This is a genomic window from Synechococcus sp. YX-04-1 (genome assembly GCF_030546365.1).
Classification (GTDB): domain Bacteria; phylum Cyanobacteriota; class Cyanobacteriia; order PCC-6307; family Cyanobiaceae; genus Parasynechococcus.
Window position 1 is genome coordinate 1 of record NZ_JAUONZ010000006.1, and the last position, 109,816, is coordinate 109,816.

The 109,816-nt window shown below is 58.9% G+C and carries 117 protein-coding genes, 5 tRNA genes, 1 rRNA gene and 1 pseudogene (1 of these 124 cut by a window edge); 85 read left to right on the forward strand and 39 right to left on the reverse strand.

The window, feature by feature from the left end; genetic code table 11:
- Window positions 1-319: ribosomal RNA gene (locus tag Q3Y53_RS10605) — 16S ribosomal RNA — on the reverse strand; the annotation flags it as partial.
- Window positions 320-1,001: 682 nt separating this feature from the next.
- On the opposite strand from Q3Y53_RS10605, the gene Q3Y53_RS10610 reads away from it, so the two are divergent.
- Entirely contained in the window at window positions 1,002-2,459 is a 1,458-nt protein-coding gene (locus Q3Y53_RS10610) for a glycoside hydrolase 100 family protein (RefSeq protein WP_226425861.1), read from the forward strand.
- A gap of 78 nt (window positions 2,460-2,537) precedes the next feature.
- On the opposite strand, the gene petD is transcribed toward Q3Y53_RS10610, so the two are convergent.
- Complete coding sequence (gene petD / locus Q3Y53_RS10615) at window positions 2,538-3,020, reverse strand: cytochrome b6-f complex subunit IV (protein WP_006851144.1); 483 nt, start codon at window positions 3,018-3,020, stop codon at window positions 2,538-2,540.
- Window positions 3,021-3,059: 39 nt separating this feature from the next.
- Window positions 3,060-3,716 carry a cytochrome b6 gene (petB, locus tag Q3Y53_RS10620; protein WP_011363493.1) on the reverse strand — a complete coding sequence of 219 codons (657 nt, stop codon included), beginning with the start codon at window positions 3,714-3,716 and terminating at the stop codon, window positions 3,060-3,062.
- 67 nt (window positions 3,717-3,783) lie between these two features.
- Between petB and ctpZ the strand changes: the two genes are divergently transcribed.
- The 7 genes from ctpZ (at window position 3,784) to Q3Y53_RS10655 (ending at window position 8,464) form a co-directional block, all read left to right on the forward strand.
- Window positions 3,784-5,061 carry a carboxyl-terminal processing protease CtpZ gene (gene ctpZ / locus Q3Y53_RS10625; RefSeq protein WP_303535815.1) on the forward strand — a complete coding sequence of 426 codons (1,278 nt, stop codon included), beginning with the start codon at window positions 3,784-3,786 and terminating at the stop codon, window positions 5,059-5,061.
- A complete protein-coding gene (locus tag Q3Y53_RS10630) occupies window positions 5,058-6,323 on the forward strand; it encodes an HD domain-containing protein (protein ID WP_226425859.1) in 1,266 nt (421 codons plus the stop codon). Before ctpZ ends, Q3Y53_RS10630 begins: the two co-directional genes overlap by 4 nt.
- 7 nt (window positions 6,324-6,330) lie before the next feature.
- Window positions 6,331-6,969, forward strand: a complete 639-nt coding sequence (gene minC, locus Q3Y53_RS10635; protein WP_303536168.1) for a septum site-determining protein MinC — start codon at window positions 6,331-6,333, stop codon at window positions 6,967-6,969.
- Between the two features lie 56 nt (window positions 6,970-7,025).
- Window positions 7,026-7,838, forward strand: coding sequence for a septum site-determining protein MinD (minD, locus tag Q3Y53_RS10640; RefSeq protein WP_006849989.1), 813 nt, complete (start codon window positions 7,026-7,028; stop codon window positions 7,836-7,838).
- 4 nt (window positions 7,839-7,842) lie between these two features.
- Window positions 7,843-8,151 carry a cell division topological specificity factor MinE gene (minE, locus tag Q3Y53_RS10645; protein WP_226401990.1) on the forward strand — a complete coding sequence of 103 codons (309 nt, stop codon included), beginning with the start codon at window positions 7,843-7,845 and terminating at the stop codon, window positions 8,149-8,151.
- Complete coding sequence (locus tag Q3Y53_RS10650; protein ID WP_368506447.1) at window positions 8,148-8,402, forward strand: helix-turn-helix transcriptional regulator; 255 nt, start codon at window positions 8,148-8,150, stop codon at window positions 8,400-8,402. The genes minE and Q3Y53_RS10650 overlap by 4 nt, the downstream gene beginning before the upstream one ends.
- Window positions 8,393-8,464, forward strand: a tRNA-Thr gene (locus tag Q3Y53_RS10655). The genes Q3Y53_RS10650 and Q3Y53_RS10655 overlap by 10 nt, the downstream gene beginning before the upstream one ends.
- A 9-nt stretch (window positions 8,465-8,473) precedes the next feature.
- Here Q3Y53_RS10655 and Q3Y53_RS10660 read toward each other — a convergent pair.
- The 5 genes from Q3Y53_RS10660 to Q3Y53_RS10680 all read right to left on the reverse strand — a co-directional run bounded on the left by Q3Y53_RS10660 (window position 8,474) and on the right by Q3Y53_RS10680 (window position 11,686).
- Window positions 8,474-8,647 carry a hypothetical protein gene (locus Q3Y53_RS10660; protein WP_226425858.1) on the reverse strand — a complete coding sequence of 58 codons (174 nt, stop codon included), beginning with the start codon at window positions 8,645-8,647 and terminating at the stop codon, window positions 8,474-8,476.
- Entirely contained in the window at window positions 8,644-9,243 is a 600-nt protein-coding gene (locus Q3Y53_RS10665) for an L-threonylcarbamoyladenylate synthase (RefSeq protein WP_303536173.1), read from the reverse strand. Before Q3Y53_RS10665 ends, Q3Y53_RS10660 begins: the two co-directional genes overlap by 4 nt.
- Window positions 9,244-9,271: 28 nt before the next feature.
- Window positions 9,272-10,177 carry a peptide chain release factor N(5)-glutamine methyltransferase gene (gene prmC, locus Q3Y53_RS10670; protein ID WP_226425856.1) on the reverse strand — a complete coding sequence of 302 codons (906 nt, stop codon included), beginning with the start codon at window positions 10,175-10,177 and terminating at the stop codon, window positions 9,272-9,274.
- A complete protein-coding gene (locus Q3Y53_RS10675) occupies window positions 10,156-11,187 on the reverse strand; it encodes a DNA-processing protein DprA (protein ID WP_368506448.1) in 1,032 nt (343 codons plus the stop codon). Before Q3Y53_RS10675 ends, prmC begins: the two co-directional genes overlap by 22 nt.
- Before the next feature lie 94 nt (window positions 11,188-11,281).
- The gene (locus Q3Y53_RS10680) at window positions 11,282-11,686 is read right to left on the reverse strand and encodes a thioesterase family protein (protein WP_226425855.1); all 405 of its coding nucleotides are present in this window, start codon (window positions 11,684-11,686) and stop codon (window positions 11,282-11,284) included.
- A gap of 82 nt (window positions 11,687-11,768) precedes the next feature.
- On the opposite strand from Q3Y53_RS10680, the gene Q3Y53_RS10685 reads away from it, so the two are divergent.
- Window positions 11,769-12,617 carry a universal stress protein gene (locus tag Q3Y53_RS10685; protein WP_226425854.1) on the forward strand — a complete coding sequence of 283 codons (849 nt, stop codon included), beginning with the start codon at window positions 11,769-11,771 and terminating at the stop codon, window positions 12,615-12,617.
- 1 nt (window position 12,618) lies between these two features.
- On the opposite strand, the gene psbM is transcribed toward Q3Y53_RS10685, so the two are convergent.
- Both psbM and Q3Y53_RS10695 read right to left on the reverse strand, forming a co-directional pair.
- Complete coding sequence (psbM, locus tag Q3Y53_RS10690) at window positions 12,619-12,723, reverse strand: photosystem II reaction center protein PsbM (protein ID WP_226401997.1); 105 nt, start codon at window positions 12,721-12,723, stop codon at window positions 12,619-12,621.
- A gap of 59 nt (window positions 12,724-12,782) precedes the next feature.
- Window positions 12,783-13,259, reverse strand: coding sequence for a 2Fe-2S iron-sulfur cluster-binding protein (locus tag Q3Y53_RS10695; RefSeq protein ID WP_303535826.1), 477 nt, complete (start codon window positions 13,257-13,259; stop codon window positions 12,783-12,785).
- Between the two features lie 182 nt (window positions 13,260-13,441).
- Here Q3Y53_RS10695 and psbB point away from each other — a divergent pair, with 182 nt between their 5' ends.
- The 11 genes from psbB to Q3Y53_RS10750 all read left to right on the forward strand — a co-directional run bounded on the left by psbB (window position 13,442) and on the right by Q3Y53_RS10750 (window position 21,864).
- A complete protein-coding gene (psbB, locus tag Q3Y53_RS10700; protein WP_226425852.1) occupies window positions 13,442-15,001 on the forward strand; it encodes a photosystem II chlorophyll-binding protein CP47 in 1,560 nt (519 codons plus the stop codon).
- Window positions 15,002-15,022: 21 nt separating this feature from the next.
- Window positions 15,023-15,118 (forward strand): photosystem II reaction center protein T, encoded by a 96-nt coding sequence (locus tag Q3Y53_RS10705; RefSeq protein WP_011128841.1) that lies wholly within the window; start codon window positions 15,023-15,025, stop codon window positions 15,116-15,118.
- A gap of 213 nt (window positions 15,119-15,331) precedes the next feature.
- Window positions 15,332-15,814, forward strand: a complete 483-nt coding sequence (gene nrdR / locus Q3Y53_RS10710; protein WP_303535840.1) for a transcriptional regulator NrdR — start codon at window positions 15,332-15,334, stop codon at window positions 15,812-15,814.
- Window positions 15,815-15,971: 157 nt separating this feature from the next.
- Entirely contained in the window at window positions 15,972-17,063 is a 1,092-nt protein-coding gene (locus Q3Y53_RS10715; RefSeq protein ID WP_226425850.1) for a 30S ribosomal protein S1, read from the forward strand.
- 5 nt (window positions 17,064-17,068) lie between these two features.
- Window positions 17,069-17,842 (forward strand): HAD family hydrolase, encoded by a 774-nt coding sequence (locus Q3Y53_RS10720; RefSeq protein WP_303535842.1) that lies wholly within the window; start codon window positions 17,069-17,071, stop codon window positions 17,840-17,842.
- 23 nt (window positions 17,843-17,865) lie between these two features.
- Window positions 17,866-19,101 (forward strand): methionine adenosyltransferase, encoded by a 1,236-nt coding sequence (gene metK / locus Q3Y53_RS10725; protein WP_303535844.1) that lies wholly within the window; start codon window positions 17,866-17,868, stop codon window positions 19,099-19,101.
- Between the two features lie 4 nt (window positions 19,102-19,105).
- The gene (locus Q3Y53_RS10730; protein WP_303535846.1) at window positions 19,106-20,344 is read left to right on the forward strand and encodes an FGGY-family carbohydrate kinase; all 1,239 of its coding nucleotides are present in this window, start codon (window positions 19,106-19,108) and stop codon (window positions 20,342-20,344) included.
- Between the two features lie 180 nt (window positions 20,345-20,524).
- Window positions 20,525-20,800 (forward strand): DUF2470 domain-containing protein, encoded by a 276-nt coding sequence (locus tag Q3Y53_RS10735; RefSeq protein WP_303535847.1) that lies wholly within the window; start codon window positions 20,525-20,527, stop codon window positions 20,798-20,800.
- A 54-nt stretch (window positions 20,801-20,854) separates the two neighbouring features.
- Window positions 20,855-21,499 (forward strand): ComF family protein, encoded by a 645-nt coding sequence (locus Q3Y53_RS10740; RefSeq protein ID WP_303535849.1) that lies wholly within the window; start codon window positions 20,855-20,857, stop codon window positions 21,497-21,499.
- 30 nt (window positions 21,500-21,529) lie between these two features.
- Window positions 21,530-21,602: transfer RNA gene (locus tag Q3Y53_RS10745), tRNA-Phe, on the forward strand.
- A gap of 22 nt (window positions 21,603-21,624) precedes the next feature.
- Window positions 21,625-21,864 carry a hypothetical protein gene (locus Q3Y53_RS10750; protein WP_303535851.1) on the forward strand — a complete coding sequence of 80 codons (240 nt, stop codon included), beginning with the start codon at window positions 21,625-21,627 and terminating at the stop codon, window positions 21,862-21,864.
- Here Q3Y53_RS10750 and Q3Y53_RS10755 read toward each other — a convergent pair whose 3' ends face one another.
- The gene (locus tag Q3Y53_RS10755; protein WP_303535853.1) at window positions 21,865-22,293 is read right to left on the reverse strand and encodes a hypothetical protein; all 429 of its coding nucleotides are present in this window, start codon (window positions 22,291-22,293) and stop codon (window positions 21,865-21,867) included. It lies immediately after the preceding gene.
- A gap of 119 nt (window positions 22,294-22,412) precedes the next feature.
- Here Q3Y53_RS10755 and Q3Y53_RS10760 point away from each other — a divergent pair, with 119 nt between their 5' ends.
- From Q3Y53_RS10760 to Q3Y53_RS10815, 12 genes are all read left to right on the forward strand, one after another.
- Window positions 22,413-23,069, forward strand: coding sequence for a TVP38/TMEM64 family protein (locus tag Q3Y53_RS10760; protein WP_226425842.1), 657 nt, complete (start codon window positions 22,413-22,415; stop codon window positions 23,067-23,069).
- Window positions 23,070-23,179: 110 nt separating this feature from the next.
- A complete protein-coding gene (locus tag Q3Y53_RS10765) occupies window positions 23,180-23,605 on the forward strand; it encodes a hypothetical protein (protein ID WP_303535855.1) in 426 nt (141 codons plus the stop codon).
- A complete protein-coding gene (locus tag Q3Y53_RS10770; protein WP_303535857.1) occupies window positions 23,602-24,177 on the forward strand; it encodes a phycobilisome polypeptide in 576 nt (191 codons plus the stop codon). Before Q3Y53_RS10765 ends, Q3Y53_RS10770 begins: the two co-directional genes overlap by 4 nt.
- Window positions 24,178-24,249: 72 nt before the next feature.
- Entirely contained in the window at window positions 24,250-25,008 is a 759-nt protein-coding gene (locus tag Q3Y53_RS10775) for a phycobilisome rod-core linker polypeptide (protein WP_303535860.1), read from the forward strand.
- 32 nt (window positions 25,009-25,040) lie between these two features.
- On the forward strand, window positions 25,041-25,709 hold the full coding sequence (locus tag Q3Y53_RS10780; RefSeq protein ID WP_226425867.1) for a pentapeptide repeat-containing protein: 669 nt from the start codon (window positions 25,041-25,043) through the stop codon (window positions 25,707-25,709).
- Window positions 25,710-25,859: 150 nt separating this feature from the next.
- On the forward strand, window positions 25,860-26,744 hold the full coding sequence (locus Q3Y53_RS10785) for a phycobilisome linker polypeptide (RefSeq protein WP_226425838.1): 885 nt from the start codon (window positions 25,860-25,862) through the stop codon (window positions 26,742-26,744).
- 115 nt (window positions 26,745-26,859) lie between these two features.
- Window positions 26,860-28,506 carry a phycobilisome rod-core linker polypeptide gene (locus Q3Y53_RS10790; RefSeq protein ID WP_303535864.1) on the forward strand — a complete coding sequence of 549 codons (1,647 nt, stop codon included), beginning with the start codon at window positions 26,860-26,862 and terminating at the stop codon, window positions 28,504-28,506.
- A 102-nt stretch (window positions 28,507-28,608) separates the two neighbouring features.
- Complete coding sequence (locus Q3Y53_RS10795) at window positions 28,609-29,340, forward strand: phycobilisome rod-core linker polypeptide (protein ID WP_303535867.1); 732 nt, start codon at window positions 28,609-28,611, stop codon at window positions 29,338-29,340.
- A 121-nt stretch (window positions 29,341-29,461) separates the two neighbouring features.
- Complete coding sequence (locus Q3Y53_RS10800; RefSeq protein ID WP_303535869.1) at window positions 29,462-29,632, forward strand: hypothetical protein; 171 nt, start codon at window positions 29,462-29,464, stop codon at window positions 29,630-29,632.
- On the forward strand, window positions 29,629-30,165 hold the full coding sequence (locus Q3Y53_RS10805; protein WP_303535870.1) for a phycobiliprotein lyase: 537 nt from the start codon (window positions 29,629-29,631) through the stop codon (window positions 30,163-30,165). The genes Q3Y53_RS10800 and Q3Y53_RS10805 overlap by 4 nt, the downstream gene beginning before the upstream one ends.
- A 10-nt stretch (window positions 30,166-30,175) precedes the next feature.
- Window positions 30,176-30,790, forward strand: coding sequence for a chromophore lyase CpcT/CpeT (locus tag Q3Y53_RS10810; protein ID WP_303535872.1), 615 nt, complete (start codon window positions 30,176-30,178; stop codon window positions 30,788-30,790).
- Window positions 30,791-30,818: 28 nt separating this feature from the next.
- Window positions 30,819-31,127, forward strand: a complete 309-nt coding sequence (locus tag Q3Y53_RS10815) for a CpeR family transcriptional regulator (protein ID WP_226425832.1) — start codon at window positions 30,819-30,821, stop codon at window positions 31,125-31,127.
- A 5-nt stretch (window positions 31,128-31,132) separates the two neighbouring features.
- Here the strand turns inward: Q3Y53_RS10815 and Q3Y53_RS10820 are convergent, their stop codons facing one another.
- Both Q3Y53_RS10820 and Q3Y53_RS10825 read right to left on the reverse strand, forming a co-directional pair.
- The gene (locus tag Q3Y53_RS10820) at window positions 31,133-31,720 is read right to left on the reverse strand and encodes a Nif11-like leader peptide family natural product precursor (RefSeq protein ID WP_303535876.1); all 588 of its coding nucleotides are present in this window, start codon (window positions 31,718-31,720) and stop codon (window positions 31,133-31,135) included.
- Between the two features lie 2 nt (window positions 31,721-31,722).
- The gene (locus Q3Y53_RS10825; RefSeq protein ID WP_303535878.1) at window positions 31,723-32,028 is read right to left on the reverse strand and encodes a hypothetical protein; all 306 of its coding nucleotides are present in this window, start codon (window positions 32,026-32,028) and stop codon (window positions 31,723-31,725) included.
- 75 nt (window positions 32,029-32,103) lie between these two features.
- On the opposite strand from Q3Y53_RS10825, the gene Q3Y53_RS10830 reads away from it, so the two are divergent.
- The 3 genes from Q3Y53_RS10830 to mpeA all read left to right on the forward strand — a co-directional run bounded on the left by Q3Y53_RS10830 (window position 32,104) and on the right by mpeA (window position 34,531).
- Window positions 32,104-33,297, forward strand: a complete 1,194-nt coding sequence (locus tag Q3Y53_RS10830; RefSeq protein ID WP_303535880.1) for a HEAT repeat domain-containing protein — start codon at window positions 32,104-32,106, stop codon at window positions 33,295-33,297.
- Window positions 33,298-33,448: 151 nt separating this feature from the next.
- Window positions 33,449-33,994 (forward strand): bleomycin hydrolase, encoded by a 546-nt coding sequence (locus tag Q3Y53_RS10835; RefSeq protein ID WP_186541845.1) that lies wholly within the window; start codon window positions 33,449-33,451, stop codon window positions 33,992-33,994.
- A 39-nt stretch (window positions 33,995-34,033) separates the two neighbouring features.
- The gene (gene mpeA / locus Q3Y53_RS10840; protein WP_043695066.1) at window positions 34,034-34,531 is read left to right on the forward strand and encodes a class 2 C-phycoerythrin subunit alpha; all 498 of its coding nucleotides are present in this window, start codon (window positions 34,034-34,036) and stop codon (window positions 34,529-34,531) included.
- Window positions 34,532-34,599: 68 nt separating this feature from the next.
- On the opposite strand, the gene Q3Y53_RS10845 is transcribed toward mpeA, so the two are convergent.
- Window positions 34,600-35,898, reverse strand: coding sequence for a HEAT repeat domain-containing protein (locus tag Q3Y53_RS10845; RefSeq protein WP_303535895.1), 1,299 nt, complete (start codon window positions 35,896-35,898; stop codon window positions 34,600-34,602).
- A 137-nt stretch (window positions 35,899-36,035) separates the two neighbouring features.
- Between Q3Y53_RS10845 and Q3Y53_RS10850 the strand changes: the two genes are divergently transcribed.
- A complete protein-coding gene (locus Q3Y53_RS10850) occupies window positions 36,036-36,308 on the forward strand; it encodes a hypothetical protein (RefSeq protein ID WP_226425827.1) in 273 nt (90 codons plus the stop codon).
- A 2-nt stretch (window positions 36,309-36,310) separates the two neighbouring features.
- On the opposite strand, the gene Q3Y53_RS10855 is transcribed toward Q3Y53_RS10850, so the two are convergent.
- A complete protein-coding gene (locus tag Q3Y53_RS10855) occupies window positions 36,311-36,745 on the reverse strand; it encodes a DUF2656 family protein (protein WP_303535899.1) in 435 nt (144 codons plus the stop codon).
- 82 nt (window positions 36,746-36,827) lie between these two features.
- On the opposite strand from Q3Y53_RS10855, the gene Q3Y53_RS10860 reads away from it, so the two are divergent.
- On the forward strand, window positions 36,828-37,712 hold the full coding sequence (locus tag Q3Y53_RS10860; RefSeq protein WP_303535901.1) for a HEAT repeat domain-containing protein: 885 nt from the start codon (window positions 36,828-36,830) through the stop codon (window positions 37,710-37,712).
- Between the two features lie 111 nt (window positions 37,713-37,823).
- Here Q3Y53_RS10860 and Q3Y53_RS10865 read toward each other — a convergent pair whose 3' ends face one another.
- The 3 genes from Q3Y53_RS10865 to cpeB all read right to left on the reverse strand — a co-directional run bounded on the left by Q3Y53_RS10865 (window position 37,824) and on the right by cpeB (window position 39,719).
- Window positions 37,824-38,441 (reverse strand): HEAT repeat domain-containing protein, encoded by a 618-nt coding sequence (locus tag Q3Y53_RS10865; protein WP_303535904.1) that lies wholly within the window; start codon window positions 38,439-38,441, stop codon window positions 37,824-37,826.
- Between the two features lie 172 nt (window positions 38,442-38,613).
- Window positions 38,614-39,108 carry a class 1 C-phycoerythrin subunit alpha gene (cpeA, locus tag Q3Y53_RS10870; protein WP_011932400.1) on the reverse strand — a complete coding sequence of 165 codons (495 nt, stop codon included), beginning with the start codon at window positions 39,106-39,108 and terminating at the stop codon, window positions 38,614-38,616.
- Between the two features lie 56 nt (window positions 39,109-39,164).
- Window positions 39,165-39,719 carry a class 1 C-phycoerythrin subunit beta gene (gene cpeB, locus Q3Y53_RS10875; RefSeq protein WP_226425823.1) on the reverse strand — a complete coding sequence of 185 codons (555 nt, stop codon included), beginning with the start codon at window positions 39,717-39,719 and terminating at the stop codon, window positions 39,165-39,167.
- 371 nt (window positions 39,720-40,090) lie between these two features.
- On the opposite strand from cpeB, the gene Q3Y53_RS10880 reads away from it, so the two are divergent.
- From Q3Y53_RS10880 to Q3Y53_RS10925, 10 genes are all read left to right on the forward strand, one after another.
- Window positions 40,091-40,306, forward strand: coding sequence for a hypothetical protein (locus Q3Y53_RS10880; protein ID WP_226425822.1), 216 nt, complete (start codon window positions 40,091-40,093; stop codon window positions 40,304-40,306).
- Window positions 40,307-40,309: 3 nt separating this feature from the next.
- Window positions 40,310-40,921: a phycobiliprotein lyase gene (locus Q3Y53_RS10885; protein WP_303535913.1), complete on the forward strand. Its 612-nt coding sequence runs from the start codon at window positions 40,310-40,312 to the stop codon at window positions 40,919-40,921.
- Window positions 40,921-41,625: a 15,16-dihydrobiliverdin:ferredoxin oxidoreductase gene (locus Q3Y53_RS10890; RefSeq protein ID WP_303535916.1), complete on the forward strand. Its 705-nt coding sequence runs from the start codon at window positions 40,921-40,923 to the stop codon at window positions 41,623-41,625. Before Q3Y53_RS10885 ends, Q3Y53_RS10890 begins: the two co-directional genes overlap by 1 nt.
- Entirely contained in the window at window positions 41,622-42,437 is an 816-nt protein-coding gene (locus Q3Y53_RS10895; RefSeq protein WP_303535918.1) for a phycoerythrobilin:ferredoxin oxidoreductase, read from the forward strand. Before Q3Y53_RS10890 ends, Q3Y53_RS10895 begins: the two co-directional genes overlap by 4 nt.
- A 134-nt stretch (window positions 42,438-42,571) precedes the next feature.
- Window positions 42,572-43,090, forward strand: coding sequence for a phycocyanin subunit beta (locus Q3Y53_RS10900; RefSeq protein WP_114987333.1), 519 nt, complete (start codon window positions 42,572-42,574; stop codon window positions 43,088-43,090).
- 41 nt (window positions 43,091-43,131) lie between these two features.
- Complete coding sequence (gene cpcA / locus Q3Y53_RS10905) at window positions 43,132-43,620, forward strand: phycocyanin subunit alpha (RefSeq protein ID WP_226425818.1); 489 nt, start codon at window positions 43,132-43,134, stop codon at window positions 43,618-43,620.
- A gap of 77 nt (window positions 43,621-43,697) precedes the next feature.
- Entirely contained in the window at window positions 43,698-44,288 is a 591-nt protein-coding gene (locus tag Q3Y53_RS10910; protein WP_303535929.1) for a chromophore lyase CpcT/CpeT, read from the forward strand.
- The gene (locus Q3Y53_RS10915) at window positions 44,288-45,061 is read left to right on the forward strand and encodes a HEAT repeat domain-containing protein (RefSeq protein WP_303535932.1); all 774 of its coding nucleotides are present in this window, start codon (window positions 44,288-44,290) and stop codon (window positions 45,059-45,061) included. Before Q3Y53_RS10910 ends, Q3Y53_RS10915 begins: the two co-directional genes overlap by 1 nt.
- Window positions 45,061-45,693, forward strand: a complete 633-nt coding sequence (locus Q3Y53_RS10920; protein ID WP_303535935.1) for a HEAT repeat domain-containing protein — start codon at window positions 45,061-45,063, stop codon at window positions 45,691-45,693. Before Q3Y53_RS10915 ends, Q3Y53_RS10920 begins: the two co-directional genes overlap by 1 nt.
- On the forward strand, window positions 45,690-46,169 hold the full coding sequence (locus tag Q3Y53_RS10925) for a low molecular weight protein-tyrosine-phosphatase (RefSeq protein ID WP_303535937.1): 480 nt from the start codon (window positions 45,690-45,692) through the stop codon (window positions 46,167-46,169). The genes Q3Y53_RS10920 and Q3Y53_RS10925 overlap by 4 nt, the downstream gene beginning before the upstream one ends.
- Here Q3Y53_RS10925 and Q3Y53_RS10930 read toward each other — a convergent pair.
- Both Q3Y53_RS10930 and Q3Y53_RS10935 read right to left on the reverse strand, forming a co-directional pair.
- The gene (locus Q3Y53_RS10930; RefSeq protein WP_303536179.1) at window positions 46,153-47,670 is read right to left on the reverse strand and encodes a bifunctional pantoate--beta-alanine ligase/(d)CMP kinase; all 1,518 of its coding nucleotides are present in this window, start codon (window positions 47,668-47,670) and stop codon (window positions 46,153-46,155) included. The two genes, Q3Y53_RS10925 and Q3Y53_RS10930, sit on opposite strands and share 17 nt — an antisense overlap.
- Entirely contained in the window at window positions 47,667-48,188 is a 522-nt protein-coding gene (locus tag Q3Y53_RS10935) for a septal ring lytic transglycosylase RlpA family protein (protein ID WP_303535939.1), read from the reverse strand. Before Q3Y53_RS10935 ends, Q3Y53_RS10930 begins: the two co-directional genes overlap by 4 nt.
- Window positions 48,189-48,524: 336 nt before the next feature.
- Between Q3Y53_RS10935 and purM the strand changes: the two genes are divergently transcribed.
- Window positions 48,525-49,562 carry a phosphoribosylformylglycinamidine cyclo-ligase gene (gene purM, locus Q3Y53_RS10940; RefSeq protein ID WP_303535941.1) on the forward strand — a complete coding sequence of 346 codons (1,038 nt, stop codon included), beginning with the start codon at window positions 48,525-48,527 and terminating at the stop codon, window positions 49,560-49,562.
- A 118-nt stretch (window positions 49,563-49,680) separates the two neighbouring features.
- On the forward strand, window positions 49,681-50,313 hold the full coding sequence (locus tag Q3Y53_RS10945; protein WP_303535943.1) for a histidine phosphotransferase: 633 nt from the start codon (window positions 49,681-49,683) through the stop codon (window positions 50,311-50,313).
- Between the two features lie 9 nt (window positions 50,314-50,322).
- On the opposite strand, the gene Q3Y53_RS10950 is transcribed toward Q3Y53_RS10945, so the two are convergent.
- Complete coding sequence (locus Q3Y53_RS10950; protein WP_303535946.1) at window positions 50,323-51,309, reverse strand: aldo/keto reductase; 987 nt, start codon at window positions 51,307-51,309, stop codon at window positions 50,323-50,325.
- Here Q3Y53_RS10950 and Q3Y53_RS10955 point away from each other — a divergent pair.
- Complete coding sequence (locus tag Q3Y53_RS10955) at window positions 51,308-51,496, forward strand: hypothetical protein (protein WP_303536200.1); 189 nt, start codon at window positions 51,308-51,310, stop codon at window positions 51,494-51,496. The genes Q3Y53_RS10950 and Q3Y53_RS10955 overlap by 2 nt on opposite strands.
- A 14-nt stretch (window positions 51,497-51,510) precedes the next feature.
- Window positions 51,511-51,969 carry a hypothetical protein gene (locus Q3Y53_RS10960; protein ID WP_303535949.1) on the forward strand — a complete coding sequence of 153 codons (459 nt, stop codon included), beginning with the start codon at window positions 51,511-51,513 and terminating at the stop codon, window positions 51,967-51,969.
- A gap of 11 nt (window positions 51,970-51,980) precedes the next feature.
- On the opposite strand, the gene Q3Y53_RS10965 is transcribed toward Q3Y53_RS10960, so the two are convergent.
- Window positions 51,981-52,051 (reverse strand) — tRNA-Cys (locus Q3Y53_RS10965).
- A gap of 54 nt (window positions 52,052-52,105) precedes the next feature.
- Between Q3Y53_RS10965 and Q3Y53_RS10970 the strand changes: the two genes are divergently transcribed.
- Both Q3Y53_RS10970 and Q3Y53_RS10975 read left to right on the forward strand, forming a co-directional pair.
- Window positions 52,106-53,326, forward strand: coding sequence for a lipid-A-disaccharide synthase-related protein (locus Q3Y53_RS10970; RefSeq protein ID WP_303536182.1), 1,221 nt, complete (start codon window positions 52,106-52,108; stop codon window positions 53,324-53,326).
- A 19-nt stretch (window positions 53,327-53,345) separates the two neighbouring features.
- A complete protein-coding gene (locus tag Q3Y53_RS10975; RefSeq protein ID WP_226414311.1) occupies window positions 53,346-53,603 on the forward strand; it encodes a hypothetical protein in 258 nt (85 codons plus the stop codon).
- Window positions 53,604-53,612: 9 nt separating this feature from the next.
- On the opposite strand, the gene Q3Y53_RS10980 is transcribed toward Q3Y53_RS10975, so the two are convergent.
- Window positions 53,613-54,257, reverse strand: a complete 645-nt coding sequence (locus tag Q3Y53_RS10980; protein ID WP_303535954.1) for a ribonuclease D — start codon at window positions 54,255-54,257, stop codon at window positions 53,613-53,615.
- A gap of 115 nt (window positions 54,258-54,372) precedes the next feature.
- Here Q3Y53_RS10980 and Q3Y53_RS10985 point away from each other — a divergent pair, with 115 nt between their 5' ends.
- The 3 genes from Q3Y53_RS10985 to Q3Y53_RS10995 are packed head-to-tail and all read left to right on the forward strand — an operon-like array spanning window position 54,373 to window position 56,210.
- Window positions 54,373-54,756: a helix-turn-helix transcriptional regulator gene (locus Q3Y53_RS10985; RefSeq protein ID WP_226425808.1), complete on the forward strand. Its 384-nt coding sequence runs from the start codon at window positions 54,373-54,375 to the stop codon at window positions 54,754-54,756.
- Window positions 54,757-54,806: 50 nt separating this feature from the next.
- Entirely contained in the window at window positions 54,807-55,361 is a 555-nt protein-coding gene (locus Q3Y53_RS10990; RefSeq protein WP_226425807.1) for a cofactor assembly of complex C subunit B, read from the forward strand.
- Between the two features lie 3 nt (window positions 55,362-55,364).
- Window positions 55,365-56,210: an N-acetylmuramoyl-L-alanine amidase gene (locus Q3Y53_RS10995; RefSeq protein ID WP_303535960.1), complete on the forward strand. Its 846-nt coding sequence runs from the start codon at window positions 55,365-55,367 to the stop codon at window positions 56,208-56,210.
- Here Q3Y53_RS10995 and hemF read toward each other — a convergent pair.
- A complete protein-coding gene (gene hemF, locus Q3Y53_RS11000) occupies window positions 56,207-57,295 on the reverse strand; it encodes an oxygen-dependent coproporphyrinogen oxidase (protein ID WP_303535963.1) in 1,089 nt (362 codons plus the stop codon). The genes Q3Y53_RS10995 and hemF overlap by 4 nt on opposite strands.
- 115 nt (window positions 57,296-57,410) lie before the next feature.
- On the opposite strand from hemF, the gene Q3Y53_RS11005 reads away from it, so the two are divergent.
- The 8 genes from Q3Y53_RS11005 (at window position 57,411) to Q3Y53_RS11040 (ending at window position 67,813) form a co-directional block, all read left to right on the forward strand.
- Complete coding sequence (locus tag Q3Y53_RS11005; protein ID WP_303536185.1) at window positions 57,411-58,487, forward strand: Mrp/NBP35 family ATP-binding protein; 1,077 nt, start codon at window positions 57,411-57,413, stop codon at window positions 58,485-58,487.
- A 2-nt stretch (window positions 58,488-58,489) separates the two neighbouring features.
- Window positions 58,490-59,728 (forward strand): rod shape-determining protein RodA, encoded by a 1,239-nt coding sequence (gene rodA / locus Q3Y53_RS11010; RefSeq protein ID WP_226425803.1) that lies wholly within the window; start codon window positions 58,490-58,492, stop codon window positions 59,726-59,728.
- Window positions 59,725-61,074, forward strand: coding sequence for a sensor histidine kinase KdpD (locus tag Q3Y53_RS11015; protein WP_303535967.1), 1,350 nt, complete (start codon window positions 59,725-59,727; stop codon window positions 61,072-61,074). Before rodA ends, Q3Y53_RS11015 begins: the two co-directional genes overlap by 4 nt.
- 102 nt (window positions 61,075-61,176) lie before the next feature.
- Window positions 61,177-61,608, forward strand: a complete 432-nt coding sequence (locus tag Q3Y53_RS11020; RefSeq protein WP_011363412.1) for a photosystem I reaction center subunit II PsaD — start codon at window positions 61,177-61,179, stop codon at window positions 61,606-61,608.
- Between the two features lie 60 nt (window positions 61,609-61,668).
- Complete coding sequence (locus tag Q3Y53_RS11025) at window positions 61,669-63,186, forward strand: anthranilate synthase component I family protein (protein WP_303535972.1); 1,518 nt, start codon at window positions 61,669-61,671, stop codon at window positions 63,184-63,186.
- The gene (gene gshA, locus Q3Y53_RS11030) at window positions 63,183-64,325 is read left to right on the forward strand and encodes a glutamate--cysteine ligase (protein ID WP_303535975.1); all 1,143 of its coding nucleotides are present in this window, start codon (window positions 63,183-63,185) and stop codon (window positions 64,323-64,325) included. The genes Q3Y53_RS11025 and gshA overlap by 4 nt, the downstream gene beginning before the upstream one ends.
- A gap of 32 nt (window positions 64,326-64,357) precedes the next feature.
- The gene (gene ppc, locus Q3Y53_RS11035; RefSeq protein ID WP_303536188.1) at window positions 64,358-67,351 is read left to right on the forward strand and encodes a phosphoenolpyruvate carboxylase; all 2,994 of its coding nucleotides are present in this window, start codon (window positions 64,358-64,360) and stop codon (window positions 67,349-67,351) included.
- 108 nt (window positions 67,352-67,459) lie between these two features.
- Complete coding sequence (locus tag Q3Y53_RS11040; protein WP_303535977.1) at window positions 67,460-67,813, forward strand: N-acetyltransferase; 354 nt, start codon at window positions 67,460-67,462, stop codon at window positions 67,811-67,813.
- Window positions 67,814-67,830: 17 nt separating this feature from the next.
- Here Q3Y53_RS11040 and Q3Y53_RS11045 read toward each other — a convergent pair.
- A tRNA-Arg gene (locus Q3Y53_RS11045) sits at window positions 67,831-67,904 on the reverse strand.
- Window positions 67,905-68,007: 103 nt separating this feature from the next.
- On the opposite strand from Q3Y53_RS11045, the gene recF reads away from it, so the two are divergent.
- Window positions 68,008-69,102 carry a DNA replication/repair protein RecF gene (gene recF, locus Q3Y53_RS11050; protein WP_303536191.1) on the forward strand — a complete coding sequence of 365 codons (1,095 nt, stop codon included), beginning with the start codon at window positions 68,008-68,010 and terminating at the stop codon, window positions 69,100-69,102.
- Window positions 69,103-69,133: 31 nt separating this feature from the next.
- Window positions 69,134-69,601: an adenosylmethionine decarboxylase gene (gene speD / locus Q3Y53_RS11055; protein WP_115010551.1), complete on the forward strand. Its 468-nt coding sequence runs from the start codon at window positions 69,134-69,136 to the stop codon at window positions 69,599-69,601.
- Window positions 69,602-69,617: 16 nt separating this feature from the next.
- On the opposite strand, the gene larE is transcribed toward speD, so the two are convergent.
- Window positions 69,618-70,445, reverse strand: coding sequence for an ATP-dependent sacrificial sulfur transferase LarE (gene larE, locus Q3Y53_RS11060; protein WP_303535983.1), 828 nt, complete (start codon window positions 70,443-70,445; stop codon window positions 69,618-69,620).
- 53 nt (window positions 70,446-70,498) lie between these two features.
- On the opposite strand from larE, the gene Q3Y53_RS11065 reads away from it, so the two are divergent.
- Both Q3Y53_RS11065 and Q3Y53_RS11070 read left to right on the forward strand, forming a co-directional pair.
- A complete protein-coding gene (locus Q3Y53_RS11065) occupies window positions 70,499-71,647 on the forward strand; it encodes a cob(I)yrinic acid a,c-diamide adenosyltransferase (RefSeq protein ID WP_226425795.1) in 1,149 nt (382 codons plus the stop codon).
- Between the two features lie 141 nt (window positions 71,648-71,788).
- On the forward strand, window positions 71,789-75,163 hold the full coding sequence (locus tag Q3Y53_RS11070; RefSeq protein ID WP_303535986.1) for a hypothetical protein: 3,375 nt from the start codon (window positions 71,789-71,791) through the stop codon (window positions 75,161-75,163).
- A gap of 1,293 nt (window positions 75,164-76,456) precedes the next feature.
- Here Q3Y53_RS11070 and Q3Y53_RS11075 read toward each other — a convergent pair.
- Window positions 76,457-76,609 carry a hypothetical protein gene (locus Q3Y53_RS11075; protein ID WP_303535989.1) on the reverse strand — a complete coding sequence of 51 codons (153 nt, stop codon included), beginning with the start codon at window positions 76,607-76,609 and terminating at the stop codon, window positions 76,457-76,459.
- A gap of 33 nt (window positions 76,610-76,642) precedes the next feature.
- A complete protein-coding gene (locus Q3Y53_RS11080) occupies window positions 76,643-77,113 on the reverse strand; it encodes a hypothetical protein (protein WP_303535992.1) in 471 nt (156 codons plus the stop codon).
- On the opposite strand from Q3Y53_RS11080, the pseudogene Q3Y53_RS13135 reads away from it, so the two are divergent.
- Window positions 77,006-77,551 (forward strand): annotated as a pseudogene (locus tag Q3Y53_RS13135) (putative Ig domain-containing protein); the annotation flags it as partial. The gene Q3Y53_RS11080 and the pseudogene Q3Y53_RS13135 overlap by 108 nt on opposite strands.
- A gap of 129 nt (window positions 77,552-77,680) precedes the next feature.
- Here the strand turns inward: Q3Y53_RS13135 and Q3Y53_RS11090 are convergent.
- Window positions 77,681-77,947 carry a hypothetical protein gene (locus Q3Y53_RS11090; RefSeq protein WP_303535998.1) on the reverse strand — a complete coding sequence of 89 codons (267 nt, stop codon included), beginning with the start codon at window positions 77,945-77,947 and terminating at the stop codon, window positions 77,681-77,683.
- 63 nt (window positions 77,948-78,010) lie between these two features.
- Here Q3Y53_RS11090 and Q3Y53_RS11095 point away from each other — a divergent pair, with 63 nt between their 5' ends.
- The 4 genes from Q3Y53_RS11095 to Q3Y53_RS11110 are packed head-to-tail and all read left to right on the forward strand — an operon-like array spanning window position 78,011 to window position 93,070.
- On the forward strand, window positions 78,011-88,219 hold the full coding sequence (locus Q3Y53_RS11095) for a putative Ig domain-containing protein (protein ID WP_303536000.1): 10,209 nt from the start codon (window positions 78,011-78,013) through the stop codon (window positions 88,217-88,219).
- Window positions 88,220-88,224: 5 nt separating this feature from the next.
- Entirely contained in the window at window positions 88,225-88,986 is a 762-nt protein-coding gene (locus tag Q3Y53_RS11100; protein ID WP_303536002.1) for a peptidylprolyl isomerase, read from the forward strand.
- A complete protein-coding gene (locus tag Q3Y53_RS11105; protein WP_303536004.1) occupies window positions 88,986-91,940 on the forward strand; it encodes a peptidase domain-containing ABC transporter in 2,955 nt (984 codons plus the stop codon). Before Q3Y53_RS11100 ends, Q3Y53_RS11105 begins: the two co-directional genes overlap by 1 nt.
- On the forward strand, window positions 91,937-93,070 hold the full coding sequence (locus Q3Y53_RS11110; RefSeq protein WP_303536006.1) for an HlyD family secretion protein: 1,134 nt from the start codon (window positions 91,937-91,939) through the stop codon (window positions 93,068-93,070). Before Q3Y53_RS11105 ends, Q3Y53_RS11110 begins: the two co-directional genes overlap by 4 nt.
- A gap of 5 nt (window positions 93,071-93,075) precedes the next feature.
- On the opposite strand, the gene moeB is transcribed toward Q3Y53_RS11110, so the two are convergent.
- Window positions 93,076-94,212, reverse strand: a complete 1,137-nt coding sequence (gene moeB, locus Q3Y53_RS11115) for a molybdopterin-synthase adenylyltransferase MoeB (protein WP_303536009.1) — start codon at window positions 94,210-94,212, stop codon at window positions 93,076-93,078.
- Complete coding sequence (locus Q3Y53_RS11120; protein WP_303536010.1) at window positions 94,205-94,657, reverse strand: M67 family metallopeptidase; 453 nt, start codon at window positions 94,655-94,657, stop codon at window positions 94,205-94,207. Before Q3Y53_RS11120 ends, moeB begins: the two co-directional genes overlap by 8 nt.
- Window positions 94,658-94,721: 64 nt before the next feature.
- Here Q3Y53_RS11120 and Q3Y53_RS11125 point away from each other — a divergent pair, with 64 nt between their 5' ends.
- Window positions 94,722-95,108, forward strand: coding sequence for a CAAD domain-containing protein (locus Q3Y53_RS11125; RefSeq protein WP_226425784.1), 387 nt, complete (start codon window positions 94,722-94,724; stop codon window positions 95,106-95,108).
- Between the two features lie 3 nt (window positions 95,109-95,111).
- On the opposite strand, the gene Q3Y53_RS11130 is transcribed toward Q3Y53_RS11125, so the two are convergent.
- Window positions 95,112-95,999 (reverse strand): fructosamine kinase family protein, encoded by an 888-nt coding sequence (locus tag Q3Y53_RS11130; RefSeq protein WP_303536013.1) that lies wholly within the window; start codon window positions 95,997-95,999, stop codon window positions 95,112-95,114.
- Between the two features lie 51 nt (window positions 96,000-96,050).
- Between Q3Y53_RS11130 and crtD the strand changes: the two genes are divergently transcribed.
- Window positions 96,051-97,553, forward strand: a complete 1,503-nt coding sequence (gene crtD, locus Q3Y53_RS11135) for a C-3',4' desaturase CrtD (protein ID WP_303536015.1) — start codon at window positions 96,051-96,053, stop codon at window positions 97,551-97,553.
- On the opposite strand, the gene Q3Y53_RS11140 is transcribed toward crtD, so the two are convergent.
- Complete coding sequence (locus tag Q3Y53_RS11140) at window positions 97,537-98,418, reverse strand: prephenate/arogenate dehydrogenase (RefSeq protein ID WP_303536017.1); 882 nt, start codon at window positions 98,416-98,418, stop codon at window positions 97,537-97,539. The two genes, crtD and Q3Y53_RS11140, sit on opposite strands and share 17 nt — an antisense overlap.
- Before the next feature lie 83 nt (window positions 98,419-98,501).
- Between Q3Y53_RS11140 and Q3Y53_RS11145 the strand changes: the two genes are divergently transcribed.
- The 3 genes from Q3Y53_RS11145 to Q3Y53_RS11155 all read left to right on the forward strand — a co-directional run bounded on the left by Q3Y53_RS11145 (window position 98,502) and on the right by Q3Y53_RS11155 (window position 100,646).
- Complete coding sequence (locus Q3Y53_RS11145) at window positions 98,502-99,947, forward strand: helicase (RefSeq protein ID WP_303536019.1); 1,446 nt, start codon at window positions 98,502-98,504, stop codon at window positions 99,945-99,947.
- A 35-nt stretch (window positions 99,948-99,982) separates the two neighbouring features.
- Entirely contained in the window at window positions 99,983-100,231 is a 249-nt protein-coding gene (locus tag Q3Y53_RS11150) for a DUF2839 domain-containing protein (protein WP_226425779.1), read from the forward strand.
- Between the two features lie 70 nt (window positions 100,232-100,301).
- Window positions 100,302-100,646 (forward strand): DUF1815 family protein, encoded by a 345-nt coding sequence (locus tag Q3Y53_RS11155; protein ID WP_303536020.1) that lies wholly within the window; start codon window positions 100,302-100,304, stop codon window positions 100,644-100,646.
- 2 nt (window positions 100,647-100,648) lie between these two features.
- On the opposite strand, the gene recA is transcribed toward Q3Y53_RS11155, so the two are convergent.
- The 6 genes from recA to Q3Y53_RS11185 form a co-directional block, all read right to left on the reverse strand.
- Window positions 100,649-101,770 carry a recombinase RecA gene (recA, locus tag Q3Y53_RS11160; RefSeq protein WP_226425775.1) on the reverse strand — a complete coding sequence of 374 codons (1,122 nt, stop codon included), beginning with the start codon at window positions 101,768-101,770 and terminating at the stop codon, window positions 100,649-100,651.
- Between the two features lie 86 nt (window positions 101,771-101,856).
- Window positions 101,857-102,606, reverse strand: coding sequence for an HAD family hydrolase (locus tag Q3Y53_RS11165; RefSeq protein ID WP_226425770.1), 750 nt, complete (start codon window positions 102,604-102,606; stop codon window positions 101,857-101,859).
- A gap of 9 nt (window positions 102,607-102,615) precedes the next feature.
- Window positions 102,616-102,687, reverse strand: a tRNA-Gln gene (locus tag Q3Y53_RS11170).
- A 90-nt stretch (window positions 102,688-102,777) separates the two neighbouring features.
- A complete protein-coding gene (locus Q3Y53_RS11175) occupies window positions 102,778-104,418 on the reverse strand; it encodes an AAA family ATPase (RefSeq protein WP_303536023.1) in 1,641 nt (546 codons plus the stop codon).
- A gap of 22 nt (window positions 104,419-104,440) precedes the next feature.
- The gene (locus tag Q3Y53_RS11180; RefSeq protein ID WP_303536024.1) at window positions 104,441-105,472 is read right to left on the reverse strand and encodes an LdpA C-terminal domain-containing domain; all 1,032 of its coding nucleotides are present in this window, start codon (window positions 105,470-105,472) and stop codon (window positions 104,441-104,443) included.
- Window positions 105,439-105,900 carry an NAD(P)H-quinone oxidoreductase subunit N gene (locus Q3Y53_RS11185; protein ID WP_006850745.1) on the reverse strand — a complete coding sequence of 154 codons (462 nt, stop codon included), beginning with the start codon at window positions 105,898-105,900 and terminating at the stop codon, window positions 105,439-105,441. Before Q3Y53_RS11185 ends, Q3Y53_RS11180 begins: the two co-directional genes overlap by 34 nt.
- 381 nt (window positions 105,901-106,281) lie before the next feature.
- On the opposite strand from Q3Y53_RS11185, the gene rplC reads away from it, so the two are divergent.
- The 7 genes in view from rplC to rpsC are tightly spaced (at most 35 nt apart) and all read left to right on the forward strand, a layout consistent with a single transcriptional unit that may run on beyond the window.
- The gene (gene rplC, locus Q3Y53_RS11190; protein WP_226425766.1) at window positions 106,282-106,938 is read left to right on the forward strand and encodes a 50S ribosomal protein L3; all 657 of its coding nucleotides are present in this window, start codon (window positions 106,282-106,284) and stop codon (window positions 106,936-106,938) included.
- Window positions 106,938-107,573, forward strand: coding sequence for a 50S ribosomal protein L4 (rplD, locus tag Q3Y53_RS11195; protein WP_303536026.1), 636 nt, complete (start codon window positions 106,938-106,940; stop codon window positions 107,571-107,573). Before rplC ends, rplD begins: the two co-directional genes overlap by 1 nt.
- Window positions 107,566-107,868, forward strand: coding sequence for a 50S ribosomal protein L23 (locus Q3Y53_RS11200; RefSeq protein ID WP_006850625.1), 303 nt, complete (start codon window positions 107,566-107,568; stop codon window positions 107,866-107,868). Before rplD ends, Q3Y53_RS11200 begins: the two co-directional genes overlap by 8 nt.
- Window positions 107,869-107,883: 15 nt before the next feature.
- On the forward strand, window positions 107,884-108,747 hold the full coding sequence (rplB, locus tag Q3Y53_RS11205; protein ID WP_226425763.1) for a 50S ribosomal protein L2: 864 nt from the start codon (window positions 107,884-107,886) through the stop codon (window positions 108,745-108,747).
- Between the two features lie 35 nt (window positions 108,748-108,782).
- Window positions 108,783-109,058: a 30S ribosomal protein S19 gene (gene rpsS, locus Q3Y53_RS11210; RefSeq protein ID WP_006849645.1), complete on the forward strand. Its 276-nt coding sequence runs from the start codon at window positions 108,783-108,785 to the stop codon at window positions 109,056-109,058.
- Window positions 109,059-109,061: 3 nt separating this feature from the next.
- Window positions 109,062-109,427 (forward strand): 50S ribosomal protein L22, encoded by a 366-nt coding sequence (gene rplV, locus Q3Y53_RS11215; RefSeq protein WP_226425761.1) that lies wholly within the window; start codon window positions 109,062-109,064, stop codon window positions 109,425-109,427.
- Window positions 109,428-109,447: 20 nt separating this feature from the next.
- On the forward strand, window positions 109,448-109,816 hold the 5' portion of the coding sequence (rpsC, locus tag Q3Y53_RS11220; RefSeq protein WP_226402143.1) for a 30S ribosomal protein S3. It continues 360 nt past the right edge of the window; 369 of the gene's 729 nt are visible here — the first part of the coding sequence; the start codon lies at window positions 109,448-109,450; its stop codon lies beyond the right edge, outside the window.

Genomic DNA, 109,816 nt, shown 5'->3' on the forward strand with positions numbered 1-109,816 from the left:
CACTGATCTGAAGCTGACCGGTGCTTTTGCTCGATCCAGGGAATCCCCGATTCATCAGACCAGCGATCTGGGCGATGCCTTGGTGAGCCATTACCTACACCAACTAGCTAATCAGACGCGAGCTCATCCTCAGGCGAAATTCATTTCACCTCGCGGCATATGGGGTATTAGCAGTCGTTTCCAACTGTTGTCCCCCTCCTGAGGGCAGATTCTCACGCGTTACTCACCCGTCCGCCACTAACCCGAAGGTTCGTTCGACTTGCATGTGTTAAGCACGCCGCCAGCGTTCATCCTGAGCCAGGATCAAACTCTCCGTTGTAGATCATTTCCTCTTAGAAGCTTTCACTTCCTCAAAATGATTTGCGTCACCCATTACTCAGTTAAAACTGGCAACAGTTGAGGCCTCCTTTCGCTGACACAAAAGGGTTCTTAAGAGTGCATCTCTAGATTTCTCTGTCAATGACTTTCCGGGATCTCAGATCCGGTTGTTGCTCCACAATCCGCACACCGACAACAAAAGAGTTCGTGAAAACTCTTTCGTTGCAGCGAATTGCTTCAGCGCAACGAAATTTTTTGACGGGACCTCACACCTTCATCGCTCTTTCATTCGGCTCCTCACCTCACCTCTCGGTTCGGCTCAGAACCAAACGCGATGAAAGCGTCAGTTCCTAAACTTTTCAATTGTCCAGGTGCGACCAAACTTCTCTTCACTCCCTCTCAGGAGATCGGTTGGTTGGTCATCGCGGCCTCTCGCGACCGCTTGAAGAACTTACAACACCGTGGGATCGCTCCCTCTTGGTCTTGTAAGTCGCCTCAGACACATCAAGACTTTCGCCTCAAGCGCTTCGGCTTGCGCAACAGCCTCTCGGCTCCCGCGCAAGACAAAACCATAACACCACAACCTTCACCCGCGCAATAGGCAGGACCCCTGGAGATCTGAAGGGTTGCTTCCACTGGCGAAATCCATTGCCAGAACTACGTTTCAGTTGGAGGTCACCGCGATGTCAAGGCGTTTCACCGAACAAAGCCAGCGTTTCCGCCCCAACTCAAATGAAGAGCAGGTGCTGCAAAAAGCACGGGAACACTTCGAAGCCACGCTGATTGGCGTGCAAGGGGAACTCGCCGGCAGCGTTGCCGCGATGGAACATCGCCGCTCTGACGACGCCCTCAACTACGGCGAGATCTTTCTACGGGACAACGTTCCCGTGATGATCTACCTGATGCTGCAAGGACGCTTCGCCATCGTGAAGCAGTTTTTAAGCGTCAGCCTTCAGCTCCAAAGCACCAACGTTCAAACCCGCGGTGTCTTCCCCACCAGTTTTGTGGAGGAAGAAGGAGAGCTGGTTGCGGACTACGGCCAACGCTCGATTGGTCGCATCACCTCAGTGGATGCAAGCCTCTGGTGGCCGATTCTCTGCTGGATCTACGTCAAACGCAGTGGAGACACCGACTTCGGTCGCAGTCCTGAAGTGCAACGCGGTTTACAACTGCTGCTCGATCTGGTTCTTCACCCCAGCTTCGAAGGCACACCGGTGCTGTTCGTTCCCGACTGCGCCTTCATGATTGACCGTCCCATGGACGTATGGGGTGCGCCATTGGAGGTGGAAGTGCTGCTCTTCGCAGCGCTTCGCAGTTGCGTTGGGCTGATGGAACTCTGCCAACGCCACGAGAACAGCGTTCTTCTGGGAGAACGCCTGCGCCTGAGCCGGCAGTGGACCCATGACTTGCGGCAGTTTTTGCTGAAGCACTACTGGGTGACCAGCAAAACGATGCAAGTGCTTCGGCGACGACCAACGGAGCAATACGGCGAAAACCAGCACCACAACGAATTCAACGTTCAGCCACAGGTCATCCCCGACTGGTTGCAGGACTGGCTGGAGAACCGTGGCGGTTACATGATCGGGAACATGCGCACCGGACGACCGGATTTTCGCTTCTACTCCTTAGGGAATTCCCTTGCATCCCTGTTCGGGTTGCTGACCGCGCCACAGCAACGGGCCCTGTTCCGACTGGTGCTGCACAACCGTGATCACCTCATGGCCCAGATGCCGATGCGGATCTGTCATCCCCCCATGGAGGGCGTGGAGTGGGAGAACAAAACGGGCTCCGATCCCAAAAACTGGCCCTGGAGTTATCACAACGGAGGCCACTGGCCGAGCCTGCTCTGGTTTTTTGGAGCATCCATCCTTCTGCACGAACGGCTAAATCCCCAGGCCGACGTGTTGCTGATGGGAGAGATGAAAACGCTGTTGGACGAGTGCTATTGGAGCCATCTCAACCAGCTCCCACGTCAGCAATGGGCTGAATATTTCGACGGCCCCACGGGGACCTGGGTTGGACAGCAGTCACGCACGTATCAAACCTGGACCATCGTTGGTTTTCTGCTGATGCACCACTTTCTCCACGTCAACCCAGACGATGTGCTGATGCTCAACCTCGACGAATCGATGGGTCACTGACCAACCAAAGGAGCAGCCATCGCATAAAAAACCCCGGCTCAACGAGCCGGGGTACGTGAACTGAGCTCAAGCGAGTGATCAGAACAGGCCAAGGGTGAGGGACTTGTCGATCGGAAGTGCAGCACCAATACCGAGGTAGATGGTGACCAGTGTTCCGGTCAGGAACACTGTCATCGCAACGGGACGTCGGAAAGGGTTCTGGAACTTGTTGAAGCTCTCGATGAAAGGAACGAGCATCAGACCCAAGGGGACCAGGGTTTGCAAAGCAATGCCCAGAAGCTTGTTGGGAACAACCCGCAGGATCTGGAAGACGGGATAGAGGTACCACTCAGGAAGGATTTCCAGAGGGGTTGCGAAGGGATCAGCCTTGTCGGCGAGCATCGCTGGATCCAGTACGGCCAGACCAACCACACAGGCGATGGTGCCGAGGATCACCACCGGGAAGATATAGAGGAGGTCGTTCGGCCAGGCAGGCTCACCGTAGTAGTTGTGACCCATGCCCTTGGCGAGCTTGGCCCGCATCTTGGGATCTGAGAGGTCAGGCTTCTTGAGAATGTGCATCAGTTAGTCCAGGTGTTGAGGGAACAGTAGGAACGCAGATCACAAGGGACCAGAAATGCCCTGCTTCCGGATCATCAGGAAGTGCATGAGCATGAACACCGCCAACAGCCAAGGCATCACGAAGGTGTGCAGGCTGTAGAAGCGAGTGAGGGTGGCCTGGCCAACACTTTCGCCACCGCGAAGCAGTTCGACCATGAAATCGCCAACCACAGGGATTGCTGCAGGAACGCCAGAAACGATTTTCACAGCCCAATAGCCAACCTGATCCCAGGGCAAGGAGTAACCGGTCACACCGAAGGACACCGTGATCACAGCCATGGTCACGCCAGTGACCCAGGTGAGCTCACGGGGACGCTTGAAGCCACCGGTGAGGTACACGCGGAACACGTGGAGGATGAGCATCAGCACCATCATTGATGCGCTCCAGCGATGCACGGAACGAATCAACCAACCAAAACTGACGTCGGTCATCAGGTACTCGACCGACTTGTAAGCCTCAGCAACGGTGGGCTTGTAATAGAAGGTCATCGCGAACCCAGTCGCGAACTGGATCAGGAAGCACACCAACGTGATGCCCCCCAGGCAATAGAAAATGTTGACGTGGGGGGGCACGTACTTGGAACCAATGTCGTCAGCAATGTCCTGGATTTCCAGACGTTCCTGGAACCAGTCGTAAACCGGTGATGAGTTCGCCATGCACAAGCGGGCTCGAGTTGCGAAAGTCTACTGAGCACGCTTCTGCCACTGAGGCGAACCCACCGCGATGTATCCAACTGTTAACGATCTTTCAGACTGGCTGCGGCGCAAGGGGTATCGAACGCTCCGCCAACTGATCGCAGCTGCTCTTTGCTGCTTTTTGGTGCTGGGCAGCGCCTGCACAGCCGTTGCACTTAGCGACACACAACAGCTCGTGGTGGACAGCTGGCGGCTTGTGAACCAGGGTTTTTGGAACCCAGAGCAACTCGATGCGGTGCGTTGGAAGCGTCAACGGCAGAAGGCCATGGAACGCAGCATCGAGAGCAGTGACGATGCCTATTCAGCCATCGAATCGATGCTGGCTCAGTTGGGCGACCCCTACACCCGGCTGCTTCGTCCAGAGGACTACACGGCGCTGAAGGACAGCACCAACGGAAGCCTCAGCGGTGTGGGCTTGCAACTGGGGCCAGATGAAAGCAGCAATGGCGTTGTAGTGATTTCGGCCCTCGAGGGCTCACCCGCCGGCGAGGCGGAGATCACCAGTGGGACTCAACTGCTGTCTGTTGATGGCCGGGCCGTTGTGGATCTTGGACTTGAGGGAACCGTGGCAGCGCTGCGGGGAGACGTGGGATCGCAGGTGGTGCTGACGCTGGACAACGGCAGCGGAGAAGCAAACGAGCTGACCCTGGAACGCCGCAGCGTGGATCTGAGACCGGTGCGCACACGGCGCTTACGCAGTGGCAGTCACACCCTTGGCTATCTGCGGATCACCCAGTTCAGCGAAGGAGTCCCCGAACAGGTGAAAGAGGCACTCACAGAACTCCAGAACAAGGACATCGAAGGATTGGTGCTCGACCTTCGCAATAACTCAGGCGGTTTGGTGAGCGCTGGATTGGCGGTCGCCGACAACTTCCTGTCCGGTGGCCCCATCGTTGAAACCCGCAACCGCGAGGGGATCAATGACACCATCCAGGCCAGTCTCCAGACGGTCTACGACGGACCGATGGTCACCCTCGTGAATGGAGGCACGGCCAGTGCGAGTGAAATCCTTGCTGGAGCTCTTCAGGACAACGAACGCGCCACCCTGCTCGGAGGCCAAACGTTTGGGAAAGGGCTGATCCAAACGCTGACCAACCTCAGTGACGGCAGCGGCCTCGCCGTGACCGTTGCCGGGTATGTGACACCGAGTGGACGGGACATCCAAGGGGAAGGCATCGCACCCGATCGTGGCTTGTCAGATCCGGAACCCCTAAATCCCGGCGGTGATGGTGATCGCTGGCTCTCGGAAGCCGAACAATGGATGGAGGCCCTGCTGGAACAACCCGCTGACGACACCGAGGCATGAGCCAGCGGACTTATCACGACCCTCTGCACAGAGGCATTGGTCTTGACCGCCAAGCCCCAGCCGAGGGGATGGTGATGGACTTGGTGGACACGGCGCCGTTCCAACGCCTGCGTCGCATCCGCCAGCTGGGCCCGGCCTACCTCACCTTTCACAGCGCTGAATCCAGTCGATTCACCCACTCGCTGGGTGTCTTTCATCTGGCGCGTCGTGCATTTGAGCGGATGCTGCCTTTGGCACCAGAGCTGGAGACGTACCGGGGGCTGCTCTACGGGGCCGCTTTGCTCCATGACATCGGCCATGGCCCCCTCAGCCACACCGGCGAAGAGATGTTTGGCCTGCGCCATGAAGCATGGTCAGCACGGGTGATTCGGCATCACCCACAGATCCGTGACTGTCTGGAGAGCCATGGATCCGGCACGGCTGAGGCGGTGGCGGACCTGCTGGAGCATGGACGCAGCCCTCACCCGCTGATCAAACACTTGGTCAGCAGTCAGCTGGATTGCGACCGACTGGATTACCTCCTGCGCGACAGCTACAGCACCGGAACGCGCTACGGGCAGCTGGATCTCGACCGCATCCTGGGAGCACTGACCCTGGCCCCTGACGGGGACATGGCCATTCATCCCAAGGGTCTGATGGCTGTGGAGCACTACCTGGTGGTGAGGAACCTCATGTACAGGAGCGTCTACAACCACCGGCTGAATGTGGTGTGCAACTGGCTGCTGGAAAAACTGATCTTGACTGCACGACAACTGGGCCCTGAGCAGGTGTGGGCTGATGAGGTGATGGCCAACTGGCTCTGGCAACCGGACCAGATCCGATTGGAGGACTTCCTCGCCAACGACGACCAACGCACCGGCTACCACCTCCAGCGCTGGCAAGCCGAAGCGCCAGCGGCCCTGGCTGAACTGAGTGAGCGTTTTCTGGATCGACGCCTGCTTAAAGCAACGGCCGTCGAGCATCTTTCTCCGGCTGATCAACTTCAATTGCTCGCGACAGCCAGGCGGTTGGCCGATCGTCATGGCCACGACCCTGAACTCTGCTGCGGATTGCGTCATCAACAGCTGCGCGGATACCACCCCTATCGAGGCGGCTTACGCCTCTGGGACGGGCAGCAGCTCCAAGCCCTGGAGAAAGCCTCTCCTTTGGTCGCCAGTCTCGCGACCCCAGCGGCAACCTCCTGGTTGATTCACCCCCGTGACATCAGTATCGAGCTCAGGCAGGAGATGGACGTTGAATGGCCCCGTGCAGCAGCAGCGTGAAGCAGCCATGACATTGAGGCTTCCCGACCAGCGCCTTGATCACTGGAGGGATCGTTTGCCTGATCTGCTGAGCAGGTGGTCCCAACCGATCGTTGATCTCGATTGCGGGGACTGGAAACTGAATTGCAACGACCTCGCGGATTTGTGCTCCGCCGTCACCGAGGCAGGCCATCAACTCGGACGAATCACCGGCCGGATTCCCGAGACCGTTGTAAGTGCTTCAGCCTTGGGACTGGATGCGAGCCGTTCCAACACGCCTTCCAACCGTGAACTCCAGCCCAATCCTGTGAGGACGGCCCCTTCCGACCTGTTGTTTCACCACGGCACCCTGCGCTCCGGCGACCATCTGCAAAGCGAGCGCACCATCCTTCTCTACGGCGATGTGAATCCCGGAGCACGGATCAGTTCAACTGCTGATGTCTTGGTGTGGGGTCGCCTGCGGGGCGTTGCCCACGCCGGATGCGAGGGGTCAACGACCGCGAAAATCGTTGCTCTGCAGCTGCGGCCACTGCAACTGAGGATTGCTGACGCTGTAGCCCGAGGCCCAGAGGATCTGCCCCAGGCAGGTTTGGCCGAACAAGCCGAACTCAAAGATGGCGTGATCGCCATTGAACCCGCCGTCATCCAGAGCTTTCAAAAACGCTGAACTCGTTGTCAGAGCTAAAAGCCAGATTATTCTGGCCACACCAAAGCAGAACCCTGGTGTCGACGACCCGAACCATTCTCATCTGTTCTGGCAAGGGCGGTGTTGGAAAAACAACGACCACGGCAAACCTTGGTATCGCCCTTGCCCGCCAGGGCGCCAAGACTGTGGTTCTTGACGCGGACTTCGGTCTTAGGAACCTCGATCTGCTGCTGGGCCTGGAGAACCGCATCGTCTACACCGCCCAGGAGGTGCTTGCGGAGACCTGCCGGCTTGAGCAAGCCCTGGTGAAACACAAGCAAGAGCCCAATCTGGCCCTGCTCCCTGCAGGCAACCCTCGGATGCTCGAGTGGCTCAAGCCCAAGGACATGCAGGCCATCGTTGCTCTGCTGGAACGCCAGTTCGATTACGTGTTGATCGACTGCCCTGCAGGCATCGAAGACGGATTCAAAAATGCCGCGGCCGCAGCCCGAGAAGCTGTGGTGATCACCACCCCGGAAGTGGCCGCCGTGCGGGACGCTGATCGGGTGATCGGGCTTCTGAACACCCAGGGCGTGCAGCCGGTGCAGCTTGTGCTCAACAGGGTGCGCCCAAAGATGATGTCGAACCAGGAAATGCTTTCGGTGGACGATGTCACCGACATTCTCGCGTTACCTCTTCTAGGGCTTGTTTTTGAAGACGAACAGGTAATCGTGAGCACCAACCGCGGTGAACCCTTGACCCTGAGTGATTCGTCTTCCCCAGCGGCCCAGGCCTACGGCAACATCGCTCAACGGCTTCAGGGCGAAGACATTCCTCTGATGGACCCCTCCCAGGCCCGCCGCGGCCTCCGCGCCAGGATGCGCAAGCTGATGCAAACCCGGATTTTCTGAGGCGATGACAGTCAAGGAATTCATCGACAAACTCCTGCGCCGTCAGCCCGCCAGTGCAGAAACAGCCAAAGAGCGGCTCCAGTTGGTGCTGGCCCACGACCGCAGCGACCTCAATCCGGAGCTGCTCGAACAAATGCGCCGCGAGATCCTCGAAGTGGTGGCCCGCTACGTGGAAATCGACCTCGCGGAAGGTGATGTGAGCCTCGAGACGGAAGACCGCGTCACCGCCCTGGTGGCCAACCTGCCGATCCGTCGCCCGATCGCCCAACCAGCGAAGGTGGAACCCTCTGAGCAGCAACCTGCTCAAGCTTGAAACCTCGGATCCTGAATCTCCTCACCCCCGCTGAACAGCGGGTGGTGCTGTTGTTGCTCGAAGGCCTCAACAACCGAGCCATTGCCAAGCGATTGGTGATCAGTCATCGCACCGTTGAGTGTCATATCAGCAGGGCACTCCGTAAAAGCGGTTGTCGCAATCGACTCGAGCTGGTGCTTGGGCTGATCAGGGATGGAGACCCTGCATTGAATCGCCAGGCAGCCGGTACGATGCAGCCCATGCCGGCTTAGCTCAGCGGTAGAGCAGCGCTTTTGTAAAGCGAAGGTCATCGGTTCAAATCCGTTAGCCGGCTTGATCTGGATCAGGGCGACGGGCTGCGGTCCGATTCACCCGCCAGCAGCCAGATGAAGAACAACCCCAACAGCCAGGGGAGAAGATTCAGTTGAAGGGTCCAGGTGAAGACAGCTTCCAGGGGCTCCAGCACCCAATGAAGCAAGGCCATCACCAGCAGGCAAAGCCCAACAAGCGAGATCACTCGAGCACCTCAACCCCTGCCGGAATCACAGCACCACGTCGCACCATGCGCCAGCGTCCGTCCTCGACCCAGACCAACACCGTGCTGGCCTGGCCCGAGGGTTGAGGCCAGGGCTGCGGACCCAGCTGAGCGACATCAGGGAAAACCAACGACGCCTCTGCTGCGGTCATGCTCGCAGGTTCTCCGGAACGATTGGCACTGGTCGTGGCCAATGGCCCGCTGATCTGAAGCAGAGCACGGGTCTGCTCACAGGCCGGAATGCGGCAGCCCAACGTTGTGCCACCTGGATTGAGATACCGGCCAGCTCCGCCATCACGGGCATGCACCACCAGGGTGAGCGCTCCAGGCCAATTGCGCTCAGCCAAGGCTTCAACCTCCCGATGGCACGGAACCGCAACCTCGTGGAGCAAGTCGTTCACTGATGCCCCCATCAAGATGAGGGGCTTGTCCGCCGGTCGGCGTTTCAGGCGCCAGAGAGTCTGGGCGTGATCGGGAAGCACCGCCAGTCCCGGCAGGGTGTCGGTGGGAATGACGGCCGCTTCGCCGGCACGAAGCCGCATGGCCAGATCGGTGGCGGCCAGAACCGGAACGGGCATGAATCCTTCCTTCATCGCAAGGGTTGCATCAGCTTGATGCGGCAGGTTTGCGAGCAAGCGCAAAGCGAAGGGTCCCTTCAAGATCAGCGGCCGCGCTGACCTCCACCAAGCCGGCATCCCGCAGCAGCTGGGTCACCTGAGCGCTCTGGTCGTGATGGTGTTCGAGCAGAAGCCAGCCACCAGGCGACAGCCCTGTTGGTGCTCCATTCACCACGGCCCGGATGGCATCCAAGCCATCCGGGCCACCACGCAACGCCATATGCGGTTCATGGTCACGAACCACAGACTCAAGACCGTCAACCACAGCACTGGGGATGTACGGAGGATTGCTGACCACAAGATCCAGGCTCCCCCACCAAACCTTGAGAGGAGTCCACCACGAACCGAGGTGCAGCGAACAGTTGTGATGCGGGGCGCAACGCTCAAGGTTGCGTTCTGCCAGACGCAAGGCATCTGGACTGAGGTCGACGCCATGCCCCGGTGACGTCGGCCAGGCGCGGGCTAAACCCACAGCGATGGCCCCTGAGCCGGTGCCGAGGTCAGCCCAACAGGCAGGGGGAGTGGCGTTGAACTGGCCCAAGGCCAGATCCACCAGCAGTTCCGTTTCCTGCCGGGGAATCAATGCGGCAGGCGACGACTCAAGCAGCAAATCCCGCCAGGGACAGAGCCCCACCAAGTGCTGCAGGGGAACATCCCTGTGAAGGTGGCACTCCCACAGATCAGAAAGCGCCTCAAGGGACTGCTCCAGGGCGACGGTGCGCGTGGGGTCCAACAACAGTCTTTGCAGGCTGGCCCAACGAACGCCACCGGCCAGATCAAGCAACCAATCGAGATCAGCCGCGGTGCCACCCCGGGCGAGTTGTTGACGCCGCCACTGCAACACATCAGTGCCGGCCACGGTTTTGCAGTCTGTCAAGGCCGAGGCTTGCGCCAATGCAATCCAGACTCACACAGCAGTTCGCCCTGAGACTCAAGGGCCAAAAGCTGGGGGGCCAGCTCAGCAGGGGAGCACTGCAAACGAAGCAACAGCTGATCAAAGGTCGCCCCCGAGCCGATGGCCTCCATCACGCGTTGATGCTTACCGCGTGAATCCTCTGGCTTCAACGGGCCATCACCAAGAGAGGCAAACAACTCCTCGGGGTGGATCAAGGCAGTCGCACCATCCCGAAGCAGGGCATTGCTGCCCCGACAGGACCAACGGCGGGCATCACCAGGAACCACCCACACCGGGCACTGCATCCGGCTCGCCCAGCGGGCCGAAATCAGTGCTCCGCTGCGTTGCGGACACTCCACCACTACGAGCACTTGGGCAAAGGCCACCAACCAACGATTCCGCGCCGCGAAGTGCCCTGGATGCACGCGACAGCCGGACCGGTTTGGGCTCACCAACAGCCCTTGCCTGCCGACCTGCTGTTGCAACGATCGGTGGTGGGCTGGATAGACACGATCCAAGGGTGTCCCCAACACCGCGATGGGTGCACCGTTTCTGGCCAAACAGCCGCGATGGGCTGCAGCATCAATCCCTTCCGCAAGACCACTAAGGACGGGCCAACCCGCCTCGGCCAAAGCGCGGCCCAGTTCTTCAGCCATCGCAAGGCCATGGTCCGAGGCGGAGCGGGTGCCCACCACCGCGATGGCGGTTCGGGCATTCAAATAACGAAGCAGCGATCGATCCCCTTCGACGTACAACCCGGAAGGGGGTGAGTTCACACCGTCCAAGCTGCATGGCCAGGCAGAGTCACCCGGCAGAAGAGCACAGGCAGGAACATCAAAGACGGGCTCAGTTCCCCGCTCCCGCCGGTAACGATCCACGGCGTCCAGACAGTGCGCCGGCCAAGCCAGCGCCTGGCCAAGGCGTTCGATCGGCCAACCCCAAAGCTGATCAGGGCCGATGGCTTGATCGCGGCAAAGCCCGCGCAGATCGGCCATGCGTGCGTTGCCCAAGCCAGGGCAACAGGTCCAGAGCCACCACCATCCCCGCACCAGCACCAAGCAAGTACATTTGTACTAACACAGCATCGGCGCCTCGGAGGTTGATTCAAAGCGCTTGGCGCACCAGCTGATCCATCACCTCCTTCAGCTGCGCCGGCACGCGCCTGAGCACACGCCCCCCACGCACCATCACCAGATTCACCGACGCCTCCGCAACCACCGCGTCTCCGCAGACAAAGCGAGAGATCCATGGCCAGCGCACCCCCTGCTGACCAGGGCATCGGCTTTCAACACACACCTGGTCGCCGTGCCGAAGCGGCTGGCGGTAATCCAAGTGAAGGGACACCACTGGCATATCGACACCCATCGCAGTCATGGCGGCATAGCCCAGGCCAGCAGCCTGGAGGGCCTCCACCCTGGCTTCCTCCAGCCACTGCACATAGGCCCCATGCCACATCACACCGGCGTAATCGGTGTGCTGCGGGAGCACACGCTTGGTCAGGGTGTACATGATCCGCGTAACGCTGTGACATCAGCTTGTCTCCACGGAGGAAACCACCCATAGGCTTTCGCAAAGGCTGCTTCATCTCCCTGTGTTCAGGAACCTTCTGATTGCCGACTCGGGCAAGGGTCACGTCGAAGAAATGATCCGGATGCTCCAGGACATTCCCAGCCTGAAAGCAGCAAAGATCAATTTGCTGCACGTGGTCTCGGAACAGAGCAAGTCGCAATCCGACGGCCATCGCGACGAAGCAGAGAACCTCTTGAATAGTGCGATCACCCGCATGGGGATCAGCCCCTCAAGCGTGAGCACCTTGATTCGCGAGGGCGACACCAAGCAGACCGTTCTCAAGGTTGCCGATGAGGTTCAGGCTGACCTGATCGTGATGGGATCCCGCGGACTGGGACGCCTTCAGTCGATTCTTGCCAACAGCACCAGCCAGTACGTTTTTCAACTGTCCACGCGGCCGATGCTGCTGGTGCGGGACGACCTCTACGTCAAACACGTCAACCGCGTGATGGTGACGATCGACGGAACAGGCGTGGGGGACGACGCCTTGCGCACGGCTTGCGAACTGGTGCGTGAAATCCCCGGCGGAACCCTCACCGGCGTTCATGTCGTTCGCCAGGAATCAGCACCCTCTCGGGGAGGCCGGACAAAAGCGGACGAGGTTCTCGACGCCGCTGTTCAGCGAGCCAGGAGCTTCGGCGTTGAGATGAAAGCCATTCACACCGAAGGGAAAGACATCGGTCGCAGCGTTTGCCTGGCTGCATCTGAGTGCAACGCCGACCTTGTGGTCATCGCCTCCCAAGACCGACGGCCTCTTGTCGCCAGAGGGCTGGTGGATTTGGACAAGCTGCTGGGCGGATCAGTCAGCGACTACATCCGTGTGCACGCACCAGCCCCTGTGCTGCTGGTGCGTGAGCCTGAACAAGGCTGAATCAAGCCTCGCTGTTCTGCGTGCCGATGTAGAGCACGATCAGGAAGATCGCCGGAACCAGAATGAACAGGAGACTGGCGACGAATCCGAGATCGTTGGTTTCCATGGCCGTTAGAGGGATCCAGGCGAAGGTATCACCGACAAGAGGTCTGAGGAGCGACTCCCCTAGGCCTCGTCACCGGCGGTAGCAGCCTTGGCACCCGGGGCATCCCCATCGGCCACATCCTGATCCTCCTCATCGAGCTCACTCACCGGGGGCGCTGGCCATGCCGTGGGCCCAGCCGGTAGCGGCGCCTGCCTGGCCGCAGCCAATCTCGAATCAGCGTTAGCGAGCCTCACCTGAGGCCGGGTCAGCACCATGACGGACTTCTCCACAAGGGCCTGGCATGCCAAACGCCACTCCTGGGGTCGGCGGCGCAGCTTGTTGTCTTCGACAGCGGTACGTGCCGTCAGCGCATCCGTGTTGTCTTCATCGACCACGGAGACGAAACACGTGATGCATTGGCCACAGCCACCGCAGTTGCCCAACTGCCCCTTCAAGCCGTAGAGCTCGATGCCCTCGCGCCGGGCCACCTCACGCAAATTTTCGCCGGGATAACACTCCACATCACGCCCTTCGCGAACAAACCGGATAACGGGCATGAGCTCACAAGCAACCAATCCCCATCATGGGCCGAAGCGTTGCGTTTTGTGAACAGCACAGCCCTGACTTTCCTGTCACTGACCGTTGCGGGCAGGTCACTTTTTTCCCGCCCCATGGTCTGAAGCCCTTACGATCACCCATGTCTGACTGCATATGCAGTCTTGTCCCCCGAACCTGACCCATGGGATTGCCCTGGTATCGGGTGCACACCGTCGTCATTAATGACCCGGGCCGCCTTTTGGCTGTGCACCTCATGCATACAGCCCTCGTAGCCGGCTGGGCCGGCTCCATGGCTCTCTACGAGCTGGCCATTTTCGATCCGTCCGACCCTGTCCTGAACCCCATGTGGCGTCAGGGCATGTTTGTGATGCCTTTCATGTCGCGCCTTGGCGTGACCGGCAGCTGGGGTGGATGGAGCATCACCGGCGAAACGGGTGTTGATCCCGGTTTCTGGAGTTTCGAGGGCGTCGCTGCCGCTCACATTGTTTTCTCCGGCCTGATGATGCTGGCCGCCATCTGGCATTGGACTTATTGGGACCTTGAGATCTGGCAGGACCCCCGCACGGGCGAGCCCGCCCTCGACCTGCCGAAGATCTTCGGCATTCACCTGCTGCTTGCTGGCCTCGGCTGTTTCGGCTTCGGCGCTTTCCATCTGACTGGCGTCTTCGGGCCAGGCATGTGGATCTCTGACCCCTATGCGCTGACTGGTCACCTAGAGGCCGTTCAACCGTCTTGGGGACCTGAAGGCTTCAACCCTTTCAACCCCGGTGGCATCGTTGCGCACCACATTGCTGCAGGCATCGTCGGCATCATTGCCGGCATTTTCCACATCACCACGCGTCCGCCCGAGCGTCTCTACAAAGCCCTTCGGATGGGCAACATCGAGACCGTTCTGGCAAGCGCAATCGCAGCCGTGTTCTTCGCCGCCTTCATCGTGGCCGGAACCATGTGGTATGGCTCTGCAGCAACCCCCGTGGAGCTGTTTGGCCCCACCCGTTATCAGTGGGATCAGAGCTACTTCAAAACTGAAATCAACCGTCGCGTGCAAACCGCGATGGACGATGGAGCAACCCAGGAAGAAGCCTTCGAGGCCATCCCTGAGAAGCTGGCCTTCTATGACTACGTCGGCAATAGCCCTGCCAAGGGCGGCCTGTTCCGCGTGGGTCCGATGGTGAATGGCGATGGTTTGGCAACCGCTTGGGTTGGCCACATCGCATTCAGCGACAAAGAAGGTCGCAATCTTGAAGTTCGTCGCCTGCCTAACTTCTTCGAGAACTTCCCCGTAGTTCTGCAAGATGAGCAGGGCATTGTTCGTGCCGACATTCCCTACCGTCGTGCGGAGGCCAAGTTCTCCTTCGAACAACAGGGCGTGACCGCCAAGGTGTTCGGTGGTGCACTCGATGGCCAGACCTTCACCGACCCTGCCGACGTGAAGCGTCTTGCACGCAAAGCTCAGCTTGGTGAAGCCTTCGACTTCGACCGTGAGACCTACAACTCTGACGGTACGTTCCGCAGCTCGCCGCGCGGCTGGTTCACCTTCGGCCATGCCACCTTCGCGCTGCTGTTCTTCTTCGGCCACATCTGGCACGGTGCCCGCACCCTGTATCGCGATGTGTTCGCTGGTATTGATCCCGACCTCGGAGATCAGGTGGAGTTTGGCCTCTTCGCCAAGCTCGGTGACAAATCCACCCGTCGCCTGCCCGAGGGCTACGTTCCCCCCGCTGGAACCCCCCTCAACTGATCGCCCTACAGGAACAACACGATGGAAAGCTTCGCTTACGTCCTCATCCTTACCCTCGCGATTGCCACTCTCTTCTTCGCAATCGCCTTCCGCGATCCGCCGAAAATCGGTAAGTGATTTGATCCCCCAAAACCCCGCCGAGGCGGGGTTTTTTCATGCTTTCCATCACCCACCGTCGCAAGCCGGTCTCGCCCGCACGAGCAGATCACAGCAGTCTCAAGTCAGCATCAGCCGTCGGCGGATTCCTCAAATGAGACTGATGTCCACGAGGCCCTTCTCAAGTCTCAAATCACTGTCTACAGTTGGTGCAACTTATTGATGCCCTCGGGGATGCAGTGCCCCTCCTGCCAAAACACAGATAGTCGCGTTCTCGAATCCAGGGCAGCGGACGGTGGACGCAGCGTGAGACGACGGCGTGAATGCCTCAACTGTGAATTCCGCTTCACCACCTACGAGCGGGTGGAAACCGTTCCGATCACGGTGATCAAACGCAACGGCAACCGAGAAATCTTCAGTCGCAGCAAGTTGCTGCATGGCTTGAATCGAGCTTGCGAAAAAACGGGATTGGACACCTCTCGGCTCGAATCCCTGGTGGAAAACCTCGAACTGCAACTCCAGCAACGCGCCGGCAAGGAAGTGAGCAGCACTGAGATCGGTGAATTCGTGCTGCGTGATCTCAAGCAGATCAGCGAAGTGGCCTACATCCGATTCGCATCCGTCTATCGACAGTTCCGTGGCATTGATGACTTCGTGTCGACCCTGGAAACACTGAACGCCGATCAGGAACAGAACCATTTGGCCACTGTGCGCTGAATCTGTGAGGTGAATCAGTGCTTTGAACCATTGCGCTGAATCGCTGCGCTGAAGCCGTCGGTCCGGTCTGTAAAGTCAGTAATTCTCCGTGAAACGTCGGCGGGCGTTCCATGTGATTTTCTCGAACTACCCACCTGAGGTAGACCGCCAGCCCCCCATGTCTGCGACTCCGACAGAAGAACAGATCCAGGATCAAGTTCAGGACGCGAACGCCACAGAAGCCTCTGTAGAAACCGCCGCCGCTGAACAGGCGTTTGAGGGTGAGGACCTGAGCATTCCTGAAGACGTCCCCACCGCGGATGATCCAAGCAGCCGCGCTGCCAGCCGCAACCTGGACGACGCCGGATTCACCCTGGATGAGTTCGCGGCTCTCCTCAGCAAGTACGACTACAACTTCAAGCCTGGCGACATCGTTAACGGCACGGTCTTCGCCCTGGAATCGAAGGGCGCCATGATCGACATCGGCGCCAAGACGGCTGCCTTCATGCCTCTGCAAGAGGTGTCGATCAACCGGGTCGAGGGTCTGAGCGACGTGCTTGCCCCCGGCGAGATCCGTGAGTTCTTCATCATGAGTGAGGAGAACGAGGATGGTCAGCTGGCGCTGTCGATCCGTCGGATCGAATACCAGCGGGCATGGGAGCGGGTCCGCCAGCTCCAGAAGGAAGACGCCACCATCTACTCCGAGGTGTTCGCCACCAACCGTGGTGGTGCCCTGGTGCGCGTGGAAGGTCTGCGGGGCTTCATCCCCGGATCCCACATCAGCACCCGCAAGCCGAAGGAAGAACTGGTTGCCGACTTCCTGCCTCTGAAATTCCTCGAGGTGGACGAAGAGCGCAACCGCCTGGTTCTCAGCCATCGCCGCGCCCTGGTGGAGCGGAAGATGAATCGCCTGGAAGTGGGCGAAGTTGTGGTGGGTACCGTCCGCGGCATCAAGCCCTACGGCGCCTTCATCGACATCGGTGGTGTCAGCGGTCTGCTGCACATTTCCGAGATCAGTCACGAGCACATCGAGACCCCCCACTCGGTGCTGAACGTGAATGATCAGATGAAAGTGATGATCATCGATCTAGATGCCGAGCGCGGCCGGATTTCCCTTTCCACGAAGGCTCTTGAGCCCGAACCCGGCGACATGCTCACCGACCCCCAGAAGGTGTTCGAGAAGGCCGAGGAAATGGCAGCTCGCTACAAGCAGATGCTGATGGAGCAGGCCGAAGAGGGCGAAGATCCGATCAACTCCATGATGATCTGAGCCTGATGGCCCAACTGCTGCTGAAGGGACATCCCATCGGCAATTTCCAAGGGGTGCTGTTCGATAAGGACGGCACCCTTTCCCATAGCGAGCCGCATCTGCTGGCCTTGGCAGACGCACGCATCAACAAAGCCATCGAGATTGCGCGGGAACAAGCCCCTGCGCTGCAGGCCTCTGAACTAAGAGAAACCCTGCGCAGAGCGACCGGTGTTCATAACGGCATGCTCGATCCGGGCGGAACCCTGGCGGTTGCCTCACGGCAAGACAACATCGCCTCGACCGCAACGGTGTTGTGTCTACTGGGCTGTTCATGGCCCCAGGCCCTGGCCCTGGCCCATGCCTGCTTCGACGCAGTTGATCAGGACGGCCTGATCGACACAACCCCAAGCCCGTTGATCAACGGTGCAGGACAGCTGCTGCGGGATCTGCACGAGCAGGGTGTGACCGCTGCTGTGATCAGCAACGACACCCGATCCGGCATTGAAGACTTCCTGACCCACCATCAGCTCAGCGCAGGCGTTGCCGGCATCTGGAGTGCTGACGACCATCCGCGCAAACCCGATCCACAAGCCGTCCTGGAGCTGTGCGACAGGCTTGGCCTGCCACCCCAACGATGTGCCTTGGTTGGTGATGCGGAGACCGACCTTCAGATGGCCCTGGAGGCCGGCATCGGCGGCGTGATCGGATTCACCGGTGGCTGGAGTCGTCCGCCGGAACTGCCATCAGCACAACATCTGCTCCACGGCTGGGACGACCTCGCCCTCAGGACAGCCACGTAAAGTCGCGCCATCTGGAGCGCCGAATGAGCCGTTACGTCTTTACGTCCGAGTCCGTCACGGAAGGGCATCCCGACAAGATCTGCGACCAGGTGAGCGACGCCGTTCTCGATGCTCTGCTTGCCCAGGATCCCGCCAGCCGCGTGGCCTGCGAGACCGTGGTGAACACCGGCCTCTGCATGATCACCGGTGAGGTGACCTCCAAAGCGCAGGTGGATTTCATCCACCTGGTGCGCAATGTGATCAAGGAGATCGGTTACAGCGGCGCCCGGGCCGGAGGCTTCGATGCCAACAGCTGTGCGGTGCTGGTGGCTCTCGACCAGCAGTCCCCCGACATCGCCCAGGGCGTTAACGAGGCCGACGACCACGCCGGTGATCCTTTGGATCTAGTGGGTGCCGGCGACCAAGGAATCATGTTCGGCTACGCCTGCAACGAGACGCCCGAGCTGATGCCGTTGCCGATCAGCCTGGCCCACCGGCTGTCGCGCCGACTGGCCGAAGTGCGCCACAACGGAACCCTGGGTTACCTGCTTCCCGATGGCAAAACCCAGGTGAGCGTCGTCTATGAAAACGACAAGCCCGTCTCGATCGACACGATCCTGATCTCCACCCAACACACCGCGGAAGTGGATGGGATGAGTGATGAGCAGGGCATCCGCGAGCGCATCACCGAAGACCTCTGGAGCCATGTGGTGGTGCCGGCGACTGCCGATCTGGCCCTCAAGCCCTCCCGCGAGGCCACCAAGTATCTGGTGAACCCAACCGGCAAGTTCGTGGTGGGCGGCCCCCAGGGCGATGCGGGCCTCACCGGCCGCAAGATCATTGTGGACACCTATGGCGGCTATGCCCGCCACGGCGGTGGTGCCTTCTCCGGCAAGGACCCCACCAAGGTGGACCGCTCGGCCGCCTATGCAGCGCGCTACGTGGCCAAGTGCCTCGTGGCCGCAGGGCTCGCCGAACGGGCTGAAGTGCAGCTGAGCTACGCCATCGGCGTGGCCAAGCCCGTGTCGATCCTGGTGGAATCCTTCGGCACCAGCGCACTGGCCAACGATGCCCTCACCGCCCTAGTGCAGGAGCACTTCGATCTGCGCCCCGGCGCCATCATCGAGACCTTCGGTTTGCGCAACCTGCCCCAGCAACGAGGTGGCCGTTTCTATCAGGACACTGCCGCTTACGGCCATTTCGGACGCAATGACCTCAACGCACCCTGGGAAGACGTGACAGCGAAAAGCCAGGAGCTGAAGCAGGTCGCCGCGGCCTGAGGCCATGACGGATTCGCCGCTGGTGCTCGGAATCGACCTGGGCACCAGCGGAATCCGCACAGCCGTTGTGGCCGGCAATGGCGTGCTGCTCGACAGCAGATCCCAGGCCTACGGCGGAGACTTCTCCAACTCCAACAGCTGGCGCGAAGGCTGTGGGGCTCTGATCAAGGCAATCCCAGCCCAACTGCGATCCCAGCTGAGGGCGCTCGCCGTGGATGGCACCTCCGGCACGCTGCTGGCTTGTGATCGCGATGGTCGCCCACTGGGGGAGGCACTGCCCTATTCCCAGAGCTGCCCTGAGATGGAGTCAGCCCTTCAGCCTCTGGTGGATCCCAGGAGCCCGGCCGCCAGCTGCAGCGGCAGCCTGGCCAGGGCCTTGCAACTCCTCCAGCGCCATGGAGAGAAGGTCCTGCTGCGGCATCAGGCGGACTGGATAAGCGGATGGCTGCTGAACGATTGGCGCTGGGGGGAAGAAGGCAACAACCTGCGGCTGGGTTGGGAACTGATCACCAACAGCTGGCCAGCCCGCTTTGCCGAACAGCCCTGGCGGCAGGCACTGCCCGAGATCTGTCCCAGCGGCAGCATTCTCGGGACGATCGCGCCGGAGAGGGCCGAGGCCTTGGGCCTGGCGGACGATCTGATCATCGTGGCCGGAACCACCGATTCCAATGCCGCCGTACTCGCCGCCGATCCCGGTCCAGGGGATGGGATCACCGTGCTGGGGACCACGCTTGTGATGAAGTGCTTCACCGAGACGCCCCTGCAAGCCCCTGGCGTCACCAGCCATCGCGTGGGTGGACGCTGGCTCTGTGGAGGCGCCTCCAATGCAGGGGCTGGGGTGCTGCGGCGTTTCTACAGCGACGACCAGCTCAGCGAACTGAGCCGCCAGATCAACCCGGATACCGACAGCGGACTCCGCCTGCGGCCGCTGCCCGCCCCGGGGGAACGTTTCCCTGTGGATGATCCAGAGCTGCTGCCGGTGCTGGAGCCACGCCCGGTGAGTGATGCCCTCTACCTGCATGGATTGCTCGAAGGCCTCGCCGAGATCGAAGCGCAGGGTTGGCAACGCCTGAACGAGCTGGGGGCTTCCAGTCCCCGGCGGATCATCAGCATCGGCGGTGGAGCGCGCAATCCCCAATGGAGACGGCTGCGAGAACGGCGTCTTGGCTGCCCTGTAACGAGTTGCCAATCACCCCCCGCTGCAGGGGTGGCGCGACTGGCCCAACAGGCCCTGGTCGGGTGAGAATTCCGGCATCACGCCCAACCCCCATGCCCACCAATCTCCGCGATGTTCTGGCCATTGGCCTTTTCGTCGTGCTGGCCGGGTATGTGGGCTTCAGTGGTATCCGCCTGGGTCTTTTGTTGATCGAACGAATCGCTTGAGACGATCACTGCAAAGATTGCATTCAACCGTTTAATCCCGATGCCTGCAGACCCCCTCACTGATGCCGTCAGCACACGGATCTGCAAACACATGAACGACGACCATGCCGAGGCGGTGCTCGCCTACGCCAAGCACTATGGCGGCGTCAGCAATCCCGCTTCAGCACGCATGGTGTCTGTGAAAGCGGAAACCATGGAACTGGAGGTGGATGGCGCGAGCGTCAGCATCGCCTTCGATCACACCCTTACCGACAGCGAAGACGCCCACCGCACCTTGGTGGCCATGCTGCGGGCGATGCCCAAAGAAGGAGCCTGATCTCGGACCGATTCGGCCCAGCAGTGGAACCCTCGTCGCAACGATCGACCTGCTGTGCATCGCGCGCTCCTGGCCTTTGCCCAAACACTGCTGATCGAGCCCCGCTGCCCGATCTGTGATGGACCCTGGGACAGCCCACTGCCGCCGACGGCTCCCTGCAGCACGTGCCTCGACAGACTGGCTCTCCCTCTGAAGGGGCTCAAGGGCTTGCTGCCATTGCCTTGGAGCGCCCTCGGGCCTTACGCAGGCCCGCTGCGCAAGCTGCTGCTCCAGGTGCGTCAGCCGCGCCAAGGCAAAGCGCTTGCGGCCTTGGTTCAGCTGCTATCGGAGCGTTTACCCCTGCCTGCAACAGCAGTGCTGGTGCCGATTCCAAGCTGGAAGCGGCAACGATCCAACCCCCTGCCGCAGCAGATCGCCCTGGGCTTGGGCCGACCGACGGCAGCCCTGCTGCGCCGCACTCGTGCAGGGCTGAGCCAACACCATCTCAACAAAACCCAATGCCAGACCAACCTGATTGGTGCGTTCCAAGCCAGCCCCCTCAACAAACAAAGAGCCCTCAGCTCGGTCTGGCTCGTGGACGACATCCTCACAACCGGGTCCACCGCATTGGCTGCCCGTCAGGCCCTTGAAGAGGCTGGTCATCGCGTGGCTGGATTGATCTGCCTGGGACGAACACCCGCCAGAGAGCGCAGACGGTGATTTAAGATTCCTGAGTCGCTTCTGCGGCGCGCCGGGATAGCTCAGTTGGTAGAGCAGGCGACTGAAAATCGCCGTGTCCCCAGTTCAAATCTGGGTCCTGGCATCACATCGATGCCAAAACTGCCGTGTCATTCATCTCTCCAGATGCAGGCACAGATCGCGTTTTCGATAACGCAGACAGCTTCGCCATGGTGTTTGACCGCACCTGGAAGCAACTGCGAGGCAACAGCAAGCCTGAGCTCAGCCAGGAGGAGCATCTCGAAGCCGTGCTCGAGGCGATGGCCGATCACCCCTTTCTGATCAGTTCCCCCGACATGGCACGCCAGGTGGCCGCTTTCCGGATTCGGCTGCTGGAGCTGGCCTGATCAGGCGGAGAGCAGATCGATCTGGGGATCATCCACATATTCCGTGTCATCGCTGAGAGACTCGTCACTGAAGGTCTCGTCCTCGACGCGGTCGTCGTCCATCTCCATCTCAGGGGCTGCTGAGATCTCTTGATCATCCGCTGCTGAAGCATCCTCAGCATGGGAATCAGCATGGAGCGCCACGACCTCGCCTGGGGTCAGACGGTCCCGAAGCATCCGCACCTTCTCTTCGCTGGCCAGGAGCAGTTCACCGGCGTCATCACTGACCGCCGCGATTTCTGCATCCACCAGCTGCTGGCCCTCAATGTCGGCCAACCGCATTTCCAGTTCCATCAAACGATCCGCCAGCGTTTCCACCACTTCGCTGAGGCTGAGCAGATGGGTGCACAGCTGTTGCTCGAACGCGGTGCGCGGGGAGGTGGTAGTCACCGGGCTGGCCTCGTGTTGAGAAATTTCGTTGATGGTATCGATGCTGAGCTTCGTGTCCACGGCCCTGGGAAAAACCACGACTGGCCTACATTCCCGAGGGCTTTCGAGCGATTGAAGAGATGTCCAGGCTGAAGACAGGGCTGAAGGTCAGCGCCTGGGTCGCCATCTTCATTGTTGCCGTCGTTTATTTGCAGCGATACGGCATTGCACCGCTGCAGAGTGCCGTGAATGACATGGGCATCTGGGCCCCACTCGGCCTGTTCCTGCTGCGGGGAGTGAGCATCATCCTGCCGGCGTTGCCGAGTTCGGTGTATTCCCTGCTGGCCGGCTCGCTGCTGGGCTTCAAAGCGGGATATCTCACGATCATCCTGTCGGACCTGGTGTTCTGCAGTGCGGCCTTCTTCATCGCCCGCCGCTGGGGACGCGAACCGGTGAGCCGTCTGGTGGGGGCCAGCGCAATGAAACGCATCGATGGCTTCAGCAAGAACCAGCTGGAAGGCAACTTCTTTTTGATGACTGGCCTGCTGATGACCGGGCTGTTTGATTTCCTCAGCTATGCCATCGGGATCAGCCGCACCCACTGGCGTCTCTTTGCTCCAGCCCTACTGATCAGCGTGCTGATCAGCGATTCAATCCTCGTGGCTGTCGGCGCAGGTGCCGCTCAAGGCGCCAGCCTCACCCTGGGAGTGGCACTGCTCGCCATGTTTGCTCTAGCCACCATCACAGGTCTGCTGAAAAAAAAATCCTCAGAGGTGCCCACCGACAACCACTCCTGACAGGATCCTTCGTGGGATGACAGCAGATCCATGTCGATTCCCACGAACCGCTGACTGGGCCGAGGAAATTCCTGGACACTGGTTACATTCGAGTTGATCGGCGTTTCTTGATGAGCGCACTAGCAGATCCGAGAATTGCGGTCCTGCAGAACCAGGCCGGCAGCAGCGGTGAGCTGGATTTACCGGTGGGAGACGGCTGTTTTCGGATCAACCTCCGTGACGAAAACATCTCGCTCTGGCAAGAGACATTTGATCAACACACCACGGCGGCCAATCTTCTGCTGGCTTGCGAAGAAAGCAATGGGGATCTGAAGGACACCCGCCTGACCTGGGTGGTTGGATCTGCCATCCGCACAGCGACCGCCTCCAGCCCAGATGCCGTCGGCCTGCTGTTGTCGCAATTGGGCATACCGGCAGACCTCACTGAAGCAGCCATCACCCGCTGCCCTGGGCTGGGGGACGACCTTGTCTGGGCTTTTTACCTGGAACGCCACGGCTGGCTGATCGCCACACCGGTGGCCAGCATCACACCTTGAATCTTCAAAACACCGACTTCAAGACCCTGGTGCAGACCGCACAGGTTCAAGGACTGAGCCTCAACAAAGATTTGCCGCAACCAACGCGCAGCATTCTTGAGCGTGCTGATCAAGCCCAACGGCAGCTCACGACCGATGAGCTGGCCACGATCTGCCAGGTCTCCGGCATGGATGAATCGCTCCCCGGCAGCCTGATCCATCGGTCGGATCAACTGGTGAACCAAGCTCGGGAACATCTGCTTAAAACCCAGCCGCATCTGGTTCAACCGGGCGGGGCTCTTCACCCGCAGGAGCGGGCAGAGGCCTGCTGGCGCGACTGCTGGAACTTTCTACGCGTGATCACCTACGCGGTGGCCTGCAACCACAGCTGCTTTACAAACCCGAGTGGTATGGCCGCCCTGCGGGAGCTGTACAAGCGAATGAGCGTGCCCATCGAGGGGATGAACATCGCCCTCTTCCAGCTCAAAGCTCTTGCCCTGGAGGAGGTCTCGCGATCGAACGACCGGCAGCTAATCCAAGACTGCTTCCAGCACCTGCAGGACGAACTCAACAAATCTGCAGTTAAGAGCTGATAAGAGGCTTGCCTGAAAACGGCTTGTTCAAGGGAAGATTTCCACCAAGTATTTCTACTCACGGCTCACGCCATGGCCATCCCGCTCCTTGGGTACCCGCTCAGCACGCAGAACGGTCGGGTGAGCAATCTCGCCGGCGACAACAGCACCGTTCAAAGCCAGCTCTATCCCTCCTCCGCTTCAGGGGACGACACGACCCGCAGCGACATGGATGCCGTGATCGAACAGGCCTACCGCCAGGTCTTCTTCCATGCGATGCGCAGTGATCGCGACCCGTTCCTGGAATCACAACTCCGCAGCGGCAACATCACGGTGCGGGATTTCATGCGTGGCCTGCTGCTGTCGGAACGCTTCCAGCAGGGCTACTACCAGTGCAGCTCGAATTACCGGATGGTGGATCAGGTGGTGGGACGCGTCCTCGGCCGGCCGACCCATGGCGACGCCGAACGCCGGACCTGGTCGATCGTGATCGGCGAAAAGGGTTTCACAGCCTTTGTGGATGCTGTGCTCGATAGTCCTGAATACATGGAGAGCTTCGGCTACGACCTGGTTCCTCAGCAACGTTCACGCGTTCTGCCGGGTCGATCCCTTGGTGAGACCCCGATCTACCAGCAATTCCCGCGCTATGGCGCCGACTGGCGCGACTCACTGCAGGATCGCGCTCCCAGCGAGCAGGCCGCTCAGATGCAGCAGCTTGAGATGTCGTCGGCCTGGGTCAATGGCCAACCTCCCGCTTTCGCCCTCAAGCTCTGGCTGGGCCTGGCGGTTGTCGGCGGATTCGAGCTGGGCCGTGTGCTCCTTACCATCGCCTTCTCGATGCTTCGCAGCTGATTTCCTTGACGGCGCTCTCCAACCCCCTGAATCTGGACACTTGGCAGCCTCCGGAACAGACCCTGGCCTCAGGGTCCCGGGATGGCGGAGTTGATGCCCGGGGCGCCGACTGGAGTGGTGTGACTGTTGAAGGCGGCGACCTGCGGGGCGCCAATCTCTGTCGCGTTGATCTCAGGGGGACCGACCTCTCCAGCTGTCAGCTAGAGGGAGCCGACCTGCGCCTGGCCCGCTACGACGCGAGCACCCGTGTGCCCGATGGGTTTGATCTGTTCAGCAGCGGAGCCGTTGGCCCCAAAGCAAAGCTGAGTGGCGTGTTCTTGAACAGCACCGACCTACGCGGCATGGATCTTCGCGGCGCCGTGCTGATGGGGGCCTATCTCAGCGGAGCTGATCTGAGTGGCGCCCTGCTGGACAACGTTCGCCTGGTGGGATCGGATCTTCGCCACGCGATCCTGCGCGGCGCCATGTGCCGTGGGACCCGCTTTGGCACGTGTCAACTGGATTTCGCCGACTTTCGCGGCGCCCACCTCTCCGAGGCAGGCCTGGACAGCGCGGAATCGATTAAAGGAGCCGATTTCTCTCTCACCACAGGGCTGAACGAGCAGCGTGATGCGCTCTTGGCCCGCCCCTTCGAAGAACTCGACTGCTGGAACCCGCTGACGCGGAGCACGACCCGCGACAGCCTCGAATCCCTGTCATGACAAGCATTACACCGATCCGCCACCGGGACACCGGGAGCAGAATCGTCATGTCACGCAACATTCGGACACATTTGATTGAGCTTTATAAAGAACCCGCTCCAGGCCACCACTTCTGAATGACCATGGCGTGACGAACACGTCAGCTTGTCCATGCCATTCGGTCCTGCCTCTCTTCTCGGGGTCGAGCGTTTCTCGCAAGAGAGCGAAGCTCCTCTTGAACTCATTCCTGGTGATGACGACGCCAAGAAGGAACAAATCATCCGCGCCGTCTACAAGCAGGTGCTGGGCAATGCTTATGTGATGGAGAGCGAGCGGCAGCTCGTCGCTGAGTCCCAGTTCAAGCTTGGCGAAATCAGCGTGAGAGAGCTGGTGCGCCGCATCGCCAAGAGCGAGCTCTACCGCGATCGCTTCTTCGACGCCTGCTCCCGCTACCGCTACATCGAGCTGGCCTTCCGCCATCTGCTGGGACGCGCCCCCGTCGACTTCAACGAGATGCGCGCCCACGCCGAGCGGCTCGACAGCCACGGCTACGAAGCCGACATCGACAGCTTCTTGGATTGCGCCGACTACCAAGACACGTTCGGCGAATGGACCGTTCCCTTCCAGCGGGGCTGGAAGACCGAATCCTGCACCACCCTGCAGGAGTTCACCTGGAGCTTCCAACTCCTGCGGGGCAACAGCAGCAGCAGCCTGAAAGGCGATCTTTCCGGCATCAGCAGCAAGCTCGGTGGCAACGCCTACCAGAACCGTCCGATGGCGGTTGTTCCCCCCTCCTCCACCGAAGCCACCGGCTGGAGCTTCCGTCCCTCCAAGAACCTGCAGGACGCCCCCACCCGCCATGGTGTGGGTGCCGGCGAACAAGGCAAGACCTACCGGGTGGAAGTCACCGGTTACAGCGCTAACAACGTGCGCCGGATCTCCCGCTACACCCGCTCCAACCGGGTGTACTTCGTGCCCTTCGACAAGCTCTCTGAGCAGTTCAAGCGCATCCATGCCGAAGGAGGCAAGATCGCCAGCATCACGCCCGTGAACTGACGCTGCTTCCTGTTCAGCAGGCGGCTCCCAGGGCGTTCGCGCATGACGCCAGCACACCGCCTCTGAATTCGAACTCTTTCCGCAACACCTTTCCTCCCCTCACCTCCCCCCTCCCATGTCTGCCTCACAAGGCTTCGGCGCCGCTTCCCTCAACGATGCTCCCGTCTCCTTCAGCCGGACCCGCAACGCAGCGGCTAAAGCGGCCCTGAGCAACGGCGAATTCCTTCGCCAATCCTGCGCTTCGATGAAGATCGCCATTGGGCCCCGCAATCATGAGGATTGCCCCCATGGCGTGACCGCTCAGCGCTATGCACCGGACGACTCCGCAGCCCTGGCCACAGCCATCAGTGCTGCCTACCGCCAGGTGTTTGGCAACGCCCATGTGATGGACAACGAGCGTTCCGCTGAGCTGGAAGCCCGTTACGGCAATGGCGAGCTGACCACACGCGATTTTGTTCGCGGTCTAGCCAAAACCTCCTTCTACAAAGCACGCTTTTTCGAGGCTGTTGCGCCTCAGCGCGGCATCGAACTGAACCTCAAGCACCTGCTGGGCCGGCCGCCCGTTGATCACGCTGAGATGTCGGCGCACATTGCATTGCTGGCGAGCGGTGGCCACGATGCCGTGATCGATTTCATCGTCGATGGAGCTGAATACGCCGAAGTATTTGGTGACGACGTGGTGCCTTACACCCGCTCCTTCACGTCCGCCGCTGGAATCCCCAACAACAGCTTCGCCCGCATGGCGACGCTCGAACGCGGCTTCGCCATTAGCGACAGCGCCATCGGCAGCCGCAGCCAGCTGGCCAATGCTTTGGCACGCAACACCACGGCCTACATCCAGCTGCCCTCCGGAGCCAGCTTCACCGGCGGAGCTCAATCCAGCGGCCTCGGCACCACAGCCCAATTCGCTTCCAAGAAGCGCGCCAGCAGCGATGGTGGAGATTCCACCCCGATCCGCAACGACGCCTACGTCGGTTTCGGCCTGGGACAGCGGGAACAGGAAGTGTTCCAACGCTGCCCGGGAGACACTGCCGATCAGATCAATGGTCTGATTCGTGCCACCTACCGCCAAGTGATGGGCAACCCTCATCTGATGGAGTCGGAACGGGCGATGTCGGCTGAAAGCCGTTACGCCGAGGGCTATCTGAGCACCAGAGAATTGGTGCGCGCCATCGCTCTCTCCCCCGAGTACAGCCGCCGTTTCTTTGAAACGAATGCCCCTTACCGCTTCGTTGAGCTCAACTTCAAGCACTTCCTGGGCCGGGCACCCAAGTCTCAGGCGGAACTGAGTGAGCACATCCAGATCCTGGCCAACGACGGCTACGAAGCTGAGATCAACAGCTACCTCGATAGCGCTGAGTACCAGAACACCTTCGGTGAAGACACGGTGCCCTACATGCGCATCCTCAGCGAACAAGGCCGAGCTCAGGTGGCCTTCAACCGCCACCTCTCGCTGGCCGAAGGCTTCGCAGCCAGCGATGCCGTCCTCAACAGCGCATCCCTGGTCACCTCCGTGGCCACCAACTCCGTCCCCAGTGGCTGGAGAACCACCACGACCCGGACCAACCGGAACGGTGCTGTGGCCGGATCTCCTGCCGCCACCACGAAGCGCTTCCGCATCGTGGTTCAGGCTCAGCCGCGCGGCGGACGCCAGCGCACACCGAATGCGAGTTACCTCGTCTCCGGTAAGGACATGAGCAGCCAGATGAAGTACATCCACGCCCGCGGCGGCCGGATCGTCTCCATCACCGAAGTGATGTGATCGCGCGGGTCATCACGACCCGCTTCACACCACCCCTTCCCTCAAGGGGCCCATCACCCTCACTCCGGTGCCGGCCCCTTTCGACGCACCTCCCCTCAAACCATGACCACTGCCACCCTGGCCACACCCGCAAACCAAGATCGCAGCCACGCTGAAGACATCATTCGTGCCGTGTACCGGCAGGTCTTCGGCAATCGCCACCTGATGGAGCTGGACGTTCAGCCCTCCATCGAAGCTCTCTTCATCAACGGCGACCTCACTGTTCAGGGTCTGGTCACAGCACTGGCTCAGTCGGAAAGCTACCGGCGGCTGTTCCTTGAGACGAACAACCCCTACCGCTTTGTTGAACTCAACTTCAAGCACCTGCTGGGTCGTCCTCCCCGGGATCAGGCTGAAATCAGTGAGCACGTGCGTCGCCTGGCCGACGAAGGTTTCGAAGCCGAAATCGCTAGCTACACCTACAGCGACGAGTATCTGAACAACTTCGGGATCGACAGCGTTCCCTACGCGCGCACCCAAACGAGCGTGGACGGCGAAAGCACCGTGGCCTACCAGCGCAACCAGGCCATGGATCCTGGCTTCGCTGGCTTCGATGCCAATCAAGGCTCCGTGCTGCAGGTGAGCCTGGCCTCCAATACGAATCCCTCGGCAGCTGGCACCAGAAAAGTGGTTGGCGGCGGCAACCGCTTCACGGTCCTGTGGACGTCCCGCGTTCAACTGGGTACCGTTCGTCGCTCCGCCCAGCGATCAGTGGTGAGCTACTCCTCTCTGTCCCGGACCATTCAGAGCATCCAGGCTCAGGGCGGGAACATTCTTTCTATTGCGAACGCTTAATCCTTGTGCTGATCCGGCCCTTGCGGCCGGATCAGTCCGTCATGATTGGTACCTGAAACGTTTGGACCCAATCGGTGAATCCAGGGAGATTTCGTCTCCTGAAACCGCCAGCTTTTGAATCATGCCCATCCTTCGTCAACCCACCAACAACCAGCCGGGATCGAATCAGGGCTTTCAGTCTTCTGTGTCCTCCGTTCCTGTTGCCATGTCGATGATGATCGACTCCATGGTGAACATGGTGCAGAACAGCCGACCTGATCTGAAGGCTGAGACCGACTCCGGCACCAAATGAACATCGAGCAATTTGTTGCTCAAAGCGAGGGAACGTGGCGATCGATGCGATCCGGCCACTCCCTCGCTTTTCAGCAATTTGAAGAAGTCCTCAGTGAAGTGCAAATATCACGGATTGACGCTTCCGATAAAGAGATCAACGACTTAATTCAATCGTCGAGCCTGAGTGAAGGATCAGAGGTTTCGGCACCCTTTCGAATGACCTGGGCTGCCGAAAGTGATTGGGAACCTGATGATCCCAATGAGGTGTCATCCGGTTCATGCCTGATTGTGCCCATTCCAAGCGATGACAGCAAAGGAGTTCTGCTCCGGAGTGTTGGCTATGCAGAAGCAGCACCAGCGGAATCAAGCTACAGCTTTCTCAACGACGGAACATTTCTGCTCACCACGCAATACGAGCAATCGATCGCCGAAGAGCGCATCTGGTTTGTCTCGGAGCATGTTCGCTGCCGCTCCTCCGTGCTGCGCACTTCGGCTGGATCAGGAGTGTTGCAAACATCCTTCGCCTCTGAAGTGCGGCGCCTGAGCAGCTGATCCCACGCCAATGTCAGACAACAACGAGGCTCTGCTCCTCTTCGCCAAGACGCTCGCAGGGCACTACAGCAATCTCCAACAGTCTCAGGAAAATCCCAAGGATTTCGCTCACATCAATATCTTTTTTCGCCCGCTTCCCTGGGATGTTCTGAAAGCACCTGGATTTTATTCAGAACAAAGTTATGACCATGATCCTTGGCGGCCCTACCGCCAAGGCATTCATCGTTTGCTTCCCGCCAAGGGTGATGTCTTTATCGTTGAAAACTACGGATTCGCTGATCCCATCCGGCTGGCGGGTGCAGGCCAACGCCCTGAACTCCTCAACAGCCTCAAGCCTGAGTCCCTGAAACCACGTTGTGGCTGTGGGATGCACTTCCGCGAGGTTGAATCCGGTCGATACCTTGGTGAAGTTGAGCCCGGCAAGAACTGCATGGTTCCCCGTGATGGCAGGCTGACGTATTTGGTCAGCGAAGTGGATGTCAACGCCACAGACTGGATCAGTCGCGATCGGGGCTTTGACCCCGACACGGATGAGCAGCGCTGGGGCTCCGAACACGGGCCGCTGCGGTTCAAACGTGTGGCTCACCTCGGGAACGAGCTGGACCAGACCTGGCTCCAGTGGTGAGCGACCTCCTCGTCTGAGCGGCTAGACGATGTCTGCAATCGACGCCGAGAAACAACTGAAAACCTGGATCAGATCGCAGCATCTGATTTGCGAAGGAACCGATTTCATCTTTGAAACGGTGGATCAAACCCACCTCGAAAAATTCGAGCGTTGCATTGAAGCCATCGGTGGACGCGTGCGGAAAATCGCTGCTGCAGGCAACTGGCCGATGGGGCCAAGGCGCACCTTCAAAATCCTTCGCGCCACAGCAGCAGTTCCCCGACCGGGGGGCGAGTCACTGGTGACCTATTGGGCCAAACGCGGCACCACACGCACCCGCTATGCAGAGATCAGCTGAAGCGATTAATCATCAAACCAGCCAAACCAGGTGGGTTTGCTGAAGTCAGACACCTGGCTCCAACTCCGCAACAGCGTGAGCGAATCAATGGCAAAACCTTGGGCTTGGGCCAAGCCAATCACCTCGTCTTGGTTCCGTGCTGATTTCACTTGATCCTTCAGATCAGGCCGCGTTTTCACGAGCTGGATGAACGACGCCAACGCCGCATCTTTCTCTGCATCCGTCAGGGTGGGTGCAGGGGCACTGGCCGGCTGAGCAACGGACTCATTCCGGGCCACTGCAAAATCTGCGGAGCCAAGCATTCCCTCCGCTTCTGCACCATCCATCAACAGCGCACGCCAGCGGGACAATTGACGAAAGGCCCAACTCCAATGGGCTGGATCGGCCCGGTGAACAGAGGCCAGATCGGCATCGGAAGTCTGCAACCAATCCATGGCCAGATATCTTCCCCATTCCGCCAAGGTGATGGCGTAGCCGCGGATGTTGGCGTAGGCAACGATGTCGTAATGGGAGCCAAGCGTTTTGATTCCCGTCGCTAGCCCATGATCATCAGCAATCGCTTGTATGAAACGCTCAAGTTCTGTGTTGGCCATCATCAACATTCCTGAATCCAGAGGGCAAAGTTCACTTTTTCACAGATCATCTGCAACACCAAAGGACCACCCGGGCACTGGAGAATTCGCCAGGGAACTTTTGATTCTGTTAACCCCGAATCCACTAGAATCTTGGGAGAACGCGTCGCTTGTTCAAGGGGGATAAGAGAAGCAGACAAGGGGCTTTCAGCCTGCTTCAACAACGCATTGAGATCATCAAGCGTGGCAATTTGATTCAACGCCGATCCGGATTGATGCACTTCAATAAATCGTCGGATTTCTTGAGCTGCGCTTTCGGCAACGGCCATTCGGCTTAAGCTTTGGCTGGGATGGATCATAGGCCAAATGAACCATCCTCAGGTTTTTCAAATTCTTGATAGGCAATGAGCGAACGCTTCGACACTCTTTTCGCAGGAATGAGTGAGGAGACGGCGATGGAAACGTTGCTCAAGCCACCGGCCGAGCTCAAGAATCCTGGCCTTAAATATCTCGCTGCGACCCGTCTTGGGGCCTGCCAGTCCCCCGAGTCCCTTCAGAAACTCCTCACAGCAGGCGCTAACGACTCCGACGACCTCTACGAACGCATCACCCGGCGCAAAGCCCTCGAAGCCCTGGGCCGACGCAAAGACCGGTCGGCTCTTCCCGTGCTTCTTGCCGCCTTGCAGGCCGATGACGAACCCACCGTCGTCAATGCGGCTGATGCCATCGCCCGGCTGGGTACACCTATTAATAAGGAGGGGCAAGCAGAATTACTCCACGCCCTGGAAGGCCCCGACAATCAACGCCGGGCGGTGCTTCAGGCCTTCTGCCGGCTGGGCATGCACGATGCCAGCGGCCAGATCGATCGTTGCCGCAATGACATCAATCCCCTCGTGGCAGGGGCGGCCCATGCCTACGCCGTTCGGGTGCTAGGTGACCCGCAAGGCCTTCAACCCCTCGTGGAGCAGCTCCGAGATGACAATGCCGGACGACGACGGGCCGCCGTGATCGATCTGGGAGATGCGGGCCGAATCGAAGCCCTGGCGGAGTTGATTCGCTGCCCCGTGTCCATGCCCCTGCGCGCCAAGAGTGCGTTTCAGATGGCCACCAGCCAAGCTGGCGCCATTGATCCTGATGCGTCAGATCTGCTGAAGGAGCTGCTTCAGGACGATCCCAGACGGCTGAACCTGGACGGGATTCCCGAAACCGCTGCCGAACCCGAAGTGATTAAGGAGGGACTGCAGCATCGGGACGAAGCCCGCCAGTACGCCGCCGCCAAAGCCTTGATGACCTTGCCCAGATCAGCCCAACTGGATCAGATCGATGCATTGCGGTCCAGCCTCGGAAGCGACTACGGCGTCCACTACCTGCTGGCGAGCTGCACCGGGCTGCTGAAGCTGCATGAGCGCAGCGACCTGGTTCGTGAGGCTCTAGCGGAAACAGCACCGCAATATGCGAAGTCTCGCATTGCTGGCGCCTGGAGCTGCCTGCGGCTTGGGCTACGGGATCAAACAACACTCTTAGAGGAGGTCGGCCGCAGCCATCCCTGGCAGCCGCTGCAGTGGAGCTGCCGTGAAGTGGCAAGCCTGCTTGCCTAAATCAAAGTCATTTCGCATTTTTGTTTTTCTTTCTTTTTACAGTGCAAATTTGTATTGAGAAGCCTGAAGCAATTACCCCCATGGCTTTGTGAGCGGCGTACGGTCCCGGGGTGATGCATCGCATCTACCCCCCTCTCCTTAGCATTTGATTATGCTCGACGCATTCTCTAGGCAGGCTGTTTCCGCTGATTCCAGCGGCAGCTTCATCGGTGGCGCTCAGCTGAACGACCTGAAGGCATTCATCGCCGCAGGCAACAAGCGTTTGGACGCCGTGAACGCCATCACCGCCAACGCTTCCTGCGTGGTGTCCGACTCCGTTGCAGGCATCTGCTGCGAAAACACCGGCCTGACCGCTCCCAACGGTGGTGTGTACACCAACCGCAAGATGGCTGCTTGCCTGCGTGATGCTGAGATCATCATGCGCTACGTCTCCTACGCCCTGCTGGCTGGTGACGCTTCTGTGCTGCAGGACCGCTGCCTGAACGGTCTGCGCGAGACCTATGCCGCTCTGGGCGTTCCTTCCGGTTCCGCTTCCCGCGCTGTGGCCATCATGAAGGCCTCCGCCTGTGCGCACATCACCAACACCAACAACACCACTGGTGAGAAGCGCAAGATGCCTGTGACCGACGGCGACTGCAACGCACTCTCCGCTGAGGCTGCTTCCTACTTCGACATGGTGATCAGCGCCATCAGCTGAAGCGCCTGAGATTTTCAAGCACAACCTTCTTTTAAATCAATGAAGTCCGTTCTTACCACCGTCATCGGCGCCGCAGACAGCGGCTCCCGTTTCCCCACCAGCTCCGACCTGGAGTCTGTGCAGGGTTCCCTGCAGCGTGCAGCCGCCCGTCTCGAGGCTGCTGAGAAAATCGCTCAGAACTACGACGCCATCGCTCAGCGCGCTGTCGACGCCGTCTACACCCAGTACCCCAACGGTGCCACCGGCCGTCAGCCCCGCCAGTGCGCCACCGAAGGCAAGGAGAAGTGCAAGCGCGACTTCGTCCACTACCTGCGTCTGATCAACTACTCCCTGGTTGTTGGCGGCACCGGCCCTCTGGACGAACTGGCCATCAACGGTCAGCGTGAGGTCTACAAGGCCCTCAGCATCGACCCCGGCACCTACGTTGCTGGTTTCACCCAAATGCGTAACGACGGCTGCGCTCCTCGCGACCTGAGCCCCCAGGCTCTGACCGAGTACAACGCCGCTCTGGACTACGTGATCAACTCCCTCGCCTGATTCTCAGCCGAGAGATTCGATTCGAATTCCACTTCAGGGGGCGGTTCATCCGCCCCCTTTTTTTATGCTCATCCAGCTGCAGCATTGCAAGCGGCACGGGCACGCATCGCCACGAAGGGCTCAGGATCATCGAAGGCTGAGGCCAGCTGGGCGGGAGACGCCACCATCGCAGCGGCATAGCGGGCTTCCCAGAACGGCGTCACTTGGGGATCAAGCCAGGACGCAACCGTTGTGCCTGGATCCTTCACAAGCTTCAAACCGGCCATGGCCAACACTGCGGCCGGCTTGGATTTCATGAATTGTGGCCGGCGTGTGGTGATGGCCTCCGCAAGGATGGCTTCGATCATGCCAAGGGTCTTGTCAGGCCAGGGCCCGATCCTTGAAAACAGCCGGATGAAAAAGTAATGAGCCCCATAGTCGTTGTGGGCTTCGGCATGCCAGCGCTGCTCCAGACGTGGCCAGAGCTGCTCCGCTGCATGGTCCTGCAAGGTCTGCAGCGCCAGATAACTGCGACTGAAATCCGTGCCGAAAAATTCCTGAATCAGGAAATCCGCTGTGGGCGGCTGGTCGTAGGCATGCACCAGCTCCAAGGCTTCCGGCCGATCGACGATCAAGGCATCAAGCACCTCGAGCAGTTCCAGGCCATCGCTCTCTCGCTGACCGTCAGGCCAGAGCGCACGCAACGCCCGCATCCGAAACACCGGCGACACAGGTGCACGCAGAATCTGAGGCAACAGCTCCGTTGCCCCTGCATTGATCGCATCCTGAATCGCCGACTGGCGATCCATCTGATTCGGCAACAGCGTCTGCTCGCCCAGAACAGAGAGCTGGTCACGGCTGCCGCCAAGACGGATGCTTGCACTAATGGCCGCGCCGCGGACCCCGGGTTGATCCGACGTCTGGAAGCTCGCAATCAACGGCTCGGCTTCGGAGACATTTAGCGCGGCAAGGCTCTGAATCAACACCCGTCGGTTCTGGGCTGGATCAGACAACAGCTGCCGCAACGACTGATGAACGGCGGCGTCTTGGCAGTTCAGCTGTTGAAGCGCAAAAGCGGCATTTTCAACGAGATAGGGATCGTCGCTGTTGAGGCAATTGGCGATGGCAGCCATGGCCTCCTGGCAGCCCAGCCGTCCCAGCACTTCCACAGCCTTCCGCCGCGCCAATTTGCGTGGTTGCGCTTGATCCGCATCCATCACCAAGGCGATCAACGCCGTTTCCGTTTCGCGGCCAGGGAAATTGATCAGATGGGCCGCCGCCATGTAGGGATCACTCTGTGACTCCAGCTCGGCCAGAGGAGCACTCAGCAGGCGTATCGCATCGCCTTGGGACAGCCCCGGATGGATGTTGTCAAAAGCTCCGGTCAAGTCAGCACGCTCTTGGGGCATCAATTCTGCAGGACCCCTCCTGCGGGAGAGCGTGGATCTGCTCTCGTAAGGAAGATTGCGAAAGGCTCGAAAATCTCAGCAGCTACGGCATCTTCAACACAGTCACATCGTCTGCCATGGGACCCACCCTCGCCACATCAATTGCTGTACGAACAGGGATTGAGCCCGGATCGCGCCCTTGGACGGCACGCTCGGTGCGAGTGCCGTTTGCGCAGCTCTGCCGCAGCATGCAGTCCATTCACAACCGTGGACTCGCGATTGATTCGGTTGCCTTCACCTATGGCTCCGGTGAAGCCAGCGCACCAGCACCCGTTGCAACCGCCGCCGACGCCCCCAAGGTTGAAGCCAAGAAGCCAGCCAGACGCGCCGGACGTCGCAAGCGCGGCTGAATTCAAAGCGGGTGATCGATCACCTGGAAGATGCCATCAGCCGGTCGTCCGGCGGTGAGTCCACTCCAGTTGATCACCTGCAAAAACCCGTCTGGATCGCGGGTTTCCACCACATCCACACCCCAGCCGCCCTGCTGAAGCGGGGCCCCTGGGATGCCCTCGGAATCCTTGCGACCACCAAGAGCCATCACGGCATGGTCGGTGGAGTGCCCCTGATTAGCGCGGATCTTTCGCCAGGCCTGACTGATCTCTTCAGCCAAATCGCCAGGAGTCGCCGTGGACTCGAGGCTGATCTTCCAATGCGGGTGGCTGAGTGCTTCGGCCGATGTCACCGAATCGCAATGCTCGGCCAACGCCTTGGCCAAGGCATCAAAGGCGAATGGAGGCACCGCAGAATCCTGGATCTGCAGGTTGTGGGAAAGGACGAATCGGGTCACAACAAACAGTGCAGTCTGGTGACCTTAGCGATGGGAGAAACGGATAATGAATGGCTGCTTCAGCCTTGCCGTGACCGAATCGATGTCTCCCGTAAGCAGCCCTGAAACGATTCAGCTGAGCGAAGAGGAAGCCGATCAACTGGCTCAGGAGCTGAAGCAACAACTGCGTCAGGGTGAGCGTCTCGCTGGTGACACCCAGGCGATCGAGCGCATGGTGGCCGGCCTAGGGGACCGACGTGGACTGCTGCGCCTCACCTTCGCCGAAAGCCTCGGCACCGTTGGCGGTGCTGCCGTTCCAGCCCTTTGCACAGCAATGTGCGACCACGAGAACGTGACGGTTCGCCGCGCAGCCGCCAAAACGCTGACGTTGATTTCTGATCAGCGCGCCCTTCCATTTCTGCTGAAGGCCCTGCTCAACGATGCTGATCCGGTCGTCCAGGGATCGGCCGTCGGCGCCATGGCAGCCATTGGCCCAGCTGCCGTCGACGGATTGCTCGACATCCTGGTTGACCCTGGCAGCACCCCCATGCAGACAGGCCTGGCCAGCTGGGGCCTGGCCTTCGTCGGCGCAAGGGCCCCGGAGGCCTTGCGCAAGGCGGCCCAATCACCCCATGCCCAGATCCGCACAGCAGCCATCGCCGCCCTCGGGGATCAAATCCAGAACCTGGGTGATGGGGATGCCCGTCAGCTACTCACCAATGCGCTTCAGGATCCGGATGAAGACGTGCGCGCTGAAGCAACAACCCTGATGGGCAAGCTCAACGAAAGCGAATGGGCGACCCCACTACTGCTGCCGAACCTGCGGGACGAAGCAGCACTCGTTCGCAAAAATGCTGCGTTGTCGCTGATGAAACTGGAGGACCCTTCCGTGATCGGACAACTCCAGGAGTGCATGGAGACGGAAAGCGACCCGTCAGTCGCTGTGGTGCTCAAGCTTGCTGTGAATCAGCTCAGTAGAGACGACTAACCACAGACAGTTGTGTCGTTCACGTAATGTCACAAACGTGGTGTTCGCGTCGAGCACTGCATGCGCACCTACGGGACGAAGGCTGAGGGGCCTTTGTCCCGTATTTTTTGCCTAGCGGCTGCTCTCAAGCCGGCCAAGTGATGCTTCCACCATCTGCCGGCACAGCGGGTCGGTGGACGGATCGGCCAGCACCTCTCTGAGACAGGCTTCAGCACTGGGATCAGGGATTTCGGCCAAAGCCATGGCAGCTGACTGCACATGAGCGATGTTGTCTCCCTTGCAGATCTGAATCAGCAACGGAAGCGCTTGAACACCCACCTGACCAAGGGCCATCACCGCTGACTGCGACACCACGGGGGAGTCGTCCGACAGTGCCTTCTCGAGCACCGCCATCGAAGCAGGGGAGAAGGTCTGATCCGGGTAGTTGGATGCAATCTGGGCATAGGCCTTGACGCAGCTGGCACGCACGGTGCCGTCCGTGCTTGCTTCAAACAGCTCCGCCAGGGGTTGCAGCGCCGTCGCACCAAAGGCTCCGAGCCCTCGCACAGCAGCGCGACGCAAGGACACATCGGGTTGATCCAACAGCGAGATCAGGCGCGGCATCGACTCGTTTGGCCAATGGTCAACCATCGCCAAATAGGCCTGGGTCTGCAGATGGGGGTTGGGATGGGCCAGATCAGCAAACAACGCATCCAGATCCGGACGTTCAACCTGCTGCTGCGAAGTCATCAGAACTCAAAAACTGCAAAGCCCCCTGAACAACAGGGTTCTTTGCAGCCTAAGTGAAACACTGCCGCCAATGAACGTCATCCAAGTTGAACGACATCCGTCGACATGAGCATTAAAAAAGGAGGCCTTTCGGCCTCCTGATTCCTATGAATGAGTGACGCGAAACTGGCGCTCAGGAGAGAGCGTTGATCACGTAGTCGAGGTAGGACTTGAACTCGTTCAGAGCCTGGGGGCTCATGTCGCGAGGAGCGCAAGCGCGGTCGCGGGTGTAGGTCAGAGCTTCGACGTAAGGACCGGTGGGCAGACCCAAGGTGCGGTACACCTCACGAGCGCCGGCGATGCCCCACTCGTCCAGAGGGCCGGTACCGCCAACAACCAGGCAGTAGTTGATAAGGCGCAGGTAGTGGCCCAGATCGCGGTAGCACTTGTCCACCTTGGTCTGGTTCTCACCAGCCTCACCGGGCTGCTTGAGGTAGGGGTACTTGTTGAAGCAGGCATCGCCAGCTTCCTTGGTCACGGCGTCGAGGCCAGCAGCCAGCTTTTCAGCGGCTTCGAGGCGAGCGGCGGCACGTTGGATGTTGCCCTGGACGGCCTCAAGGTCGTTCTGGGAGGGGAAGCGACCGGCTGCGTCAGCAGCGGTCACAACGGTGGTGACGACGGATTTCATCGTGGAGATCCTTTAGATGGAGGTTGGTGTTGAGGAAATGGGAAAACCCGATTGACTCAGGCGACTGCGCTGATCACGCGATCGAAATAAGAGGCAGCCTCAGCAACAAGAGCGGAGCAATCGCCTTGGATGGTCTCCATCTTGCGGAACTTGGTGCCACCCAGTGCAGGGGTATTGGTCTCGCCGATGTGAGCGGTGGCGGAGGCCTTCATGATGGACACTGCGCGGGCAGCGGACTGGGTGGGAACGCCCAGAGCGATGTAGGTCTCCTTGAGGCCGTTCAGGCAGCGGTCATCCAACACGGATGCATCGCCAGCCAGCAGGGCGTAGGAGATGTAACGAAGAACGATTTCACCGTCACGCAGGCAAGCAGCCATGCGGCGGTTGGGGTAGCAGTTGCCACCAGCCTGGATCAGGCCAGTGTTCTCACAGATCATGCCGGTGACTGCATCGGAAACGATGCAGGAGGCATTAGAGGTGATGGCGTTGACAGCGTCCAGACGCTTGTTGCCTGCGGCAACGTACTGACGGAGAGCGGCGATATCGCCAGCACCCACAGCAGCAGTTTTGGCGTCAGCGCTGACGACGGAACGGGAGAATGCGTCGAGCATTGGAAAGCCAGACAAGGGGGAGGGAATGCTTCTCGACTACCAGGGATGAAACGACGACTCTTTTCTCAGACGAGAATGGAATTGAACGTTTCAGGCTTGGCCTGCGAAGCGCCCTAAAAAAGTAACCGGGTCAACGGGGCACCCCTGCAGAAGGGGGGTGTTCACGCAACGGTTCGTCACTTAGCCGACAAATATTGCGAGTTGATGCAGAACTCTCCAGCCCCGATAGGGGCCAGCTGACGAAAAATCAGGCCGCATTTCCAGCTTGTATTCAGGTTTTTCAACCCAGACCTATTAATAAGTGGGCCGCCAAAAAGGCATCACCAGCAGATCCCTGATGCGGCTTACCCTCGTGCCACCGCCGAGCACCGATGGCAGAACCCACGCTGCAAGAACTGAACGACTCGATTGCCGAACTCCAGGCATACCGCAATCGTCTGCGCGAAGACGTGATCGCCATGGGGAAAAAACTGAAACTGCCGCAAAAGCGAATCGACGCCACTGTTGCTGAGCATGCGGAACTGCAACGGCTGGAAGAGGTGCTGGAGCAACTGCTCAAGCAGCAAGAGATCATGACCAACGCCTGAGCGATGACGTCGTTTGTGCCGCCAATGACCATGGCGGACTTCCTAGAGGCCAGCCGCGGCACCTGGTTGAACCGCCGCTCCATTCATCACTTCGACCATCAAGACGATGAAGCGGCTGATTCCAATCTGGTGATCGAGCCATTCGATGCCTCCGACCCCGTTGTGCAGCGCGTCTGTGACGCACTGCGGGTGGGGACTGACCGCGCCGCCGGTGGAGGTCGGTTCTGGTGGGAGAGCAACCTCAAAAAAGCGGTCCGAAACGACGACTACGCCGCCGTCATCGTGGATGTGCCTGAACAGGGCAACCCCCGCAAGGGCTTTCTGCTTCGAGACGTCGGTTACGTCGAGAAGAAATCGGTGGTGAGCACTTACGCCTTTGCCGACGACGGCGTTCTCACCATCACGACGCGCTACGACACGAACGTCGGAACAGAACGTTGCTGGTTCGTGACCGATCAGGTGCGCATGCGCGTGAGTTCGGTGCAATGCCTTGATGGGGTTTCGATGACGACGTACTGCACTGAACTGCGCTGCCCCAGCGACGACGACATCAAGGCCATGGCCGACAAGGCCCGCCAGGTCGCTGACTCACCCGTGCTGGAGACCACAGACTGATGTTCGATTCCTTTCTCAACCAACTGCATCAGGGCATTCAGGAGCGGGGGGGGCAACCTGCTGCTGTGCCCGAGGGATTGCAACACTGCCAATCCAGCAAAAGCGGCGGCAAGATCGAAAGCTGGCTCTGGAATGTTCCAGGCTTCCGCCGTTGGCGCGTCACCCGGCTCGATGCCGGCGACAGCCTGCAGGTTCTCAACTCAGTGGCCTATCCCGAGCACGGCCTTGACCACCCGCTCATGGGGGTGGACCTGCTCTGGTTCGGCGCCCGTCAGAAATTGGTGGCTGTTCTCGACTTTCAGCCGCTGATCCAGGACAAGGATTACCTGGAGCGGCACTTCACGGGACTCAGGGCTCTGCATGAGCAGTACCCCGAGCTGAACGGTGAGGAAACCATGCGCTCCTTCGATCCCAACCAATACTTCTCCCCTTGGTTGCTGTTCTGCCGCGGCGGTGCCGACGAAGCTGAGGGATCGCTTCCCCAAGCTTTCGATGCCTTTCTCTCGGCCTATTGGTCGATGCATGACCAGGCCAAAGGGCAGTCAGCACTGGCGGCATCCGAGGTGGAACGACTCCAGAACGCCTACGACGTCTACAGCGCTGAACGCGATCCAGCCCACGGCTTGTTCACCAGTCATTTCGGCAAGGAGTGGTCCGACCGATTCCTGCACGAATTCCTCTTCCCCGCCAGTCAGCCCGCATGAGCCTCCCCCTCCGCACGTCGAGTCTTGAACCTGTCCAGATCCCTGGATGGCGCTGGCAACCTTTTCTCGACACCGCCATCGCAGCCCTGGCCCCTCTGCAGCCGAACCCTTATCCAGTTGCAGAACGATTCCTGCAGAAAGAGGGCAGCACGGGATCCAAGGCGAAACCCGTTCCCGTCAGCACGGCCACCTGGGCTTGCTCCACCGAGAAGCTGCGCCAGGTGCGCTGTGCCTGCGTTGAAGCAGGTGCCGCTGCATCGGTGCTTAATTTCGTGATCAACCCCAGCAGCCGTTTTGATCTTCCGTTCTTTGGAGCCGATCTGGTGACGCTGCCCAACGGGCACCTGCTCGCTCTTGACCTGCAACCTGTCGACAAGACAGATCCCGATCACACGGGTCCGGTTTGGCAGCGACTGATGCCCTTGTTCGAGCGCTGGCGCGCAGAACTGCCCGACGGGGGCCCCATTCCTGAAGAGGCACAGCCGTATTTCTCACCTGCCTTTCTCTGGACCCGGATTCCACTTGGTGAGGAAGGCGATGCGCTGATTGACCGCGTGATCCGTCCGGCTTTTGCCGACTACCTCCAGCTCTACCTGGCGTTGGTGGAGGAGGCGAAGGCTGTTGACGATGAGCGTGCGGCACTCCTGCTCTCGGGCCAGAAGCGCTATACGGCCTATCGCGCCGAGAAAGATCCGGCCCGCGGCATGTTGACCCGCTTTTACGGCAGCGAATGGACGGAGTCATACATCCACGGCGTGCTGTTTGACCTCGAATTAGCCGCCGCCACTTCCTTGTCGCCGCAAGGGAGTTAAGCATTATGAACAGCTTTCGGGAGGCTCCCGAGCAGTTGGTCAGAATCGCGGACGTCGGGATCGAGGCAATAGCCTTCTGCCATCCCTCCAAGTCTGAAATTCCCTTCCAGACGTAGTTCACAGGAACAACAACCATGTTCGACGCCTTCACCAAGGTTGTCGCCCAGGCCGATGCCCGGGGACAATTCATCAGCACCAGCGAGATCGACGCCCTCGCTGCCATGGTTTCTGACAGCAACAAGCGTCTGGATGCCGTCAACCGCATCTCCAGCAACGCTTCCACCATCGTTGCTTCCGCTGCCCGCCAGCTGTTCGCTCAGCAGCCTGCACTGATCGCACCCGGCGGCAACGCTTACACCTCCCGCCGCATGGCTGCATGCCTGCGCGACATGGAGATCATCCTCCGCTACGTCACCTATTCCGCTTTCACCGGCGACGCTTCCGTGATGGAAGACCGCTGCCTGAACGGCCTGCGTGAGACCTACCTGGCTCTCGGCACCCCCGGTGCTTCCGTTGCCGCCGGCGTGAACCTGATGAAGGATGCCGCTCTGGCCATCGTCAACGACAAAGCTGGCATCGCCGCTGGTGACTGCGCCTCCCTGAGCAGCGAAATCGGCACCTACTTCGACCGCGCCGCCGCCTCCGTCGCCTGATCGGCGCCTGGATTCGACGTCTTTCATTCACATAACGATCAATGAAAACTCCCCTCACCGAAGCTGTTGCAGCAGCTGATTCCCAGGGCCGCTTCCTGAGCAACACCGAAGTTCAGGCTGCCTCCGGTCGCTTCAACCGCGCCAAGGCCAGCCTCGAGGCTGCCAAAGCTCTCACCAGCAAGGCTGATTCCCTCGTGAACGGCGCTGCCCAGGCCGTGTACACCAAGTTCCCCTACACCACCCAGATGGAGGGGTCCAACTACTCCACCACTGCGGAAGGGAAGGCCAAGTGCTCCCGTGACGTGGGCTACTACCTGCGCATGATCACCTACTGCCTGGTGGCAGGCGGCACCGGCCCCATGGACGACTACTTGATCGCCGGTCTCGACGAGATCAACCGCACCTTCGAGCTCTCCCCTTCCTGGTACGTGGAAGCTCTGAAGCACATCAAGGCCAACCACGGCCTCAGCGGCGACGCAGCTACCGAAGCCAACAGCTACATCGATTACGCCATCAACGCCCTGATCTGATCAGCTGACGTTGCGTTCCAAGCCCCCCTCGGGGGGCTTTTTTTATTGTTCTTTTTCGGCTCCATCAGAGCGCTGTGATGACCCCCAACGTTCGGCGTTTTCTCGACCTGCTCTGCGGCGAATACAGCAACCAGCAACAAGCCTTCGACAACCCTCCCCTGTATGCCCACATCTTTCTGAGGTATCGCCCACTCATACAGCTACGTCCGGGGTCGATCCTGCTCGAGCAGACCTATGCCGTTGATCCCAAGCATCCTTACCGGTTGCGCATGATCCGCGCTGAAGAGCAGGCCTCCGGCGCCATCAAGCTTTGGAATCACATCTTCCGAGACCCGGAACGCTTCGCCGGAGCCACGTTTGATCCGCAACTACGCCTTGCCATTCAGGACAGTGACCTGATCAGCTTGGATCAGTGCCACTACCAAGTGCTCGAACAGCCAGACGGCTACCACGGCGCCATGGAACCCGGCTGCAAGTGCATCGTGCAACGGAATGGCCAAGACACCGTGCTGGTGAGCAGCTTTCACTTGGAGGGAGACTCCCTCTCGACCCTCGATCGCGGCCATGACCCGGAAACGAATGAGCGCTGCTGGGGCTCGGTGGCAGGACCGTTCCGGTTCAAGCGAACCCAAAGCTGGACGGCCGACATGGCATCAGCCTGGGTGTGATGGAACCGCTGAGTGAAACGCAGGTGATCAAGGACCTCCGCCAGACGGAGGACCCTTCGGCGCAGTACTACGCCGCATGGTGGCTGGGGAAGATGCGCAGCCAGCACCCTGATGCCATCCCTCTTCTGCTCAGAGCTCTTGAGGCACTGGATGCCACGCCGATTGATCCAGAGCAACGCGGTGTCGCACTCAACGCGATCCGTGCTCTAGGTCTGCTCAAGGATAAGAGAGCAGAAAAACCTCTTCTGGCGCTGCTGCACTCCAACGACTACACAGTGCGGGAGGAGGTGGTCCGCACGCTTGGTGCCATGGGCAGCTGTGAGGCTGTTGAGGGCATCCGCGCTTTGCTGGCCAGTGGATTGGTGGGAGCAGGAGCTGAGCAGCCCTCATCCCCCTTGCTCAACGAACCCTGTGAAGCGCTGCTAGAAGCCCTCGGTGACATTGGTGATGGCAGCAGCAGCAACCTCGCCGTGATTCAGCCGTTCACAGAACACCCTCGGCCGTTGATCCGTTCAGCGGCCTGCCGAGCGCTGCTGCAGCTGACTGGTCGTGAGCACTGGGGTATGGAACTGAAAAAGCTGCTGAACCATCCAGAACCCCTAGTGCGCCGTGGCGCGCTGCTCGACCTCGGCGCTACCGGCTGGCTCGCCGCCGTTCCCTCGATCCGCTCGGCTGCCGTGGAACCCAGCCTCAAGCTGGTTGCACTCCGGGCATTGGCGGAACGCAACGACGACCCCAATGACGTCCTCGATGCAATGGATGGGCTGCTCTGATGACAAGCACAGCATTAGACCAGGCGCTTCAGATGCTCGAGCGGGCCACCAGCACCCCTGAACTGGTCAAAGCAACGCAAGCCCTTTGTGCACTCAACGACCTTGAAGCCGCCAAGCCGCTCGTGAAGGTGCTGGGGTTCAACAATCCAGCGGTGGCAGCCGTGGCAACACAGGGGCTGATTCAACTGGGACGGGACATCGTTCCAACGCTCTTGGTGAGCCTGGATGCCCGCAATTACGGCGCACGGGCCTGGGTGGTGAAGGTAATTGCCGCCTTGCGGGATCCACGGGGTCTTGACCTCCTGGAGCATGCCCTTCAGGCCGACATCGCTCCGAGCGTGCGGCGCTCAGCAACCCGCGGCCTGGCGGACTTGGAGCTCAGTGAAGAAGCAAAGCTCAATCAGCTTGAGCGCTGTTTCGAGGGGCTGCTTAAAGCCGTGCGAGATGACGAGTGGGTGGTGCGTTATGCAGCTGCCTACGGACTCGAGCAACGCTTGAACAGCGCGGCTGTGGTGTCGCACCTGGGCGCACAGGGCCGGGCGGCACTCAACCAGCTCGCGTCCGATGCAGAGGGTGTCAGGGTGGTGCAGCTGCGGGCCCTGAGGGCCCTCCAACGTCTCAACGCCGGATGACCCAGAAACTGTTGTTCGTCTGCCTTGGCAACATCTGCCGCTCGCCAGCGGCCGAAGGCGTCTTCCTGCATCTGCTCGAAGAGCGTGGTCTAAGCGATCAGTTCGTGGTGGATTCCGCCGGAACGGGCGGATGGCATGTGGGCAATCCGGCGGACCGACGCATGCAGGCTGCAGCCAACCGTCGCGGCATTCAGCTGCCCAGCCGCGCACGACAGATCAGCCTCGACGATTTCTCGAGTTTCGATCTGGTGCTGACCATGGACGACGACAATCTCACGGCCATCCAAGGACTGGCTCGCGAAGCCGGGCCTCGAGCAACGGCCAGCATCAAGCCAATGCTCAGCTACGCCCGGGGATTCTCCGAAACGGAGGTGCCTGATCCCTATTACGGGGGCGAGGCGGGCTTCGAGCATGTGCTCGATCTGCTCGAGGACGCCTGCGCCAACCTGCTCGACGAACTCAGCCCGCCGGCGTAGGCCAGGCTTCTTCGGCAACACGAGAGCGGAACTGCCCCACCAGGGCATCGATCACAGCCTCAATGCTCATGCCATCGGTCACGAGCTCCACAGCATCCTCCGCCTGCACCAGGGGGGCCTCCTCGCGCGTGCTGTCGAGGTGATCCCGTTCGGCGATCTGTGCCTCGAGCTCAGATCGCTCAGGCACCGGGAAGCCCCGCTGCTCCAGATCCAGAGCACGGCGCCGGGCCCGCTCGCTCACTGTGGCCGTGAGGAACACCTTCAGATCAGCATCCGGGAAAACAGCGGTGCCGATGTCGCGACCTTCCGCCACCAAGCCACCCTTGGCACCCATTGCTTTCTGTTGAGCGGTCAGCGCTTGCCTGACGCAGCGGTGCGCAGCCACAGCCGAAACCGAGGCTGTGACATCCGGCGAGCGGATCGCTTCACTCACATCCTGCCCATTCACCAACACCTGCTGGCCGCCACCGGGCAACGACCGCAGCTGAAGGTCGAGGTCGTTCAACAGCGGTGCAATGGACGCAGCATCCTGGGGGTCCACACCGTTCTGTTGCACCAACCAGGTCACCGACCGGTACATCGCGCCGGTATCGAGGTAGACCAGCCCCATCTGCTCAGCAAAGGCCCGTGTGACGGTGCTTTTGCCAGCACCGGCAGGGCCATCAATGGCAACAAGTGGCTGGCGGGTCATCAGGAAGACGTGATCGATCAAACGGGTCGTCCCGCAACGCACCGCCGCGGCCAATAGTGAGATAGCCGTTTCAGAGCCACAGGGCTGAAGGGTGAAGGGGTCGACCCTCTCTACATACTCCACCTCAAGCCCTGCTTCACCGAGGCTCTGGCGCACTGAGGTCTCGGGATCGTTTGGATCGGCACAACGCAACGCCGACGGCAGAGCAGCGGCTCGAGCCCGATCAGCACAGGAGAGGTACTGGTTGCGGGAGCTCAAGGCCAGACCATCGGGTTCACGAACGGTGCGAACGGCCCGCACTGCCACGTCCACATCGAGATCGGCCACCAGCCGGCGCAAGATCACCAGCTGTTGCCAATCCTTTTCACCCAGCCAAAGGCAGGACGGCTCCACCAGCTGCAGCAGCCGTGCCACGACCGTGACCACACCATCAAAGTGACCGGGACGGGAGGCGCCACAAAGATGGGTCTGCAGGGCTGCCGGTGCTGAGCGCGACACCGCTGACTGGAGCCCACTTGGATAGATGGCGTCGACACTCGGAGCCCAAAGGGCATGGGCACCAGAGCGTTCGGCTAAACCCCGATCCGCGTCGAGCGTTCGCGGGTAGCGATCAAAATCTTCAGCTGGCCCGAATTGGAGTGGGTTGACGAACACACTCACCAGCACAGGACCCCGAGCCGCAGCAAGGCGAATCAGCTCACCGTGGCCCTGATGCAACCCCCCCATGGTGGGCACGAATTGCAGGGGTCCACTGAGGTTGACCCGGAAGCTCTCCAGCTCGGCCTGGGTGGAGAGAACAACGCAGCTCAGCGCAGCACCTCAAGCTTGACCTGGGCGATTCCAGAGGCAGTCAAGCCCAGATCAGAGGCAGCGCCTTGGCCAAGGTCGATCACCCGGTGATCAATAAAAGGTCCCCGGTCGTTGATGCGAATCACGGCCGTGCGCCCATTCCAGAGGTTGGTCACCCGCACTTTCGTTCCAAAAGGAAGCGTGCGGTGAGCCGCCGTCATCGTGCCGGGCTTGTAGACCTCACCATTGGCGGTGCGGTTGCCGTAAAAACCGGGGCCGTACCAACTGGCCTCGCCGGTGATGACCTTCACAACTTCAGGTACGACCTTCAACTTCGGCTTGGGAAGTTCAGCAGCTGGAGGCGCAACGACCGGTCTGACCTCAGCAGGGGAGAGCGTTGCCTGGAGCTCGGAAGCCTGTGGCTCAGCGACCAGATCAAGGAAGTCAATGGACTCTGTTCCGTTGACCGAGAGGAAATCGCTGGCCACCACCGGTAGGAGTGCCGCACTCCCTGTAATCGCTCCGGAGAGCGTGGCCATCGTCAAAAGGACTCGCATGCAGAGCGGCGTAACCACAAAATGGAGCAGAACTCGCAACTCCAAAGACGAGGCGTGCCTTCCTCAAAAGTTGATAACGAACCTAAAAAAACTGCTCTTGAAAGAAAACTGGGCTCCATTGACCTGACCGGCACAGCCACCCAAGCCCGCCGCCACCCGCAATCCGCGTACCGACTGGCAGATCAACACAAGAACGCAAGTCCCCGCACATAAGCCACTAGCAATCAGCGGATAAGCACAGCCAATCAGACGCTGTGACGGCAAGCCAAGCAGCACAAGATCCGCGGCATTGCAGGATCAGTGCATCGGATTCGTTCCATGGATTACAAGAGCGCTGGAGTTGATGTCGAAGCCGGGCGCGCTTTCGTGCAGCGCATCAAGGCGTCTGTGGAAGCCACCCACCGTCCAGAGGTCATCGGTGGCCTTGGCGGTTTTGGTGGACTGATGCGTCTTCCAGCCGGATTGCGCAAGCCCTTGCTGGTGTCGGGCACCGATGGCGTCGGGACCAAACTGGAGCTGGCCCAGGAGCATGGCAGCCATCACGGCGTGGGCATCGACCTGGTGGCGATGTGCGTCAACGACGTGATCACGTCGGGAGCAGCGCCGCTCTTTTTTCTGGATTACATGGCTGCCGGCGCCTTAGCGCCATCGGCAATGGCCGAGGTTGTTGAAGGCATCGCCGATGGCTGCAGGCAAAGCGGCTGTGCCCTACTCGGCGGAGAAACGGCCGAGATGCCAGGGTTCTACCCCCAGGGGCGCTACGACCTCGCCGGTTTTTGCGTGGCCGTCGTCGAAGAAGACAATCTCATTGACGGCCAACGCATCCAGCCTGGCGACAGCGTGATCGGTGTGGCCAGCAGCGGCGTACACAGCAACGGCTTCAGCTTGGTGCGCAAGGTGCTGGAACAGGCCAACGCAAATGCGAACACTCTGTATGGCACCGACCAGCGCCCCCTGATCGGCGACTTGCTGGCGCCAACAACCCTGTATGCCGACCTGGTGCAGCACCTGCTGCAGAGCGGATGCGAGCTCCATGGCATGGCCCACATCACCGGCGGGGGGCTACCGGAAAACCTTCCGCGCTGCCTGCCAGAGGGCTGCTCTGCGCGCGTCGATGCCTCTAGCTGGACGAGGCCACCCCTCTTCCGTTGGCTGCAGGAGGCCGGAGACATTCCCGAACGGGACCTTTGGCACACGTTCAACCTCGGCATCGGCTTCTGCCTGGTGGTGCCGGCGGGGAGCGAAGCAGCTGTGATCGAGCACTGCCGAAGCAAGAACCATCAGGCTTGGGTGATTGGCAACGTAACCTCCAACACCCCAGGCAGCGCCGCTGTTCTCGAAGGTGTGCCCGCCTGATTGCGTCAGTTTCAGACGGGTTTACTGCAGCGGACCACCGGCCCAGAAGGGATCGAATAAGCTGAAACCATGCACATCGGAACTTTTTCCGATAGCGGCGTCAATACATCTTTTTTCAATGCCTTTTGATAAGCCCCAGCGCATTACGCGCCGTCGATCGTCTGCAGGTCCTGTTCCACCTCGGCGCCCTTTGCCTTCAGGACAGGACAGGCAGCAGGGCTACAGGCAGGGCGCACGACCAACATTTCTCACGCTCCGTGATCACGGCAAGGTCTTCGTGGCCGACATGCCCCACCTGTCGGATGGGCAGCTGGCTCACATCTGCAAGGAAGCCCAGGAGGTTTTGGAAAGCCTCGAACGGCGGATTCAAGACATGGAGCAGGAGCTCAGTCATGGTCCTCAGGAGCGCGACACCCTGATCAAGGCGTCCACCAAACGTGACGTCACACGCCGGTTCATCCGAGCCATTCAGGACGAACAGGAGCATCGGCAGAACAACCCTGCTCTGAGGAGCGCTGCAGGCGAATCGCTTCCGCGCACCTTTCTGGAGGTCGCCCGGCATCGACTGCCCGGAGCAACCTTTGATTCCTTGCTGCAGGAAGCTCTCGCCGCCTGCTCCAAGCAACAGGACACTCCCCCTGCCCCCACTCGCTTGGAACCCACACAGGACAAGGTCATCCCGATTCGCAATGACGGGGACAGCCTCCCGGTGGTGGTGAGCCCAGCCCCTGAATCCGCCTCTGAGGCCTGAGCACAACACTCAGCGACTCTGAAAGGGATTGGCGGGCATCCGCTCGCTGCAACGGATCCGGGCCGCAACCAACCGCTGACGCTCCTCAGGTGACATCGACCATTGCAGTGCAGCGGCGACATCCCTGGCCTGCTCTGGAGTTCGCAGTCCCGGGATCGGCGTTGTGCCAAGAGCTCTGCACCAGTTCAAAGCAACTTGAACCATCGATGCCCCGTGTTCGATCGCGATGGCCTGGATCTCACTGCGCAACTCAAGACTGGCCGGAAGCAGGCGCCGAAACAAACGGCCTCTCAACCAGGTAGAAGGACGTCTCTCCTCAGCCCCGGGCGCACAACCCAGCACGCCGAAAGCCAGAGGGCTGTAGGCCAACACCTCCACATCAAGGTCCCTGCTGACAGCGATTAACTCGCGCAGCTGATCATCCGCAGGCGCCAAGAGTGAACACTGCACCTGAATGCTGCGCAGGGAAACGCCGCGTTCCAACAAACGGCGATGGATCAACACCAGGCGTTGAGGGCCAAGGTTGGACAGCCCCAACTCGTCCACACGGCCAGCCAGGACAAGCTCAGCCAAACCATCGAGAAGGCCTGTCTCCTGCCAGGGCGCGTAACGCGCCGTACTCCAGTGCAATTGCACGCGCCGCAGCTGCCCCTTGAGCCGCGTTCGACTGGCCTCGAAGGCAGCATCAAAGCCCCGACGCCCCCAGCGCCAGGGGAATGGGGCCAACTTCGTGGCCACCGTCAATTGGGATCGGCGCAGGGCTGGCAACTCGGCCATGAAGTCGCCCAGCAGCGCTTCGCTGCGTCCACTCAGGCTCCCCGTTCCATAGGAATCCGCAGTGTCGATCAAGTTGAGCCCAGAGCTGAGGGCCTGTCGAAACGTGGCGCGAAGTCGAGCGTCGTCCCGCTGGGGGTCATATCCCCAAACCGTCTTGTTGCCCCAGGCCCAGGTGCCGAAACCGATGCCGTTCAACGGGGCGATGCTGCTTCCAGCCATGATCGCCGTCGACCCATCCCGCTGCGTGATGACCGCATCCCCCACACAGGACCCTGCGAGATCGACCGATCAGGCCGTGGAGGGATCGACCGCAGACGAAGAACGCATCCTCTGCAACCACTGCCGCAGAACCGCCAGCAACGGCATTCGCTGCCTGGGCATGTGCGTCGCCGACAGCGATTACTGATGATCCACCTGTGGATGGCGTCACTGCTGTTCGCCGTTCCGGCGACGGGCAATCCATCGCTGGCCTTTGGCCGTCTGGACCACAGGCCTGCCCGTTGCCGCATCGTCGTCGGGGGGCGTCCTTTGGCCTGCGAACGTCTGCAGATCAACGAAAACGGAAGCCGTGGCCTGCGGCTTCGTTTCATCGGAGACGATCAAGCAACGGGCGGCAGCTACCAGTTGAGCTTCGTCAGCCTTGATGGAGACCAAGGCAGTCCGCTCAGCTGCAACAACTCCGGCTGCCGCTTGGATTCACGCCGCTGGAGTGGGACTCTGCTCAGCACGTCATGGGTCCGCTTTGATGCCAGGGGACTCCCCACGGGCCTACCGGCAACCCGCACCGCCCAAGGGCGCTGCTGGATTGATGCCAACACCATCAGCTGCGAGAGTCACTCACGCAACGTTGCCGGCATGAGCGCGGAGGCTCAATTGTGATGAGGGTTCAAAGGCGGCACCCAGATTCGAACTGGGGATAAAGGATTTGCAATCCTCTGCCTTACCACTTGGCCATGCCGCCGCCCGGGAACAGCAGTCCCCATCAGGGGATCGTATCAGCCATGCCCCTGGCTCTCTGCTGTTTCTCTGCAACGGCCATGGGGAAGATCTGATCACCCTGCGGATCATCCAGGCCGTCCATCGGCGCGCACCGCGATGCCCCCTGACCGTGCTTCCTCTGGTGGGCGCCGGCGGGATGTTTGATGCAGCAGTTCAGCAGGGATGGTTGACACGCTTGGGGCCGAAAGCAGCCCTGCCCAGCGGTGGCTTCAGCAACCAAAGCCTTAAAGGTCTGCTGGCAGACGTCAGGGCAGGGCTCCCCAGCCTGAGCTGGAGCCAATGGCGGTTGGTGCGCCGCCTGGGGCATGAGCACCAATCCATCGTTGCCGTCGGCGATTTGCTGCCACTGCTGATGGCCTGGAGCAGTGGCGCTCCCTTCGGCTTCATCGGCACTCCCAAAAGCGACTACACGTGGCTCAGCGGTCCCGGACGGGCCAAAAGCGACTGTTACCACCGGCTCAAAGGCAGTGAGTGGGATCCCTGGGAATGGCGCTTGATGCGCTCGCGCCGCTGTCAACTGGTGGCCATGCGTGATCGGCTCACGGCCCGTGGCTTGCAACGCAAGGGCGTGGACGCTCTGGCGCCGGGCAATCCGATGATGGATGGCCTTCAAATCCAACCGCTGCCATCGGCCCTGGAACGCTGCCGCCGCGTGCTCTTGCTCTGCGGAAGTCGCATGCCGGAGGCCCAGCGCAACCTGCGGCGGTTGGTGCGCAGCGCTATGGCGTTGCCCGGACGTGTACCGATGGCACTGCTCATGGCCGTGGGCGCCCAACCCGATGCAGAGGCCCTGAGCGACAGTCTTGAACAACTGGGTTTTCGACGCAGCCTTCCGCCTTCGGATCAACTGGGTGCCGAAGCCTGCTGGGTGAAAGGAGCCTGCTTGGTGCTGATCGGGCGAGGTTGCTTTGACCGATGGGCCGGCTGGGCCGAAGCCGGCATCGCCACCGCCGGAACGGCGACGGAACAACTTGTGGGCCTGGGCATTCCGGCTCTGTCCCTGCCGGGACCAGGGCCGCAGTTCAAGCCGGGCTTCGCCCGCCGTCAGAGCCGCCTGCTGGGGGGAGCGGTTCGTCCTTGCTCTGACGAATCCGAGCTCACCACACGGCTCGAAGTCCTCCTGGCTGACGCGGCACTCCGCTCCCACCTGGGAAGGATCGGTACGCAGCGGATGGGGCCAGCAGGGGGAAGCGATCAGCTGGCACGACTGATCCTGGATCGCTTCAACGGATACTGAAGGTCCCCGGTTGGTTGCGATGGCCGCGATTCAGGACCCCACCCTCGTCAAACTTTGTGCCCAGTTGGCCAGTCGACTGAGCATCAGTCTTGCCAGTGCCCGACGCCAGGTGGAACAGGCCGCGGCCCGTGAGGGTCACCGCGATGTTGAAGGACGGCGAGCGATGGCTGAATCCATGCTGGCCGCCCTCGACAAGGACAACGGTGTCCACGCCCGTCAGCTGGACGCATTGCTCGAGAACAGCGAAGGCGACGGCAACTTCATGCTGGAAGACTGAGCTCCAGGCTCAGTGCTCAAAGATCTGGTGAAAACGCAGCCGATCCAACTCGGCAACCACCGGAACGCATTGAAAGCAGCGCTGCGCCAGATCCCAACGTCCTTCCCGCCGCAACATCTGCTCCAAGCGCTCTCGGGCTGGCAGCAGGTAGCGGACGTCGTTGGCGGCATAGGCCAGCTGGACATCCGTGAGTTCGTCAACCCGGCCCCAGTCACTGCTCTGGGCGCCCTTGTCCAGCTCAACACCGACCAATTCCATCACCAGATCCTTAAGGCCATGGCGGGGGGTGTATGTGCGGCCGAGCCGACTGCCGACCTTGGTGCAGAACACTGGATTCACTGCAATTCCCAAACCAGCGGCCAGCGCGGCCACATCGAAACGGGCGAAGTGAAACACCTTCTCAACCGTGGACGCCTCAAACAGACGCTTGAGGTTGGGTGCCTCGGTCTGGCCCAGGCCAATGCGGACGCAGGCCACACGGTCCTCGGCGTCGGCGATCTGAACCAGGCAAAGCCGATCACGGCCATGGATCAGCCCCATCGCTTCGGTGTCAACGGCAAGCCGCGGGGACTGCAGGTAGCGCTCCGTCCAAGCTGCATCGAGATCGCGATCAAAGACGGCGAATTCCGCTGGGGATGACGACTTCTCAGCCATGACTTCAGGAAGGGATGGGGCCAGTGTGGCCAACCGCCTCCACATCAAGTCTCAAGACTCTCCTCTTGAATCTCGAAATGAGATCGTTTTTGATTAGAGAAGTTGTCCCGCCCCTGTGTTCTCTCGCAGAAAGCCTTCGCGCACCTGTCTGGCAGACATCGAGCAGTACTTCCATCAGCCGCCGCCGCAATTCCTCGACCTGGAACTGGCTGTCTGCTGGATCCTCGAGTGCTTGCTCAAAGACGACAACTACCCATCCGCACTCCTGCAGAAACTGATCCGGGAGGAGCCACAACTGCGGCTTTCTGAAACCGTCCTGCAACAGGCCCTGGAGTTCCTTGAGCAACAGGGCTCGATCAGCAGTTACACCCAACGCTGCCCGAGTCGCGGGCGGCCCCGGCGCATGCTCCACCTTGAATCTGATGCACGGAGCGAAGCAGAGCGGCTGATGCAGCCCTGGCGCAGCTGGCTGAACTCCCACCGGTTCGCTTTGAACTAAGCGATTCAGCCTGCGCAAGGCTTAAAAAGGGTCATCACCACCGGGATGCCATGCCTGCAGGATTCCAATCCACCCTCCTGCTGACTGTTCTGCTGGCGATTGGTCTGGTGTTCTTTCTGCGTGCAGCCAGCAAAGATCGAACCACAGTGGTGGATGTGATATCCCCCCAACCCCCGATCACCGTGCTCGATGGGCTCAGCACCTGGCTGGAAGACCGCGGTTGGAGCCGAGATGGCGGCGATGCAGAGCGTCAGGTGCTCCGCTTCAAGGGGAAAGTGGCCTCCAGCCAACCCCTGGCCGTGTTGCTGTCGGGACTGGCGGCGATTGGCTCCGCCTGCTTCGGCTTGGTCCTGCGTCAGCTGGCACCTCAACTGCACTGGTGGCCTCTTCTGCTGATCGGCTTGGGCCCTTTGGCAGGCGCCCTCTACACGCGACGAGCAGCTCGCACAGAAGCCCTGGAACTGCAATTGCTACCGGCCCCCGAGGGAGAGGGCAGCGCCATTCGTCTACGGGCCCATCGGGACGAACTGATCGCCATCGAACTGGAACTGGCTGAGACCCTGCAACTCGCCAGTGATGGGTCCCTGCTCTCCTCCCCGATCTGAACCATGCGTCTGCCGGCCTGGATGCAACGCCGTCGCTTTGCCTCAGGGCTTGCCATCACAGGCCTGTCGCTGGCAACCCTCGCGATGACCAAGGCTGCGGAACAACACAACTGGCTTGGCACAGCCGAGCCCAGCAACGAACCAGCGGAGCAACCCGCACCTGAACAGCCAGACCCCTGTCCCTCACCCGCCACGCCAGACCCCCTGCTAGGCCCACGCACCAAGAAACCCGGGAGCTGGGTCGGCCGAAGCCCTGTTCAATCCAACCTGCCGATCGTCGTTATGGCAGGGCACGCCGACTCCCAGGGCACCGTCAGTCCCGGAACCCCGGGATATGCCGTGGATCAGCAAAACCGTCCGCCGATGCAACCGGGCATTCGCGATGAGCTGTTCTGGAACCGCCAGGTTCAGGCCGCTGTGGTGAGCCAAGGCCAAGCCCGTGGCTTGAACATCCGCGCCTACACCCCTCCTTCCATCAGCATCGCGAACGACAACGACCCCAGCACCAACTGGTCGAAGGCCAAAGTGTTTTCGGAGCGTGGTGAATACGTTCTAGAGATCCATTTCGATGCCTATCGGCCCCATGGCTTCGGCTCCGGTCTGATTCCTGTGCTCGCGAATGTGCGTGAACTGAACGTCGTCGATGAAAGCCTGGCCCAGGCGTTTGGGCGCTACCCACGACTTTTCCGCGGAGGCCTTGGCGGTCCGCGTCGCGGCATCGGAATTCTTGAAATCGCCATGCTTGAGCCCCCCCTGGAGACGAAACTGAGGGATCCGAGCTCAAGGGAGCACACGGTGAACTGCCTTGCCGAGCGCGTGGTGAATGCGCTCGTCCAAGGCGTCAGTTAGTTGATCGCGCCATGGGGGCGGCAGCGCTCATCGAGCGAGGCATCACCGAGCCAATCCTGAGGCTTGGTGAACAGTTCAGTTAGCAGGGCCTCCCGTGATCCAGCCTCTGCGGTGTAGCCGTACTCCCAACGCGCCAGCGGGGGCAGAGACATCAAGATCGACTCCGTCCGTCCATTGGTCTGCAGGCCAAAGATCGTGCCGCGGTCCCAAACCAGGTTGAACTCCACATAACGGCCCCGGCGATAGAGCTGAAAGTCCCTCTCGCGATCGCCATAGGCCATCGGATGACGCTTCTCGACGATGGGGGCATAGGCGGGCAAGAAGGCTCTGCCATTTGCCTGCCCCAAGGAGAACAGCTGCTCCCAACTCAACGGCCGAGCTCCCAAACGGGCTGACACCTGAGCCGCAGGACCGGAGGGATCCTGGCCCTTGTAGAGCGTGCCGTTGGCATCTTGGTAGTCGTAAAAGATGCCGCCAACGCCGCGGGTTTCATCGCGGTGCTTCAAATAGAAGTACTCATCGCACCAGGGCTTGAAGACCTTGTGCAGATCCGGGTGAACCGAATCACAGGCCGCCTGATGGGTGCGATGGAAGTGACGGGCGTCGTCGAGGAAGGGGTAGTAGGGGGTCAGGTCGGCACCCCCGCCAAACCACCACACTGGGCCAGCCTCGAAGTAGCGGTAGTTGAGGTGAACCGTCGGGATGTAGGGATTGCGCGGATGAAGCACCATCGAGGTTCCCGTGGCGAACCAGGGATGTCCCTTCGCTTCCGGACGCTGCTTGAGGATCGACGGGGGCAGTTCTTCCCCTTGAACCTCGGAGAAATTCACGCCGCCTTGTTCGAAGACGCGGCCCTCACGCATCACCCGGGAGCGCCCCCCACCCCCTTCAGGCCTGACCCAACTTTCTTCAACGAAGCGGCCTTCACCATCAAGCGCTTCAAGGCCCGCACAGATTTCGTCCTGCAGCCCCATCACCATCGCCCGGGCCCGTTCTCTGGAATCGCTGGGGGGCAGTTCAAGGGGAGGCTTGCTGACACCCACGTCCTGGCGTCCGAGGACGCGGCGAATCAGGGAGCGAACCATGTGTCAGAGACTGGAGACATCGAAACCTAACCAGGTCACCCCAGACCTGGACAAGCATCCGTCAGGGACTGTCACGGGCGGCGCCCCTAGGATCCGGCTTGCCTTGATGAAACGGATGACCCCGGTCGAGCAGGCCAACCAAGCCCTCCAGCAAGTCAAAGATGCCGGCAGTGGCAAAACGGCCCTGGAGCTCGGCTGGATCGAACAGATCCGTATCACCCCTCCGCGGGCAGTGTTTCGCCTCAGCCTTCCAGGCTTCGCCCAAAGCCAGCGTGACCGCATCGTGGCTGAGGCACGGGGCGCTCTGATGGCGCTCGATGGCATTGATGACGTGCAGATCGAGATCGGCCAACCGCCAAGCCAGGGGGGCATTGGCCAAGCCGGCCATGGTCAGCCGGCTGAACGCCAGTCGATCCCCGGCGTCCGCCAGGTGATTGCAGTGAGCAGCGGCAAGGGCGGCGTCGGCAAGAGCACCGTCGCCGTCAATCTGGCCTGCGCCCTCGCCCAGTCCGGCCTGCAGGTGGGACTCCTTGACGCCGATATCTACGGACCGAACGCACCCACCATGCTCGGCGTCGCAGACCAAACGCCGGAGGTACAGGGCAGCGGCGATCAGCAGCGGATCGTCCCGATCGAGACCTGCGGCATCGCCATGGTGTCGATGGGTCTGCTGATCGACGATCACCAACCTGTGATCTGGCGCGGCCCGATGCTCAACGGCATCATTCGGCAGTTCCTGTATCAGGCCGAATGGGGTGAGCGGGACGTTCTCATCGTTGATCTGCCGCCCGGCACCGGTGATGCGCAGCTCTCCCTGGCCCAAGCAGTGCCGATGGCCGGTGTTGTGATCGTGACCACCCCCCAACAGGTGTCGCTGCAAGATGCCCGACGGGGTCTCGCCATGTTCCGGCAGATGGGCATTCCCGTCCTCGGCGTGGTGGAGAACATGAGCGCCTTCATCCCTCCGGACCGTCCCGACTGCCGCTATGCCCTCTTCGGCAGTGGCGGCGGCGCCCAACTCGCCTCGGACTACGACGTTCCTCTACTGGCTCAGATCCCCATGGAAATGCCTGTGCAGGAAGGCGGTGACACGGGACGACCGATCGTGATCAACCGCAGCGACTCCGCCAGCGCCGCTGAGTTCAAGGGCCTCGCTGAAGCTGTGCTCCAGGCCGTCACTCAGCCCGTCTGACGATGTTCAGCCGACGTGACCGCCGCAGATCGCACCGGGAGTGGGTGCTCTGGGGTGTTCCGCTCGGGATGATCACCATCGCAGGGGTGCTGATCGCCAGCACCCAACGCCAGGCGGACTATGCCGACTGGTATCACCACTGGATCACCGCGGCCTTCGGAGTGCTGCTGGCGCTGGGACTGGAACGGCTGCCGCTGCAGCGTCTCCAGCCTCTTTTGGTTCCCGTCTACGCCCTAACAGTGATCAGCCTTGTGGCGGTGCGCGTCATTGGAACTACAGCGCTGGGCGCCCAACGCTGGATCAGCATTGGCGGGGTTCATGTTCAGCCATCGGAATTCGCCAAGATCGCGGCGATCCTGCTCGTGGCAGCGGTGTTGTCGCGACACCCAGTGGAACGACCGATTGATCTAATGCGCCCGCTCGGGGTGATTGCGGTGCCTTGGCTGCTGGTGTTCATCCAGCCTGATCTCGGCACATCGCTCGTGTTCGGCGCCCTGATGCTCACGATGCTGTATTGGTCGGGGATGCCGATCGAGTGGGTGATTCTGTTGTTATCACCCCTGGTGACGGCCCTGCTCTCAGGCCTTCTCCCGTGGGCCATGGGCCTCTGGATCCCGCTGATGGTGGTTCTTGCCTACCGCTCCCTGCCCTGGAAACGGCTGGCGGCGACAGCAACCCTGGCTGTCCACGGCGCCATGGCGGCTGTGACGCCATGGCTCTGGATGCATGGTTTAAAGGACTATCAACGGGACCGTTTGGTGCTTTTCCTCGACCCCAGTCAGGATCCATTGGGCGGGGGCTATCACCTGCTCCAGAGCACCGTGGGCATTGGTTCAGGCGGCGTCTTGGGCACAGGTCTTCTTCAAGGACAACTGACCAAACTTCGTTTCATCCCTGAACAGCACACCGATTTCATCTTCAGCGCCCTAGGCGAGGAAACCGGTTTTGTTGGCTGTCTTTTGGTGGTTCTTGGCTTTGCAGCCTTGATGGCTCGATTGCTCCAGATCGCGCGCAATGCCCGCACCGACTTCGAATCACTCGTGGTGATCGGGATCGGCACGATGCTGATGTTCCAGGTGGTGGTCAACATCTTTATGACCATCGGCCTGGGCCCCGTCACCGGGATCCCCCTGCCCTTCCTCAGCTATGGGCGCTCAGCCATGGTGGTGAACTTCATCGCGCTCGGCCTCTGCCTGTCGGTGGTCCGGCAAAGCCGTCGCTCCTTGGCGCAACTCCGTTGACCGGGCCATCCTTCACCGACCTGCGGCAACGACTTGCGCAGGACGTGCCCCAGGGCCGCTGCGATGAGATTGGTGTCCGGCGGCTTTGGTGGGCTGCTCTGGAAACCCTGCAACAGAACCTGCTCGAGCAGGGCATTGAAGGCGGAATCTGGCTGGCTGCCCCCCTGCCGGCTCTTTATGAACCGGAGTTGCTCAAACATCTGCAGGGATGGGTGTGGGCTCCAGATCAACTGGATCAACTGAGTCCGCATCCAACGGCACTGCCGGGACGGTCCAGCAGCGATGAGCACGGCCCCCTGCGGGGATTCCAACGCTTGTCCCTGCGCCCCGATGACGGGGATGACCCCCTGCTGCTGGTGATCACGCCCGAGGTCCAGGTGGCCCTTGCCCTGCATGGACCAGCCCAGAAGCGTCAGCTGCTGATGCGTTGCGACCCGGCAACGCTCAGTGACATTCTGGTTCTGCTGGGGCGGCGGCTAGAGCACCAGTCACCAGCGCAGGCCGAGCAGCTGCGCAAAGCGCTCGAATCGATCGGCTCCCTGCAGAGCAATGGAGCCTGGTCAGAACAATTCTGGCCACGTCTCACCGAGCGGCTCAGCGCCACAGCCCCTGGGCTGATGCTGCAACCCATCCAGGCTGAGCGCCCACCGGAAGCTCCCAGCCATGGAGATCTGAATTTGCTGGAAGCGATCACCCATGAGGTGCGAACACCTCTGGCAACGATCAGAACACTGATCCGCTCTCTGCTGCGGCGAAAGGATCTGGCTGATGTCGTTGTGAATCGCTTGCGGCAGATCGATGTGGAATGCAGCGAGCAGATCGACCGATTTGGCCTGATCTTCCATGCCGCTGAACTGCAACGGGAACCCAATGAAGCCAATCTGGCCCGCACGGATTTGCAGGCCATGCTGAGCGCCCTTGCGCCCAGCTGGACGGAGCAGCTGGATCGTCGCGGGATCGCCCTGGAGCTGGATCTCACCGTTGACCTGCCGGCAATCCTCAGTGACTCCCGGCGACTGGAACCGATGCTCGGGGGTCTGATCGACCGCAGCACTAGGGGGCTCCCCTCCGGCAGTCAGCTCACCCTTCACCTCCAGGCAGCGGGTCCGCGGGTGAAGCTTCAGCTGCATGTGGAGCATCCCGACAGGAGCCAAACCGCGGAGGCCGGCCCTGCTCCCCAGCGCGAAGACGTGGGGACCGTCCTGAGCTGGGATCCGAGCACTGGAAGCCTGCAACTAAGCCAGGATGCGACCCGCCAGATGATGGCCAGCCTGGGGGGCCGCTATCAGCCCAGGCGAGACCGCGATATCACCGTTTTCTTCCCGGTGCACACCCCCGGAGAGTGATTGGTTTGTTGACGGGTGTGAAGCTTGCTTTCGGAGGTCAAAACAGGCCCCAATGACGGTGCTACTTTCCAGCCATAACGGCTCTTGTGGATTCTTTCAGCCATGGCAGCAACGGCGTTGAACGGTCAACTTCCCCAGCACATCGCCAGCACGGGCGGCCTTCTGAACTCTGCGGAGACCGAAGAGAAATACGCGATCACCTGGACCAGCAAGACAGAACAGGCTTTTGAGCTCCCCACCGGTGGCGCCGCTCTGATGAATTCAGGTGAAAACCTGATGTATTTCGCTCGCAAGGAACAGTGCCTCGCCCTCGGCACCCAGCTGCGCACGAAATTCAAGCCCCGGATCGAGGACTACAAGATCTACCGGATCTACCCCGGTGGTGACACCGAGTTCCTGCATCCCAAGGATGGTGTGTTCTCCGAGAAGGTGAACGAAGGTCGTCCCATGGTGGGCCACAACCCCCGTCGCATTGGCCAAAACGTCAACCCGGCCAATATCAAGTTCAGCGGCCGCAACACCTTCGACGCCTGATTCCTCAAAATCAAGACCCGGAGGTCATGATCACCGGGTCTCGGCTGCGATGATCAGGTCATGTTCAGTCCCGATCGCGACGCCTTTCATCAGGCTGTTTGCAGTGGTGCCAACCTGATTCCTCTGGCTCAGAGTTGGCCCGCCGATCTTGAAACACCCCTCACCACCTGGATCAAGGTGGGCGATGGAAGACCTCCAGGCGTGCTGCTGGAGTCTGTCGAGGGTGGTGAAACCCTGGGGCGATGGAGTGTGATCGCCTGTGATCCTCTCTGGACGGCGTCGGCCCGGAAGGATCGTCTGACGCGCACCTGGCGCGACGGTCGTGAAGAGACGTTGAACGGCAATCCATTCGAGTCCCTGCGCGACTGCCTCGCTCCTTACTCCTGCGTCAACCTGCCGGGCCTTCCTCCGCTTGGACAGCTCTATGGCGTTTGGGGCTACGAACTGATCCAGTGGATCGAACCCACCGTCGCAGTTCACCCTCGAGCTGCTGCCGATCCCCCGGATGGGATCTGGATGTTGATGGACGCGATCCTGATTTTTGATCAGGTGAAACGACAGATCACCGCCGTCGCCTTCGGCGACCTCTCCAACGGGGCGGATGAGGAGCAGGCCTGGCAAACCGCTATCGGACGGATCGAAGCCCTGCGCCAGCGGATGGACGCACCTCTGCCCGCCGTCAAACCACTGACCTGGGACGCAAGCAGCAAAGAGCTTCCCGCAGTGCGCTCCAACCGCAGCCGCGATGAATTCGAAGCCGCCGTCGACACCGCCAAGGAACACATCGCAGCAGGCGATGTGTTCCAACTGGTGATCAGTCAGCGCCTGGAAACCGAGGTATCTCAATCACCCCTGGAGCTTTACCGAAGTCTGCGGATGGTGAATCCATCCCCTTACATGGCGTTCTTCGACTTTGGGGACTGGCAACTGATTGGCTCCAGTCCAGAGGTGATGGTTCAAGCCGAACCGGCTGCTGATGGCATCCACGCCAGCCTGCGGCCCATCGCCGGAACTCGGCCCCGCGGCGCCACGCCCCTGGAGGACCGCGAACTGGAAGCTGACCTGCTGGCCGATCCCAAGGAACGGGCTGAGCACGTGATGCTGGTTGATCTGGGCCGCAATGACCTCGGCAGGGTCTGTCAGCCCGGAAGCGTAGCGGTGCAAGACCTGATGGTGATCGAGCGCTACTCCCACGTGATGCACATCGTCAGCCAAGTCGAAGGACGCCTGGGCCCGACGCACGATGTGTGGGATCTGCTGATGGCGGCTTTTCCCGCCGGCACCGTCAGCGGCGCACCGAAAATCCGTGCGATGCAACTCATCCACGATCTTGAGCCCGATGCGCGTGGCCCCTATTCCGGGGTCTACGGATCCGTTGATCTGGCCGGGGCCCTCAACACGGCGATCACGATCCGCACCATGGTGGTGCAACCCCTCGATGGCGGAGGATGCCAGGTCAAAGTGCAGGCCGGTGCCGGCATTGTTGCCGATTCACAGCCGACGGCAGAGTTTGAGGAAACCCTGAACAAGGCCCGGGGAATGCTGACCGCACTGGCGTGCCTGAATCCACCGGAATGACAGCGCACCCCCTTCTTCTGAAAGGCTTCGAGGTGGAACTGTTTACCGGTCAAACCAACGGAGCCAACGTGGGCGTCGCCACCGACGTAGCCAGGGAACTGCCTGGCTTCGTGACAGAACCGGACTGTCGCAATCTCGAATACGTCACCGACCCGATCCGGGATTACGCCGAACTGCCCGAGGCGTTGCTTGCTCCCCGGCGGACCCTGCGGCGGTGGCTACAGGGAAGGGAGCTGACGCTTCTCCCCGGCAGCACCATGAGCCTGGGTAACAGCAGCCGATTCGAACGATCTGACCCGGACAACGCCTACCACGCTCTGATTGAACAGCTGTACGGCACCAGAGTCGTGACAGCCAGCATTCACATCAACCTCGGGATCACAGATCTCGACTGGTTGTTTGCAGCGGTCCGGCTCGTGCGCTGCGAAGCGGCTCTGCTGCTCGCCCTCAGTGCCAGTTCTCCCTTCTTGGATGGGCGCAGCACCAACAACCACTCCCAGCGATGGCACCAATTCCCCATAACGCCGCCTGCGGTTCCTCTCTTTAGGGATCACGAGCACTACATCCAGTGGGTGGAGGAGCAACTGGCCACGGGTGCCATGCGCAACGAACGTCACCTGTGGACATCCGTTCGGCCCAATGGTCCACGGCGCCCCTACGACCTCAACCGGTTGGAGTTACGGATCTGTGATCTGGTCACCAATCCCCATGAGCTGCTAGCGATCACCTGTCTGCTGGAGCTGAGGCTGCTGGCCCTCAAAAACAACATCGAAAGCCTCGATCCGCTCTGCAGCAGCTCCCTATCCGCCGACGAACTGGTTCAACTGGCCGACAGCAATGACGCCGCCGTCGCCCGATCCAGCCTGAACGCTGAACTCCGGCATTGGCAGGATGGTCGTGCCATCAGTTGCAGGGACTGGCTGCTGGAGCTGATTGATCAGATGGCTCCCCTGGCCGAATCACTCCAGCTCAGCGCCTGCTTGAAGCCTTTGCATGGCCTGCTCGCCGATGGGAATCAGGCCATGCGCTGGGAAACGGCGCATGGCCAAGGCCAATCCATCGAAGACCTGCTTCAAAAAGGTATCCAGCGGATGGAGAAGGAGGAAGGAATCTCCACCGGGGAAGCCTGTTTGGGATGATCATGTCGAGTTCGTCGCAGCGTGGAGACTTCATGCCCGAGTCCACCACCCCTGTCTCCGAGCAAGAGACTGCACGCGTAAGCGGTGGCGGATCCGGCGCAGGGCAACTTCTTCAGCACCGTCTTGATCTGATTGAAGACCTCTGGAAGTCGGTGCTGCGCAGTGAGTGCCCACCGGAGCAGAGCGAACGTCTGCTGAGGCTCAAACAACTCAGTGACCCCGTCTCTCTGGAAGGGCGGGACGGCGACAGCACGAGCGAGGCGATCGTCGAGCTGATCAAGGCCATGGACCTTTCGGAGGCCATCTCAGCGGCCCGTGCCTTTTCGCTGTATTTCCAGCTCATCAACATCCTTGAGCAACGGATCGAGGAAGACAGCTACCTCGAGAGCCTCAGACCCAATCCCAGTACTGACACGGCCCAACGGGATGCCTTTGATCCCTTTGCTCCGCCCCTCGCCAACCAAACCGATCCAGCCACCTTTGGAGAGGTGTTCGAGCGGCTGCGTCGCATGAACGTCCCCCCCGCACAGGTGGAGCACCTGCTGCGGGAGCTGGATATCCGTCTGGTGTTCACCGCCCATCCCACGGAGATCGTTCGGCACACAGTGCGACACAAGCAACGACGTGTGGCCAACTTGCTCCAGCAACTTCAATCAGACACCCCTCTCGCGCATCAGCTGCGCGAAGACTGTCGCGACCAACTGGAAGAGGAAATCCGACTGTGGTGGCGGACCGATGAACTGCACCAGTTCAAACCCACCGTGATCGATGAGGTGGATTCAACCCTGCACTACTTCCAGCAGGTGTTGTTTGAAGCAATGCCGAAACTGCGCAAGAGGCTGATCACTGCCCTGCATCGCCACTACCCCGATGTCCAGGTCCCCCAGGCATCGTTCTGCACCTTCGGCTCCTGGGTGGGCTCCGATCGGGACGGCAATCCCTCGGTGACACCCGACATCACCTGGCGAACAGCCTGTTACCAGCGTCAGCTGATGCTGGAGCTGTACATCCACTCCGTCCAGTCACTCCGGCAGCAGCTGAGCATCTCCATGCAATGGAGTCAGGTGGCACCATCACTGCTGGAGTCGCTGGAGATGGATCGACTCCGGTTCCCAGAGATCTACGAGCGCAGAGCAGCTCGATACCGACTGGAGCCCTACCGGCTGAAGCTCTGCTACGTGCTCGAAAAGCTTGAGAGGACGCTTGCCCGCAACAACCAGTTGTCGGAGGCAGGCTGGCAGATGCCCTGTGAAGCCCTGGCCGATCCCCAGGACGGACTCGGCGGAGCCGATGTTCTCCACTACACCTCGGTGGATCAGTTCCGCAGTGACTTGGAGTTGGTCCGCAACAGCCTCGTGAGCACCGAATTGAGCTGCGAACAGCTCGACACGCTGCTGCACCAGGTGCACATCTTTGGGTTCTCGCTGGCCAGCCTTGATATCCGTCAGGAGAGCACCCGCCACAGCGATGCGATCGATGAACTCACCCGCAACCTGGAACTGCCCCAGGCCTACGGGGACATGGACGAAATGGAGCGAATGGCATGGCTCCTCCAGGAGCTGCAGACCCGCAGGCCCCTGATTCCGCCAGCCGCCAGTTGGTCGGAGCCGACAGCAGAGACGTTGGCGGTGTTCCGAATGCTGCAGCGCCTCCAGGAGGAGTTCGGTCCGCGGATCTGCAACTCCTATGTGATTTCGATGAGCCACACGGCATCGGATCTCCTGGAGGTTCTGCTGCTGGCGAAAGAGGCGGGCCTGGTGGACCCGCCGAACAAACGTGCCTCCTTACTGGTAGTGCCGCTGTTCGAAACCGTGGAGGATCTCCAACGGGCCCCTGCGGTGATGGAGGGGTTGTTTAAAACGCAGCTCTACCGCGAACTCCTACCGGTTGCAGGCCAACAGAAACAGCCGCTGCAGGAGCTGATGCTGGGCTACTCAGACAGCAACAAGGATTCCGGCTTTCTCTCCAGCAACTGGGAGATTCACCAGGCTCAGATCGCACTTCAGGAGCTCGCCAGCCGCCAGGATGTGGCGCTTCGCCTCTTCCACGGCCGCGGTGGGTCTGTCAGTCGAGGCGGAGGGCCGGCTTACCAGGCGATCCTGGCCCAACCCAGCGGCACGCTGCAGGGCCGAATCAAAATCACCGAACAGGGTGAAGTATTGAACTCCAAGTACAGCCTGCCCGAGTTGGCGCTGTACAACCTGGAGACCGTGACCACCGCCGTGGTTCAGAACAGCCTGGTAACCAACCAGCTGGATGCCACACCAAGCTGGAATCAGCTAATGAGTCGCCTCTCCACCCGTTCAAGGGAGCACTACCGGGCGTTAGTTCACGACAATCCTGATCTGGTGGCATTTTTCCAGCAGGTCACACCGATCGAGGAAATCAGCAAGCTGCAGATCTCCAGCCGACCGGCCCGACGCAAAACCGGTGCAAAGGACCTGTCCAGTCTGCGGGCGATTCCCTGGGTCTTCGGTTGGACCCAGAGTCGGTTCTTGCTGCCGAGCTGGTTTGGCTTCGGCACGGCGCTGTCGGAAGAAGTGGGCAGTGATTCCGAACAGCTCGACCTGCTGCGGCGCCTCCATCAACGTTGGCCGTTCTTCCGGATGCTCATTTCCAAAGTGGAAATGACCCTCTCCAAGGTGGATCTCGACCTGGCCCATCACTACATGAACAGCTTGGGGCACCCCGAACAACGGGAGGCCTTTGAAGCGATCTTCCAGGTGATCGCCAAGGAATACGAACTCACCCGCAAACTGGTTCTGGGAATCACAGGACAGAACCGACTGCTGGGCGCTGATCAAGGGCTGCAGTTGTCTGTTGATCTGCGCAACCGCACCATCGTTCCCCTGGGCTTTCTTCAGGTTGCACTTCTGAAGCGGCTGCGGGATCAGAACCGGCAACCGCCCATGAGCGAAACACCGGGTGCACCGGAAGATACCCGCACCTACAGCCGCAGTGAACTACTTCGAGGTGCGCTACTCACCCTCAACGGCATCGCAGCCGGCATGCGAAACACCGGTTGACCCACTGTGCTGTCGTTCCTTCAACAACCCTCGATTCCGCCCTTGCCTGAGGGAACGCGACTCGAAACATCGACCCCTCCCACTTCTCATCAGCTCAACACCCTGCTGATGTCCTGCGGGGAATCAACCCACCCTGAGGAACGCTGGGAGCTCGCCCTTAAGCGCAGCCTGTGGCAAATCAGCATCCTGGATGAGGCGAATGGGGAACTGATCGGGTTTGTGCGGGCCACCAGTGATCTGGCCCTCAACGCCAATCTTTGGAACCTGGCCGCAAAACCGGGGCCGAACCAAGGGGCCCTTTTTGCCGTTCTTGTGCACCGTGCCCTGCAGATCCTGCGCCGGGATCTGCCGGGCTGCAGCCTTTCGATCTCGGCCCCTGCAGATGCATTGGAGGCTCTCAAACAGCAGGGTTTCCTGATTGATCCCAATGGCATCCGCGCCATGGGACTCAGCCTGAGCTGAGACGTAAGGATCAAACACGAGCATGGAGGGACTCGAACCCCCGACCCTCAGAACCGGAATCTGATGCTCTATCCAACTGAGCTACATGCCCACTGATCGGCGTTAAGCCGCAGTGATATCGAGCGGCAACCGTCCCGATACAAGTACCTTACTCACTGGTCGCCCCAGCACCCATCCGGCTCCACAGGCTCCAACTGCAGGGCTTCCGGAACCACACCGTTCTGCAGCTGGAACTGACGCAGCCACGTCTGCTGGTGATCGGACCCAATGGCATTGGCAAGTCCAACCTGCTCGAGGCGGTTGAGCTGCTGGGCAGCCTGCGCTCCCATCGCTGCAGCAATGATCGCGACCTGATTCAGTGGGACACACCCCAGGCCCTGATCCGGGCCGACGTGGGAGATGGGGATCGCCTGGAACTGGAACTGCGGCGCCAGGGAGGCCGTCAGGCCAGACGAAACGGAAAGCTGCTGGATCGCCAGCTCGACCTGATTGGACCACTCCGCTGCATCGGCTTCAGCGCCCTCGATCTTGATCTGGTGCGGGGCGAACCCGCCCTACGCCGCCAGTGGCTGGACCGTGTGGTGCTGCAGCTTGAACCGGTGTATGCCGATCTGGCGGCACGGCTGAACCGGTTGTTGCGACAGCGCAGCCAGCTGTGGCGCCAAAGGCAGATATCCAGTGCCGAACGCCATGCACTTCTCGACGCCTTTGACGTTCAGATGGCGCTGGTGAGCACCAGGATTCACCGGCGACGGCAACGGGCCCTGCATCGGCTGGAACCGATCGCCCAGCGCTGGCAGACGCACCTCAGCGGGGGCACTGAAGTCTTGGAACTGCACTACAAACCCGGCAGCCGGCTCTATGGGGAGGATGCCGAAGAACCCTGGCGACTCGCCATCGAGGGGCAACTGCGCGAACAGCGGGAGGAAGAGGAACGGTTGGGCAGCTGCCGTGTGGGCCCACACCGGGATGAGATCGCCCTGCTGCTGGGGGGCAGCCCGGCACGACGGTTTGGTTCAGCCGGCCAGCAGCGTTCGCTGGTGCTGGGCCTGAAGCTTGCCGAACTGGAGCTGGTGACACAGCTGTGCGGGGAGCCACCACTGCTGCTTCTCGATGATGTGCTTGCCGAACTAGATCCCACCCGGCAACAGCTGCTGCTCGAAGCCGTGGGCGAATCGCATCAATGCCTGGTGAGCGCCACTCACCTCGAAGGCTTTGGCGGTGGATGGCAGCAGCAGGCCCAAATTCTCGGAGCAAGAGAACTGAGACCCGACCTGCAGATCGGATAAGGTGGCGGACCTGTTTTTCTCTCATCGCCTGATGGAGCAGACCCTCTCTGAACTGCATCCCAACCCGGGATGGGGGGCACCTGAGATTCATGCCACCGACATGGTCGGCAAACATTGCATTCTCGAGCTCTACGACTGCGATCCGAGCCGGCTCGATGACGAAGCATTCATCCGCACAACGATCACCTCAGCAGCCAAGGGCGCTGGTGCGACGCTGCTGAACCTGATCACCCATCAATTTCAACCCCAGGGCGTCACGGGCCTGGCCCTGCTGGCGGAATCCCACATTTCCATCCACACCTGGCCGGAATCCGGCTATGCCGCTGTGGATGTGTTCACTTGTGGTGACCACACCATGCCGGAGCAAGCCTGCGCCATTCTCTGCAGTGAGCTTCAAGCCAAACGGCACGCGCTGAAAAGCTTTCTGCGAGAAACCCCTGCGGCCATTGCCACGGGAGTGAGAGAACCTGTGGAAACGCCAAGCCAGCTCCCCAGCTGAGCAGGGCCACGCGAGATTAGCGGCGGTTCAACTTGCCGCTGACCAGACCTTCAAGATCCAGGTTGACGGAGGTGAAACCGAGGGAGCGAAAGGCCTCGACCAGAGGTTCGCTCTCTGCCAGCGCGAGCACAGCACGAATCTGGTCACGGGGCACCTCAATCCGTGCAGCGAAACCATGGGATCGCACACGGACGGTGCTGAACCCCCTAGCGATCAACCAAGCTTCCGCCTGGCCTACCCGCTTCAACCGCTCGGCGCTGATGCTTTCGCCATAGGGGAAGCGAGAGGCCAAGCAGGGCTGCGCTGGCTTGTCCCACCAGGGGAAACCAAGGGCCCGAGACAAAGTACGGATCGCTGCTTTGTCGATCAACAGTTCAGCTAGGGGGGAGCGAACCCCTGCCTGTCGGGCCGCGTCAATTCCGGGCCGGTGATCGCCGAGGTCATCGAGGTTGACCCCATCAATCACCAAGGCATCACCCGCCGCCACAGCAATGGGCTGAAGGTGGTGGTGCAGTTCACGCTTGCAGGCAAAGCAGCGATCCAAGGGGTTGCTGCTGTAGTCGGGGTCGTTCAACTCGGCCGTTGCACACTCCCGATGCGCAATGCCGATCCAGGAGGCCTGATCACGGGCTTCCCGCAACAGATGCGGCGCCAGGGCCGCAGAGACCCCCGTTACCGCCAGGGCGGCATCGCCCTTGGCCTCGTAGGCCATCGCCGCCACCAGGGTGCTATCGACACCACCGGAATAGGCCACACACAGGGAAGACTGCGAAGCCATCCAGTGCCGCAGGGCCGCCAGCTGCTGCTGTTCTCGATCCGTCAAAGGCTCCTGCAACCGAAACATCAGCGGGGAAAACCAGTTGAGCTAGGTAGGCTCCAACGGTAAGAGCTGTCCCTATGCCTCGAAGCATCGGCATTGTCACCGCAGCGGACAGCCGCGAGCGCAGCCACGGACAGCTGCACATTTATGACGGCGAGGGCAAGGGCAAAAGCCAGGCGGCTCTCGGCGTTGTGCTGCGCACCATTGGACTCGGCATCTGCGAGCAAAGGCAGACCCGGGTGCTGCTGCTGCGCTTCCTCAAAGGCCCAGGACGGGCCTACGACGAGGATGCGGCCATCGAAGCCCTGCAGCAGGGATTCCCCCATCTGATCGACCACCTGCGCACCGGACGGGCCGATCACTTCACCGCCGACGAAGCCACCCGATTCGACCGGGACGAAGCCCAGCGGGGCTGGGTAATTGCCAAGGGTGCGATCGCCAGTGCCCTCTACTCGGTGGTGGTTCTTGACGAGCTGAATCCTGTGCTGGACCTCGGCCTGCTGGATCTTGAGGACGTGGTCCGCACCCTCAGCAACCGGCCAGAGGGGATGGAGATCATCGTCACCGGTCGGGCCGCACCTGCCCCACTGGTGCGTGTGGCCGACCTCCACTCCGAGATGCGGGCCCATCGCCGTCCGGGCATGAACGACAACCGGGTGGTTCCTCTCAATGTGAGCAGCGGCATCGAGATCTACACCGGGGAAGGCAAAGGCAAATCAACCAGTGCACTGGGGAAAGGGCTGCAGGCGATCGGCCGGGGCATCAGCCAGGACAAGAGCCATCGGGTCTTGATCCTGCAGTGGCTCAAAGGCGGCAGCGGTTACACCGAAGACGCGGCCATTGCCGCCCTGCGCGAGAGCTATCCCCACCTGGTGGACCACCTGCGATCCGGCCGTGATGCCATCGTCTGGCGGGGCCAGCAGGAACCGATCGACTACGTGGAGGCCGAGCGGGCCTGGGAGATCGCACGGGCCGCCATCTCCAGCGGCCTTTACAAGACCGTGATCCTCGATGAGTTGAACCCCACGGTGGATCTGGAGCTGCTGCCCGTTGAACCGATCCTGCAGACCCTGCTGCGCAAACCGGCAGAGACCGAAGTGATCATCACGGGGCGCTGCAAAAACCCGCCCGCCTACTTCGATCTGGCCAGCATCCATTCAGAGATGGTGTGCCACAAGCACTACGCCGAACAGGGCGTCGACCTGAAGCGTGGGGTGGATTACTAAGCCATCCACCGGAGAACGGAGCTCATCAAGGTCTAAGGGAAGGCCTCTGCGGCATTTATATGCAGATGTTGCTTGAGAGAAGCTGAAGTTTCGCCAACATCTCAGCCAGGTGAGATAATCACACCAGCTAAGTAGAACACGATGACCTCCTCGTACGTTCCTGGCCAGACGGAGGAGGACGTGGCTGCCAATGGTGTAGACACAATCACTCTCAGCACATCGACTGACTACCAAAACCAATCCGCAGACACCATTGCCCCGCCAGGCGATGAAACTGTGCTCACCGCCGCTCAGTCTTCTTGGGGCGAGGGAGACGGCCTCAATGGAGACATTCTGCGCCCAGACAGCGTCGAATCCTTGATCGACATTCTCGAGAAAATTGAATTTGATGCAACAATATATTCAAATAATTATCTAAAATATTCAAATCTAGAGGCATCAGTAAATGCCTACGATCAAGACGGAAATCGTCTTTTTGATAGATATTTATACAATTGGGCCGATCATAACAACTCTGCTGGTCTAGCCAGTCCCGGCGGCTCTTCCTTTGAGGATCAAATTTACATCAGCGCCGGCACTACTGATGTTTATTACACAGAAGAGATCAACGAATCTTTTAAACAGAGAGATATCTTAAGAGACATTGCCAACATTTCCAGTTCTGGCAGCCCAGGAATCGACGACCCTATCGATGCAGAGGAATCTTCTTATCTCTTCATCCGGCCTGAAAGTATTAGAAACGAAGGCTTAATTTCAAGATCTAATAACGAAAGAATATTCAACCCAGAATCCAGGGATTTCGCAACTTTATCGACAAGCGCTCCATTGACGATTGAGATCGATCAAGATCTAGCCTCTGAGCTCAGCAATATTGCAGCACAATCTCAAATTTCTCTTGACAATACCGACTTCGGCGCTTTTTCAACCGATTATGGTGCTGAATCAAACATTACGATCAGACTTTCCGAATACCTAGATACTGACGGAAACATTGATATTGCCGCGCTTAACTCCGACCAGCGCTTCACCCTTGAACTAAACAACAACGCGGGCGAGATACTTACAGAATTCGATGACGCTGGGGCGAGCGTTCAACTCCGATCAGACAGCGCGAATGGCAGCAATTATATCAACCTCAATGCAACTGATCATGACGCAGAGGAAAACTATGGCGACATGTATGCTAGTGGAGAATTGGTTGATATTGTTGAGTCCGTAGGGGAAGATACAACAGTTTTCGAATTGGGATTCAGTGAATGGAGCTTTGATAGTTTATCTAATTTCGAGCCTGAGACCGCACCGACATCCCTTACCTATTACATCGAACGTCTGAGTGCAAGTGTCAACACTCTCGGGGGTAATTCTTATGCGAACATATATGGCTCTGAAGCAGCCGAGCTAACAAACAGCATTCAATCTATCACTCTTGATTTTACAGACTGGAATTTCAATAATAACAATTATGAGCCAGAAGATATCGAATTCACCGTAGCTCCATTCTTAAATAATTTAGACATCTCAGCTTTTGACTATGGGTCGGACCTAGTAGATATTAGCCATTCAAATTTTGATTATGCGAATTTTAGAGCTGATTACAGCCTTTGGAATCGGGATGCCGAATCAAATAACTATATAGGTGATATTACCGTCTCTGTACCTATCCATGAGAACGTTCCTGGTACTCATAACGTATTCGGCTCGGTTTACCAAGACCTTGCGGATTACAGTCAAGTTGATTCTGTCCTTTCACGCTTATCCTTCAACGGCAGGCCAGCAGGTAGTGACAATTCTGGCCAAGTTGAACTCAGCTTTGTCCATGACACAGAAGATGATAAGTACCAATTGAGCGATATTTATGGATGGGGCTGGGGTGATCAATACAACTCAAGCTACGGGTCTGGGATATTGCCTTCAAGCATGGCGTTCAACTGGGAGCAATTTGCTGCCCTGGAGATCACCAACATCGAAGCCGGAATTTTTGACCCATATGCTCCCTTCGAAATATCCACTTATTTGGATGAAGGTGATTACCACAGCCTCGAGCTGAGTTACAACCTCTATCAACTTTCCGACTATCTCGTCGACGAAGCGGCAGACGGAATCAATCCTCTCAATCAACTTGCCGTTTTGGGCGACTCGGTTGACCACAACTCACGCTTCGTGCTCGATATCAATGCCGAATCTCTTGAAGATGGCTGGAACATTGAATCCACAGACATCACGATTCAATTTGATCCAACTCTCTTCGGCACCATTAATGCTTCTGACATCAAGATCGGCGGAGCCTTGCCAATAGCCAATGCCGTAGAGATTGATAATGAAACCGGAACCATCCGTTTTGCTGCTGCGAGCTTGTCTGATCTTGGGGAAGGCACAGGTGTTTACGGGCAAGAAGCCTTGGCTTCAATCTCGCTGAATTTCGCAGAAGAGAACATCAAACTTCTCGACAAGAATGCCGATGGAAGCTTGATGATCAATCCGCTCACATTTGATATCTCAGTTAACGAGAATGAAACAATCTTCAGCACTGAATACACTGATGATGACGGTCATTTAAATCGAGAAATCATTTCTCTAAATCAGATGGGCGGCAATGCCTCTGTTGTGGGTCAAGAGGTGACGCTCTACGAAGCCAAAATCAACCTTGAGCAACAAGGTGATGGTCTGGTTCTCGGTACCGAGAGGGTGATTGGTTCAGACGCGTCTTACACGAATCTGGTTCGCAAGGGTGACACGCTTACAACTGATGCGACTTGGCTGAATGTTGGCAACATCGAAGCCAAAAATTTGAACCACACAGGGATGTGGAACGAAAATGCACGACTCATCAATGGATACTTCTCCCAAACAAGCCTTGCCAGTGGTTCATTCATTGAGGGTGAGTTCGTAGAAGACGCCAGAGAAGCAACCACTTTCACCGCAGACATTGAAATCACCGGAGATGCCGGAAGCGTTGTCGACTTGGCAGACGGCATTGTTTCTATCCAAGCTGATGGATCATCTGAGGAGTTTAATAACCTAGGGAAAGGTTCATCTAACCTGATAACCTTCCAGGGTGATTTGAATTACGACGGCCGAGTCTCGATGAAAGACCTTGCCTACCTTAATGCAGGCGCGGCACGACAAATAGAAGTAGCCCAGGGTAGCGAAGGTGATTTTGATGCCAATGGCACACTTGATGCATCGGTCGCCCGTGATGTTGATGCTGATTTCAATGGAAAGATTGATCTAGCTGATCTCTCTGTTCTAGATAAGGATTGGGGCAAGACACTGCACATGGGCGATCAAAATTTCCAGGGTTCTTCCGATGTGTCCTGGGAACAACTCGATGACCAGGGTGAATACACGAGCTGGGATAACGATTCATTCAAAGAGCAGAATGACACCGAAGCAGATGCCGATTACGTAGGTTCTCTCGAATCCCCAACATCCAATGCCATTGGAGCTGATGACAATTCAGTGGTTGGAGATGGTGGCATTGAGGGAGAAGTCTTCCAAGACCCCTTAGCCGCATAAAAAACGAGCTAATAAAATAGTTTTTAACCAGAAAATACTTACTCAGAAATATTTTTTAGGGAGTATATTTTTCCTGCTCATTTCGCTTGTTCTAATCACAATCCCCAGCACCAGAAGACACCGAGAAGTACTCATGCGCATTACGCATGAGTACTTCTTTATGTTCTCTTCGGGTTTAAAATGAGGGGATAATCAGGTCTCAAGCTGAGCGACACGGAAAGCTCCATTGATGCGGCCTCTCCAGCTCTGGACGTTGCCCTCGAGCTGACCATCTCCCCTGCCGCAGAGCCGGAGCTTTCCTACGGCAACTTGGAAGACTCCTCGAGTCCCACCAGTATTGACGCCATCCTCAGCGAGGATCGCCCATCCTTATCGGTGACCTGGGACAACAGCGTCAGCCTCAGTCTTGAAAAACACGCACTCGATCAATCCGTTGCCGAGCTTGCCGGAACACAGCCAGGACTGACATCAGCTGATCCATCCTCTAACACCCCCTGGAATGCACAGCGAGTCCTAAAGGGCAGTGCCGGTGACGATCAATTTATCGTTGAACGTGAGCCGCTAAAAGAACAAGGCAGCTTCGAAGTCACCTACGTCGCCACTGCAGGGTCCGACCGTTACGAAGGATCGTCAGGACAAGACCTGGCCTACTACGGCGCGCTCAACAACGACGCTCTCTCTGGCTTGTACCTCAGCAATGAGCCAGAGCATTTACCTCTGGTTTCAAATAATTTGCCTCCCCTCATTGCCGAGGCATTTGAAGCCGATGACGTACTGGTTTATAAAAATCACAAGTCAAGTAGTTATACTGCGTCAGTCGAAATCGATCGCCTCAGGAACATTGAAGCGATCAGCCTGAGCCAAGCGGACGATATTGCCTATCTCAGCGAACAACAAACCCCTCTCCTTATCAATTTTGGAGAGGGTAATGATCAGCTGACTCTTGCTTCCAAAGGGAGCAAACCTGATATCACCTCATACAAAAGTCTAGAAAAGCTTCATTGGAATCCTTTGAACTCCGATGGGAATTCTTTACAACTCGATGCTATCGAGTTCGATGTTCATGAATTCGAGGAAGACCAAATCAACCTGTTGGCGGTCGATGATTATCCACCGCTACCTGGAGCAATCAACGAATCCATCCCTTGGCAGATCACCACCTTTTCACTTCCAGGGACAACAGCAGAGCCATTTCCGGAATGGGCAGAGCTGCAGGAACTTCCCCCCACTCCTGAGCTTGTAGGAGAAGGACGTGTAGTAGTCGACCACAACTTCATCACCGATGAAGAGAATTCATCCCTCCTCTGGCTTGAACTCTCGGTTCATGACATGCGCGCCGATGGACAAGGCCTCGTGGGCCTCGAACTCGACATGGATTGGAATGCATCTGCGCTGGAACTTGTCGACGAGCTGAACACAAAAGACCAGGTGTTCAATGCGGATCATCTGCCCTTGTTCCAAGACCTTGGCAAAAGCACATCAAGCGAGGGGCGTGAGCAAATCAAAGGGCTGGGTGCTGCAGCACTGCCTCGCGGTGGGCAAGGTGTTGCCCTGGGGCTCAAGGAAGAGAAAGGAGGCCAAACACTTTTCGCGCGGCTGGGATTCAGGCAGCAAGATGCTGATGCAGCCATCGATCTGCGTCTCACGCCAACCCTCACGCCACCAGCGGGCGGGATGACACTCAAGAGCGATGAACTGCTTGTTCTTGACGATCGCAGTCCATCCGTCTGGGTTCTCAAAGCAACGCCCGACCAAGCCCATGTGGGCAGCCATGCCTTCACGCTGACCCGAGGCAGTGGCGAACAAACAGAGGTGAGACACCTTGCCATCGCCGTCAGGGAGGTGAATGACGCCCCAATCGCTGTTGAAGCAAGTGCAGAAGATTTGGAGATGAGCGTCGATCAAGACATCGCTCTCACCAAAAACATCAGCACCTTGTTCTCCGATCAAGACGATGCTGATCTGACCTACAGCTTTGTGGAGGCACCCAGCTGGATGCTCCTCGATGCCGTCAGCGGCGCCATTACGGGCCGTCCTGGCAATGCTCAGGTGGGTGAATTCAGCGTCACTGTTCAGGCCTCCGATGGGAGGGGAGGCACAGCGCTACAAACCTTGCGCTTCACCGTGCAGAACGTGAATGACCGGCCTGTTCTGGGGTCCGTTGCCCTCCAACCTCCTGAACTCAGTCAAGGCGAAAGCTTCACCTACCGCATCCCATCCGGGGCATTCACCGATCCCGATCTCCTGGTCGACCCCAACGAGCAGCTCACCTACTCCCTGGAAGCTGCCCAAACCGGCGATCAGATTCCCGAATGGGTCGAGCTGGATGCCGAAACAGGCACCCTGAGCGGTACTGCAGGCCCCACCAATGTGGGCGAAAGCCGCTTTCTGGTGAGGGCCACGGATCAGGCGGGGCTGTACGTGGAGCAAGCCGTCGTGATCTCGGTGGCCAATGTGAATGACGCTCCGACGCGCACCTCTTCGCTGGACGCGTTTCTCGCCCTGCAACAACCCACTTCAGAGGGCAGCGCACCACCCAGGGAAGATGATCCCTTCGCACTCTTCAGTGGCCTGAACCGCAGCATCGACCTCAAACCCTGGTTCACCGACCAGGATCTCGGCATCGATGACAACGAACAGCTGAACCTGGCCGTCAGCCTCGATCCCGGGACGGGGGAGATCATCGACCTTGCAGAGGGAGACGAAGCTCCTCCCTGGTTGCAATGGGATGCCCAAACGGGGGTGCTCACCCTGGCGCCCTCGGTGGAGGAGATCGGCCAGCACTTCCTGCGGGTGCGCGCTGCCGATGTGGAAGGGCTCACCGCATCAGCCCTTGTTCCACTCCTGGTGCGCCATCGCAACAGCGCCCCGTTCCAGCAGATCACCTCCGGCGTTGACCTCATCAACGCATCAGTTCTTGGGGGGGTGATTTCGGCAACACCACAAACCCAGAACACAAAACTCTCCGGTGTTCAATTCGAACTGGCTGAGGATTCAGCCATCGAGATCGAGCTGCCCGCGAGCCTCTTCAGCGACATCGATCTGAGCATCGATCCAGCCGAGCAGCTCACCTATTCCCTCAACACCGAAGAAGACCTTCCCTTCAGTTTTGATGCTGAACAGCTCAAACTCACGGGGGACACCACTGGGCTTGGCCTTGATGAAGAGGGAGGCCGCGCCACGTGGTCAGCCCCGCTGACCGTTACCGATGCTGCTGGAGAAACAGCATCCATCGACATCCAGCTTGTGTTGCAACGCTCAGCGGCATCGCCGAGCCTGACAGCTGTTCTGGAACCGGGAGCAGCCCACTGGGATGAAGGCAGCAAGGTGCCCTTTAAAGAACTCCTGAGCCTCAGCCTTCCCCCCCGTAGTGGAGAAGTCGTTGAGCTGGTGATTGAACGAACCGACCAGAGCCCAGAGAGCCTGAGCTTGAGCAATGGCCTCGATCAAGACCTCGCCCCAAGAACCGACGGCACTTGGCTCTTGCGCGGAACCGCTGAAGAGATCAATGCGCAGCTGGACCAACTGACGCTGCGAGTGCCCGGCAATGACCATGCCATCGGCACCTTCGGGCTTCGAACCACCGCCACCTCCGAACTCGGAAACACGGGGCTGCGCTCCGAAGCCGTCAGCACGGCCATCGAATTCAGCCTCGATCCCATTGCCACCGCACCTCGGTGGTCGCAATTGACCAATGAGGGCGCCGATGAAGCTCTCGCCCTCAGCCGCTTTACGGACTACCTCGCCGCCGAACCCGTCGATCCACGGGAACAACTGGTGTACGCGATTCAGCTGCCCGACACCGATCAGGAGCTACTGGTTACAGATCGCTCAGGGGAACTGATCGGAACCCGAGAAGGCAATCAGGTGCTGCTGAGCAAAGAGCAGTGGGCTATGGCGATGCTACGCACCGACGCGGCATCGCCACAACCGGTGGAGCTGCAGGTCTTGGCCTTCAGCAGCGAACCCTCCACTGGCCTGCAGGCGGCCAGCAGTTCCCAAAGCCTGAGCTGGCAGCCCACACCACTGCTCAACGAGGAACCACAGGCTGTCCTCATCACGCCTGATGGCGTCCAGCGATCTACAGACATCACCACCATGCGTGTGGCCCTGGCCTGGCCCGAGGTCGCCCGCAGCGGTCAGCTTCAGATCGATCTGCCCCTGGGCAGTGCCGTAACGCTGGACGGAGTTGATCCTCAGACAAGTGAGGTGAACGGCAAACAACGCTTCGTCTTCAGCTTGCAGGCGGATGAAGCTCAGCCACTCCCAGCCCAGCTTGATCTCAAGGTCGCCAGCCCGGAAATTTTCCGCGGCAGCTTTGAAGGCAGCCTCGAACTGCTCAGTTCCATCCGAGCAGAACTACCAGACGCTGGCCTCAGTGCGGAGGACTATGCCGCCGATCAAGCCACAGCCCTTGCCCGCCGACTGGCTCCCCTCGACTTCAGTTGGGATGTGGCCCAGGTGGCGCAACAACCAGAATTTGGTGCCGATAGCGATCTCCGCTTCAACCCCAGCACGGGAGCGATTCAGATTGATCTACGCCGGGGCAGCAGCAGTTCCGGCTACCGCAACCCTGCCGAGGCACTCACCCTTTCAGTGCGGAACATTCCCGCGGGTTACACCCTCGCCGAACGGGTGAATGGGGAATACAGGGCAGTCGGCGCCACGGATGCCTTCGGCACCATGACGCTGTTCACCCTTCCAGCAGCAGAGACTGATGCCAGCGCGGAAGACATGGGAACCTTCCAACAGCTGAACGAAAACAATCTTTATTTGGTGAGCCTGGACGACGATCCACCCCCACTCACCAGTGCCCAATCGCTGAACCTGGCCTTAACGGCCCGCATCAGTGATCAGCCCGGTGGGGACTCCAGATCCGTCGCCGCAAGCCGTCAGCTCAGCCTTGCCACATTCAGCAATGGGCAACCACCCAAGCTCACCAACGTGCAACGGGTGGACCCGGTCATTCTTGACCTTGGCGGCACTGGGCTAGACCTCACAACCCTGGATGAGGGTGTGAGCTTTGCCATGCTTCCCCAGGCGGAGGCCATCCCTACCGCATGGTTAAGTGCCGACGCCAATCAAGGCGATCAACGCTCTGCCGCATTCCTCGTGCTCAACGACACGAGCAACGATGCCAGCAGCGGTGATGTGCAGATCAGTTCCATCACCGAACTGCTCTCGGAATTCTTTCAGGCGGATGGACGTCAGCGCAGCTTCGCTTCAGGCAGTGACGCGTTGGCGAGCCTGAACACCAATGGCGATCAGCGTCTTGATGCCAATGATCAAGCCTGGAGTGACCTTCAACTCTGGTTTGACGATGGCGATGCCGTCAGCGAAGACGGCGAATTGGTCGCCCTGGGCGAGGTGCTCAATTCTGTTGATCTCGGCTCGCTCGAAACCCTGAGCGAGCAGCCGTCATGGGCAGCCGGCAATGCCGTGCTGCGCCGCCTCAGCGGCGTAAATCTGGATGCTCCCCCGAGTGATCTCGCCCTCTATGACGTGGGGCTGCAAGTAGCGCCAGCGGGTTCGGCACCCCTTGCCCTCAGCGTGACCGGACCGCTGACACTGCAGGAGAATGGCGATCCCACCGCCCTGAAACTCACCAGTGCGGGAAGTGATCTCTGGCAAGAAGGACAAGACGCTCTAACCCTCGTCCGCTTATCAGGAGTCCCTGATGAGCTGGTGCCCTCCCTCGGGGTGAAAGATTCCCGTGGTGACTGGCTGTTCACCTGGGCTGATCTCAATGCCAACGGTGGGAAGGTGGAGATCCTCACCAGCCCGGACTGGAGCGGAGGGGCCAACCTGCAGCTGCTCATCAGTCAGCTTCAAAACGACGGCAGCCTCAAAAGCTCAGCCCTCACAAGCCTGGCGCTGGATGTGGAAGCTATCGCCGATAGCCCCATCCTTCAGGTCAACTCAACGACGATCCGTGAGGATGCCCCCCTAGCACTTTCCAAGCTTCTGGGGAGAGCCGAGACCACCGATCCCGACGGATCAGAAGCCCTCAGCTTCGAGCTCCATGGACTGCCCAACGGTGCCCAGATCCAACGGCGCCGAGAAGGCGTTATCAGTGTGCTGGAGCCTCAAGATGATGGCGTTTATCGGATCCAACCTGATGACGTTGAGGATTTGCTCTTCATCCCACCAGGCGACCTGGATGGACAGCTGAGCTTTCAGTGGCACGCTGTCGCCACTGAGCAAGCCAACGCCTCGACTGCGTCCACGGTCGCCAATGTGTTGATCAACGTGCGCGCCGTTGCCGATGCGCCACTCGCCCCCACCCAAGCCGAAACACCACCGGCCCTGGTGGAACAACAAACCGTTGCCCTGTCAGAACTGATCCAGCAACCCCTCGCCACCAGCGGGCTGAGCGACAGCGATGGATCTGAGCAACTCCGCCTGGAATTCAAGCTGCCCAGTGGGCTCGATTTACAAAGCCAGAGCGACTCCAATTGGACACCCCTGAATGCCCAGATCCAGGCCGATGGCCGCCAAGTCGTTGTGATCAACGCCAGTGATTTCGCAGATTTACAACTCGCAGATCGGGGAGTGAGGCAAAGCAGCGAGGCTCCAGCCAGCCTCCAGTTAGCGGTGACCAGAATCAGCCGTGAAAGCAGAACTGGAGACCAAGCACGAAGCAAAACACTCGACTTCGACCTGCTTTTTGATCGTCAAGCACGGCCAGCCACATTCACCCTGCCCGATGCTCCGAGCACTCTTGAAGACCGTGGTGGCATCTCCCTAACGGAATTGCTCCAGGCCAAAGCCTCTCAAGCAGGAGATCAACTCACTTACAAAATCTCTGGACTCGCCGAAGGCCTCAGCTTGGTGGATACGGACGGGGCAGTGCAGGTGGTCCCCGAAGGCACACCGCTCACTCTGGCCAGCCTCGAGGGCTGGCGTTTGCAAGCAGCCGAACACAACGCAGGCCAGTTCACCGTTGATCTCCAGGTGATCAGCACCCCCCCTGGGCAAGGAGCCAGTGCCCAAACCAACGTGCAACGCATTGCATTCGACATCACCGCTGTCGCAGACACACCCCAGCTCAATTTCAGCTCTGCTGGTGAGGAGCCCCTCAGCATTGCCCCCAATGGTTGGCTGAACCTCAGTGACTTGGGATTCAAGCTGAGCAGCCCAGATGAGGACGGCTCAGAACGGCTGAGCCTCGTCATCACGGCCCTGGATGAGAACGGCGACGCAAAAGAGCTTCCATCACAGGCACAGTTCAATGTGGCGACGCAAAAGCTGAACGAAGGCGGTTGGGTCGTCCAACAAGCAGATCTGGACGGCGTCAGCCTCTACCTGGGCGAAATTGCCGATGATCTGGCACTCCGCATGACCGCGCGATCCAGTGACGGGGAATCGATCATGGATGGAGAACCCACCATGCTCACCGTGAAGGCCAACGCCGTCGTGCGGGTGCCGCTGCTCGAGGTGCGTGGTGTTCTTGAGGGTCTTGAAGACCAGCCGATTCCACTTCTGAGCCAACTGGAAGGAGTCATCAACGCCCAACTTCGGGGCAATGGCGCTGGCCAAACGCTGGAGCTGGAACTCACCAATCTTCCCGAGGGTTCACAGCTGGTGAAATCCCAGAGCGACCCAGACGACCAAGAACGTGCAACATTTACGGCCGCTCTCAATCGCAACGAAGAAGCCGAACTCACACCAAGATTGCGGCTCCCATACAACCAGTGGAGCAATGTTTACTGGCAGGCGCCCGCCGATCAATCAGGCGCCTTCAACTTTCAGGTACAAGCATTCAGTATTGGCAGCAACGGAAAAACGCTGAGCAGCGAAGTCAGCGAGGTGCAGGCACTGATCACAGCAGTGAACGATGCCCCACGGCTGATCAATCTTCGGGACTTAGACGCAGTCGATGAGGGTTCAACCGGAACATGGGATCTGCGTTCCCGCTTTCTGGATGTCGATAACGAGGCCACAGATCTTGTCATCTCAGCACGACAAGTTGCCAACGACGGAAGCATCAGCGACCTTCCCGAATGGCTGAGTCTTGATGCTGATGGCGTCCTGAGAGGAACACCATCCAACACCGATGTAGGGGCACTAAAACTGGAGCTCACAGCGGTTGACCCGTTGGGTCAACTCACCAGCCAACAGATCAGTTTGGCTGTGGGAGATGTCAATGCTTCACCAGTTTTTAACCCAGATGCACTTCAAGGCTGGACGCAACAAATTCAAGATGGAATCACAACTTACCTACGCAACCTGAATCTGCGCGATGTCGTTCAAGTTGACCTGAAAACAGCATTTAGCGACGAGGATCTGATCAACAATGATCAACTGAGTTACACCGTCAGTCGAGACGGGATCAGTTGGAGTGACGCCATTACGGGTGTGGCAGTGATCAACGAGGGAACACTCACCCTGAAACCAGAAGGGAAAGACAACGTTGGCATCAAAACCATCCAACTGCGAGCAACCGACCTCCAGGGAGCATCCAACATTCAAAACCTGCAGCTCACCGTACGCAATATCAATGACCCACCCATTGTGAACCGCGATAGTGCAGCGCTGATCAGGGCAGGCGTATGGCAGGAGACGGTTCAGCTCAAGCAAGAACAAGCCAATTGGCAACTCGATCTTGAAGGGTTATTCAAGGATGCTGACGCCGGAGATCGCGTGGACCAGATCGTACCCACCGATTTGCCTGCCTGGCTGACATACACAGCTTCGACAAGCAGCACAGGCGGAGTGCTGAGTGGAAAACCCGGAAATAGCGATGTTGGGGTAAAAACAATGCAATGGCAGGCGCTCGACGACGCCGGATCAACAGCAACCTATAGATTGAGGCTGGATGTTCAGAACATCAACGATGCACCTGAGCGACGAAACAATCCCGACCTCAGTGAATTGGGCGGACTCATTAACGGAGCTCCAGCGGTTGATCAGGATGCTTATGGAAGGCTCGACCTCAATGAGCTATTCCTCGATCCAGATAGTCCGTATGGCGACGCACTGCGTTACTCCATCACCGAAATCAACAAAGACGGTGAAGCCCTGGAGACAATTCCTAATTGGATTGGCCTGAGCTACAGCAGCACAGCCGCACCGGATGCGTCAGACAAGTTTCTTTTGGAGCCAGTTCTCTATCGAGTCAACACAGACGGATCAACTGGCGATCAACTTACTCCTGGAGAGATCAACCAACTCACAACAGGAACTACATTACGGGTTCAAGTAGAGGCCAGCGACAACAGGAATGTAGAAAGAAAAGGTCTAATCACAGCAGATCTTGATATTTCTCTTAGCGAGGCGATCAGCCTTGTGAAAGACAGCGCTGAGATCAGCAACAATTTACCGCTGTTCAGAAGCATCGAGAGCGATACATCCACCCTGCTAGTCAAAGCGGGTGCAATACCGGATGCCGGCGTAGGCACTCCGATTGGGGCCGATGGTGTCGAAACCCTGCTGAATTTCGATGTACAGGTACAAGATCCAAGCCAACGGGTTTTGATTGATCTAAACCCAGGAGCAGGGGATCAGCGCGATGGATTGATTGGTCGAAATTTAGACGTATTCGATCAGAGCAACAGCGTGATTCATAGTTTTGCCAGCAAAATCTATCTGGAAGCCTTAGAGCCTGAAAACGATTCGGTAGGACGCTACGACATCGTTATGCAGGCCACGGATTTATCAGGCGAGCAGGTCAGCCAGACGTTGAGCCTCGTGATTGCCAACCGCAATGATGCACCTTTGATCAATGACGATGGCGAGGCACAATCTAAAATGCTGATGCAATGGCTGACAGAACAACGTTTTGAGGGTGAACGAGAAGAAAAATCATTCTCTTTATTCAGCGATCCCGATCTGAAATTCGACGACAACCTCACCTATCGACTAATCCCTGGCTCAGGAGAGCAGGAAACAGAAAGCTTGGCTTTACCAAACAGCATCAAAATTGAGCAAGCCAAAGACGGGGCAGTAGTACTCGACCTGATCCCACCCCGTGGTATTAAATCCGTCATTGAGCAGCAATTCAAATTACTGGCCAGCGATCGTGATGGCCTCTCAACAGAATCGGATTGGTTCACAGTCGCCTTTACACCAATCGCCGAGGCAACCCTACTCACACATGGAAATCAAGAAAAGCCACTCGAAGCCTCACAACTCAGCAACGCAGCAAAGAAAAATACAGCCCTCGATCTTCAATCAGCTCTTGATCTGAATGCCGTTACCCTTGCCGATCCAGCAGGAGACGAGGTGGTGTTCAAACTCCTCGTGGAGCAACCACAAGCAGAGCTCTCCCTGGCCAATTCAGGCCAAAGTAATACGTCGTTTTTAAAGAGGGAAAGTATCAACGAAGGCACTCTCTTCACCATTGACCTTAAAGAACTCACCCATGCATCAGGCAACCCAACAGGCAGCCTGGAAGGCCTAGAACTGTCAATTCCGGACAACCAGCTTCAAGTTCTTCCACGAGGGCTGAGTCCAGAAATCAAAACAGGCATCCCCTTGCAAATATGGTCAGAGACAAGAGTTCAAGGAGATAGCGAAAAAAACTTCAATGTTGCGGAATCAGATCGATCAACATTGTGGGTACCGATCGAGAACGCCCGACCTGTTTATACCCAGCCCGCACTGACCAAGATCGACGAAAGGTTTTTTGCAGCGGAAAGTTTTGACCCCGAAACCCCTCTTGTCAAACTTCCAGAATTATTCAGTGATGTAGACCCCGCCGAAACACTTCAGTGGGAGCTGGAAACACCAAAATCACTCAAAGGCCTCGTAAAACTGGATAGTGCATCAGGCCAGATCAAACTGGCCAGTGGAATTGACAAAATCACAGATTTACCAGCCGGCTCCCACCGTTTACTCGTACGAGCAAAAGACACATCGGGTGCTCTAGGCGATGCATCTGGAATTGCATCAGGTTCCATACGACTATTCATTGCGGCAGCAGAAGAATCCCCAGCGATCGTGAAAGGCCTAAACCTATTAACACAACTTGCTGCCAACGACGTCAACGACCTTTACGATAAAAAAGAAAGCGAGCGAACAGAAAGTGAACAGCAGGTTGTCACAATCCTGAAAACACTCAATGTAGAAGAAAATAATAGAACATCATTCCTCGAAAAACTCGAGAAAGGCTCCCTCGCAGTTCTCTCCAACAACACAGCAGACAAACCGATGGTGCTAATTGACGCATCTCAAAATGAAGGTGCTCTCCTAATGGATGCCGCAATTGATGAAGCGGAAACGGGAGTAATCGCAGCCTCAAAAGAATTGCTCGAGAGCCGTGAGATTATTGATACACCACTTGGCGAAATTGAATTCACTATCGACACACAAGGACGCGATTTCAGCATCGTACAGCTGCAGATGGAGGATGGTGGAGTCGATATGGATACCTTGTTTAAGACGGATGAAGACGGTAATCCCCATGTATTTGAAAGCGAAATCATCACCTACTCCGAGGATGATGGAGCTCTGGAAGATTGGCTTTCCACACTGACCTATGGGGTTTACAACTACAACTTAAATACAGATGGAACACAGGAAGCAATCACAACAATCAACAGTAATGACTCCAGCCTTGCCACCAACTTACTTACAGCCGACCCTCTGTTTGACTTCAATGAGCTAGAAAAAATTGATGGCTCAGCCTTTTTGATCGATCTCGATCAGAACAACACGGTTGATCTCATCAACATGTTATTAGTTGATCAAGGCTGGTTCGACACTCGGCCTGATGTGGTGGGCCTGATCGGCGACCCGCTCATCCCAGTATCCACCGTTCAAGTCATTGCACCACAGCGTGGTGGTGGTGGTGGCGGTGGCGGTGAGCCTGAAAATAATTTGGAAAAACCACCTACCGATGAAATCGACACAATCACAGACGAGCCAGACCAGTCAGACGACATCAATCAACCGGAAATACCTAACGAAGAAAACTTTGATACTCCGGAAGGAATCAAGCAACCTGATCCAGTCAATCGACCTAACCGGCCAGAAAGAAAAGGTTCAGACGACCAGTTAGCGCGAACCAATCCTGGTGCTGATAACAGTCAAATAAACTTTGGCTCCCCAACTTTAAGCTTTAACCGTGGCCCTAAACCAACTTCACAATCCAAGATCGCGGAATCAGGAGAACGCCGCGAACTCGACGAAACATCGAACCTCGTCGTCTCCTCCTCTACAGCGGTAAACACCAGCCAAAACGGAGCACTTGGATCCTCATCACCAAACTCAAATCAGGCAAATAACAGCAAAAATAGAAATCAGATTGAAAAAACTAACAACGAAATAATCGAAAGCTCATTCAACAGACTGCTGAATGGCGCACAAAACTGGTTGTCAACCGTACAAGAGCAAACATCTGAAGCACTTCGTTCCGTTATTTCACCCTTAGCAACAGCTGAAGACACATCAATCGCCGCTGCACTTGGCATGATTGCACTTCCATTACTTACAGAGCGAAGCACCACACGTTTGCTCAAGGCAGCCAACAAAGATATAGACCTCAAACTGGCAAGGCGAGACCCTTTGTTCAATGGCTACTGGATAACAAACAACCGCAAGGGTGAAGCCATCTTGATCGAGAGAAAAAATGGAAAAATCTCACTGAAGTCATTCAAGCCAGAGACTAATGAGTCGGCACAGCCTCGCGGCTTCAATCCGGCAAGCCATGCGCTCTTAAGTCAATCATTAAAGCTTTGTAGAAAGCCGGGTGCATTCATTCGCTCACTACAGACCTTGCAGATGGAACTTACACATACACAAACAACCGATATTAATTGGGACTCTTGGTTTGATCATCACTTTAAGAACGACAATGCATCAAGATCAAACCAACAGGATGCTGCAACTTCCCTCGATCAATTACGTTCACTCATTGATAAAGCAACAGATTATGAGCCTGCATTTGCCGATGTTCTGATGCTTCGACAGCTGATTGATTGCAACGAGATATTGGGGCTGGAGACAAAACTTGACGAAGAAGACTTAGTGGCAAATGAGGTCCTTGATTATTCAGATGCTTTCGCAAGGAAAGACACTCCGTCTAAAGACTCCCAAAACATCAATGCAGCTTAAGTCTCATGAAATCAGATTCAATACAAACCCGACAACAAGAAGACTCACAACAAGTGATAAGGCAGCTAGCCCTTTACGAACTCCTAGAGCCTCTTTGCAAAATTCAAGGGGAATCAGCTTATGTGGCGAGTCATAACATAGAAAATGATGCCCCTGAGTTCAGCAATGAACAAGCCATGAATGCCTTACACCAAGACTTAGGGACTCAGGACATTGATCAAGTTCGAGAATGGGGTAGAGCCCATGGCCTAAGTGACGATAAAGACTTAATTGCACATGCGCATGAAAAACAAAAACGAAAGGCAGTGATTAATGATTTACTCAAGGGATGCGGTGAATCATTGTTCCTCCGGTACAAGGACAGGCTTGATCGAGTTCTCTACAGCTTAATTCGAGTCGAATCATCAGAACAAGCCCACCATCTCTATTACTCGATCGAAGCCGACGAAATTGAGTTCGGAGATGCTGCTGAACAATTCAGTATCGGCCCAGAATCCAAAACACAAGGAATTATTGGCCCCGTAGACTTGACAACTCCTCACCCAGAGATTGCAGCACGACTTCGCACAGCAAAACCTCGTCAGATTTTTCCACCATTCCAAGCTGATCAGTGGCACGTCTTAATACGGCTTGAATATAGATTTGATAGCGAGTATGATGAAAAAACCAAGCAGTTTCTTGGGTCTCTTGTGCTATCCGCCAAAGCAAAAGAGATGACCAAGCAAATAAAGATGGACTACCTGAATCAATACCTTAAAAAGGGATAATGAACGATTATTCTTATCAAGCAAGGCTTGAAGCACTAGCAAACGCGATCGCAGAAGATGCTGAAAAGCTTTCAGCAGATGCGGGGGCACTCATTTACTCGAAAGATCAATCATCCGATCAATACTTGCTACTTCTATCAGGATCAGTACGCCTGATAGACAACAATCGTACTTTCGGCGGCCTGACAGCAGGAACACTTGATAGCCCGCAGATCTTCGGGATAGAGCAACTTCTTTCCCTTACAGTAGCGATCGAAGTGAGATGCAGATCCAAATGTGAATATATTCTTATAGACCCAAAGACATCAAATCAAAAGCAGATAAACAAAATCCAAACAATCCTGACAAGCAGAGTCAACCCAACAGAAGCAATATTAATTACCTCATTAATTTCCAACAACTTCCCGAATCAAGAGCAGCTTTGGAAACATCTAGATGAGGCCACTGGATCAACACAACTCCTTGAACATCAAAGCGAGGCTGGCAATCATGAGATCATTCTATTCTTAGACAAAGAACGCGATGGATTTGTCTACGGACAAGTAATTACCCCTGAAATCTGCTCCTCATTTTTTACAGTTGATAACTGGCCAAGGATTGCTGGAATAGATCTTAAGGCCAAGGTTGAGCCAGCAGAAAGAGACGAAGCTGCCCTAGCCATGACCGCAACCGAACAGAAGCACGAAGAAGCGGAAGATTTGTCAAAACTAAAATTTAGTGAGCCATCTGATGAGACAGAGGCAGTTGAACACTTAGAAAGCGATGGCTTCCGTGTGATCAGAGCTGAGACTCAGGAAGAATCATTTGCCAGTTGCTTAAGCATGCTGGCAAATTTTTATCAATTACCAACGAGACGAGACACCGTCGCTCGTGCCGCAGAAATCCTCGCAAACTGCAAACCGCGGGAAAGGCAGCAGAACCACAAGTCCAATCAACCAGTTAAGACTCCATGGATGACGCGAATGCTCTCAATCCTTGATGAGATTGGGCTTGCTGTGCGATGGATCAATGTTGACCCTTGTCAGCCATTTCGGATTCCAACACCATCGGTGTGGATCGATCATTCAGGCAACCCAGTACTGCTTTCACGGAGCACAGGCAATAAACTAACCATCATCGACCCTAGGGAAGGAAGGATCCAACTAAATAAGGATCAAGCCCACAAGAAATTCAATTCACAGCCCATCATCATCTCAACTGATGTTGGGTTACATACACCCAAGAAGCAATTCGGCATTCACTGGCTATTCCCTTACATCAAGCGTTATCGCCTACAACTAATTGAAGTTTTTTCCGCGAGCTTTCTTAATCAGCTTTTTGCGCTTGCTACACCGTTGCTGTTCCAGCAAATCATTGATCGCGTCATCAGCAAAGGTGCATTTGATGCATTAGCACCTCTTGTGATATTAATGCTGATTTTTGTCGTCCTCGAGGCAGTCTTTAGCTCCCTACGAACCTTTCAGTTCGTTGAAGTATCAAACAGAATTGATATCAGTGTTGGAGCTTCAATTGTTTCACGGCTTTTGAGACTGAATGCTCGATTTTTTGATCGACGCCCCGTCGGCGAACTCGCCAGCCGCTTGGGAGAGTTGGAGAATATCAGACGTTTTTTAACCGGCACAGCACTGACAGTTGTACTTGATGCCTTCTTTGCGACTCTTTATTTCGCAGTGATGTTTTTCTACAGCCCACTGCTAACAATGATCATTTTACTAACAGTACCTTTACTTTTTGGAATTTCTTTGGGTATCACACCCATCACACAACGATTGATTCGGGCACGTGCAGAGGCATCATCACGCACACAATCCCTTCTTGTAGAAATCTTAGGCGGCATCCAAACAGTTAAGTTGCAAAATGCGGAATTAACTGCTCGGCGCCAATGGGAAGACCGACATCTACAATCCATCAACAAAGGATTCCAGGCTGTTCTTGCAAACACATCCAGTTCCAATGCACTACAGCTGATCAACAAAATCAGCGGTATCCTTGTGATCGGAGTCGGGGCATGGCTGGTCCTTCGCAATGAATTGACTCTGGGCCAGCTGATTGCGTTCCGAATCATCAGTAATTATGTAACCCAGCCAATGCTGCGGCTTGCATCAACATGGCAGCAATTTCAAGAGCTTTCCCTCTCCTTGGAAAGAGTTGGGGATGTGGTCAATCAACCGCTTGAAATCGGAGCTGAAGAAGAATTAAGCATCGTCATGCCAAAACTTGAAGGAAACATATCTGCAAGATCTTTGAGTTACTCATATAGCTCCTCTGGTCCCCCAATTCTCTCTTCTGTTGACCTTGACATTACTGCTGGATCTTTTGTTGGATTGGTCGGAGAAAGTGGATGCGGAAAGAGCACATTACTCAAGATGGTGCCAAGACTTTACAGACCAACTTCTGGCAAGTTACTAATCGATCAGCTTGATATTTCAAAAGTCGATCTTTATTCACTCAGATCTCAAATCGGCTTTGTTCCTCAAGACTGCCTTTTGTTTGAAGGCACTGTTTTCTCCAATATTGCCCTGGGTGATCCACAAGCGGAGAGTAGCCGTGTGATCGAGATGGCGACGATTGCCTGTGCCCATGAATTCATCATGAATCTGCCCCTCGGATACAGCACGCCGGTGGGAGAGAAAGGATCGGGCTTATCAGGTGGGCAGCGACAGAGAATCGCATTGGCGAGGATGCTGATGGAGAATCCAAAACTAATTGTCTTAGATGAAGCAACATCCGCACTCGATGTGAACACAGAGCGGCAGGTTGTGAGAAATCTGCGAAACCATCTTAAAGATCAGACCGTCTTGATGATCACCCATCGATTGTCAACACTCACCGAAGCAGATCAAATCGTATTAATGCATGCAGGCCGAATCGATGAAAAAGGAACGCATCAACAATTGATGGAGTTGAAAGGAAGATACTTCGCTCTTTATCAATCACAGTTTGGTGAATCATGAAACACCTAATTCAGAAAAGTCACAAGAGTTTCCAAGACTTCATCGCTCAATTCACATCATCCAAAAATAAACAGCCGCCGACAGCTGATCTTGCACTGCTACCACCACCAGCAATCTGGTCAAGAGTTTTGATTTGGACGTTAGGAACAGGCTCTCTTGGAATCATCACCTGGGCAACTTTCACCAAAGTTGAAGAAACAATCGTTTTGGCTGGGGAAATTACCACCGAAAAACCGGGAGTTCAAGTCACGGCTGTTGACCCCGGCATGGTGACAGGAGTCCATGTACAAATGCACCAAAGAGTTAATGCAGGGGAACTCCTAATCAGCTACAACGACGATGAAACCGATAAACGACTCGAAAGCCAGTTAAGACAAAAAAGGGAACTCGAAACCCAACAAAAAGAAAATCAGATCATCCTCTCGCTTCGCCGCAGGCAGGCTGAAAAGAGACTAACTTTGGATCGAGATCTTCTTCACAGACTCGAAAAACTTGTAGCCGTTGGAGCCATCGAAGAAACGCAAATTCTCGAAAAAAAGGCTGAAATCGATGAGCTTGAGATTTCCCTTGAAAGCCTTGAAAGTGAACAAAATCGAACCCAAGCGCAATCCAATCAAAAAATCCTAGAAATCAAGCAAATTATCCGAGAACTTGAAGCCAAGAAAGAGCGATTTGAAGTGAAATCTCCAATCGCAGGGTTTGTTCAGGAGTTACGCCATCAAACGATTGGGGAGCGCATTAAAGCGTCTGACACCATCAGCGTGGTTGTTCCAGTGCAAGGCATCAAAGCCATTGTCAGAGTGCCCTCAAAGTTGAGCGCTCCATTGGAACTCAACACACCTGCAGATATCGATATCGATGCCTTCCCATCATCAGATTATGGTTCGGTACGAGCAGTGGTGAGTTCCATTTCTCCCACAACTCGCCAATCCACAAATCAATCCAGCGAGAAAGCCTATGAAGCAGATTTGAAACTGATGAGCCCGGATAACCCTAAAAAATTAAGCCTCGATGATTTACGACCGGGTATGGCTATTACTGCAAAGGTACGCCTCAGGGAAAAACCGATTATCTCAACTGTATTTAACTTTTTAGACGGCTTATTTGAGCCAATTAACGAGCAAAGGTAAAGCCATCAATAGCGTGTCATTGAGGGATCAACCTCATTAGACCAAGCCTCTATACCACCACTGACATTCACTGCTTCAATTCCACTTTGTTGAAGCAAAGAGACTGCTTTGGCCGAACGCCCTCCAAGCTTGCAGTGTACAAATATTTGCTTAGAGGTCGACAAATCATGCAAACGCTCCATGGCTTCACCACTCTCAATCGATGCCAGGGGGATTAATTCAGATCCCACAATTGATGCGACTTGCGCCTCTTCTGGAGTGCGAACATCAACAAGAGCAATGTCGGTAGCACCGCTCTCCAGCAATGCCTTCAGCTCGATCACGCTGATGCTGTTCATGGCAGGGGCTGTTGGCTTACAAAACTCTTGGTAGTCAATCAGGCTCTCAACCTCCGGTCGGTCCGGATCAACGCGGAGGGTGAGTTCCCGAAATCGCATCGCCAAGGCATCAACCACCAGCAGCCGACCATCCAGGCACTCACCGATGCCGGTGATCACCTTGATCGCTTCGGTGGCCTGGAGCAGACCGATCAGCCCCGGCATCACACCCATCACACCAGCCTCCGAGCAGGACGGAACAGCGTCCGGCGGAGGTGGTTCCGGCAGCAGATCGCGGTAGTTGGGGCTCGTTGGTGTGCGGTTGAACACGCTGACCTGGCCGTCAAAGCGCTGCACGGAGCCATAGACGAGGGGCTTGCCAAGCAACACACAGGCGTCGTTGATCAGATACCGACTGGGGAAGTTGTCGGTGCCGTCACAAACCAGGTCGTAGTCACCGATGAGGTCCAGGGCATTGCCTGCATTCAGCATGTGTTCATGCACCTCCACCTGGCAGTGGGGATTGAGATCGTGGATCCGCGCTGCGGCCGAGTGGGCCTTGGAGCCGCCAACCCCGCTGGTGCTGTGGATCACCTGCCGCTGGAGATTGGAGAGCTCCACCACATCTCCATCCACGATTCCGATTCGGCCCAAGCCTGCCGCCGCCAAGTACAGCAGCAGTGGAGATCCCAGCCCACCGCTGCCAACACAGAGCACCGAAGCAGACTTCAACCGGAGCTGACCGGCAGGGCCAACCTCGGGAAGGATCAGATGGCGGGCGTAGCGCCCCCGCTCATCAGCACTCAGCATCGGTTGGTCATGCATGGTTGTGAGTTTCCCAGAGCTGAATCGGGATTTCATCCACGCTGCGGTCACCATGCAGCCACCAGGCCCGCAGGCCGAACGAGGCAGAGAGAATCAGCATCAGACTTTCAGCCTTCCCCCAGCGGCGATCGTGGGGCGAGGGCACAGGCTCGGAGGCCGGATGGGAGTGGGCCACGCCAAGACAACGTTGATGGCGATCCCGTGCCCATCGCTGGGCGGCCAACTGCTCCCTCGGATCCACCAGAAACCTTCTGCGACGGTCATGGACAGGCCGCTGACCGGATGCCCCTCGTCCCCAGACATTGCAACAGGGCCAGGTCGTGGTCAGCCTCAAACAGCCTGCATTCGTCCGTTGTCCCAGCAGCAGGGCACAGCCTTCTTCGGGGTGGGGCGCCAACAAAATGCGGCGCAAATCCGTGTGGCAACGGTGATCAATTTGCAGCACGGATGGCGTAGACCCCGTCGCACCGATACGCTCAGCTGAAATTGTGAAGGATTTAGTCGTTCTCATGAGTGACGCCCCCACTGAAGTAAAGGATGCCGCCACAACCGTGACGACACCCGTCGACGCTCCTACTCAGGACGACACCACCTCCTTCGCTGAGCGCTACAGCGACGTTCTCGGCAAGGTGAACGACACCCTCGATGGGGTCGACTGGAGTCAGATGGGCCGCATCGGCAAGATCGTCGGCATCTTTGCGGCGGTGATCATTGCCCAGATCCTGATCAAGGGAATCCTCGACACGATCAATCTGCTCCCGATCGTTCCGGGGCTGCTTGAACTTCTCGGCGTGGTCGTTGTGGGCCAATGGAGCTGGAAGAACCTGACCACGAGCGAAAAGCGCAATGCTCTGGTGCAGCGTGTTCAAACCCTCCGGAAGGAGTACCTGGGCTGATTCTCAAAGCCGCCGAGCCAGATCCCTGAGACTGGCTCGGCATTGGCTCAGATAACTCGCCCCAAACAAATTGGCGTGGTTGAGCAGGTGGTACAGGTTGTAGATATCCACCCGACCGTCAGCGCCTGGAGCATCGGGGAGCACCTCCCGATAACCCGATCGGAAGTCTTCCCCGAAGCCACCGAACAGCCGGGTCATGGCCAAATCAACTTCCCGATCAGCCCACCAGCTGGCGGGATCAAAAATGCTCCCCCGTCCATCACGCAGGCTGGCGGCATTCCCACCCCAGAGATCGCCGTGCACCAAGGCCGGACGCGGTTGATGCTCGTTCAGATGCTCTGCGAGGCGCAGTAACAACGGGTTGAGATCTGTTGAATCCTGCTTCAACCCATCAAGGGCTTCCAGTTGAGGGCGCAGCCTGAGCTCCACGAAGGCCAATCCCCAGTCATCGCGCCACCCCCCCGGTTGAGGTCCAGCGCCAATGAAGCCGTCACGGTGCCAGCCGAAACGACCTGGGCTGGAGGCCATCGACGCCTGATGCAGCAGTGCCAAACCCCGGCCGAGGGCTGTTTGGTCGCTGCCGCCGCAATCCAACCAAGGCAACAGCAGCACCGCACCATGGGGCAGTGCCGCCAGAGCGATGGGCTGCGGCACAACAAGAAAGGAGGCATTGGCTTGAGCATGCAAGGCCTCAAGGGCCTCCGCCTCCACCTCAAACAGGGGCAGCGCACGAGCGCCACCGCTTTTGGCAAACAACACCTGCCCATCACGGAGGCGCAGTTTCCAGGCCTGATGAATGCAACCACCCCCGACGGGGGAGACATCCGTGATGACAGCCCCCGCCAACGGGCCGTCTTCGGCGGTGAGATCCCGGCGCAGTTCGCTGTTCATCCTCAGCAAGCCCCCCTGTCTTGCCAGCATGGCTCGATTCATCAGAACGTCGTGAGCGATTCCAGCGTGATCGTGGTGGGCGGTGGGATCGCTGGCTTAACCGCCGCGGCACTGCTGGCCCGCGATGGCGTCGACGTCACGCTGCTGGAAGCGCATCAACAACCGGGGGGATGTGCCGGAACGTTCCGGCGTGGTCCATGGGTGTTCGATGTTGGGGCGACCCAGGTCGCCGGGTTGGAGCCCGGTGGCAGTCATGCGCGACTGCTCAAGCATCTGGACATGCCTTTGCCCACGGCAGAGCTGCTGAACCCAGGTTGTGTGGTTGACCTGGGCGATGGCTCGCCTCCCATTTCGCTCTGGCATGACCCGGAAGCCTGGACCGCCGAGCGTGAGCGTCAATTCCCCGGCAGCCAACGCTTCTGGAGCCTTTGCCATCAGTTGCATTCCAGCAACTGGCAGTTCGCTAACCAAGACCCCGTGGTGACACCGCGCTCCCTCTGGGATCTCGGCACATTGCTGCGGGCACTGCGTCCCGCAACGCTGGCATCGGGACTGTTCACAGGTCTGACCATCGCCGATCTGTTGCAGCTGTGTGGGTGCGGTGACGATCAACGGCTGCGGCGCTTTCTCGACCTCCAGCTGAAGCTGTACTCCCAGGAACCGGCCGATCGCACGGCGGCGCTGTACGGCGCCACCGTCCTGCAAATGGCCCAAGCACCCCTCGGGCTCTGGCATCTGGAGGGATCGATGCAGGTGCTGAGCAATCAGCTGGTGGCCGCCATTGAGCGCGACGGCGGAACGGTGCTGATGAAGCATCGGGTCACCAAGCTGCAGCCCAGCTCATCCGGCTGGCAGTTGACGATCAGCACCGGCAAAGGCGCGGAACAACAACTCAGCAGCCGCGATGTGGTCTGCAGCCTGCCCCCCCAGTGCCTGCTGGAGCTGATCGAACCGGATCGACTGCCCAAGGGCTACCGCAAGCGACTGGAAAACCTGCATGAACCCAGTGGTGCCCTGGTGCTCTACGGAGCGGTGCAGCGTGATGCACTGCCGAATCCCTGTCCAGGCCATCTCCAGCGGGGCTGTGGATCCCCGGGATCCCTGTTCGTCTCTGTCAGCCGCGAGGGAGATGGACGGGCGCCCCAGGGGCAGGCCACCTTGATTGCCAGCGTGTTCACCCCAACAGGCGACTGGTGCCGCTTGCCGGAGCCGGAGTACCAACAGCGCAAAACAGAGACGCTGAACCTGATCCAAGCCGAACTGAACCGCTGGCTTTCACTTGAAGACGACGCCTGGTTACACGCTGAACTGGCAACACCACGGGGCTTCGCCGGCTGGACAGGCCGTCCCAATGGCATGGTCGGAGGCCTTGGACAGCATCCAAGCCGGTTCGGCCCCTTCGGCTTGGCAGGACGAACGCCCATGCCTGGTCTTTGGCTCTGCGGCGACAGCCTCCATCCGGGAGAGGGCACAGCAGGCGTGAGCCTGTCAGCCCTGAATGCCTGCCGTCAGCTCAGAGCCGAGCGGGGACAACCCCTCAGCTTTCGGAGCTGACCTCCCCTGACGCCCTCAAAAAATCCGGGCGCAGGGTCTGCGTTCGGCGCAGTTCCAACTCGAGCTGAGGCCAGTTTTGCTGGAGAACAGCATCTTCGAGCTGCTCAAGGCTCCAGCGGTAGGCCGCCAAGCCGCGCAACACCGCTTCCCGGTTGGTGGAAGCCATCGCCACCCCCAGCTGGGGATTCCCTCCGCCCACACGACTGGTGTCGGCAAAGCCGCTGGACGCCAGCACCATCGCCAACTGCCGGATCTCCGGATCCCGTTCATCCCCCACCGCCCGCAGCAGTGCAGCACTCACCAACACCGGCATGTGGGAAATCAGAGCAACCGCCTGGTCGTGCTGCGACGCGGTGGATGTCAGCCAATGACCGCCCACGCTGACGGCAAGATCACGAACCTGGGCCAGGGCAGCGGAGTCTGTTTCTTGATCCGGAGTTGCAATCCAAGGGCGACCGCGGAACAGATCCGTCACCCCAGCCTCAACGCCCGCATGAGCTGTGCCTGCCATGGGGTGACTGGCCACAAAGCGGGGATGCCGCTGGCGCCAAACCTCCAACACAGGCTGTTTGACCGAACCGACATCGGTGACCACCGCTGCCTCAGGTAGGGCGGCAATGAGCTCATCCGGTGGGCTCAACAGCAAGGGGATTGGCAACGCCAGGATCACCAGATCGCAATCCGAGAGGCAACCGGGATCGGTCGACACCGCTCCCACCAGCCCTCGTGCCATGGCGCGATCCGCCGTGGCCTGACGATGCACCAGGCCCTGCACACTCCAGCCCCGTGCCTGGAGATCCAGACCAAGGGATCCCCCAATCAATCCAAGGCCAACGATCCCTATACGTCCCGGTTGCACCGCCATCCCTCCCGCAGGGTCGTGAAGCCATGTTGATGGATGGATTGCCATGAACCAATCGCCGGGGGAACCCTGCTTAGGGTTTGAGGATGTTGGAAGCTCAGGCCCACCATCAGATCAAAACCCTGCTTCGCCAGGAGGAATCGGACTGGCCCCACCACCTGACCCTGAGCCGGCTGGTGGCAAGAAGCCTGAGGCGTCGCGATACGACGCTCGTTCAGCTCCCCCCCAGCAGCAGCGAACGATGGTGGCTCGGTTTGCTGGTACCGCTGTGCCTGGCTCCCGAAGCAGGAGCGCTGGTGCTGACAGCCCCACAGCGCCGGCGCCTGCTCCAGTTGGAATTGCCCCGTCTCCGCAACCAGGGCCTGCGGCTTCCCTGCTGGCAGGGACCAAAGCCTCCGGAAGGTGCACAGCTCTGGCTGATGGATGTTGGCGAGCTGATTCAGGCCCATCGGGACGGGCACTTGGGCCAACGGCAACTGCTGATCCCCGAGATGGATCAATTGAGCCGGCGGATGCGCAACGCTCTCAGCTTGGAGATCGAGCATCAGCACTGGGATGAGCTGCGCCAGGCCTGTCCCCAGGCTGAATCCGGATTGCTGGAGCTGCATGACCGCATGAGCCGGCAGCTGTTCGCTGATGCCACGAGGCCCGGTGGCGCTGTGCGACTCGAAGGCTCAGCCGGGCAGGCCCTGCGGGATCTGCTCCAGCTGTTGCCAGCCAGCCCTGAGCCGTGGAACACCCTCCGCAGCATCAACCCGGCGGAGTGGAGTCAATGGGCTGAACTGGATCACCGGCTGCTCCAATGGTGCTGGAAGCTGGCCCCCCTCGAACCGCTCCAACTGATGCGGGGGGTGCTGCTGGATCACCCCTGCCTGATGTTCAGCAGCAATGGAGACGACGCAAGGCTGGATCTGGAATTTGAACAGGCCGGCGTGGTCCCCGACGTGCGGGCAACACTGCGTGAACGGGAGCTGAATGAACCGCTCCCCCTCTATGCCCCGCGTCGCCAGCCGCTGCCGAACACACGGATCTACGCCCAACATCTCCTGGAGGAGAGCAGACGGCTCATCCTTGGCCAGGCGGGGCTGACCATCGTTCTGATCAATGACGACCAGCTACGTCGGCAGCTGACCAGCTCCCTGGCTGCGGAATTCGGACGCCGTGTGGGACAGGAGTCGACAGCACCCGAAAGCAATGGCGTAGTGACCTGCAGCTGGGACTGGTGGCTGGAGCATCAGGAGCAGCTGCCGGCCCCAGCACAGCTGATTGTCGGCATGCTCCCGATCGCCAGCCTGGACAGTCCGCTCACCTCGGCCCGGGTGGAACGGTTGAAACAACAGGGAGATGACTGGTTCCGCACCTTGCTGCTGCCGGAAGCCCTGAGCCTGATCCCTGCCGCAATTGCGCCGATTCGACGCAGTGGTGGTCGCCTGGCCATCCTCGACGGTCGCCTCCGAGGGCGCAGCTGGGGTGATCAGGTGCTGCATCGACTGGAACCTTGGATTCCATTGCAGCGACTGCTGCCGGAGTGAACAACGCCTAACCTCCCTTCAATGCTCAGAAGTGCATGGGAGAAGCACGCCGCCGGGCTGCCCAGGGCTTACCCCCCCGTCAGCCCAAGGCCAGCACCAAATCTGTGGACACCTCCCCACGGGTGGTGTCCTGGCTTCCGCTGACCCGCAACCAGACGCAGCAGTTCATGGCGGTGACCACCCGCGGCGCCTGGATCGGCATCGGAGGGATGGTGGTGCTTTGGATCACGGTGCGCTTCATCGGCCCAGCGGCCGGTTGGTGGACGCTTGCGGACACCCCCTGAGCAACCGGCTCAACCCAACCAACAAAAACAAAAGAAAACCTTTAGGCTGGGTCTCAATGGAGACTCAATCATGTTTCCGCGTTTAGCCGAGCACTACAGATCCGTCGTTGAAGACCTGGTGATGAGCCTGCAGGCCCTCGCCACCAGCCTTCAAAGCGCCGGCCTAACAGCCACCTGTTACTCCTGTGGCGACGGTCGCGATGGGCATGGGGCTTCGTTTGTGGCGGACATCGGTGATGGCCACATGGTGCGCTTTCTTGTCTCCGACTTCGGCATCAGCTGGGTGGAATCCCGCAACGGCCGAGAACTGGTGAAGCTGGAAGGGGCTGAAGCCATCCAAGAACTGCAGCGAATGGCAGATCTAGCTCAAGAGGGCCAAGTCCGCACCATGCAGCCCTTGGTCCAAGCCGCCTGATTTCAGGCGGCTTCTGAGACCTTCGCCGAAGCCGACTTGTCGGCAGCAGCAGTTTTTGCAGCGGCGGCCAAGGGCCGCATGGAGTTCGACTTGACCTCTGAACCCTCGGTCAATTTCTGACGCACCAGTGTTTCGATGGTGGCTGTTGCATCCGGGTTCTCCTCCATCCAGGTGATGGTGTTGTCGCGACCCTGGCCAATGTTGTCTGCCTCGTAGCTGTACCAAGCGCCCTTGCGAACAACAACGCCCGTCTCCTCAGCGAGATCAAGCAGACAACCCAAGGTGCTGATGCCGCGGCCAAAGAGAATGTCGAATTCGGCAATGCGGAAGGGTGGCGCAACCTTGTTTTTCGCCACTTTCACCTTGGCCCTGATACCGAATTCCTCGGTTCCCCTCTTGAGCGTCTGAATTCGACGGATGTCGAGGCGAACCGAGGCATAGAACTTGAGCGCATTACCTCCAGTGGTGGTCTCTGGGTTGCCGTAGGTCACACCAATCTTGAGACGCAGCTGGTTGAGGAAGATGACGGTGCAACCCGACTTGCCGATATTGCCTGTGATCTTCCGCATCGCCTGACTCATCAGACGCGCCTGGGCGCCAACCGCCAGGTCTCCCATCTCACCTTCGATCTCAGCACGGGGGGTGAGGGCAGCCACCGAGTCGACAACGACGAGATCCACCGCCGCGGATCGCACTAACTGGTCAACAATCTCCAGCGCCATCTCACCGGTGTCGGGCTGAGAAACCAGCAGGTTCTCAACATCAACACCCAGAGAAGCGGCATAGACGGGATCCAGGGCATGCTCCGCATCCACGAAGGCCGCCACACCACCACGCTTTTGCACTTCAGCAATCGCGTGCAGGGTGAGCGTGGTTTTACCGGAACTTTCCGGGCCATAAATCTCCACCACACGACCCTTCGGGTAACCACCACCCAAAGCGAGATCGAGGGTCAGCGCACCGGTGGAAATCGTCTCCACCCGCATGCGGGAGGCATCCCCCAGCCGCATGATCGATCCCTTGCCGAAGTTGCGTTCGATCTGACCCAAAACCAGATTCAGCGCCTTGTCCCTCTCACCGGAGGAACGGGGATCGGAAGCGCCGGATTTCATATCTGCAGGCATGAGAAGGACCTGAAACTAAGGAACGAGAGATCCAATGCCACAGAAGCGTCGAATCGTCTCAGGTAGTACAAGCGTACCGTAGCGAATCAGGGCCATTGCGCCAGGGGGGCCCGAAAGCGATCCGGATGGAGCAACGCAATTCCAGGCGGAAGACCGCTCTGATCCTTCGGGCGAAGATAGCCCCAACTCACCAGAAAACAGGGCAGTTGATCCAACCCTGGCGTTGAGCGCACCGCCTCAAGCGTCGCCCGGCGGTCTTCCACGAAGCCGCACAGGCTTCGCTGCCGCTGGAGCTGGAGCAGAACCTGAGGCTTAGCGCCAGCCTCACGACCATCCAGACGCCAAGGATGCAGGCCAAGGCTGTTCAGCAGCTCAGCGGTGAAGGCCTGGGTTTTTGTCGTCAGAACAGCCCAGTCCACCCCCTCTGCTTCCAACTGCTTCAGCCGCTCCACCAGACCGGGGAAAGGTCGATGCAACGCCAACCACGCGGAACGGTTCTGCCGCACCGCTTCGTCTCTGGAGGCATCAAGTGCCGCCTGCAGCTGCTCCGGCTGCCATCCACGCCGTTGCAGTGCCAAGGCCTGCGCTTCCCCATAGGACTGCAGCCAAACCTGAAGGTTCAGCGCCGGCAGTTCCGCGGCCAGCAGCACCATTTCCCAACCGTGATGCACCCACGGCCGCAGCTGACGGAAGGCGTCAGGCACCTGATCAGGCGTAAAGCCCTCTGGAGCAGCCTCAAGACGACGACAGGCATGCCAAGCACTCCACCAGTACTCGGCCATTCCATCGACGATGACCCCGTCGAAATCGAAGACGAGCAGTGGGCGAAGGTTCATGGACAAAAACTGGGCCGCTAGGATTCGAACCTAGGAATGGCGAGACCAAAACCCGCTGCCTTACCGCTTGGCGACGGCCCACTGAACCGGAAAAGACCGCGACTTGCGGCTCACCGGAGCATTAATAGTTACTCATAGCAGCCAACCGTTCGTCAATCCACGAACGAACGATCAGGGAGGAAAAACCCGCAAGCGGGACAGTTCAGCCTCGCCGAAGACATCGCTGCGTAGCCGGTAACGGCGCACAAGATCGGCTTGCATCCGGAGAACACGCTCACTTCGCGGCAGCAACTCCACCGGCCTGCCTTGCGGCATCACCACCTGTTCCACGGCAAGACGGCATTCCTCGAGAGCAGCCAATTCATCGTCCTGAGACACCCGGTCCGGCGGGGTGACCTCTGCGGACGATTCGGTGGCCTGACGGCGGAGAAGACGGGCCATGGCACGGGTCACCTGGGGCAGGGTGTCGGACTTAATCACCAGGATCGGGATCCCCAGATCCCTGGCCTGACGGCGCAGCGACGGTTGGCGACTGAGGCCGAGCCGAATGCTCAACACCACATCAGCCTCACTCAAATCATCCACAACCTGAGCCTTCCAGCCGTGAGAACGGATGGCCTCCTCCACAACACGGGGAGGAACCCCGCAACAGAGAACCTGCAGAGGCTCGGCGCTGGTCTCCGCTGAAGATTGTTCGTCTGCTGCACTTTCCTTGCGGACACTGACCGCAGGCATGGGCACGGGAACTGAGACGGGCTGTTCCGCAAACGGCCGTTGGGACGGAGGGCGCAGCAAACCCGAAGACTGCGGCGGGTCCACCAGCTGAACGCCCCCCTCAGGCGTCAGCTCGCGCTCCTGAACCCTGGGCTTCAGACCCCGAAGCAGTTGGTCCACGGTGGCGGCAACGTCAGTGTGTACGGCCCAGCGCTGCCGGCTATGCATTTCAACTGCAACCGGAAAAGTCGGTTCGGCGGCACGCTCCAACACCGTTTTCTGACTGCGACGCCGCCGGGCCTCCTCATCCCCGAGGGTGACCGTCTGAATCCCGCCCACCAAATCGCTGAGGGTGGGGTTCTTGATCAGGTTGGCCAAAGCATTGCCGTGAGCTGTGGCGACAAGCACCACGCCACGTTCAGCGATGGTGCGCGCGGCCTGCGCCTCCAGCTCCGTGCCGATCTCATCGATCACGATGACTTCTGGCATGTGGTTTTCCACCGCCTCGATCATGGTTTGGTGCTGCAGCTCAGGCCTGGCCACCTGCATGCGGCGGGCCCGACCGATCGCGGGATGGGGGATGTCGCCATCACCGGCGATCTCGTTGCTCGTGTCGATCACAACAACGCGCCGCTCCAACTCATCCGAAAGCACCCGGGCGATCTCACGCAACGCCGTTGTCTTGCCCACACCCGGGCGCCCCATCAACAGCAGGGACTGACCTCCATCAAGGAGGTCCCGCACCATCGCAACGGTACCGAACACGGCTCGCCCCACCCGGCAGGTCAGACCGACAACCTCGCCCTGACGGTTGCGGATCGCGCTAATCCGGTGAAGCGTTCGTTCGATTCCCGCCCGGTTATCGCCACCGAACTGACCAAGCCTGGCCACCACGGCCGCCAGATCCTCCCGGGACAAGGGCGTGGAACCCAGCGCCAGGGCACGGCCTGGATAACGCGCTTCCGGAACCCGACCGAGATCGAGCACCACCTCGAGCAACTGCTGTCGTGCCTCTTCCGGCTGCAACTGCTCCTGCACGGCGTCCGGCAGGAGCTCAAGAAGGCGATCCAGATCGTCGGTGACCCGTTGCGTGCCCATGGGATCTGCGCGTTTCAGCCTTCTAGCAAGAGCGCTGCAGCCATGGCGTAACCAATGGACGCGCGAGCGAGAGGGCACGGTTCCAACCCTCGGGCCATTGCCACAAGGCAAGTCCACGGGTTTGCGCCTCATCCAGCACAGGCATCAGCAAGCGACGGGCCACACCGCCAAAGGCGATGCCAGCCGGGCGCTCCGTCGGGTGCAAGAACTCCAGCGTTGCGGCGTTGGTGCCACCGGCAAGCTGCAGCGGACCCGGTGGTGCCAGACCACGCATGGCACGCCAGAGCTGAATCGCGGCCCGCGCGGTGCCAGCACCCACATCGCCGCTCATCGGACGCCCATCCAGCTGCCAGAGGGGTCTGTAACCGGCTTGGCGCAGGCGGGAGTAGCGACGCCAAAGCAAACCAGCCAACTGATCGGCCTTCACGCCGTGGACCTCCAATCCGGAGCTCACGGCCAAACGCCGCAAAGGAACGTGGTGCTGCTGAAGGCTTTGGATCAGCGTCGAGAAGCCCTCGTCATGCCCAGATGCCGTGTGAATCTCCACAGCATCGGGCTGAATCGATTTGAGCAAGGAGATCACCTGCTCGGGTTCCAATCGGTGGTCGCGTTCCTCAATCAAGCCATGGGGGCAAGCCGGCAAGCAGCGGCCGCAGCCATAGCAACGCTGCTGGTCGATCCCAGCAGCGGGCGGAATCGCTGCCGCAGGACAAATCCTTTCGCAGGGCCGCGGGCAGTCCGCAGGGCAGTGATCGGGATCGAACCAGGCCTTGCGGAAGTGAGCATCGATCCCATCGCTAAGGCTGACCATCAGCCAGGGGCGACGCCCTGTTTGCGCCTCAGCCCAGTCCAGACCGCGACGCGCTGCAATGGCGACCGCTGGATCTGCAGCCACATCAACGCAATGAACACCGACAGCCGCAAAAACAGCGGTCAGATCGGCAATGGCAGGCAAATCCTGGTTGCTTGCTCCACAGATCAGCTTGACCCAACGGCCCTGATCGAGGGCCTCATCAGGCGTCAGGCCTTCAGATATGTGGTCATCGGTTCCCACTTCAGGCTGCGAGCACCACCCATCTCCACGATGATGCGTAAACGTGGTTCGCGCTTGCACAGATCGCAGAGCGAAAGAAGTTCGGAGCGCGACAGCACCTGGCCTTCCAACAGCCACAGGGCCACAGGAGCATCACCTTCAAACAGATCGCCGAGCTGGGGAGCCACCTCCTGCACTTCTCCCACAGCAGCACCACGACCAACGCTTTGATGACCGAGGTGGGGCGGACGGATGCCGTGCTTCTGGGTGAGGAACACCTCCGGGTCACCGAGGCCGCGGGCTGATGTCATGCGGGTGCTGTAACCGGCACCGCGCAGACGTCTTAATAGACGGGTTTCTGCACCGCCTTCGAGCGGAGCCTGAACCGCCAGACAGCCATTGGCTTCGAGATCACGGCGAAATGCCTGACCGGTGAGAAGCAGAGGCATGGCAGCTACAGGGATTGAAGGGGATTCTGGCAGCAGGCAGATGGATCAGGGGAGCAGGTAGGTCGGTGTTGTAGGTTCGTTGTTTGTTCTGTGTTTCTGTGCCCGTCCGCTAGCCGGGCCTCCAGTCGGCAGAACAGATTCGGCGATTGCGTCGAATCTCCAGGCCAGTACGGAAGCTTTCTTCGGAGATCTCCGTCGGGAAACTGCAACCGCACATTGTGCAGATGCAAGTCCCAGCCTCGCTGAATCGTTCGCTAGCCCATTCGAATCCACTCCTTCGGGAGTTCCGCTTCGAACCACGTCTGCGTCCAATCGATCAGCACCTGACCCCATGCGGTTCTCCGCTTGGTGGTTGTCCACGCTGGCGCTTCCTCCCCATCCATGTCCATCGGCATCCTCGGGAAGAAGCTGGGTATGTCCCAGTTCTTCGACGAGCAGGGCAGAGCTGTTCCGGTCACCTTGATCGAAGCCGGCCCCTGCCGCATCACCCAACTCAAAAACGACGACACTGACGGATATTCCGCAGTGCAGATCGGCTTTGGCGAAACCCGCGAGAAGCTGATCAACAAGCCCGCCCAGGGTCACCTCAACAAATCCGGAGAGGGGCTTCTGCGTCATCTGCGCGAATACCGCGTCGACAGCGTTGAAGGTCTCGAACTCGGTGGAGACATCACCGTCGGCGATTTCGAAGCCGGCCAGAAGGTGGATGTCAGCGGTGACACTGTCGGCCGCGGCTTCTCTGGCTACCAGAAGCGCCACGGCTTCAGCCGGGGTCCGATGACCCACGGTTCGAAGAACCACCGCGAGCCCGGTTCGACCGGTGCCGGTACGACCCCGGGCCGGATCTATCCCGGTAAGCGGATGGCCGGTCGCTACGGCGGCAAGAAAATCACCACCCGCGGTCTGACCATCCTCAAGGTGGACAGCGAGCACAACCTGCTGGTGGTGAAGGGATCCGTGCCCGGCAAGCCTGGTGCGCTGCTCAACATCCGCCCGGCCTTGCGCGTGGGCGCCAAGCCCGCCAAAGGAGGTAAGTGATGGCCAGTTGTGTCGTTCTTGATTGGCAGGGCAAGGAAGCCGGTAAGGCAACCCTGGACCTGAAGGTGGCCAAAGAGACCACCGCCGTTGATCTCATGCATCGGGCTGTTCTGCGTCAGCAGGCCCATGCACGCCAAGGAACCGCCAGCACCCTCACCCGCTCAGAAGTGCGCGGTGGTGGTCGCAAGCCCTACAAGCAGAAAGGAACTGGTCGGGCCCGTCAGGGATCGATCCGGACTCCCCTGAAGCCCGGCGGCGGCATCATCTTTGGACCCAAGCCCCGCACGTACAACCTTGCGATGAACCGCAAGGAGCGTCGCCTGGCCCTGCGCACTGCGCTGATGGCCCGCATTGACGATGTGACCGTCGTGAAGGACTTCGCTCCTGCGCTGGAGGCCCCCAAGACCCGTGAGATCACGGACGCCTTGGGACGCCTCGGTGTCGCGGCCGGCTCCAAGGTGCTCATCGTTCTGACGAACCCCTCCGATGTTGTCCGCCGTTCCGTGCGCAACCTGGAGAAAGTCAAGTTGATCTCCGCAGATCAGCTGAACGTCTTCGACCTGCTCCACGCCAATGCATTGGTGCTGGGCGAGGAAGCTCTCGCAACCATCCAGGAGGTCTACGGCGATGACTGAACGTTTCCAAGGACGCCTGGCGGATGTGATCCGCCGTCCCCTGATCACCGAGAAGGCCACCCGCGCCCTCGAAATCAACCAGTACACCTTCGAGGTAGACCACCGCGCCGCGAAGCCCGACATCAAGGCCGCCATTGAGCAGCTCTTCGATGTGAAGGTCACCGGCATCAGCACCATGAATCCCCCGCGACGCTCCCGTCGCATGGGTCGCTTCGCCGGCAAACGTGCCCAGGTGAAGAAAGCCGTGGTGCGCCTGGCGGAGGGCAACTCGATCCAACTCTTCCCTGAGTCCTGAGGGGTCTGAATCGTCATGGCAATCCGTAATTTCCGCCCCTACACCCCCGGTACCCGCACCCGGGTGGTCACTGATTTCAGTGAGATCACCAGCCGCAAGCCGGAGCGGACCCTGGTGGTGGCTAAACACCGCCGCAAGGGTCGCAACAACCGCGGTGTGATCACCTGCCGCCATCGCGGTGGTGGCCACAAGCGCCTCTACCGCGTGGTGGATTTCCGTCGCAACAAGCACGGTGTCACCGCCAAGGTGGCCGCAATTCACTACGACCCGCACCGCAACGCGCGTCTGGCACTGCTCTTCTACGCCGATGGCGAGAAGCGCTACATCCTGGCTCCCGCAGGAGTTCAGGTGGGTCAGACCGTGGTCTCCGGCCCTGATGCCCCGATCGAGAACGGCAACGCCATGCCGTTGTCCTCGGTGCCCCTCGGTTCGGCTGTTCACTGCGTTGAGCTCTACGCCGGTCGAGGCGGCCAGATGGTCCGGACAGCCGGTGCCAGCGCCCAGGTGATGGCAAAAGAAGGCGACTACGTCGCTCTGAAGCTGCCCTCCACCGAGGTTCGCCTGGTTCGCCGCGAGTGCTACGCCACCCTCGGCGAGGTCGGCAACTCCGAAATGCGCAACACCAGCCTGGGTAAGGCCGGTCGTCGCCGCTGGCTCGGACGTCGTCCTCAGGTTCGAGGCAGTGTGATGAACCCCTGCGATCACCCCCACGGTGGTGGTGAGGGTCGTGCACCGATCGGCCGTTCCGGCCCGGTGACCCCCTGGGGCAAACCCGCCCTCGGTCTCAAGACCCGCAAGCGGAACAAACCCAGCAACCAATACGTGCTCCGGAAGCGTCGCAAGACCTCCAAGCGGAGCCGTGGCGGACGCGATTCCTGATGCAATCCATCACTTTGCCGCTTGCTTAAACCGTTATGGGACGTTCACTCAAAAAAGGTCCGTTTATTGCCGACAGCCTGCTTCGCAAGGTTGAAAAGCAGAACGACAACGACGACAAGTCTGTGATCAAGACCTGGTCACGGGCCTCCACGATCCTGCCGATGATGATCGGCCACACGATCGCGGTTCACAACGGCCGCACCCATGTGCCGGTGTTCATCACCGAGCAAATGGTGGGTCACAAGCTGGGAGAGTTCGCTCCCACCCGCACCTTCAAGGGCCACATCAGAGACAAGAAAGGAGGCCGCTAATCCATGACATCGTCAACCCCAACGGCACCCACTGCCCAGGCTCACGGACGCTTCATCCGAGGCTCTGTGTCCAAGGTGCGTCGTGTGCTCGACCAAATCCGTGGCCGCACCTACCGCGACGCGCTGATCATGCTCGAGTTCATGCCCTACCGCTCCACCGGCCCGATCACCAAGGTGCTCCGGTCTGCGGTGGCCAACGCTGAGCACAACCTCGGTCTTGACCCCTCTTCTCTGGTGATCTCGAGCGCCAGCGCTGACATGGGCCCTTCCATGAAGCGCTATCGCCCCCGCGCCCAAGGCCGGGCTTTCCAGATCAAGAAACAGACCTGCCACATCAGCATTGCTGTGGCGGCTCAGACCGATTCCTGACCCTCGAGGACTCTGACCCAATGGGACACAAAATCAACCCAACCGGTCTGCGCCTGGGGATCACCCAGGAACACCGGTCACGCTGGTACGCCTCCAGCAAAAACTATCCGGCCCTCCTTCAGGAGGATGACCGGATTCGCAAGTTCATCCACAAGAAGTACGGCTCAGCCGGCATCAGCGATGTGCTGATCGCCCGTAAGGCCGATCAACTTGAAGTTGAACTCAAGACCGCACGCCCTGGTGTGCTGGTCGGCCGTCAAGGCAGCGGCATCGAAGACCTTCGTTCCGGCATTCAGAAGACCGTCGGCGACTCCAGTCGTCAGGTGCGGATCAATGTTGTCGAGGTCGAACGCGTCGACGGTGATGCCTTCCTCCTCGCCGAATACATC

Excerpts from the sequence above, each read along its gene's own strand:
- Q3Y53_RS11185 (WP_006850745.1), bottom strand. The coding sequence starts at position 105,900 with ATGCCTCTGCTTCTCACCGGTCAGGCATTTCGCCGTGATCTCGAAGCC.
- petD (WP_006851144.1), bottom strand. The coding sequence starts at position 3,020 with ATGCACATTCTCAAGAAGCCTGACCTCTCAGATCCCAAGATGCGGGCC.
- Q3Y53_RS11065 (WP_226425795.1), top strand. The coding sequence starts at position 70,499 with ATGCCTCGAAGCATCGGCATTGTCACCGCAGCGGACAGCCGCGAGCGC.
- Q3Y53_RS10705 (WP_011128841.1), top strand. The coding sequence starts at position 15,023 with ATGGAAAGCTTCGCTTACGTCCTCATCCTTACCCTCGCGATTGCCACT.
- mpeA (WP_043695066.1), top strand. The coding sequence starts at position 34,034 with ATGAAGTCCGTTCTTACCACCGTCATCGGCGCCGCAGACAGCGGCTCC.
- Q3Y53_RS10775 (WP_303535860.1), top strand. The coding sequence starts at position 24,250 with ATGGCCATCCCGCTCCTTGGGTACCCGCTCAGCACGCAGAACGGTCGG.
- Q3Y53_RS10825 (WP_303535878.1), bottom strand. The coding sequence starts at position 32,028 with ATGGCCGTTGCCGAAAGCGCAGCTCAAGAAATCCGACGATTTATTGAA.
- Q3Y53_RS10695 (WP_303535826.1), bottom strand. The coding sequence starts at position 13,259 with ATGCCCGTTATCCGGTTTGTTCGCGAAGGGCGTGATGTGGAGTGTTAT.
- Q3Y53_RS10790 (WP_303535864.1), top strand. The coding sequence starts at position 26,860 with ATGTCTGCCTCACAAGGCTTCGGCGCCGCTTCCCTCAACGATGCTCCC.
- recA (WP_226425775.1), bottom strand. The coding sequence starts at position 101,770 with ATGCCTGCAGATATGAAATCCGGCGCTTCCGATCCCCGTTCCTCCGGT.
- Q3Y53_RS11040 (WP_303535977.1), top strand. The coding sequence starts at position 67,460 with ATGTCCTGCGGGGAATCAACCCACCCTGAGGAACGCTGGGAGCTCGCC.
- Q3Y53_RS10680 (WP_226425855.1), bottom strand. The coding sequence starts at position 11,686 with ATGTACACCCTGACCAAGCGTGTGCTCCCGCAGCACACCGATTACGCC.
- cpeB (WP_226425823.1), bottom strand. The coding sequence starts at position 39,719 with ATGCTCGACGCATTCTCCCGTTCCGTCGTCAGCGCTGACGCCAAAACT.
- rodA (WP_226425803.1), top strand. The coding sequence starts at position 58,490 with ATGTTCAGCCGACGTGACCGCCGCAGATCGCACCGGGAGTGGGTGCTC.
- Q3Y53_RS10935 (WP_303535939.1), bottom strand. The coding sequence starts at position 48,188 with ATGGCCACGCTCTCCGGAGCGATTACAGGGAGTGCGGCACTCCTACCG.
- Q3Y53_RS10895 (WP_303535918.1), top strand. The coding sequence starts at position 41,622 with ATGAGCCTCCCCCTCCGCACGTCGAGTCTTGAACCTGTCCAGATCCCT.
- larE (WP_303535983.1), bottom strand. The coding sequence starts at position 70,445 with ATGTTTCGGTTGCAGGAGCCTTTGACGGATCGAGAACAGCAGCAGCTG.
- Q3Y53_RS10820 (WP_303535876.1), bottom strand. The coding sequence starts at position 31,720 with ATGGCCAACACAGAACTTGAGCGTTTCATACAAGCGATTGCTGATGAT.
- Q3Y53_RS10815 (WP_226425832.1), top strand. The coding sequence starts at position 30,819 with ATGTCTGCAATCGACGCCGAGAAACAACTGAAAACCTGGATCAGATCG.
- Q3Y53_RS11025 (WP_303535972.1), top strand. The coding sequence starts at position 61,669 with ATGTTCAGTCCCGATCGCGACGCCTTTCATCAGGCTGTTTGCAGTGGT.
- nrdR (WP_303535840.1), top strand. The coding sequence starts at position 15,332 with ATGCAGTGCCCCTCCTGCCAAAACACAGATAGTCGCGTTCTCGAATCC.
- Q3Y53_RS11200 (WP_006850625.1), top strand. The coding sequence starts at position 107,566 with ATGACTGAACGTTTCCAAGGACGCCTGGCGGATGTGATCCGCCGTCCC.
- Q3Y53_RS10730 (WP_303535846.1), top strand. The coding sequence starts at position 19,106 with ATGACGGATTCGCCGCTGGTGCTCGGAATCGACCTGGGCACCAGCGGA.
- Q3Y53_RS10720 (WP_303535842.1), top strand. The coding sequence starts at position 17,069 with ATGGCCCAACTGCTGCTGAAGGGACATCCCATCGGCAATTTCCAAGGG.
- Q3Y53_RS10980 (WP_303535954.1), bottom strand. The coding sequence starts at position 54,257 with ATGGCTGAGAAGTCGTCATCCCCAGCGGAATTCGCCGTCTTTGATCGC.
- Q3Y53_RS10885 (WP_303535913.1), top strand. The coding sequence starts at position 40,310 with ATGACGTCGTTTGTGCCGCCAATGACCATGGCGGACTTCCTAGAGGCC.
- Q3Y53_RS11175 (WP_303536023.1), bottom strand. The coding sequence starts at position 104,418 with ATGGGCACGCAACGGGTCACCGACGATCTGGATCGCCTTCTTGAGCTC.
- Q3Y53_RS10850 (WP_226425827.1), top strand. The coding sequence starts at position 36,036 with ATGGGACCCACCCTCGCCACATCAATTGCTGTACGAACAGGGATTGAG.
- ppc (WP_303536188.1), top strand. The coding sequence starts at position 64,358 with ATGCCCGAGTCCACCACCCCTGTCTCCGAGCAAGAGACTGCACGCGTA.
- metK (WP_303535844.1), top strand. The coding sequence starts at position 17,866 with ATGAGCCGTTACGTCTTTACGTCCGAGTCCGTCACGGAAGGGCATCCC.
- Q3Y53_RS10630 (WP_226425859.1), top strand. The coding sequence starts at position 5,058 with ATGAGCCAGCGGACTTATCACGACCCTCTGCACAGAGGCATTGGTCTT.
- Q3Y53_RS10880 (WP_226425822.1), top strand. The coding sequence starts at position 40,091 with ATGGCAGAACCCACGCTGCAAGAACTGAACGACTCGATTGCCGAACTC.
- moeB (WP_303536009.1), bottom strand. The coding sequence starts at position 94,212 with ATGCATGACCAACCGATGCTGAGTGCTGATGAGCGGGGGCGCTACGCC.
- Q3Y53_RS10925 (WP_303535937.1), top strand. The coding sequence starts at position 45,690 with ATGACCCAGAAACTGTTGTTCGTCTGCCTTGGCAACATCTGCCGCTCG.
- Q3Y53_RS10805 (WP_303535870.1), top strand. The coding sequence starts at position 29,629 with ATGAACATCGAGCAATTTGTTGCTCAAAGCGAGGGAACGTGGCGATCG.
- Q3Y53_RS10835 (WP_186541845.1), top strand. The coding sequence starts at position 33,449 with ATGCTCGACGCATTCTCTAGGCAGGCTGTTTCCGCTGATTCCAGCGGC.
- Q3Y53_RS11165 (WP_226425770.1), bottom strand. The coding sequence starts at position 102,606 with ATGAACCTTCGCCCACTGCTCGTCTTCGATTTCGACGGGGTCATCGTC.
- Q3Y53_RS10910 (WP_303535929.1), top strand. The coding sequence starts at position 43,698 with ATGACCCCCAACGTTCGGCGTTTTCTCGACCTGCTCTGCGGCGAATAC.
- Q3Y53_RS10915 (WP_303535932.1), top strand. The coding sequence starts at position 44,288 with ATGGAACCGCTGAGTGAAACGCAGGTGATCAAGGACCTCCGCCAGACG.
- Q3Y53_RS10610 (WP_226425861.1), top strand. The coding sequence starts at position 1,002 with ATGTCAAGGCGTTTCACCGAACAAAGCCAGCGTTTCCGCCCCAACTCA.
- cpcA (WP_226425818.1), top strand. The coding sequence starts at position 43,132 with ATGAAAACTCCCCTCACCGAAGCTGTTGCAGCAGCTGATTCCCAGGGC.
- Q3Y53_RS10990 (WP_226425807.1), top strand. The coding sequence starts at position 54,807 with ATGCCTGCAGGATTCCAATCCACCCTCCTGCTGACTGTTCTGCTGGCG.
- Q3Y53_RS11005 (WP_303536185.1), top strand. The coding sequence starts at position 57,411 with ATGACCCCGGTCGAGCAGGCCAACCAAGCCCTCCAGCAAGTCAAAGAT.
- Q3Y53_RS10860 (WP_303535901.1), top strand. The coding sequence starts at position 36,828 with ATGTCTCCCGTAAGCAGCCCTGAAACGATTCAGCTGAGCGAAGAGGAA.
- Q3Y53_RS10890 (WP_303535916.1), top strand. The coding sequence starts at position 40,921 with ATGTTCGATTCCTTTCTCAACCAACTGCATCAGGGCATTCAGGAGCGG.
- Q3Y53_RS11070 (WP_303535986.1), top strand. The coding sequence starts at position 71,789 with ATGACCTCCTCGTACGTTCCTGGCCAGACGGAGGAGGACGTGGCTGCC.
- Q3Y53_RS10765 (WP_303535855.1), top strand. The coding sequence starts at position 23,180 with ATGAGCGCACTAGCAGATCCGAGAATTGCGGTCCTGCAGAACCAGGCC.
- Q3Y53_RS10735 (WP_303535847.1), top strand. The coding sequence starts at position 20,525 with ATGCCTGCAGACCCCCTCACTGATGCCGTCAGCACACGGATCTGCAAA.
- Q3Y53_RS10760 (WP_226425842.1), top strand. The coding sequence starts at position 22,413 with ATGTCCAGGCTGAAGACAGGGCTGAAGGTCAGCGCCTGGGTCGCCATC.
- Q3Y53_RS11105 (WP_303536004.1), top strand. The coding sequence starts at position 88,986 with ATGAACGATTATTCTTATCAAGCAAGGCTTGAAGCACTAGCAAACGCG.
- Q3Y53_RS10995 (WP_303535960.1), top strand. The coding sequence starts at position 55,365 with ATGCGTCTGCCGGCCTGGATGCAACGCCGTCGCTTTGCCTCAGGGCTT.
- Q3Y53_RS11100 (WP_303536002.1), top strand. The coding sequence starts at position 88,225 with ATGAAATCAGATTCAATACAAACCCGACAACAAGAAGACTCACAACAA.
- rplC (WP_226425766.1), top strand. The coding sequence starts at position 106,282 with ATGTCCATCGGCATCCTCGGGAAGAAGCTGGGTATGTCCCAGTTCTTC.
- Q3Y53_RS10785 (WP_226425838.1), top strand. The coding sequence starts at position 25,860 with ATGCCATTCGGTCCTGCCTCTCTTCTCGGGGTCGAGCGTTTCTCGCAA.
- Q3Y53_RS10900 (WP_114987333.1), top strand. The coding sequence starts at position 42,572 with ATGTTCGACGCCTTCACCAAGGTTGTCGCCCAGGCCGATGCCCGGGGA.
- Q3Y53_RS11075 (WP_303535989.1), bottom strand. The coding sequence starts at position 76,609 with ATGATCCGCATTGAACACCTGGTCTTTTGTGTTCAGCTCGTCGACAAG.
- Q3Y53_RS10830 (WP_303535880.1), top strand. The coding sequence starts at position 32,104 with ATGAGCGAACGCTTCGACACTCTTTTCGCAGGAATGAGTGAGGAGACG.
- purM (WP_303535941.1), top strand. The coding sequence starts at position 48,525 with ATGGATTACAAGAGCGCTGGAGTTGATGTCGAAGCCGGGCGCGCTTTC.
- rpsS (WP_006849645.1), top strand. The coding sequence starts at position 108,783 with ATGGGACGTTCACTCAAAAAAGGTCCGTTTATTGCCGACAGCCTGCTT.
- Q3Y53_RS11020 (WP_011363412.1), top strand. The coding sequence starts at position 61,177 with ATGGCAGCAACGGCGTTGAACGGTCAACTTCCCCAGCACATCGCCAGC.
- rplD (WP_303536026.1), top strand. The coding sequence starts at position 106,938 with ATGGCCAGTTGTGTCGTTCTTGATTGGCAGGGCAAGGAAGCCGGTAAG.
- Q3Y53_RS10975 (WP_226414311.1), top strand. The coding sequence starts at position 53,346 with ATGGCCGCGATTCAGGACCCCACCCTCGTCAAACTTTGTGCCCAGTTG.
- rplV (WP_226425761.1), top strand. The coding sequence starts at position 109,062 with ATGACATCGTCAACCCCAACGGCACCCACTGCCCAGGCTCACGGACGC.
- Q3Y53_RS10960 (WP_303535949.1), top strand. The coding sequence starts at position 51,511 with ATGGCGTCACTGCTGTTCGCCGTTCCGGCGACGGGCAATCCATCGCTG.
- Q3Y53_RS10865 (WP_303535904.1), bottom strand. The coding sequence starts at position 38,441 with ATGACTTCGCAGCAGCAGGTTGAACGTCCGGATCTGGATGCGTTGTTT.
- Q3Y53_RS10920 (WP_303535935.1), top strand. The coding sequence starts at position 45,061 with ATGACAAGCACAGCATTAGACCAGGCGCTTCAGATGCTCGAGCGGGCC.
- Q3Y53_RS10665 (WP_303536173.1), bottom strand. The coding sequence starts at position 9,243 with ATGCCCGTTCCGGTTCTGGCCGCCACCGATCTGGCCATGCGGCTTCGT.
- Q3Y53_RS10715 (WP_226425850.1), top strand. The coding sequence starts at position 15,972 with ATGTCTGCGACTCCGACAGAAGAACAGATCCAGGATCAAGTTCAGGAC.
- ctpZ (WP_303535815.1), top strand. The coding sequence starts at position 3,784 with ATGTATCCAACTGTTAACGATCTTTCAGACTGGCTGCGGCGCAAGGGG.
- Q3Y53_RS11140 (WP_303536017.1), bottom strand. The coding sequence starts at position 98,418 with ATGGCGGTGCAACCGGGACGTATAGGGATCGTTGGCCTTGGATTGATT.
- petB (WP_011363493.1), bottom strand. The coding sequence starts at position 3,716 with ATGGCGAACTCATCACCGGTTTACGACTGGTTCCAGGAACGTCTGGAA.
- Q3Y53_RS10795 (WP_303535867.1), top strand. The coding sequence starts at position 28,609 with ATGACCACTGCCACCCTGGCCACACCCGCAAACCAAGATCGCAGCCAC.
- minE (WP_226401990.1), top strand. The coding sequence starts at position 7,843 with ATGACAGTCAAGGAATTCATCGACAAACTCCTGCGCCGTCAGCCCGCC.
- Q3Y53_RS10950 (WP_303535946.1), bottom strand. The coding sequence starts at position 51,309 with ATGGCTGGAAGCAGCATCGCCCCGTTGAACGGCATCGGTTTCGGCACC.
- Q3Y53_RS11145 (WP_303536019.1), top strand. The coding sequence starts at position 98,502 with ATGTTGGAAGCTCAGGCCCACCATCAGATCAAAACCCTGCTTCGCCAG.
- psbM (WP_226401997.1), bottom strand. The coding sequence starts at position 12,723 with ATGGAAACCAACGATCTCGGATTCGTCGCCAGTCTCCTGTTCATTCTG.
- Q3Y53_RS11130 (WP_303536013.1), bottom strand. The coding sequence starts at position 95,999 with ATGAACAGCGAACTGCGCCGGGATCTCACCGCCGAAGACGGCCCGTTG.
- psbB (WP_226425852.1), top strand. The coding sequence starts at position 13,442 with ATGGGATTGCCCTGGTATCGGGTGCACACCGTCGTCATTAATGACCCG.
- Q3Y53_RS11150 (WP_226425779.1), top strand. The coding sequence starts at position 99,983 with ATGGGAGAAGCACGCCGCCGGGCTGCCCAGGGCTTACCCCCCCGTCAG.
- Q3Y53_RS11110 (WP_303536006.1), top strand. The coding sequence starts at position 91,937 with ATGAAACACCTAATTCAGAAAAGTCACAAGAGTTTCCAAGACTTCATC.
- speD (WP_115010551.1), top strand. The coding sequence starts at position 69,134 with ATGGAGCAGACCCTCTCTGAACTGCATCCCAACCCGGGATGGGGGGCA.
- gshA (WP_303535975.1), top strand. The coding sequence starts at position 63,183 with ATGACAGCGCACCCCCTTCTTCTGAAAGGCTTCGAGGTGGAACTGTTT.
- Q3Y53_RS10955 (WP_303536200.1), top strand. The coding sequence starts at position 51,308 with ATGATCGCCGTCGACCCATCCCGCTGCGTGATGACCGCATCCCCCACA.
- cpeA (WP_011932400.1), bottom strand. The coding sequence starts at position 39,108 with ATGAAATCCGTCGTCACCACCGTTGTGACCGCTGCTGACGCAGCCGGT.
- Q3Y53_RS11155 (WP_303536020.1), top strand. The coding sequence starts at position 100,302 with ATGTTTCCGCGTTTAGCCGAGCACTACAGATCCGTCGTTGAAGACCTG.
- minC (WP_303536168.1), top strand. The coding sequence starts at position 6,331 with ATGACATTGAGGCTTCCCGACCAGCGCCTTGATCACTGGAGGGATCGT.
- rplB (WP_226425763.1), top strand. The coding sequence starts at position 107,884 with ATGGCAATCCGTAATTTCCGCCCCTACACCCCCGGTACCCGCACCCGG.
- Q3Y53_RS10810 (WP_303535872.1), top strand. The coding sequence starts at position 30,176 with ATGTCAGACAACAACGAGGCTCTGCTCCTCTTCGCCAAGACGCTCGCA.
- Q3Y53_RS10800 (WP_303535869.1), top strand. The coding sequence starts at position 29,462 with ATGCCCATCCTTCGTCAACCCACCAACAACCAGCCGGGATCGAATCAG.
- Q3Y53_RS11125 (WP_226425784.1), top strand. The coding sequence starts at position 94,722 with ATGAGTGACGCCCCCACTGAAGTAAAGGATGCCGCCACAACCGTGACG.
- hemF (WP_303535963.1), bottom strand. The coding sequence starts at position 57,295 with ATGGTTCGCTCCCTGATTCGCCGCGTCCTCGGACGCCAGGACGTGGGT.
- Q3Y53_RS10945 (WP_303535943.1), top strand. The coding sequence starts at position 49,681 with ATGCCTTTTGATAAGCCCCAGCGCATTACGCGCCGTCGATCGTCTGCA.